Origin of the sequence: Chryseobacterium phocaeense, from assembly GCF_900169075.1 — a bacterium.
GTDB lineage: Bacteria > Bacteroidota > Bacteroidia > Flavobacteriales > Weeksellaceae > Chryseobacterium > Chryseobacterium phocaeense.
On the sequence record NZ_LT827014.1, the window covers coordinates 749728 to 865070 of the forward strand.

94 protein-coding genes (2 of these 94 only partly in view) are annotated in these 115343 nt (G+C 38.6%); 33 read left to right on the top strand and 61 right to left on the bottom strand.

Features of this window, described 5'->3' with window-relative positions:
* The 23 genes from B7E04_RS04930 to B7E04_RS05040 form a co-directional block, all read right to left on the bottom strand.
* A protein-coding gene (locus B7E04_RS04930) for a hypothetical protein (RefSeq protein WP_080777631.1) crosses the window boundary here: on the bottom strand, positions 1–313 show its 5' portion. It extends 119 nt beyond the left edge of the window; the window shows 313 of its 432 coding nt (coding positions 1–313); the start codon lies at positions 311–313; its stop codon lies off the left edge, out of view.
* A gap of 57 nt (positions 314–370) precedes the next feature.
* A complete protein-coding gene (locus B7E04_RS04935; RefSeq protein WP_080777632.1) occupies positions 371–1273 on the bottom strand; it encodes a lanthionine synthetase LanC family protein in 903 nt (300 codons plus the stop codon).
* On the bottom strand, positions 1263–2129 hold the full coding sequence (locus B7E04_RS04940; RefSeq protein ID WP_080777633.1) for a thiopeptide-type bacteriocin biosynthesis protein: 867 nt from the start codon (positions 2127–2129) through the stop codon (positions 1263–1265). The genes B7E04_RS04935 and B7E04_RS04940 overlap by 11 nt, the downstream gene beginning before the upstream one ends.
* Positions 2119–4374: a lantibiotic dehydratase family protein gene (locus B7E04_RS04945; RefSeq protein WP_080777634.1), complete on the bottom strand. Its 2256-nt coding sequence runs from the start codon at positions 4372–4374 to the stop codon at positions 2119–2121. Before B7E04_RS04945 ends, B7E04_RS04940 begins: the two co-directional genes overlap by 11 nt.
* A 12-nt stretch (positions 4375–4386) precedes the next feature.
* Positions 4387–5550, bottom strand: a complete 1164-nt coding sequence (locus tag B7E04_RS04950) for a lanthionine synthetase LanC family protein (protein WP_080777635.1) — start codon at positions 5548–5550, stop codon at positions 4387–4389.
* A 69-nt stretch (positions 5551–5619) separates the two neighbouring features.
* Positions 5620–5856, bottom strand: a complete 237-nt coding sequence (locus tag B7E04_RS04955) for a hypothetical protein (RefSeq protein WP_080777636.1) — start codon at positions 5854–5856, stop codon at positions 5620–5622.
* Positions 5857–5909: 53 nt separating this feature from the next.
* Complete coding sequence (locus B7E04_RS04960; protein WP_080777637.1) at positions 5910–6149, bottom strand: hypothetical protein; 240 nt, start codon at positions 6147–6149, stop codon at positions 5910–5912.
* Between the two features lie 42 nt (positions 6150–6191).
* Positions 6192–6944 carry a nucleotidyltransferase domain-containing protein gene (locus B7E04_RS04965; protein WP_080777638.1) on the bottom strand — a complete coding sequence of 251 codons (753 nt, stop codon included), beginning with the start codon at positions 6942–6944 and terminating at the stop codon, positions 6192–6194.
* Positions 6945–7021: 77 nt separating this feature from the next.
* Positions 7022–9700, bottom strand: a complete 2679-nt coding sequence (locus tag B7E04_RS04970) for a TonB-dependent receptor (protein WP_080777639.1) — start codon at positions 9698–9700, stop codon at positions 7022–7024.
* A 209-nt stretch (positions 9701–9909) separates the two neighbouring features.
* Positions 9910–10770 (bottom strand): carboxylating nicotinate-nucleotide diphosphorylase, encoded by an 861-nt coding sequence (gene nadC, locus B7E04_RS04975; RefSeq protein ID WP_080777640.1) that lies wholly within the window; start codon positions 10768–10770, stop codon positions 9910–9912.
* Between the two features lie 12 nt (positions 10771–10782).
* Entirely contained in the window at positions 10783–12354 is a 1572-nt protein-coding gene (nadB, locus tag B7E04_RS04980) for an L-aspartate oxidase (protein WP_080777641.1), read from the bottom strand.
* Between the two features lie 31 nt (positions 12355–12385).
* Positions 12386–13012, bottom strand: coding sequence for an NAD(P)H-dependent oxidoreductase (locus B7E04_RS04985; RefSeq protein ID WP_080777642.1), 627 nt, complete (start codon positions 13010–13012; stop codon positions 12386–12388).
* Between the two features lie 131 nt (positions 13013–13143).
* The gene (locus B7E04_RS04990; protein ID WP_080777643.1) at positions 13144–15405 is read right to left on the bottom strand and encodes a T9SS type B sorting domain-containing protein; all 2262 of its coding nucleotides are present in this window, start codon (positions 15403–15405) and stop codon (positions 13144–13146) included.
* Positions 15406–15643: 238 nt separating this feature from the next.
* The gene (locus B7E04_RS04995) at positions 15644–17896 is read right to left on the bottom strand and encodes a T9SS type B sorting domain-containing protein (RefSeq protein ID WP_080777644.1); all 2253 of its coding nucleotides are present in this window, start codon (positions 17894–17896) and stop codon (positions 15644–15646) included.
* Between the two features lie 159 nt (positions 17897–18055).
* Positions 18056–18532: a ribonuclease HI gene (rnhA, locus tag B7E04_RS05000; RefSeq protein ID WP_080777645.1), complete on the bottom strand. Its 477-nt coding sequence runs from the start codon at positions 18530–18532 to the stop codon at positions 18056–18058.
* Positions 18533–18615: 83 nt separating this feature from the next.
* Positions 18616–20208: a replicative DNA helicase gene (gene dnaB / locus B7E04_RS05005; RefSeq protein ID WP_080777646.1), complete on the bottom strand. Its 1593-nt coding sequence runs from the start codon at positions 20206–20208 to the stop codon at positions 18616–18618.
* A 225-nt stretch (positions 20209–20433) separates the two neighbouring features.
* Positions 20434–22551, bottom strand: coding sequence for a T9SS type B sorting domain-containing protein (locus tag B7E04_RS05010; RefSeq protein WP_080777647.1), 2118 nt, complete (start codon positions 22549–22551; stop codon positions 20434–20436).
* Positions 22552–22654: 103 nt separating this feature from the next.
* Positions 22655–24790, bottom strand: a complete 2136-nt coding sequence (locus B7E04_RS05015) for a T9SS type B sorting domain-containing protein (protein ID WP_080777648.1) — start codon at positions 24788–24790, stop codon at positions 22655–22657.
* A 91-nt stretch (positions 24791–24881) separates the two neighbouring features.
* Complete coding sequence (locus tag B7E04_RS05020; RefSeq protein WP_080777649.1) at positions 24882–26117, bottom strand: MFS transporter; 1236 nt, start codon at positions 26115–26117, stop codon at positions 24882–24884.
* A 93-nt stretch (positions 26118–26210) separates the two neighbouring features.
* Positions 26211–26573 (bottom strand): hypothetical protein, encoded by a 363-nt coding sequence (locus B7E04_RS05025; protein ID WP_080777650.1) that lies wholly within the window; start codon positions 26571–26573, stop codon positions 26211–26213.
* A gap of 69 nt (positions 26574–26642) precedes the next feature.
* Positions 26643–28142: a GH3 auxin-responsive promoter family protein gene (locus B7E04_RS05030; RefSeq protein ID WP_080777651.1), complete on the bottom strand. Its 1500-nt coding sequence runs from the start codon at positions 28140–28142 to the stop codon at positions 26643–26645.
* 128 nt (positions 28143–28270) lie between these two features.
* The gene (locus B7E04_RS05035) at positions 28271–28519 is read right to left on the bottom strand and encodes a hypothetical protein (RefSeq protein ID WP_080777652.1); all 249 of its coding nucleotides are present in this window, start codon (positions 28517–28519) and stop codon (positions 28271–28273) included.
* A 180-nt stretch (positions 28520–28699) separates the two neighbouring features.
* Positions 28700–29092 carry a hypothetical protein gene (locus B7E04_RS05040; RefSeq protein ID WP_080777653.1) on the bottom strand — a complete coding sequence of 131 codons (393 nt, stop codon included), beginning with the start codon at positions 29090–29092 and terminating at the stop codon, positions 28700–28702.
* A 256-nt stretch (positions 29093–29348) separates the two neighbouring features.
* Between B7E04_RS05040 and mfd the strand changes: the two genes are divergently transcribed.
* From mfd to pth, 7 genes are all read left to right on the top strand, one after another.
* Positions 29349–32717, top strand: a complete 3369-nt coding sequence (gene mfd / locus B7E04_RS05050; RefSeq protein WP_080777655.1) for a transcription-repair coupling factor — start codon at positions 29349–29351, stop codon at positions 32715–32717.
* 322 nt (positions 32718–33039) lie between these two features.
* On the top strand, positions 33040–33894 hold the full coding sequence (locus tag B7E04_RS05055) for a hypothetical protein (protein WP_228439822.1): 855 nt from the start codon (positions 33040–33042) through the stop codon (positions 33892–33894).
* Between the two features lie 3 nt (positions 33895–33897).
* Complete coding sequence (locus tag B7E04_RS05060; protein ID WP_080777656.1) at positions 33898–34713, top strand: hypothetical protein; 816 nt, start codon at positions 33898–33900, stop codon at positions 34711–34713.
* 7 nt (positions 34714–34720) lie between these two features.
* Complete coding sequence (locus B7E04_RS05065) at positions 34721–35464, top strand: hypothetical protein (protein ID WP_080777657.1); 744 nt, start codon at positions 34721–34723, stop codon at positions 35462–35464.
* A 152-nt stretch (positions 35465–35616) separates the two neighbouring features.
* A complete protein-coding gene (locus tag B7E04_RS05070; protein WP_080777658.1) occupies positions 35617–36489 on the top strand; it encodes a hypothetical protein in 873 nt (290 codons plus the stop codon).
* 99 nt (positions 36490–36588) lie between these two features.
* Complete coding sequence (locus B7E04_RS05075) at positions 36589–37533, top strand: hypothetical protein (RefSeq protein WP_080777659.1); 945 nt, start codon at positions 36589–36591, stop codon at positions 37531–37533.
* A gap of 84 nt (positions 37534–37617) precedes the next feature.
* Positions 37618–38181, top strand: coding sequence for an aminoacyl-tRNA hydrolase (gene pth, locus B7E04_RS05080; RefSeq protein WP_080777660.1), 564 nt, complete (start codon positions 37618–37620; stop codon positions 38179–38181).
* Between the two features lie 382 nt (positions 38182–38563).
* On the opposite strand, the gene B7E04_RS05085 is transcribed toward pth, so the two are convergent.
* The 4 genes from B7E04_RS05085 to B7E04_RS05100 form a co-directional block, all read right to left on the bottom strand.
* Positions 38564–39199 carry a carbonic anhydrase gene (locus B7E04_RS05085; RefSeq protein ID WP_080777661.1) on the bottom strand — a complete coding sequence of 212 codons (636 nt, stop codon included), beginning with the start codon at positions 39197–39199 and terminating at the stop codon, positions 38564–38566.
* 44 nt (positions 39200–39243) lie between these two features.
* Positions 39244–40836 (bottom strand): SulP family inorganic anion transporter, encoded by a 1593-nt coding sequence (locus B7E04_RS05090; RefSeq protein WP_080777662.1) that lies wholly within the window; start codon positions 40834–40836, stop codon positions 39244–39246.
* 142 nt (positions 40837–40978) lie between these two features.
* The gene (locus B7E04_RS05095; RefSeq protein ID WP_062651226.1) at positions 40979–41278 is read right to left on the bottom strand and encodes a hypothetical protein; all 300 of its coding nucleotides are present in this window, start codon (positions 41276–41278) and stop codon (positions 40979–40981) included.
* 21 nt (positions 41279–41299) lie between these two features.
* A complete protein-coding gene (locus B7E04_RS05100; RefSeq protein ID WP_080777663.1) occupies positions 41300–41968 on the bottom strand; it encodes a carbonic anhydrase in 669 nt (222 codons plus the stop codon).
* Positions 41969–42350: 382 nt separating this feature from the next.
* On the opposite strand from B7E04_RS05100, the gene B7E04_RS05105 reads away from it, so the two are divergent.
* On the top strand, positions 42351–43487 hold the full coding sequence (locus tag B7E04_RS05105) for a helix-turn-helix domain-containing protein (RefSeq protein ID WP_080777664.1): 1137 nt from the start codon (positions 42351–42353) through the stop codon (positions 43485–43487).
* Between the two features lie 108 nt (positions 43488–43595).
* Here B7E04_RS05105 and B7E04_RS05110 read toward each other — a convergent pair whose 3' ends face one another.
* The 4 genes from B7E04_RS05110 to B7E04_RS05125 form a co-directional block, all read right to left on the bottom strand.
* A complete protein-coding gene (locus tag B7E04_RS05110) occupies positions 43596–48533 on the bottom strand; it encodes a T9SS type A sorting domain-containing protein (RefSeq protein ID WP_080777665.1) in 4938 nt (1645 codons plus the stop codon).
* A gap of 427 nt (positions 48534–48960) precedes the next feature.
* On the bottom strand, positions 48961–49512 hold the full coding sequence (locus tag B7E04_RS05115) for a serine acetyltransferase (RefSeq protein ID WP_080777666.1): 552 nt from the start codon (positions 49510–49512) through the stop codon (positions 48961–48963).
* 13 nt (positions 49513–49525) lie between these two features.
* Positions 49526–50677 (bottom strand): glycosyltransferase, encoded by a 1152-nt coding sequence (locus B7E04_RS05120; protein ID WP_080777667.1) that lies wholly within the window; start codon positions 50675–50677, stop codon positions 49526–49528.
* Positions 50678–51241 (bottom strand): DapH/DapD/GlmU-related protein, encoded by a 564-nt coding sequence (locus B7E04_RS05125; protein WP_080777668.1) that lies wholly within the window; start codon positions 51239–51241, stop codon positions 50678–50680.
* 325 nt (positions 51242–51566) lie between these two features.
* On the opposite strand from B7E04_RS05125, the gene B7E04_RS05130 reads away from it, so the two are divergent.
* Positions 51567–51800, top strand: a complete 234-nt coding sequence (locus tag B7E04_RS05130; protein WP_080777669.1) for a hypothetical protein — start codon at positions 51567–51569, stop codon at positions 51798–51800.
* 90 nt (positions 51801–51890) lie between these two features.
* Here the strand turns inward: B7E04_RS05130 and B7E04_RS05135 are convergent, their stop codons facing one another.
* The 4 genes from B7E04_RS05135 to B7E04_RS05150 form a co-directional block, all read right to left on the bottom strand.
* A complete protein-coding gene (locus B7E04_RS05135) occupies positions 51891–53057 on the bottom strand; it encodes a glycosyltransferase (RefSeq protein ID WP_080777670.1) in 1167 nt (388 codons plus the stop codon).
* On the bottom strand, positions 53058–53495 hold the full coding sequence (locus tag B7E04_RS05140; protein ID WP_080777671.1) for a glycosyltransferase family 2 protein: 438 nt from the start codon (positions 53493–53495) through the stop codon (positions 53058–53060). It abuts the gene before it with no gap.
* Positions 53496–53500: 5 nt separating this feature from the next.
* A complete protein-coding gene (locus B7E04_RS05145; protein WP_080777672.1) occupies positions 53501–54043 on the bottom strand; it encodes an acyltransferase in 543 nt (180 codons plus the stop codon).
* A gap of 139 nt (positions 54044–54182) precedes the next feature.
* Positions 54183–54989, bottom strand: a complete 807-nt coding sequence (locus B7E04_RS05150; RefSeq protein ID WP_080777673.1) for a glycosyltransferase family 2 protein — start codon at positions 54987–54989, stop codon at positions 54183–54185.
* Between the two features lie 277 nt (positions 54990–55266).
* Here B7E04_RS05150 and B7E04_RS05155 point away from each other — a divergent pair, with 277 nt between their 5' ends.
* The 8 genes from B7E04_RS05155 to B7E04_RS05190 all read left to right on the top strand — a co-directional run bounded on the left by B7E04_RS05155 (position 55267) and on the right by B7E04_RS05190 (position 62813).
* On the top strand, positions 55267–56037 hold the full coding sequence (locus B7E04_RS05155) for a class I SAM-dependent methyltransferase (RefSeq protein WP_080777674.1): 771 nt from the start codon (positions 55267–55269) through the stop codon (positions 56035–56037).
* Between the two features lie 137 nt (positions 56038–56174).
* Complete coding sequence (locus B7E04_RS05160; RefSeq protein WP_080777675.1) at positions 56175–57203, top strand: acyltransferase family protein; 1029 nt, start codon at positions 56175–56177, stop codon at positions 57201–57203.
* Positions 57204–57368: 165 nt separating this feature from the next.
* Positions 57369–59093: an HAD-IIIC family phosphatase gene (locus B7E04_RS05165; protein WP_080777676.1), complete on the top strand. Its 1725-nt coding sequence runs from the start codon at positions 57369–57371 to the stop codon at positions 59091–59093.
* Positions 59094–59110: 17 nt separating this feature from the next.
* A complete protein-coding gene (locus B7E04_RS05170; RefSeq protein ID WP_062651185.1) occupies positions 59111–59347 on the top strand; it encodes an acyl carrier protein in 237 nt (78 codons plus the stop codon).
* Positions 59347–59742 carry a MaoC/PaaZ C-terminal domain-containing protein gene (locus B7E04_RS05175; protein ID WP_080777677.1) on the top strand — a complete coding sequence of 132 codons (396 nt, stop codon included), beginning with the start codon at positions 59347–59349 and terminating at the stop codon, positions 59740–59742. Before B7E04_RS05170 ends, B7E04_RS05175 begins: the two co-directional genes overlap by 1 nt.
* A complete protein-coding gene (locus B7E04_RS05180; protein ID WP_080777678.1) occupies positions 59742–60455 on the top strand; it encodes an SDR family oxidoreductase in 714 nt (237 codons plus the stop codon). Before B7E04_RS05175 ends, B7E04_RS05180 begins: the two co-directional genes overlap by 1 nt.
* 16 nt (positions 60456–60471) lie before the next feature.
* On the top strand, positions 60472–61887 hold the full coding sequence (locus tag B7E04_RS05185; protein WP_080777679.1) for an MBOAT family O-acyltransferase: 1416 nt from the start codon (positions 60472–60474) through the stop codon (positions 61885–61887).
* 2 nt (positions 61888–61889) lie between these two features.
* Complete coding sequence (locus B7E04_RS05190) at positions 61890–62813, top strand: hypothetical protein (RefSeq protein WP_080777680.1); 924 nt, start codon at positions 61890–61892, stop codon at positions 62811–62813.
* Positions 62814–62934: 121 nt separating this feature from the next.
* Here the strand turns inward: B7E04_RS05190 and B7E04_RS05195 are convergent, their stop codons facing one another.
* From B7E04_RS05195 to B7E04_RS05320, 26 genes are all read right to left on the bottom strand, one after another.
* Positions 62935–63876 (bottom strand): glycosyltransferase family 2 protein, encoded by a 942-nt coding sequence (locus B7E04_RS05195; protein WP_080777681.1) that lies wholly within the window; start codon positions 63874–63876, stop codon positions 62935–62937.
* Between the two features lie 53 nt (positions 63877–63929).
* Positions 63930–64871, bottom strand: a complete 942-nt coding sequence (locus tag B7E04_RS05200) for a glycosyltransferase family 2 protein (protein WP_080777682.1) — start codon at positions 64869–64871, stop codon at positions 63930–63932.
* On the bottom strand, positions 64871–66667 hold the full coding sequence (gene asnB, locus B7E04_RS05205; protein WP_080777683.1) for an asparagine synthase (glutamine-hydrolyzing): 1797 nt from the start codon (positions 66665–66667) through the stop codon (positions 64871–64873). Before asnB ends, B7E04_RS05200 begins: the two co-directional genes overlap by 1 nt.
* A 3-nt stretch (positions 66668–66670) precedes the next feature.
* Positions 66671–68242 carry a hypothetical protein gene (locus B7E04_RS05210; RefSeq protein ID WP_080777684.1) on the bottom strand — a complete coding sequence of 524 codons (1572 nt, stop codon included), beginning with the start codon at positions 68240–68242 and terminating at the stop codon, positions 66671–66673.
* A 1-nt stretch (position 68243) separates the two neighbouring features.
* On the bottom strand, positions 68244–69029 hold the full coding sequence (locus B7E04_RS05215; RefSeq protein WP_080777685.1) for a class I SAM-dependent methyltransferase: 786 nt from the start codon (positions 69027–69029) through the stop codon (positions 68244–68246).
* 107 nt (positions 69030–69136) lie between these two features.
* Positions 69137–70060, bottom strand: a complete 924-nt coding sequence (locus tag B7E04_RS05220; protein WP_080777686.1) for a glycosyltransferase family 2 protein — start codon at positions 70058–70060, stop codon at positions 69137–69139.
* A gap of 69 nt (positions 70061–70129) precedes the next feature.
* Positions 70130–70798 carry an NAD-dependent epimerase/dehydratase family protein gene (locus B7E04_RS05225; RefSeq protein ID WP_080777687.1) on the bottom strand — a complete coding sequence of 223 codons (669 nt, stop codon included), beginning with the start codon at positions 70796–70798 and terminating at the stop codon, positions 70130–70132.
* 72 nt (positions 70799–70870) lie between these two features.
* A complete protein-coding gene (locus tag B7E04_RS05230; protein ID WP_080777688.1) occupies positions 70871–71812 on the bottom strand; it encodes a glycosyltransferase family 2 protein in 942 nt (313 codons plus the stop codon).
* Positions 71813–71824: 12 nt separating this feature from the next.
* Entirely contained in the window at positions 71825–72910 is a 1086-nt protein-coding gene (locus B7E04_RS05235) for a glycosyltransferase WbsX family protein (RefSeq protein ID WP_080777689.1), read from the bottom strand.
* 66 nt (positions 72911–72976) lie between these two features.
* Entirely contained in the window at positions 72977–74314 is a 1338-nt protein-coding gene (locus B7E04_RS05240; protein ID WP_080777690.1) for a GNAT family N-acetyltransferase, read from the bottom strand.
* A complete protein-coding gene (locus B7E04_RS05245) occupies positions 74307–75260 on the bottom strand; it encodes a hypothetical protein (RefSeq protein WP_080777691.1) in 954 nt (317 codons plus the stop codon). The genes B7E04_RS05240 and B7E04_RS05245 overlap by 8 nt, the downstream gene beginning before the upstream one ends.
* Positions 75260–75961, bottom strand: coding sequence for a WbqC family protein (locus B7E04_RS05250; protein ID WP_080777692.1), 702 nt, complete (start codon positions 75959–75961; stop codon positions 75260–75262). Before B7E04_RS05250 ends, B7E04_RS05245 begins: the two co-directional genes overlap by 1 nt.
* A 1-nt stretch (position 75962) precedes the next feature.
* Positions 75963–77048, bottom strand: a complete 1086-nt coding sequence (locus tag B7E04_RS05255; RefSeq protein WP_080777693.1) for a DegT/DnrJ/EryC1/StrS family aminotransferase — start codon at positions 77046–77048, stop codon at positions 75963–75965.
* Between the two features lie 2 nt (positions 77049–77050).
* On the bottom strand, positions 77051–77818 hold the full coding sequence (locus B7E04_RS05260) for an FkbM family methyltransferase (protein WP_080777694.1): 768 nt from the start codon (positions 77816–77818) through the stop codon (positions 77051–77053).
* 21 nt (positions 77819–77839) lie between these two features.
* Complete coding sequence (locus B7E04_RS05265; RefSeq protein WP_080777695.1) at positions 77840–79093, bottom strand: ABC transporter ATP-binding protein; 1254 nt, start codon at positions 79091–79093, stop codon at positions 77840–77842.
* Between the two features lie 48 nt (positions 79094–79141).
* Entirely contained in the window at positions 79142–79990 is an 849-nt protein-coding gene (locus B7E04_RS05270) for an ABC transporter permease (RefSeq protein ID WP_080777696.1), read from the bottom strand.
* 213 nt (positions 79991–80203) lie between these two features.
* The gene (gene rffA / locus B7E04_RS05275; protein WP_080777697.1) at positions 80204–81361 is read right to left on the bottom strand and encodes a dTDP-4-amino-4,6-dideoxygalactose transaminase; all 1158 of its coding nucleotides are present in this window, start codon (positions 81359–81361) and stop codon (positions 80204–80206) included.
* A 61-nt stretch (positions 81362–81422) separates the two neighbouring features.
* On the bottom strand, positions 81423–82055 hold the full coding sequence (locus B7E04_RS05280; RefSeq protein ID WP_080777698.1) for an acetyltransferase: 633 nt from the start codon (positions 82053–82055) through the stop codon (positions 81423–81425).
* Positions 82056–82125: 70 nt separating this feature from the next.
* Complete coding sequence (locus tag B7E04_RS05285) at positions 82126–83250, bottom strand: ATP-grasp domain-containing protein (protein WP_080777699.1); 1125 nt, start codon at positions 83248–83250, stop codon at positions 82126–82128.
* A gap of 160 nt (positions 83251–83410) precedes the next feature.
* A complete protein-coding gene (locus B7E04_RS05290; RefSeq protein ID WP_080777700.1) occupies positions 83411–84511 on the bottom strand; it encodes a DegT/DnrJ/EryC1/StrS family aminotransferase in 1101 nt (366 codons plus the stop codon).
* Between the two features lie 24 nt (positions 84512–84535).
* Complete coding sequence (locus tag B7E04_RS05295) at positions 84536–85504, bottom strand: ketoacyl-ACP synthase III (RefSeq protein ID WP_080777701.1); 969 nt, start codon at positions 85502–85504, stop codon at positions 84536–84538.
* Between the two features lie 23 nt (positions 85505–85527).
* Positions 85528–85896, bottom strand: a complete 369-nt coding sequence (locus B7E04_RS05300; protein ID WP_080777702.1) for a hypothetical protein — start codon at positions 85894–85896, stop codon at positions 85528–85530.
* Positions 85897–85936: 40 nt separating this feature from the next.
* On the bottom strand, positions 85937–86350 hold the full coding sequence (locus B7E04_RS05305) for a sugar 3,4-ketoisomerase (protein WP_080777703.1): 414 nt from the start codon (positions 86348–86350) through the stop codon (positions 85937–85939).
* 200 nt (positions 86351–86550) lie between these two features.
* Positions 86551–87414, bottom strand: a complete 864-nt coding sequence (gene rfbA, locus B7E04_RS05310; RefSeq protein ID WP_080777704.1) for a glucose-1-phosphate thymidylyltransferase RfbA — start codon at positions 87412–87414, stop codon at positions 86551–86553.
* A 77-nt stretch (positions 87415–87491) separates the two neighbouring features.
* Positions 87492–88571, bottom strand: coding sequence for a dTDP-glucose 4,6-dehydratase (gene rfbB / locus B7E04_RS05315; RefSeq protein WP_080777705.1), 1080 nt, complete (start codon positions 88569–88571; stop codon positions 87492–87494).
* 3 nt (positions 88572–88574) lie between these two features.
* Positions 88575–89888: a UDP-glucose dehydrogenase family protein gene (locus B7E04_RS05320; RefSeq protein ID WP_080777706.1), complete on the bottom strand. Its 1314-nt coding sequence runs from the start codon at positions 89886–89888 to the stop codon at positions 88575–88577.
* Between the two features lie 69 nt (positions 89889–89957).
* On the opposite strand from B7E04_RS05320, the gene B7E04_RS22085 reads away from it, so the two are divergent.
* The 16 genes from B7E04_RS22085 to pckA all read left to right on the top strand — a co-directional run.
* A complete protein-coding gene (locus tag B7E04_RS22085; RefSeq protein ID WP_165439410.1) occupies positions 89958–90104 on the top strand; it encodes a hypothetical protein in 147 nt (48 codons plus the stop codon).
* A 3-nt stretch (positions 90105–90107) separates the two neighbouring features.
* Entirely contained in the window at positions 90108–90575 is a 468-nt protein-coding gene (gene rimP, locus B7E04_RS05325) for a ribosome assembly cofactor RimP (RefSeq protein WP_080777707.1), read from the top strand.
* 16 nt (positions 90576–90591) lie between these two features.
* Positions 90592–91827 (top strand): transcription termination factor NusA, encoded by a 1236-nt coding sequence (gene nusA / locus B7E04_RS05330; protein WP_080777708.1) that lies wholly within the window; start codon positions 90592–90594, stop codon positions 91825–91827.
* 77 nt (positions 91828–91904) lie between these two features.
* A complete protein-coding gene (infB, locus tag B7E04_RS05335; protein WP_080777709.1) occupies positions 91905–94889 on the top strand; it encodes a translation initiation factor IF-2 in 2985 nt (994 codons plus the stop codon).
* Between the two features lie 600 nt (positions 94890–95489).
* The gene (locus B7E04_RS05340; protein ID WP_080777710.1) at positions 95490–98378 is read left to right on the top strand and encodes a SusC/RagA family TonB-linked outer membrane protein; all 2889 of its coding nucleotides are present in this window, start codon (positions 95490–95492) and stop codon (positions 98376–98378) included.
* Between the two features lie 21 nt (positions 98379–98399).
* A complete protein-coding gene (locus tag B7E04_RS05345; RefSeq protein ID WP_080777974.1) occupies positions 98400–99983 on the top strand; it encodes a RagB/SusD family nutrient uptake outer membrane protein in 1584 nt (527 codons plus the stop codon).
* Between the two features lie 19 nt (positions 99984–100002).
* Positions 100003–100782: a DUF4984 domain-containing protein gene (locus tag B7E04_RS05350; RefSeq protein ID WP_080777711.1), complete on the top strand. Its 780-nt coding sequence runs from the start codon at positions 100003–100005 to the stop codon at positions 100780–100782.
* 130 nt (positions 100783–100912) lie between these two features.
* The gene (locus B7E04_RS05355; protein ID WP_080777712.1) at positions 100913–101467 is read left to right on the top strand and encodes a hypothetical protein; all 555 of its coding nucleotides are present in this window, start codon (positions 100913–100915) and stop codon (positions 101465–101467) included.
* A gap of 364 nt (positions 101468–101831) precedes the next feature.
* Positions 101832–104843, top strand: a complete 3012-nt coding sequence (locus tag B7E04_RS05360) for a SusC/RagA family TonB-linked outer membrane protein (protein WP_080777713.1) — start codon at positions 101832–101834, stop codon at positions 104841–104843.
* Between the two features lie 6 nt (positions 104844–104849).
* Complete coding sequence (locus B7E04_RS05365; RefSeq protein WP_080777714.1) at positions 104850–106295, top strand: RagB/SusD family nutrient uptake outer membrane protein; 1446 nt, start codon at positions 104850–104852, stop codon at positions 106293–106295.
* A gap of 222 nt (positions 106296–106517) precedes the next feature.
* A complete protein-coding gene (locus tag B7E04_RS05370) occupies positions 106518–108455 on the top strand; it encodes a putative porin (protein WP_080777715.1) in 1938 nt (645 codons plus the stop codon).
* Positions 108456–108468: 13 nt separating this feature from the next.
* Positions 108469–110055: a bacillithiol biosynthesis cysteine-adding enzyme BshC gene (bshC, locus tag B7E04_RS05375; protein ID WP_080777716.1), complete on the top strand. Its 1587-nt coding sequence runs from the start codon at positions 108469–108471 to the stop codon at positions 110053–110055.
* A gap of 38 nt (positions 110056–110093) precedes the next feature.
* The gene (locus tag B7E04_RS05380) at positions 110094–112028 is read left to right on the top strand and encodes a LysM peptidoglycan-binding domain-containing protein (RefSeq protein ID WP_080777717.1); all 1935 of its coding nucleotides are present in this window, start codon (positions 110094–110096) and stop codon (positions 112026–112028) included.
* Between the two features lie 70 nt (positions 112029–112098).
* Positions 112099–112974 carry an ACP S-malonyltransferase gene (fabD, locus tag B7E04_RS05385; RefSeq protein ID WP_080777718.1) on the top strand — a complete coding sequence of 292 codons (876 nt, stop codon included), beginning with the start codon at positions 112099–112101 and terminating at the stop codon, positions 112972–112974.
* A gap of 11 nt (positions 112975–112985) precedes the next feature.
* On the top strand, positions 112986–113891 hold the full coding sequence (locus B7E04_RS05390; protein WP_080777719.1) for a GYDIA family GHMP kinase: 906 nt from the start codon (positions 112986–112988) through the stop codon (positions 113889–113891).
* A 127-nt stretch (positions 113892–114018) separates the two neighbouring features.
* On the top strand, positions 114019–115343 hold the 5' portion of the coding sequence (gene pckA, locus B7E04_RS05395) for a phosphoenolpyruvate carboxykinase (ATP) (protein ID WP_080777720.1). 292 nt of this gene lie beyond the right edge of the window; only the first 1325 of its 1617 coding nucleotides appear in the window; it begins with the start codon at positions 114019–114021; the stop codon falls past the right edge of the window.

Below are 115343 nucleotides of genomic sequence, written 5' to 3' on the forward strand. Positions count from 1 at the left end.
TCGTCATTAATACGGCTGCGATCAACATAGAAAACGGGTGTTCCACATACTGGAATCTCAAGTCGGCATTTTTCATTACGGATCCCATATCAAGACCCTTTGTGAAATTAATCACCAACATAATAATTCCTATTAAAAACTGAACATGGAAGAAAATCATCGTAAAGAGGGTAATCTTCTTTAAAAATTTGTTCACTTTACCACTGAAGCCGAACATTGTCGCCAAAAGTGCAATAATAAATAATGAGGCCAAAAGAAGTTCGAGATATGCGAATCCTCTGTGTGCACTAAGCAAAATTTTGTAAAAATCCATATTCAATTTTTTTCTATTTTTCTAGACACAAAGATAACAAAAATCCCGGCTGGAATATCAGGAATTATACTGGTATTCTAATATATACTCTAATCCCAGGTCTTTTTCCGGGTTTAATGCAATCATATTTTGAATAAGATTATGGGTGATGCTGGTATTCCATATTCCTGTAATGTGTTGCTCTGTTTCGGCATTGTTTTCAGGAATTTTAGATTTTATAGTGTAATTTCCTGCAGTATGTTTTGAAGAAGAAGCATATTTTGTTGCTTTTTTTAAAATATACTGTTCGAAAACGGTTTGTTTTTTCTGAGTTTTCAGGTCTTTGAGCCATGATAAGGCTTTTCGCAGCAGAACAGGGACCAGCGCAGATTTGAAGCCGATTTCATAAGCATATACGCAAGCTCTTACCACAGGAAATATATTTTCAAAAGACAGATGTTGTAAAGAATGGTATTTTTCTATCTGCAGAAATTGATTGTGAAGGATAATAAAGTTCTGATTGAGGATGTTGGAATACTTTTTCTTTTGAAGCTTTCTTCGGGTAAACGAAAATCTGGTGGCAAAATAAAATAGAAGATCGCTGAGATACTCAAGCTGTATGGGATGTGTGAAGTTGATCTGGGAATCGCGGAATTTTTCCAGGTGTTTTTCTATATATTGGGGAAGGTAGGTATCTGCATCAAGGTCAATCATATTTTCTTTGGACAGGTACTGCACGGCCCAGCCTATACCGCACAGTCCATCATACAGCGATATATTGGTGATCAGGTCTATTTCATTTAATTCTGCTTCCAGCAGCTCGATTCCGTAATTATAGGCTTCCGTGTCTGAAGAGATCCTGTAATACTCAAACATAAAAATGACGATGGCGCATCTGCCGTTTAAACCTGTACCGGGAAAAGCATGCCCATTTTTCCGGAGATGATTTTTTAAAGTATGATAATATTCTTCAGCTTTCATGATGGGCAGGGGTTGTATTGAAATAATGCTGCGTTTTATAATATCTCCATATGAAATCATAGGAAACCAGCTCATGCATCCTGTTGTCTCCTATAAAAAGCCTGTTAAGGGACATATGGATAAAACTTGACATTAAATTGTGGAAATCTATAGTAAGAAGTTTTTTTTCTTTGAGGCGAAGGATTTCTGAAGCGCTTGCTGCCATGAGCGTTTTGCTGATTCTGTTTGTTTTTTTATTTAAAAATGCATCAATTACCTGCTTGTTTTCAGTATAGAGCTTATCAAATTGTTTCTTGGTGTTTTTATCAATCCTGAACTCGCCGTAAAAATAATTTCTTAGTTTCTCCGTAAATGCTAATTTTTCTGCGAGTGAAAATTTAAAAACAGATAAATAAAAATCAATCAGCTTTAGTGCCCACAAGCTGCGGATGTTTTCCTGATCTTCATTAAGGGAAGAGAGGATGTTTATGATATTCCTGCTGTCATAAAAGAAGATTTTTTCTGCCGTTTCCATACTGGAGGTGCCATATCTTTCAATCTCTCTTGTGTAAGTGTCAATCTGTAATTTCCAGATGTACTCGTCCGAAACCAGGTTCTTCAGCAATCCGTTCAGGGTGTTTATGATTAAGCCTACATGGTTCTGGTCTTTTAGCCTTACCCTGTACCTGATATGATAGGAAGGGTCATTATACCGTATAAAAAACCACTGATCGATCAGGCCTTCAGACAGCAATGATTCGCTTAAAGAACTGAGATGGTCAGTTAAAATGGAATCGGCAGCATGATATCCGCAGAATATATTATAATAAAGCCATTGGTCACCTGGGGAAAAAATCCGCTGAATATTATTTTGCATTTTTGATGGCAGAAAGTTTTTGGTTATTATAAAAGGTAAAGACAAACTGGTTGGTAAAGCTGTTTCCGTTTCTTTTCACCAGCTGTTCTTCATCCGTATACAGAAATTCTTTGAGTGTGAAGCTTTCCCGGTTTCCAATGGTGTCTGCCAGCATTTTTATACTGCTGATATTGTCAAGGTTGATGAGTAGATCATTGTCATGTTCTGCAAATACAATATATTGGGGGAGATTCCATTCCTTGCGTGTTTCCTGCATCAGATCAAAAAGCTCTTCATCCGAAGCATATTTTTTGGTGAAAATGGAAAGATCTTCTTTGCTGAGATTCCAGGTGGCAGCTTTCAGGATGCATTGTTTGTATTCTATCCGGGGAATGTATTTGTATTTTTTTTCCATTTGGCCCAGGTTCAGGCCAAGCCCGTACCGGCTTCCCTGACTCTGCAGTTCGCATAGAAAATGGTAGACCGGCAGTGAATTGCTGCTGAAATTATGAGCAGTAGTAAGCCGTGGAATGATATATTTGTTCAATTTTTTTGATCGTAATACTACTTTATTATTTCGTACGGAAACCATCAGATCAGCAGGGCTTATCTGAAATTTAGCCTCTTTTTCAGATCTTGACAGGTAGGGGATCTCATAATCTGCAAAGCTGGGACGGCAGATGACGTTTCCTATCCTTGATTCGGGGATATGGGATATTTCCGCAATAACAGAGTTCTTTCTTATTTCCTTTTCGATATCAATAATATGTTGGGTATGTTCTTTCAATGAAGAATCTGACGAACAGAACCGGCCAAATAAATTAGCCCCGCTTGCCCCGCTGAATCCATGGAAAAAGATTTTCTGCTGCTGATCAGTATGTACAATTTCTACCATCAGAGAAAACGTATCGTGAATATCGTTCCACATTTCATCCGTATTTTCCGCAATATCGGCAGAGTTGAGGGTAATTACTTTTAAATTCTTTCTGAGGGCTTCAGTGATCTTATTGTGAAGAAGTGTACTGGCCGCATTCCATTTTATTTCCTCTTTTCTTTTCCTTTGTAGTGGTAAGTGAAGGTTTTCCAGGAAATGGTTTCCGGGAATAATTTGGTTGTGTATTCCGAAGCCGATTCCCATTTCGTTATCCAATGCAATAGGCAAGGGTATTTCCCGGTCTTCATATCTTTTTTTGAATTTTGTAATAAAGTTTTCCAGCAAAGGACTGTCCTTCTTTTCCGAAATGTACGATAGCTTATTGAGCATGTCCAGTCCGTCCTGGAGATCTTTTATAATTCTTTTATCCAGCATGTTTTTTTGTGCAGTGACGGACAGATCTGTCTGGAAAAGGTATTTACGGTCCGTTTTTACGCCCAACTCATCAATCTTATCTTTTAGTGTATAATATGAGCTGATGGGGTTTGGAATTTTTGTATCCAGCTGAGAAAGCCCTTTGCTTATTTCCGTAAAGTTTTCACTGTAACTATTTTGCGCGGAAGAAAGTACACGGGTGATAGACGTGAAATAATCCTCTCCTACAGATGAACCGCTGATGTTACTGATGAGCAGTTGATTATCTATGAGCTCCGTAATGAATCTCCGGGCTTCTTTAGGGTTGATCTCTGGGTCGTACTGCACAAGTTCATCGGCTAATGCTTTGATTGTTGTTCCACCGGAGGCTTTACTGAAAATATGCTCTAAATAAGGACTGCTATCAACGGCTTCAATATGATGAACCCTCTGCAGCCCGCCGGGATAGGTGTATTCTATATATCTGTATTGATTTCCTGTTTTATAAATGCTGGTGTTGAGGTGATAGCTGAAATGATTCCGCAGCTTTTTATCGGTGGATATGTACTGGGAAAAGGTGAGGAGGTACTGCATATCCAGTCTTGTATACCTTAGATATTGATGCTCTTCATTTATTTCTATTTCGTGATGATCTTCCAGCTGTCCCAATGAATAACCGGCAAATAAGCCGAACGGAGTGCAGCGTGAAGACATCCTGCTGATGTATTTAAGCAAAGATATTTTTAATTTTTCTTCTTTGTCTTTATTTAAATTTCCTTCGAGCCATTTTAAAAGGGTGTCATACAGTAATGGTGATGCCAGGAATAAGGCTTCCTGAAAAAAAGGATCACCTGCTACATCCTTTAACTGCTTTTCGGAAATATCTTTATCCTGAAAAAGGGTTGTCAATATATTAAGAGGTTTCGAAGGAGTCCTTAAAACATATTGATCTAAAACCTTATAAGGAAACTTACTCATTAGAATTTTTATTTATGAAATTAATAGGCATTCATCCCAGCTGCCAAATTTATTTTGTTGGAAATCCAGCATTACAAGCCCGGCTCCTGCCAATCCGTTAAGAATACTCAGTGGGGATTCGTCTGTTATGGTCAGTGCATCCATACCTTTTTTGAGCCAATAATGAGAGGCTTCTTTAAGTTCCCATGATGGGTTTGCTGCGTTTGCTCTTGAAAAAATCCTTGAAGCACCGAAGTAGCCATGACATATTCCGTAGCCTTTGATCATCGATTGTTCTATTTCTCTTCTCCCGGATGCTTTTTTCAAAATAGCGACTGACTGATCCTTCCATGTTGAATGTCCCGTTATATCTGAGGCGTTGAGCAGGGCTGCTCCTATCCCCGTATCTCCTGAACACCAGCTCAGGCTGCTGAATGCTTTTTCTTTAGTTTCCAGATCGGTCCACATGGGAAATTGAGAGACGGAATCTGGTGGCATTTCGGATTCCAAAAGGAACCGGACAAAAGTATTGACCCATTCCAGGGATTGTTCCCGGAAATACCCTTTGTCGTAAGTCAGGCTGAGTATGGCAGTAAGGCCTGCAATCCCGTGAGCCGGGCCCAGATGAAGCATTTTTTTCAGCTTTCCCCCTACGGTTTCTGAAACGGCAAATTTGCAAAGATCGTAATCACTGATTGTGGTATACAGATCAGGAAGTTTTGAAAATAGTAAAGAAATTGAATTCTCATAGTCTCTGTTGCTTCCGGATCTTTTTAGAAGGTAGAAGACCGCTCCCAGGGCGCCATGAAAAAAGTCGTAATTACCATTCAGTATACATTGCTGCAGGTGATTTTCGATATGGGTGTCTGTCACTGATAATATTGAGGAAAATTCATCCTTGTCTGCAAAACCGTTCTCCTCCAGATGATTCAGAAGCCAGGCAAAGCCGGCCAGGCCGTTACAGTAGGAAGCGGAAAACTGTCCATTGTTTATTTTTTCGATGCAGAAATTGATAGTATTAATACCATTATCGGAAGACAAGCCCAGACTTTCTTCGCAGTAAAACTGGAAAAGAGCAATTCCGGCCAGTCCATTGAGTGCTCCTATCCTGTTATATTGTGTATAATGATTTCCCAGATGGATGTAAATATCGTGTAATTTTTGATCAAGGTCTTTTATGAGTTGAGCTGAAAGCATGAAAGTCTGTTGAATAAAAAGCCATAGTAAAATTCACTTTACTATGGCTGTAATTTTTAAAGATAAGGCCTAAGATACACACACATAGTAGCATTCCTCACTATGGATAGCATTACCTTGCGTATCATAGCTTGCATGCTGCCAATATCCCTGGCCGGAAGCATTTTCAGTTCCTATTACAGGGGTTGGGTGTGTATTCGGCTGAACTACGTCACCACCTTTAATATTTTCCTTCAGACTTCTGCTTAACGGGGTAAAATTAAGTTTCGAGATCTTTGTTTTTTTTAGTGTTAATTTCTTTTTCATAGTAATTTATAAGGTTATGGTTTGATAAGTATTTAGACGGTTAAATAAGACCGTTATGATCCACAGTCGTAGTAGCATGTTGGTCCATGAATAGCGTTGGTCTGGGCATCGTATCCTTCGTGGTACCAGGCGCCATGAGCAGAGCCGCCGTCACCTCCCACTACTGGTGTAGGATGCGTATTAGGCTGCAGAACGTCTCCGCCTTTGATGTTTACTTTTTGATTTCTGTCTAGGATGTTGGTGTTGAGTTTAGAGATTTTTGTTTTTTTTAAAATTAATTTCTTTTTGTTCATGGGTTAAAATTTTAAATTTATTTGTCTCTAAAGTAGTAAAAATTAAGACTCCAACCAGTGTGTTTTAAAATTTTCTTCATTGATTTTTTCTATTTTGCTCTCTATGTGGTGATAAATTGTTTTTGCTGTGTTTTTGCTGATTTTTTTAGGATCAATGCCTGAAATCCACAATTTTACAAAATCTTTATCCGGAAAATCTTCCCAGTGATAGGCAGCCCTGTAGCCTGGGTCGCATAGAACTTTTTCTGTTTTTGTGTCTAAAAATGATTCATATCCCAGATAGGAAGAATAATAGAAAAGCACTTTTTTTAGAAATACATAATAATGGTAATGAAAAAACGGTGATTCTTCGTCAATGGAGATCAAATGATTTTTATGGTTATACAACCCGTACAGTCCGGCCTTCACTTCACTTTTTATATTTAATTTTTTAAAAAAGGGAGTGGCAACATAGGTTGCCGCAAGGTCTTGCAGTTCTGTAATGGTACTCTTAGGATCATATAGAATTTTACCAATGTTGAAAATATAAGCTTCAAATTTCTGCCTGCTGATAAATTCACTGTTGAATTTTCTTTTAACAGAATCTGAGCTTCTTCCGAGATAAGAAAATGTATAACCATTGATAGTGGTGAGGCCTTTTAAGGTTTTTGTTTGGGTTTGATTAAATATAATCCGGATATCAATATCCGAATTTTTATTCTGTAATCCTACTGCATAGCTTCCGGTAAGCAGAATGCCAATGACAGACTTTTTACTTTTCCAGTGGTTTAAAAAGACTTCGAGTGCTTCTTCCATGAATTGTTTTTATAAAAATAAAAAATCCCGGCGAAAAGCCGGGATAGATATTTATAAAATCTGTTCTTGTGATCTTATTAGAATCTGTAAGAAAGTGAAGCAGACCAAGTTCTTCCGAATCCGAAATAAACGTTGTTGCTAACATCCAAACCTTTGTAGAAGTTGCTAGGGTTTGCATTATAGGCGTCTAGTTGCTGTTGAGCAGTCTGTCCACCTGGAACATCTTTGTAATCAGAAATCGTTTTCTTGTTTGAAGATCTTAAATCTGAAATGTACGTAGCATCAAATAAGTTATAAACATTGGCTGTCAGGATCAATTTCTGTCCGTTTCTCATATTAAATGTATAAGATGCTCCCACATCAGTCAGGTTATAAGAAGGTGCTTTTAGAGAACCTTTCTCAGCTCTTGCTGCAGGAATCTGTCCATTTTCTCCAATGATGAAACCACTGTTGATACTGAATGTTCCGTATAGGTTGTCATAATATCTCCATGTTCCGTAAATGTCAAGATTTTTAACTGGTTTTACAGTAGCTCCAATAGCAGCTGTTGTTTGTGCTGCATCAGATACTTTAAGACCATCCAGAGCTAATGTAACTTCGTTTCTTCCGTTTGATCCGGCAATAGGAGCTCCGTTTTCATCAACTAAAAGACCTGTGGGGTTGTTTTTGTATTTCCAGTTACCTATAGATAGCATTCCGTTGAATTCTAGGAAATCAAGAGGTTTGTAGAACATTTCCAGTTCCGCTCCCATATGCACCTGCTTTACTCCGTTTAAGCTAACAGTTGCTCTTTCCAGACCGTAAATAGTAAGGTTGGTAAGACGAACGAATCTATCATCCCATGAAGTATAGTAAAGGTTAAGGTTTGCTCGTAGTTTAGAAGATCTGAAACCGTAACCGAATTCTGCAGAAGCAATTTTTTCATTCTGAAGATCCTTGTTGATCACCTGTTGGTTACCTGTCTGTCTACCGTCTGAAACTGAATAAGGGAAAACTGCAAAGAAGTTAGGCTGCTTAGAATAGTATCCGGCGTTCACAAATACATTGTGATTGTCATTGATATTATAGTTAACACCAGCTTTTGCGTTATACCCGAACAGATACTTCATTTTGGTTTTTGTGTTAACCTTTTCTCCTAACTGCTCAGTCACACCATCAATAATCCAGTTGTCAATTCTTGAAAACCCTTGCTCAGAAGCAGACCCCTGAATAAATGCAGAAAGGTTATCCTTAGAATACTCTAATTGTCCGAAAACACCACCCCAAAGAACTTCTCCGTTGTAGTTTCTGTATACAAGCTGGTCTTTATCTTTTATTGCTTTTACGAATGGATTTGCAGAAGGCACCGGATCATAAACAAGATTTACATCCATATTTGGATTGTTCTTGTTGTCTTTTTCAATGAATTTGCTATTCCCCCAAAGATCTGTTAAAACTCCCGGGTGGTATCCGTAGTAGTATCTTCCGTCAAAACCGGCAGAGAAATTCCAGTTATCATTGATTTTATGTTGGAAATTGGAAAGTATTCCATACCAGTCATGAGAGTTTACAGAAGCTCTTCTCACCAAACCGTTAGTTCTTTGTGCAACACCAGGTGTAGCATTTACCTTGTTGATAGGTGCAGCAGGATTAGAAGGGTTCCATTGTACCGCTTGTCCCTGGTTCCAGGCAACAATGTCATCGAAACGGATTAAACCATCCTGAGTTTTTGGAAGACTGTTGATGCTTGTTCCGTTAATAGATCCGATAACTCCGGTCCCACCTCCACGTCCCCATGAAGCATAAACAACAGTTGATAATTTAGACTTCTCACTCATAGTCCAGTCCCAGTTAATGGATGCAACCGGCTTACTGTAGTAGTTTACAGATTGAGAATATTGTCTTCCGTTCATATATCCCCAGTTGGAATTGTATTTTCTGTTTGGTTCGTCACCGAAAACTTTATCCAGTTTACCATCACCCATATCTAAATACGTAGCAATAGTTCCGTTAAAGTTTTGGTTGTGCCATTGAGGAGCACCTGTAAATGTGAACTGGAAATCGTGTTTTTTATTTGGCTGATAACCTAAAGCAAAATAGTAGTTATATGCTTCAAAATCAGAACCGTCAATATAAGTTGCTCCGGCAGTTCTTGCCATTAAGAATGAAGTAGACCATCCTTTTGCTGATTTCCCTGTGTTATATGAGAATAAAGTTTTAAGATATCCATCATTACCAAGACCTAAAGTTACATTTCCTTCTTTCTTTTTATCAGCAGCTCTTGTGATAACGTTAATGGTTCCTCCAATAGATGCAATTGCTAATTTAGAAGATCCTAAACCTCTCTGAACCTGCATTGCAGAAGTAACATCGGATAAACCAAGCCAGTTTGACCAGTAAACTGTACCCCCTTCCATATCGTTTACGGGAACACCGTTGATCATTACTGCTGTGTTGTTTGTATCAAAACCACGAATATTGACACGCCCGTCCCCAAAACCACCACCACCTTTTGTGGCATAGATGGAAGGAGTAGAGTTTAAGATCTCAGGAAATTCCTGGTTTCCTAATCGTTGTACGATTTGTGCTTCCTTAATGGTTGAAACTGCTACCGGTGTTTTTCTATCTTTAGCAATATCAGCAACACCAGTGATTACAACTTGTTCAATGTCATTGGATTTAGCTTTCACTGTATCCTGAACTTCTTGAGCATAATAAACACTAGCTGTAGATAAAGTAATCACTGCAGATAGCATCGATTTGTTGATTAATTTCATAATCGTGAGTAATAGTTAGATTTAATTTTCTGCAAAATTCGCGAAATAAAATTTAACTAATATTAACTCAATGTTAATTTTTATTCAATCTTAATAAGATTTAACTTACTGATTTTCAGTTATGTGAATAAAAAACGAATTTTCATATGAAGAAAATCATATTATTGAGTTTTTAACAAAAAGGGGTTGTTTTTATTAAAAATACAACGCTATTTCACGGCTTTGAGACTCAAATCGATATTTTCGGCGGAGTGGGTAAGGGCTCCTGCAGAGATGTAGGTGACGCCCGTAGAGGCTATTTCTTTTAACATATCACGGGTAATTCCTCCTGATGCTTCAGACTCACAAGCACCATTAATGAGTTCAACTGCCTGTTTCATCATACCAACATTCATATTATCAAGCATGATTCTGTCTGCTTTTGCTTTAAGGGCTTCTTTAACTTCTTCAAGATTTCTGGTCTCTACCTCAATCTTCAGTTTTTTCTTATTCTTTTTAACGTAGTCTTTGGCCATTTTTACGGCATTTGTAATACTTCCGTTATAATCAATGTGATTATCTTTAAGCATGATCATGTCATACAGACCGTATCTGTGGTTGGTTCCGCCGCCTATAGCAACAGCCCATTTTTCGCATACCCTGAAGTTAGGAGTGGTTTTTCTGGTGTCCAGAAGTTTTGTTTTGCTTCCCACCAGGCGGGAGTCCCAGTCGTGGGTGAGGGTAGCAATACCGCTCATCCTCTGCATACAGTTCAGGATAAGTCTTTCTGTTGAAAGAATAGATCTTGCGCTTCCGGTAACAATTAAAGCTATATCTCCAACTTTCGCGGCAGATCCGTCTTTGATAAAAACTTCAACTTTCAGATCTTTATCAAAAGTTTTAAAAATGATTTCCGCGAGTTCAACACCGGCTAAAATGCAGTCCTGCTTTACGAGAAGTTTAGCACTCTGCTTCAGATCAGCCGGAATGGTGGAAAGGGTAGATTGATCACCATCCTGAATGTCTTCTTCCAGGGCGTTTTTGATGAATGTTTTTAATACTTTATCGGTAACGTAGCTTGGTCTTTTCATGAGTAAGTGCTTTTAGACTAGATCTTTATTATAAAATGCTCCTTTATTTTCCGTCATTTCCATAGACTGGGTAATGATAAGGTGGGCAACGGTTGTTAAATTTCTCAGTTCAGACAGCTGAGGTGACAGAATGGAATAGTGATAAATTTCGTCCACTGCCGCTGCAATTTCCTGATGCTTCTGAAGAGCCATATTCAGACGTCTGTTGCTCCTCACGATACCTACCAGATCACTCATCATCTCCTGAAGCTGTTTTCTGAGGTAACTCACGATCACCATTTCATCCATGATCTTCATGCCTTCTTCATTCCATTCCGGAACGGCTTTCAGGTCATCGAAATTAAAATTATTTTCATTGAGAAGAGCGACGGTTTTTATAGCTGCATTATGTCCGAAAACCAGGCCTTCCAGCAGAGAGTTGGAAGCAAGCCTGTTGGCTCCGTGTAATCCTGAATTGGTGCATTCTCCCACGGCAAAAAGATTGCGTATGGAAGACTGGCCGTCCCGGTCTACTTCTATGCCGCCCATCAGGTAATGGCAGGCCGGTACTATTGGAATCAGCTGGGTGAAAGGATCAATTCCTTCCTCTTTACATTTCTTATAGATATTGGGAAAGTGTTCAAGAAATTTTTCCTGGTTCATATCGCGGCAGTCGAGACCGGCATATTCGTCACCGGAAATTTTCATTTCGTTATCAATGGCGCGTGCGACAATATCCCTTGACGCTAATTCTTCGCGCTCATCATATTTATGCATGAACTTTTCACCTTTCTTTGTCCTTAATTTCGCGCCATCACCCCGTACAGCCTCAGATATAAGGAAAAGCATTCCGTTGATCTTGCTGTACAGCGCCGTAGGGTGAAACTGGTAGTACTGCATATTGGATACTTTGCCTTTTGCCCGTGCTACAAAAGCAATTCCGTCTCCGGTAGCAATGGTAGGATTCGTTGTGTTTTTGTAAACATGTCCCGCACCACCAGTGGCTGCCAAAGTTATTTTGGAAGTGATTTTTTTTATGGTCTTTGATTTTTCATCCAGAATGTAAGCGCCGTAGCAGTTGATATCGCCTTCGCTTACTTCTTTTCCCGGAACATGATGCTGGGTGATGATGTCAATGACGTAATGATGATCAAGGATCTCAATGTTGGGGCTGTTATTGGCGGTTTCCAGAAGCGCTCTCTCAATCTCGAAACCTGTAATATCTTTGTGATGTACAATTCTGTTTTCAGTGTGTCCGCCTTCTCTTCCCAGGGCAAATTCACCGTTTTTCATATCGAAGTTGGCTCCCCATTCCACAATTTCATTAAATCTCGTCGGGGCTTCCCTTACCACCATTTCTACTACGTCACGTTTGTTTTCTCCGTCTCCGGCACGCATGGTGTCTTCTATATGCTTTTCGAAATTATCGTTTTTAAAATCGGTAACCACGGCCAGTCCGCCCTGTGCGTATTTGGTGTTGCTTTCGTCTTCGTCAGATTTTGTTACAATGATGATCCTGGCATCAGGAAGCTGTTCAGAAACTTTAATGGCATAGGAGAGTCCCGAAATGCCGGAACCAATTACTAATACATCCGCTTTTATCATAGGCTTGGTTTAGGTACGACCGTTTAAATAATTAAATAAATTTAAACAATTTTTCGTTTGGTTTTCTTACTTTTTTCATGTGTTGAAAAGCATCTTCTTCGGAACGGTAGCCCAAAGCCAGTGTTACCGTTACTTTTTCCGTATCAGGATTGATGCCGAGGATTTCTTCGATGAGGTCCTGCCGGAAGCCTTCCATAGGGCATGAATCTATATTTTCAATAGCTGCAGCGTACATCAGGTTGGCAAGGACGATGTAGGATTGTTTTTCTGCCCAGTTGAAAATTTCCTCCTGTGTTTTTTGGGTGATATGCTGATTAATGCTTTTTCTGAAAAGTTCCAGGTTTTCAATGGGTGTTTTCCTTACCTCGGAAATGTGATTAAAATAGCCGTGAATATAATTTTCCTCGATCGATTTCTTTGAAATAATCACAATAAGATGTGAACAGGTGGAAATCTGGGACGGATTATAGAAAGCCGGAATTAACTTCTGCTTCATTGCCTCACTTTCCACCACAAGAATTTTGTACGGTTGCAGCCCAAGCGAACTGGCAGCCAGCTTTCCCGACTCAAGGATGTTGTGCAGGATGTCCTGAGGAATAATCCCGTGATTAAATTTTTTCACAGAATATCTTCTGCTTAAAGCTTCCAAATAATTCATAACACAAATTTAAGAATTGAATGCGAATAAAGTGCCTTATTGATAAAATATATCCTTTAAGGTAAAAAACAAAAAAGGATCACTCCAGATATGGAGTGATCCCGGTATTAAAAAAAATAATCAGTTTAAATTTATTCCCTGTTCTTTACCATGATCCAGCCTGAGAATTTAATAGGGGTATTCTTGCTGTTGTTCTCATTCCATGTGATAGAGTACCAGTAGTTTCCGGTAGGAACTTTCTTGCTTCCGTTGGTCGTACCGTCCCAGACATATCTGTTGGATTTGTCCGCCTGGAAAAGTTTGTATCCATACCGGTCGAAGATTCCGATTTCCAGATTCTTTTTATTGGAAAGTGCAGAATAATCAATCGCATCATTTACGCCGTCCCCGTTCGGAGTGATCACGTTGATCAGATTAGGAACCGTGATGCTGATCTCGATAGGTTCACAATCATAGCTGTCTTTTACATAAATTTTAGTTTCACCTCTGGCTACACCGGTAAATATGTTGGAATCCTGCCATTGTATATTATCCATTGAATACTGGTAAGGTGGAGTTCCTCCGTTTACAAAAACGCTTACCGTACTTCCTGAAATGTCAATGCTGGTCACCACCGGCTGCTCTGAAGCATATACTTTTACATGCTGAGTGGCGATACAGTCTCCGGTTTTCAGTTTTACCCAATATGTTCCTACGCCAACATTATTGATAGCCTGTGTAGTTGCTCCCGTGCTCCATTCATAGCCATTGAAACCAGGTCCGGCATCGAGGGTGGTTTTGTCTTCAATACAGATGATTTTGTCCTGTAATACGCTGGATAATACAGGTGCCATTACAGTAAGGGTTACTTTTGCAATTGAGTAACATCCCTGTGCATTGAACACTTTAACATATACTACACCGGTCGGAGCATCATAGGTTAAGAAATTGGTAATTTCATTGGTAGCGTTTACAGCATCTGCCAGAGATTTGTAATATTTTTTAGTAGCTCCCAGTACGGTGGTTACAGCTGCATTGCTCAGGTTAAATGTTCCTAGTGAAGGATTGTCCTCATGGAAACAGGATCTTAAAGAAGCATCAGTGACAACCACAACCGGATGGATATTCAGGGTAACTTTGGCTACGCTTACACATCCCTGAGGCGTGATTACTTCTGCAAATAATACAGCTGCTCCGGAAGCATAGGCTGTAGGATTCATAATCTGGTTTACTCCGGCAGTAAGATCCGCCATTGTATTGAAGAACTTATAGGTACAACCCGCCACTGTTGTTAATGCTGCGGTGGTAAGATCAAATGTTGCCGTGCCGGCATTATTGTTATTACATCCGGTAAGTGTAGCGTCCGTTGCTGCGAATGGTGTAGGGTTCAGCTGTATGACCCCGTCTCCGTTGTCACAGAGCGTAGAGCTTGGGTCTTTGATCACCACCTTAATGGTTGTAGCGCCGGTATATACAAAGCTCGAAGGATTTGCAATAGGAGTTGAGCTTCCCAGTACATAATAGGTGAATAAATAGTTGGCAGGTGTATTAACAAACTGGTTGTTGAAAGACGTCAGATCCACAGTTCCATTTCCAGTTGCAGGATTGGTACAAACAAATGGAGTAACGGTAGCATTCAGGATAGGAACCTTATCCACAAAAACTTTCACATTCTTGATGGAGTGTCTTGCACTGGCGCCTCCTGTTGCTGCTGAGAAACCAAAATATCCCTGAGACATTCCGGCAGCTGCCCCTGATGGAGCAAACGACTGGTCTGCAATCAGAACTCCGTCTATTTTTATTTTGATGATCCAGTTGGTTGGGTTCGTAAGATCAGTTTCCCCGTTTACTTCCACGTGTCTGAAATTAGGCCCTACGAAAGGCTGTGTAGGGTTGAGGTCAGGTGAGTGGAATGTGCTTCCGGGCGTGTTATTGTATTCAATATTGTTTCCGGCCGTGTCATTGGTTCCGTACAGTACATGTACTTTACTCATCTGGCCTTCAGTGGTATTGTTGAAAATGTCGAATCCTACCATCAATCCTGAAGCGTTTCCGGGAATTCCAAGGCCGCCTCCGGAAACAAATCCTGTAGGAGGGTTGGCCAGATACCAGAATGTAAAACCATCTCCTCTTCCGAATTGTGTGGTTCCGTTGCCGTCTATTCTAAAATCAAATTCTACTTTCCATTTGTCGCAATAGCTTAGTGTAATGGGTGTAGCCAGCTTTATCGCTCCGTACAAACTGGTATTGTCTGTGGTAAGACGAATGAAGTCATTGTCTACGGCAGCGTTGGAAACAAGATCCCAACCGGCGGTGTTAACAGGATTTCCCGTGAGCTGATAGGTCTGGGAAAACAGCTGTCCTGAAAAGCCAAATAAAAGAATTAAATAATAAATGAGTAGTTTTTTTTTCATGAATGAATGGGTTTGAGGTTATTGATATAAATTTATTTATTTTGCGTCAGGGGATATAATGAATAATTGTCAATTGTTTGGTTTAAATTGTCAATTTGTAGTTTATTTTTAATGATTGCTGCTGATTGTTGAAATGTGACTGGTTTTTTCTTACGTAGAATAAAAAAATAAACCATTTTTATTTTTTAAATTGATATTATTAAAAAACACTCCGCTTTTGGAGTGTTTTTTAATGAGATTATTCTCTGTTTTTGACCAATACCCATCCGGAGTATTTTGTAAAGGTGTTATTTTTATCGTTTTCATTCCATGAGATGGAATACCAGTAAGTTCCTGTCAGAATCTTTTTACCGGATGCAGTTCCGTCCCATGTGAAATTTCGCATTTTGTTTGCTTCATACAGCTTATTACCGTATCTGTCGTATACTATAAACACCAGGTTTTTCTTATAAGCCAGTGCGGAATAGTCGATGACGTCATTCACGTTGTCTCCGTTAGGGGTAATTGCATTGATCAGATTCGGAACAGTAATTTGTACTTCTACAGGTTCGCAGTTATAAAAATCTTTAACATATATTTTGGCTTCGCCTCTGTGAAGTCCCGTAAATGTATTGGAGTCCTGCCAGTCGATCCCGTTCAGTGAATATTTGTACGGTGGAGTGCCACCGGAAACATTAACAGCTACCGTTGTATTATTAATATCAATGCTGGTAATCACTGGATTGGCAGATGCAATAACTTTGACAGGGTGTAACGTAATACAGTTTCCTGTTTTTAATTGTACCCAGTACAGACCTACGCCAACATTCTGGATAGAGGAAGTGGTAGCTCCTGTGCTCCATTCATAGCCGTCAAAGCCAGGTCCTGCATCAAGATCTGTTGTTCCGTCAATACAAACGATTTTATCTTTTAAAACTGAAGAATAAACAGGAGGCAGTACAATAAGGTTCACTTTAGCGATATTAAAACATCCGTTGGAATCAGTTACTTTTATATAGATAGAAGTGCTTACCGACATATAATTGGATGGATTTACAATTTCATTTGTTCCGCTTAAAGCATCAGCAGTGGTTAAATAATATTTTTTTGTAAACCCGCTCGTAAGTGTGGTTACATTAGCCGTAGTAAGATCAAATAGGGCATTTGTAACATTATTCTGTATAAAGCATGACCGCAGGGTGTCATCCTTCACAGGAGTTTCAGCGTAGAAGGTAAGGGTGATTTTTGCTGTTCCCGTACATCCCTGTGGAGTGGTAACCTTTACGTATACTATTCCGGGTGCAGAGGTATAGGCTGCAGGATTAGAAATTTCATTAGTACCTGCATTCAGGTCATCCAGCGTTTTATAATATTTTTTTGTGGCGCCTACCACATCGGTAACAGCTGCGGAATTAAGATTGAATACGCCTTTCCCTTGTTTGTTGTTATTACATGTTATTAAAGTCTTATCCAGAAGGGTAAGCGGAGCGAGTACAAGTTGTATTTTTCCGTCCGGATTGTCACATAATATTCCGGCGTTATCCTTTACAATAACCGTGATGGTTGTATTGGCATTGAACTGGAAATTCGTAGGGTTTGTAATGGGTGTTCCTCCCTGAAGATAGGTAAATGTATAATTGGAAGGAGTCGCTACAAACTGGGAGTTGAACGTTGTTAAATTCACTGTGGCGAATCCCGAACTTGGGTTCGGACAAAAGGACTGAGTGGCCGTAGCCTGTAAAATAGGGACCTTATCCGTATAAATTTTCACATTTTTGATGGAGTGTCTTGATCTTGCTCCTCCCGTAGAAGCCGAGAATCCAAAATAGCCTACAGTCATTGCAGCCGATGTGCCGGACGGAGCAAAAGACTGATCACAAATTACGGTACCGTCCAGGGTGATTTTTACAATCCAGTTAGCAGGAGCAGCAGGATCTACCTGAGCTGTAACTTCCACGTGTTTGTAGGTAGCTCCCTGGAAAGGCTGGGTGGTATTCAGGTCCGGAGAGTGGAAAGAAGATCCGGCAACATTAAAGAATTCTACGTTATTACTGTCGGTGGTATTGGCAACCTGGCCGTAAGCAACATGTATCTTGCTCATTGTAGCGGTCGTTGTATTGTTATAAGTATCGAAGCCTACAATAAATCCAACGGCATTTTGAGAAACCCCAAGACCGGAACCCAGGACACTGGCAACCGGGGGGTTGGCCAGATACCAGAAAGCAATTCCGTCACCATTGGAAGTTTGGTTGGAGTCCATTCTGAAATCAAATTCTACCCTCCACTTATCACAGTATTTTAAGTTGATGGGATCATTCAGCCTGATAGATCCGGACTGGTTATTGGTGTCCGGCGTAAGCTGGACAAAATCGCCGTTTACCTGTGCAGGGTTTACCATGGTCCATCCTGTTGTGTTAACAGGATTTCCGGTAAGCTGATAAGTCTGGGAAAACATTCCTCCTGACAGAAAAAGCAGAAAGAAGGAAATATAAGACAGTAAAAGTTTATTCATCGAATTGGGATTACTTTTTATTAGATGCTGTAAATATATTAAATCCCAATTAATTAATATGTATTTTATGTTAATTTTACCGAAAATGATATTAATATTTCAATAAATGATAGCATAAATCAGAAAGTATTGTATATAATACGTATCAATTTAGATTGATTAAAAAAGAGAATGGTCATCTATACCTTCAAAATAAGTGTCAATTTCCAGGTCCGAAGCAGCAGCAGCAGCTACTGCAAGCTTGTCGCAGAGTTCATTTTCAAAGTGCCCCGCATGGCCTTTTATCCAATGCATTTTAGGCTTGTGTTTGTTGTACATTTCGATAAATCTTTTCCAGAGATCGGGATTTTTTACGTTTTTCCAGCCTCTTTTGATCCATCCTGAAATCCAGTTCTGGTTCACGGCATCTGCCACATATTTGCTGTCTGTGTAGATATGAATATCGTTCTCCGAAGATTTTAGTTTTTCCATGGCCGTAATTACGGCAAGGAGCTCCATTCTGTTGTTGGTGGTTTTCCTGAAACCTTTGGAGAAAGTCTTCTGGTAATTCTTTTCGGGAACGCGCATGAGAATTCCATATCCTCCTTTTCCGGGATTTCCGCTGCAAGCTCCGTCGGTATATATTTCTATTCTCAAATTCAGATATAATCAGTTAATATTCCACTAAAGATAAGTGGAATGGTATTATTTAATATTGATGTATTAAAATTTCTGCAAATTTAGAACGGGAAGTCATCATCATCATCAAAATCATTCATGGAAGATCCTGAAAGCTTTGAACTGTCCGGCAGATCAAATGCAGCGCCCGGCTGGATGGTTGTTTTAATTTTATCAAATCCGCTTGGCTCATTAGATCCGAAATTGGAAGGATAGCCGCCACCCATTCCGCCATTCAATGCCGCTTCAATATCCCCGAATTTTGCAAAATGTTTCAGGAATGATAATCTCACATCGGCTGTGGCACCGTTTCTGTGTTTCGCGATAATCAGCTCGGCCTGGTTTTCGGTTGAGGTTTCCTGACCTTCTTCGTCGTTATCCCAAACCGCAATTTTATAATATTCCGGTCTGAAAATAAAGGATACGATATCCGCATCCTGCTCAATAGCTCCGGATTCCCTCAGGTCAGAAAGCTGAGGTCTTTTTCCGGGACGGGCTTCCACACTTCTCGATAGCTGGGACAGGGCAATAACAGGGACGTTAAGTTCTTTGGCGATGGCCTTTAGTGAACGGGAGATCATGGAAATTTCCTGCTCCCGGTTTCCAACTCCTTTTCCGCCGCCGCCGGCAGTCATCAGCTGAAGATAATCCACCATGATCAGTTTTACGCCATGCTGCATCACCAGTCTACGGCATTTTGCACGGAAATCGAATATGGAAAGTGAAGGGGTTTCATCTATAAACAACGGGGCGTTCTCAAGCTCGGATACGTTGGAGAAAAGTCTCTGCCATTCTTCATCGTCCAGGGTTCCTTTTCTCAGCTTTTCGGAAGAAATTTTCGTTTCGGAAGCAATCATCCTGGTGATGAGCTGTACAGATGCCATCTCCAGAGAGAAAAGTACCATGGGGATTTTGTGTCCTACAGCAATATTTCTTGCCATAGATAATAGGAATGCGGTTTTCCCCATTGCGGGACGGGCCGCTATAATGATAAGATCGGAATTCTGCCAACCTCCGGTCTCTTTGTCAATATCCCGGAATCCTGAAGGAACTCCTGAAAGCCCTTCTTTATCTTTTAAAGATTTAATAGTATCTATCGCCTGTTTTACCAAAGAATTAGCCGTGTCAAATCCTTTTTTAATCGTTCCGTTGGTAATTTCAAAGAATGACTGTTCAGCCTTATCCAGCAGTTCAAAAACATCGGTGGATTCTTTATAGGAAGAATCAATTACATTGGCGGAAACATTGATAAGGCTTCTTAAAATATATTTTTCAAGAATCACACGTACGTGGTATTCAATATGGGCAGATGAGCTTACCCCCATGGTAAGGTCAATGATATAATGATCACCACCGGCCAGGTTGAGTTTGTCTTCTTTTTTTAATTCCTGGATAATCGTCATCAGATCCACAGGATGGTTCCCTTCATATAATTTTAAGATGGTACCGAAAATAACCTGATGTCTCGGGTCGTAAAATACTTCCGGAGTAAGAAGGTCAATAGAGTGGTCAAGCCCTTTTTTATCAATCAAAAAAGTTCCTATAACCAGCCTTTCAAAATCTACAGCATTGGGAGGCATTTTTCCATCCGCAATAGACAGTTCTCTTGCAAAGTTTCCGTGTGTAAGGGATGATAATGTTTCTTTCTGCGCCATGATGCAAAGATAGTTTATTTACAAAAAATAATTAAAAAATAGTAACTAACAAGTTATCACCAAACTCCTGTAAGACACAATGGACAGAAAGCAAAGGAATGTTAGTAAAAAATTGGGGATCAAAAATAAAAAAATTCAATAAGTAATACTCTATGTAATTAAAATAATGCACAAAAAAAAGACTGCCGGCTAGAGCAGTCTTTTTTTATGATATATGAATGAAAATTATTCTTTATTCTTTAACAGGATCCATCCTGAATATTTCGTTTCAGTACTGTTCTTGTCATTTTCATTCCATGAGATCGTATACCAGTACGTTCCGGTAGGGAGTTTTTTGCCGGAAGCGGTTCCGTCCCATTTATAATCTCTTATTTTATTGGCTTCGTAAAGCTTATTTCCATACCTGTCATATACAATGAATACAAGATTATTCTTATAAGACAGAGCAGAATAATCGATATCATCATTTACCTTATCCCCGTTCGGAGTAATCGCATTGATCAGGTTCGGTACTGTAATGGTGATCTGGGTAGGGTTACAGTTGTAGGAATCCTTCACGAATATTTTGTTGTCTCCTCTTGGAAGTCCGCTGAAGGTATTAGATGCCTGCCAGTTAACACCGTCTATTGAATACATGTATGGAGGAGTTCCACCTGTAGCATTCACTGTAATCGTATTGTTGCTGATGTCTACACTTGAAATAACCGGCTGCTTGGAAGCGAAAACCGTTACATTCTGTAGCGTATAACATTCTCCGGTTTTCAGTTTTACCCAATATGCGCCTATTCCAACGTTGGTGATCGCCTGTGTAGTTTCCCCGGTGCTCCATTCATATCCGTCAAATCCCGGTCCTGCATCCAGTGTGGTTTTAGCTTCAGCACAGATGGTTTTATCTTTAAGAACTGCAGATTTTACCGGAGGCATTACCACTAATGTGATCTTGGCAATGTCGTAACACTGGTTAGCATTGGTTACTCTTACAAAAACTTCTGAGTTCGTAGAAAGGTAAGTGGAAGGATTGGTAATAGGGTTGGTTTCTGCCTTGGCATCAACCAAAGTTTTATAGAATTTCTTTGTTTGTCCTGCTACTGCTCCAACTTCAACCTGGGTAAGGTCAAATACGGCACGGGTGATATCGTTTTCAATATAACATCTTTCAAACGTTGCATCTCTTAAAGTGATTACCGGATGGAATGTAAGGGTAATATTGGCTATCGCAGTACATCCAAAGTCAGAGATCACCTTAGCATACACTATTTTTTGAGCTGAAATATAAGCGGTAGGATTTGTAATCTCATTGGTGTCGGCAGTAAGATCTGCAAGCGTAGGATAGTATTTTTTTGTACCACCTGCAAATACATTGGCGGTAGTAAGGTCAAACTTCCCGGTTCCTTCACTGTCATTATTACATGCGAAAATAGTTGCATTTGTTGCGGTTATACTTGCATTCACAAATTTAAACTTCCCGCTTATGAAGCATTTGTTGATCACGTTGTCCGGGTTATCAGGATCCAGATACCGGATTCTGTAGTAATAGGTTGTTGCCGCATTTACTGTTGCAATGTTAAGCGGGTCATCTCCTGTCACTACATCATTTACATTATCATGGTAAGTAACTTTGAAGTTAGGGCTGTTCCCATTAATGATCCCTGTGGTAAGCGTATTGAAATTAAATTGTGATGGAAGTCCGCATACCATAACCGTCGTTGGATCTGTTGGTGCAGCTCCCGGAATTCCTGGCGGAATAAAAGGATTAGGAGCAAGAACGGGATCGTTGAACGCAGAACTTAAGGTAGCAGTCCCTCCCCAGATCATCTTAAATCCATCCGGAGAACTTCTGAAGTTGTCAATAACCAGATAATAGGTTTCTCCGGCCAGTACTTCCATATATGGGCTCCATTCGTCATCGTTTCCTGCATTTCCGTTGGTGTTAGGCGGTGGCGGTGGCGGAAGGGTTAATGTCAATCCGGTATTACCGGTTGGAATACTTCCATAATAATTACATCTTACCGGCTTTACAAAAACATTGTTTGTATTTAAAGAAGTACATCCGTTTGTGGTAGGACCGTAAACTGCAAAATCGTAGTCATCGCTATTTACATTAGGATCTATCGTGAAAGTAAGTGTTCCGGAAGTTGCTATCGTGAAAGTATACCAAACTGAAAAGTTTTCATTATCATCCAGACATCCGTTAGTAGCCGTGTTTTCTAGAACAGAACCCGGTCCTGATGGAGTGTATGAAAGCTCAGAGTTTCCACAAATCGGAATGGCCGAAACACAATCGGACTGTGCATAAAACACCTGCGCGATAAATAAAATTAAAAGAAGTAATGTTTTTTTCATGTTTAAAATGATTTTTGTGAAACAAGATTTGAATAAAACAAAAGTTATCAGCATTTATGTTAAAAAAACCGCCCCGGAGAGCGGTTTTTAAGACTTTAAGGAATTATTCTCTATTTTTTACGACTAGCCATCCCGAAAACTTGAATGGCGTATTCTTTTTATCATTTTCATTCCACGTTACAGAATACCAGTAGGTTCCTGTTGGAATCTTTTTACCGGCTACTGTTCCGTCCCACTTATATCCGTTGGATTTGTCAGCCTGATGGATTTTGGTTCCGTATCTGTCAAACACACTGAATATTAGACCATTTTTCCCGGAAAGTGCCGAGTAATCAATTACGTCATTTACACCGTCACCATTTGGCGTGATTACGTTAATAAGGTTAGGTACCACTACTGTGATCACAATCGGTTCGCAGTCATAAGCATCTTTTACATAAATCTGATGATCTCCTCTCGCAAGATTGGTGAATACATTAGAGTCCTGCCAGTTGATATTATCCATTGAGTATTTGTATTCCGGAGCTCCTCCGATTACATTTACCGTGATGGTATTATTTGAGATATCAATATTTGAAACCACAGGCTGCTCGGAAGCGTATACTTTTACATGCTGTATAGCAATACAATCACCTGTTTTCAGTTTAACCCAATAAGTTCCTACGGCTACATTATTGATAGATTGCGTAGTGGCACCGGTGCTCCATTCATATCCGTTGAATCCAGGACCTGCATCCAGTGTTGTTTTATCTTCAACACATATAATTTTATCCTGAAGAACGCTTGAATAAACAGGAGCAAGCACCGTCAGCGTTACTTTTGCAATAGAATAACATCCCTGGGCATTGAATACTTTTACGTAAACTACACCTGTAGGAGCATCATAGGCTAAGAAATTGGTAATTTCACTGGTCCCGTTTTCCGCATCGGCTAAAGACCTGTAATATTTTTTGGTAGCTCCCACCAGGGTTGTTACCGTTGCATTGCTCAGATTAAATGTTCCTATGGAAGGGTTGCCTTCATGGAAACACGCTCTTAGAGAAGCTTCGGTTACCGTCACCAGAGGATGGAATTTAAGCGTAATTTCCGCTGTTGCCGTACATCCGAATTCATTTGTTGCCTTCACAAATATTTTTCCTTCTGCTGATACAAACTGATAGATAGCCGGACTTGTAATTTCGTTGGTCCCTGCATTCAGGTCGAACATCGTAGGATAATATTTTAAAACATGTGTAGGCTGGGCTCCTATAGCAGCAGTGGTAAGATCAAATACAGATGTACCTGAATAATTATTGCTGCAATTGGTCAGCGTGGCATTATTTAAAGTAAAGCTTGCATTTTTAAATTTGAACTTTCCTGTAATGAAACAGCCGTTCATAGGATTGTTTGGGTGTGCAGGATCCTGATAAACAATTCTGTAATAATAGGTTGTTGCAGGATTTGTGATCTCTGCAGTAATAGGGTTTCCGCCCGTAATTGCATCGTTGGTATTCTTGTGATACGTTACACGGAAGTTAGTACTGTTACCATTGATAATTCCTGCGCTCAGCGTGGTAAAGTCAAATGCTGTAGTGTTAGAACACTCCATTACTTCATTCGGGTCTGTAGGGTTAGCAGCAGGAAGTCCCGGAGTTACAAATGGGAACGGTGCCAGTGTAGGATCGTTGAATGCAGAACTTAAGCTTGCAGTTCCTGTCCAGGTTAATGAGAACCCATCCGGAGAACTTCTGAAGTTGTCTACTACCAGATAATACGTTTCACCTGCGTTCACTACCATATGCGGACTCCATTCGCTTTGGTTTCCTCCCATACCATTGGTGTTTGGAGGTGGCGGCGGTGGAATTGTTAATGACAATCCTGTATTCCCTGTGGTAGTACCACCCCAGTAGTTACATCTGAGAGGGGTTACAAAAATATTGTTATTATTCAGAGAAGTACAGCCGTTAGTTGTAGGGCCGTATACTGCAAAGTCATAATCATCACCATTCACATTAGGGTCAATAGTAAATGCCAGTGTTCCGGATGTAGCTGCAGTAAATGAGTACCATACGGAAAAGTGTTCATTGTCGGTATCACTCAGACAAGAGTTCGCACCAATGCCCTCCAGAACATTTCCCGGTCCGGAAGGGGTATAGGAAATATCTGAATTTCCGCAGATAGATATTGCACTAATACAGTCTGATTGGGCATATAAGATGCGCGAGCAGATGATTAGAAAAACGAGTAATGCTTTTTTCATAAAGGGGGATTTAAAAAAAACAAATATAAAAAATTATTAAAGTTAAATTAAAGTTTTTGTGATATATTTAATGAAATCAACATATTTTTGTCTAATAGTTCATTTTCCTCAACTTGGGATTGGTGCTTGCCACAAGAAGAGCTACCAGCACGGTCATGCTTCCTCCAAAGACTACAGACCGTACCACGCCTAGTAATTTTGCCATAAGCCCGCTTTCAAACTGTCCCATTTCATTGCTGGACATGATGAAGATGGAGTTCACACTCAGGACACGTCCTCTGATATGATCCGGGGTTTTCAGCTGTACGATGGTTCCGCGGATCACCACGGAAATCCCGTCCAGCATTCCACTCATTACCAGGAATATAAAAGAGAGCCAATAAAACTTTGAAAGCCCGAAACCAATGATGCAGAGCCCAAAACCGGCCACCACGGCCAGAAGGATCTTCCCCTGGTTCTTTCTTAACGGAACTATCGCCAAAAGCGTAATAATACACATGGAACCTATGTCGGAAGCAGCATTCAGAAGCCCGAAACCTTCAGCACCGACATCCAGAATATCAGTAGCAAATACAGGAATCATGGCTACAGCACCCCCGAATAAAACTGCAAACATATCAAGGCATAAAGCCCCGAGAATTTCTTTGGTCTTAAAAATGTAGGAAATTCCCTCACGCATGCTTTCCACCACTTTTACACTTTCTTTTTTATATTCGGAATGCTGCTGGTTCAGCTGCCAGAAGAATAGTGAGGCTATAAATATTAATGAAATAATGACTACCAATGTCCATTTTACCCCGAAATATCCAATCAGCAGACCACCCGCAGCATGCCCGCACACAGAGGAGATAAGGAACGTAGCCTGATTCAGCGTGATAGCATTCGGAAGATTTTCCTTTTTGACTATTTTTGGAATCATTGAAGGAACAATAGGTCCGATAAATGCCCGGGCAATCCCGGTGAAAAATATAACTCCATAGATAAAATAAGTGATTTCATGTCCGTTAAAATGCATTTCCACATTAAAGAAAGCCGGGATCAGCAGGAGGCCGATCAGAAAAATGTAAGCATAGTTACAGATCAGAAGGAGCTTCTTTTTTTCATTCATATCAATCACGTGACCGGCATACAGGGCACAGCTTACCGCAGGAATTACCTCTGAAAGTCCGATAAGGCCAATGGAAAAAGGATCTTTTGTTAACTGATATACCCACCATCCCAATAAAGTAGCAAGCATTCTGAAGGCTAAGACAATAAAAAATCTTCCCGTAAGAAGATTCCTGAATTCAACATTTTGCAATGTTTTTAACGGCGTAAAAGAAATCATGCACAAAAATAGCCCTAAAAATTCATTTAGGGCCGTTTGTATACTTTTTTTTTAAATGATAAATCAAATAGGGTCTGAAAGATAATATCTATTTTAGTCAGCTCTCAGGGAACCGATCACAATAGCTGCCACCCCAGCCGCTCCAATCACGGTAGCACCGGCAGTTACTCTGGCTTTGGATCTGTCTTTTACCGCTGCCACATTAGCTTTTGGAATGATTACCTCTGTACTGTCCTTCTTTCCTGCAGTCCCGATAAGGTTTTCCCCATCTGTATTTCGGAACAACATTTTCTGTTTTGGAGAACCATCTTTCATGGTAACAACATATATTTTCCCAGCTTGAAGATTAGAATAATTGTTTTTGGAGATATCCTCGCTGTACTTTGTGGTAGCGCAGGATGAAATCACAAATAAAGAGGTGAGTAAAGATGATTTTAAAAGTACAGATGCTCTCATTATTATTTTTTATTTTTCCAAATTTATAATTTTTTTCGAATATATGTTTTTTGAATTGAAAAAATATCTTTAAAGTTTATAAATTTCTAATAGATCTGCAATTTTTCTGTCATTCGCAAGTCTTGGCGTTTTATTCTGTCCGCCCAGTTTGCCCTGAGATTTGGCATATTCATGAAAGGCATTTTTTTTCAGTCTGCTGATATGCAGCTGCTGAAGAATATTTCCCGTAATCAGGTCATCATAGTATGTATTCCTCTCCCGGAGCTGATGATCCAGTTCATTTCTGAATACCTCAAGATCTTCCGGCTCCTTTTCAAATTCTATCAGCCACTCATGATAAGGAAGTCCTTCCGTAGGATTCACCTGCGGGGCAAGATGAAATTCCGTAACCTGCGCCGGGTGCTTTTCCAGTGCAGCCTTCATGGCTTCTTCCACTTCAAATCCAATCACGTGTTCCCCAAATGCTGAGGTGAAATGCTTCGTCCTTCCGCTCACCAGAATCCTGTAAGGGTCTTTGTTGATGAACCTTACCACATCGCCTATGGAATAGGCCCATAAACCGGAGTTTGTGGTAAGAATCAGTGCATAGTCTTTATGAAGTTCCACGTCTTTTAGAGTTAATCTTCGAGCTCCGGGCTTTCCATATTCTTCCAATGGGATAAATTCATAGAAAATTCCATGGTTGGTTAAAAGAAGAAGTCCTTCCTTCGTATAATCATCCTGAAAAGCAAAGAATCCCTCAGATGCCGGAAAGGTCTGGATGATATCCACTTTTCCGCCAAGCAGGTCTTCCATTTTATCACGATAAGGTTCATAGTTAACCCCACCGGTAACAAGCAGCTGAAGATTGGGGAAAAGCTGTTTGATCTTTTTACCATGCTTTTCAGTAAGTTTTTCAAAGTACATCACCAGCCATGGCGGAATTCCCGAAATCAGTGTCATGTTTTCATGTTCCGTTTCCTCAATGATTTTATCTACTTTGGCTTCCCAGTCTTCCATAATATTGGTGTTCCAGCTTGGCAGACGGTTTTTCTGAAGATAAGACGGGATGTGATGGGCTACAATTCCGGAAAGGCGCCCCGTTTTAATCCCGAAAACTTCTTCCATTTCGGGGCTTCCCTGGAGAAAGATCATTTTCCCGTTCACAAAATCAGCATTGTTCTTCTGCGCAATATAATGGAACAGGGCGCTCTGCGCACCCGCAATCTGAAACGGCATTCCCTCTTTGGAAATGGGAATATATTTTGATCCTGAAGTAGTGCCTGAGGTTTTTGCAAAATACTCCGGGGTTTCTGTCCATAGAATATTGGCTTGCCCTTTTTTTACCCTTTCTATATAAGGTTTAAGATCTTCATAATCGGCTACAGGAATTTTTTCCTGAAATTCCTTCACAGACCGGATGCTTTCAAAATCATGTTCCCTTCCGAAAAGGGTTTTCTGAGCCGTTTTTACCAAAGACAGTAAAAGGGCTTCCTGATTTTTTTCTGAATTTTTTTTGAATTCCCCGGTTTTCTGCACATGCTTTTTTGCCCAGACCAACGCCGCATTTTTCTTGAAGAAATTTAACATGCCTCAAATTTATAAATAAGTAGAGAATATAAAATCATTTTGAAAGGATATGATATTAAAAAAACCAGTGAATAGTTTCACCGGTTCTTCGAAATTTGATTATGAAAATAACAACTATATGTTAAAGTTTACTTGTTTTCCTTGTACCTCTTGTCTGGAGTGCCGTCTTTTTTCAGTTTTTTGTTTTCTTTATATCTTTTATCAGGCGTTCCGTCTTTCTTCATTTTGGCTGCGGGTTTGGCTGTTTTGACTTCAGGAGCTTTTACAGCTGTTTTCGTAGTTTGATGAGGGGCTGCAGCAGTTGCCGGAGCAGTCTGCTGGGCGGTGGCAAATCCTAGTCCTAGTGCCAGGGACATTGCTGTTAATAATTTTTTCATGAGGTGTACTGTTTGTTTTTGTTATGTAAAGGTATACAAAAAACGGGCTGAAAATCTTCTGTTAACAACCTTAACTAAAGTTTATTACTGCTTAAAAAAAACTTAAAGCTACAGACCAGGAAATAAAAAACCCACACTCATTAAGAGGGCGGGCTTGAAATATAGGTAAGAATAATTGATTTAACGTGTACAGTTGGCGGTCCAGGTTTTACCGTCTTTATTGTAAAGGATTTTCAGTTCATTGTTGTCAATTCTGATATAAGAAGTGGCTGTACCTCCTACCATCACAAGAACATTGTCTCCCTGTTGCTGGAATTCTACCCCGTTAAGATCCGGAATACCGTTGGAGAAGGCAAAGTTGTATTTCGTACCGCTGGCGATTTTGGTTACAAAAACACTTCCGTTATCTGTACTGTTATTGGTAGATCCGTCATTGTAAGAAACACTTCCTTTATACGTTCCTGCGAAGAAATCATTGTTTACAGGATCGTCATCCTTGCTGCACGAAGCAAATGATAATGCGGTGACAAATACCAGCATTAAAACTCCTAAAATTCTGATTGCTTTTTTCATAATATTATTTCTTTAAAAAGTTTGATAAGATGGAATTGCCAAACACTATGCCACCTGGCGGAATTGTGATTTATTTTAACTTTTAATTAGAAAAATTGGTAAAAAATTAAGATTTGGGTAGGTATTGGGTAGTTTATTTATGTTTTTGATAATTTCAGAATTCTGTACAAAGAAAAATATATCCGTATCTTTGCTATAGACAAACGGTTTCGGAATATTCCCGAAATCGCTTTTGTCGTTTAGACCCTTATTATTTATGCAGCTAAAACCCATTCACGAAAAATTTCTTCCCGATCTGCTACAGAAAGAATTTGGTAAAGAGATTTTCACTCAGTTAGAAAACCATCAGCATATCTCTGTAAAAGGAAGCGCAGGTTCATCGGTTTCTATTTTTGTTGCCGAGCTTTTTCTGACCCAAAAGAAAACCGTTCTATATCTTGTAGATGATAAAGAAGATGCCCTGTATGCCAATACGGAAATGGAAGATCTGCTGGGAAAAGATAAGGTGCTGTATTTCCCGGCCACTCATCTTGATCCTTATCAGGTCGAGAAAACCCAAAATGCCAATCTCGTGCTCCGTACTGAGGTTTTAAATAAAATCAATTCTGAAAAGTCACCTAAGGTTATCGTAGCCTACGCCGGGGCTTTATCAGAAAAGGTATTAAAAAAAGAAGATTTTAAGGCCATTTCGCATCATATAAAAGTTGGAGACCAGCTGGATTTTGATTTTGTAGATGAGTTACTGAACCATTATAACTTTCAGCAGACGGATTTCGTCTCTGAACCCGGGGAATTTTCGGTTCGGGGAGGAATTGTTGACGTATTTTCGTATTCTTACGAAAAACCATACCGGCTTACCTTTTTTGGAAATGAGGTAGAGGGGATCAAAACTTTTGATATCGAAACACAGCTGTCCCTGGATAAAGTGAAAGATTTTCAGTTGGTTTCCAATATGAATTTTTCAGTTACCGGAAGCAGGGTTTCCCTGTTGCAGCTCTTGCCGGAGCAGAGCTTTGTGGTTTCAAGGAACGGAGCTGTCGGAATGCAGAAAATGAATAGTTTCTATGAACGGGCACTCGTGAAATATGAGACTTTAAGTAAGGATATTGCCCACAGGACTCCTCAGGAGCTCTTTATTTCAGACCAGGACTTTTTATTTGATTTTAAAAAATTCCGGACTATAGATTTTGCAGGAATCTCTATGGAAGGGCTTAAAGGGATGAAAGAAGTAAAAGTGGAGCAGCTTCCGCAGCCATCTTTCCATAAAAATTTTGAGCTCCTGATAGAAGATCTTGAAGAAAAGCAGAATAACGGTTTTGATACCTGGATCTCATTTTCTACGGAAAAACAGAAAGAAAGGCTGGAATCTATTTTTGAAGAGCTTGAACATCAGCTTCCATTTAAAAGTTTTAAATCTGAACTGCATGAAGGATTTGTAGATAATGGGCACAAGCTTCTGGTGTACACGGATCATCAGATTTTTGACCGGTATCAGAGATATAAAGCTAAAAATACCTTTGCAAAATCCGAACAGCTTACCCTGAAAGATCTCATGTCCCTGAAAATAGGGGATTATATTGCCCATATTGATCATGGAATCGGGAAGTTCATGGGACTTGTAAAAGTGAATAATGACGGAAAGGTCCAGGAATGTTTTAAACTGACTTATAAAAACGGAGATTTATTATATGTAAGCATCCACTCACTTCATAAAATTTCAAAATATAACGGTCCGGACGGAAAAGAGGTCGTATTAAGCAAGTTGGGCTCGCCGGCGTGGAAATCATTAAAGCAGAAAACCAAAGCCAAAGTAAAACAGATTGCTTTCGATCTGATAAGGCTGTATGCGGAAAGAAAAACGGCAAAAGGCTTTTCCTACACTCCGGATTCCTATCTGCAGAATGAGCTGGAAGCCAGTTTTATTTATGAAGATACACCGGATCAGGAAAAGGCAACCATTGATGTAAAAAGGGATATGGAAGCAGATACGGTAATGGACAGACTGGTGTGCGGAGACGTAGGATTCGGGAAAACCGAAGTCGCGATACGGGCTGCATTCAAAGCGGCAACTGATGGAAAACAGGTTGCAGTATTGGTTCCTACCACTATTCTGGCGTTCCAGCATTACAGGAGTTTCAAAGAAAGACTCAAAGATTTTCCGGTCAATGTTTCTTATGTGAACAGGTTCAGGACAGCCAAACAGAAAGCAGAGGCTCTGGACGGATTGAAAAACGGGAAAGTAGATATTATCATAGGCACCCATCAGCTGGTTAGCAGCTCCGTGAAATTCAAAGATCTGGGACTGCTGATTATAGATGAAGAACATAAATTCGGGGTTTCCGTAAAAGATAAACTGAAAACCCTTAAGAATAATGTGGATACGCTCACTCTGACAGCTACGCCAATTCCGAGGACGCTTCAGTTCTCCCTGATGGCTGCAAGGAATCTTTCTGTGATCAAGACACCACCGCCAAACAGGCAGCCTGTGGATACGCAGCTGATCGGTTTTAATGAAGAGGTGCTCAGGGATGCGGTTTCCTATGAGCTTCAAAGGGATGGACAGGTTTATTTCATCAATAACAGAATTGAAAACCTTAAAGATATTGCAGGACTGATCCAGAGGCTGGTTCCTGATGCAAGAGTGATCACGGGCCACGGGCAGATGGAAGGTAAGCAGCTGGAAAAAAATGTCCTTGATTTTATGGAGGGAAAATATGACGTTCTTGTTTCTACAACCATTGTTGAAAGTGGAGTGGATGTGCCTAATGCCAACACCATATTTATCAATGATGCACAGAGATTCGGGATGGCGGACCTTCACCAGATGAGAGGAAGGGTAGGGCGAAGTAACCGGAAGGCATTCTGTTACCTGATCACGCCTCCTTACGATATGATCACTTCCGATGCCAGGAAACGTTTGGAAGCCATAGAGCAGTTCTCTGATCTTGGAAGCGGTTTCCAGATTGCGATGAAAGATCTCGAAATCCGGGGTGCGGGGGATCTTCTGGGTGCAGAGCAAAGCGGTTTCATCAACGAGATGGGCTTTGAAACGTATCAGAAACTGATGCAGGAAGCACTGGAGGAATTGAAAGATGACGCAGATTTCGAAAACTTATTTGATAATGAGGAAGACAGACAGAAGCTTTTCAAATCTGTGAAGGATGTGAATATTGATACGGATCTTGAACTCATGCTTCCGGATTTCTATATATCAAATACAGAGGAAAGACTTCTTTTATATCAGAAGATCGCAGAAATCGATAATGAAAAAGATCTCCATAAGTTTGAACTTGAACTGATCGACCGTTTTGGCGCATTGCCGAAAGAAGCTGTGAATTTATTAAAAAGTGTTGCCCTGAAATGGTTGGCTGCGGATATTGGATTCGAAAAGATTGTGATGAAAAACGGAATCTTCCTAGGCTACTTTCCGGCGAATCCTCAGGATAAATTCTATCAGACAGACCGCTTCAGGCATATCATCAGTTATTTAACCCAAAACCCGGCAGAGGCCCAGCTTAAAGAAAAGATTGGAAAGGAGGGAAATCTGCTCATGATGAGGAAAGAAAAAGTTAAAAATGTAGATGAGGTGAATGTGCTTTTGAAAACCATTATCGGACATCAATAAACATAATTAAATTACCTTTTCTGAATTGACAGTCATAAAAAAGACCTGGAATTTAATTTTCAGGTCTTTTTTTGTGCGAAAATAAGTGGACTTAAAATGAAGAAGATAAGTTTGGAAGCGGGTTTAATATATTTCGAAGTCACAGTTTAATGATAAAAAATTTTGCGGTATCGGCGGCTGTTACTAAGGTGGAATGAAGTCCGCCTTTAAAAATATGAAAAACCCGACTGACTTGTAGTAATAATTCTACTTTTTCGTACAATTAATTCTATAACGTAATTGCTTTATTTTTACCTGTTTATGGGGTTATAAATGGTTTTTTATGTTTTTAATTCATATCTTTGCAGCCCTTATTATGAAAAGAATTATCTATTGCAGCGCGGCCGGACTCTTATCGTTCAGTATTAACGCGCAGGTGGGAATTGGGACTACTTCTCCCAAGTCTACTCTCGATATAAACGGGAAGACCACCTTAAGAAAAGAACTTAGAGTAGGCGGTACCTCTGACCAGGCTGGAAATGCAGGGTTGAACGGCCAGGTTTTGGTTTCACAGGGAGAGGGTTTGCCCCCGGTCTGGAAATCATTGAACGTTTCCTTTATGGAAGAAGGCCAGTACAAACTGATCAATTCATACCTGTCATCAGACCAGACAGGCATTACGAACCTTTCAGGCGGTATTGCTGCTGATAATGTGTATATAAACAACGTGGGAGATCTTCTTACAGATACTTCGAAAGGGGTGTGGTCTAAGATCGGAGGGCTGGAGAACAATTTTATCATCAAAAACGGAAAGAACAGGCTTACCTATCAGTTTCAGACGGGTATTGAAATGAAGGCTCCCGCTGCGGGCACTTCACAGTCGGTCACTTTTACCTGCGGTGTTTTCAGAAACGGAAGGCTGGTGGCGGTACGTCCGGATAAAGTGGTATCTAACAATAACACAGAGAAGGCCGGGATCCAGGATTACATCTTTACCCTGAACTATACAGAACAGAATGTTCCGGTGGGTAACCAGAGACTTGAGGTAGCATGCAGGAAGATCAATACCTCTCATTTAAACTCACAGTTTACAATAGGAAGGAATGTTTCCGATACCAATACGGTTTCCAATGCATTTACACTAGAATCTGTGATGAAGATAGATGTTATTGAGTACGTAACTTATAAAAGCAATTAATTGATGAAAAATAAATTATCAATCCTGTTTCTGATCGCAGGATTATCTCTTTCTGCTCAGGTGGGAATAAACACTGCTACGCCAAAGGCTAATCTCGATGTCAACGGTGATGTCAATTTCAGAAATAAAATCGTGGTTCTGAATGTAGCAGACAACACCCTTTTCCAGGGGAATAATGACCAGATCCTTGTTTCGCAGGGAGAAGGCTATCCACCGATATGGAAGTCACTGCGTATCCCTGAGTATGAGCCGAATAAGTTTTATCTGATCTTCAACAACTCTTTTTCAGACAGAACGGGAGTGAAGTTTACCAACAGCGAACACTCTACCATTACTGCTAAAAATACAGCTTTTACAAGGGGAGCTGATATTTCCACTCTTCCGGGATTCAAAAAAATTGCAGGTCTTTCACAGCCTATCAGCGTATTCAGTGACAACAGTAAAACCTATTTTCAGTTTGAAACTGTAGTGCAGGCTAATCTTCCTTCAAATGGAACAACAGATATTTCTATTGACTATGCCTGCGGTATTTTTGTAGATAACAAGCTGGTTAATCTAAGACAGAGAAATTTAAAGGCAAGTAGTGCATCAAGTACATTTATTACTCATAACCAGATCGGGGTGGTTTCCAATCTTTCCAAAGGTCAGCATAATGTGAGTGTTGCCTGCTCAAGACTGGCCTCATACAGAACAGAAAGTAATGTTGTGCTGGCTATCGGAATCAATGCCGATACGAACATTAACAGTTTTATTTCCCAATCTTCCCTTAAGGTTGATGTGTACGAAATTCCACAGGTATTTAATCCTATCACCAATTAATCCGGACATGAAAAAAATTATTATTATAAAATCTTTGTTACTGACAGTGCTGGCTAATGCACAGGTGGGTATCAACACACCTAATCCCGTTAATATGCTTGATGTGAATGGGGACGTGAACGTAAGAAAAGAAATCAGAACCGGAGGAACCAATCTTCTTAAGGGATCTGCGGGAGCTGCAGGAACCATGTTGCATAACAATTCTGAATTGAATGTGAATGACTGGAAGAGTGTGAGAATTGCAGACGGCCAGGGAAGTATGTCTGTATTCTCCCTGAATACCGTATCCGACCAAACGGGAGCCGTTTTTAATACTCCCAACGGACTCACGGATCCTTACACGGAAGGGACAACCATAAGCAATGCGTGGACCGTTCTGCCGGGAACCAATGATACATTTTCCATCACGAATGGAGTGAATAAGGTAGTTTTTACTTTTCAGACAACTGCACAGAAAACCGGAAACGGTAATTCCTCTTCGGGTTTTGCGTGCGGTATTTTTGTAGATAATACGCTAAGGGCGGTAAGAACAGATGTTTTAATAGGTTCGGAAGGAAGTTATAAAATTTTTAACCTTAATGCCACACTGGTAAATCTAAACCCCAAGAATAATTATACGGTAAAGGTAGCCTGCACCAAAAGAAACCTGAATTCAGGGAAACTGGGAATAGGGACTGCTGTCAATGCAACTTATCTGAACAGTGAAATGTCCCAGTCTGTTTTAACCACGTCTGTCCTTCAGCCATATTGATTTTGAAACAAAAAGATGTTCACAGACCTAAAAGCTTGCTGTTTTTAGGTTTTTTTTGTAAAAAGAAACAGATTATTGTTGATTTGTTGGATAAATGAATGTTTTCATCGAAAAAATGAATTATATTTGTAAACTCACTAAAATATTTTTTCATGGGAAAAAACTATCTTTTTAAAATCGTGGCCGGAGTATTTTTCGGACTTATGGTTTCATGTGACAATTCTTCTTCAGACCAATTTGAACCCAGCGCCAATGATGGCGGTAATGGTACTACAACACCCCCACCTGCGAGAGTTCTTGAAAAAATTACCCTGAATGGTACAGTTCAGGAAGAATATACCATGGATGGCAAAGTGTTTCAGAAAGGGATGCTGAGGGATGCAGGAACTGCTAATTATTACACAGGTACGGTAACCTACATCAATGAAAAAATAGCCAAAATAAAATTTATAGGAAGCATTACAGGCAGTATCGCTTATGATTTCAGCGTAAGTGAGGACAGCAAAGGTAATGTATACAGTGCCACCTGTACAGCAACGGCAACAGATCCCCTGAATTCCTTCATCAGTGATTATACATTCACCTATGATGCAACGGGAAAAAAACTGGTGAAAATTTTAGAAAAAAGAAAAGTAGCAGGAAATACGGCCTACAGCCAGTTTACTGAAAGTACTTTTACCTATAACGGAAATAATATTTTTAAGGCAGACTGCGCCAGAGGAACACTTACAGGAACAGGAGCCCCAAATATGGCAACGGCCAAGCTGACGACGTACAGCTACCAGAACTATGATTCTAAAATAAGTCCGTTCTCTACACTTCCAAAAACGTTTTTCACCGCATGGAGCTTATTGCGTCCTGAGAATTTCTACAGAATTTCTCCCAATAATCCTACATCGGTATATGTAATGCCTCCTGCACCGGCTGCCGGAGTAAATACGCCGATGACCTATCTATATGATGCGTTCAACTATCCGGTTTCGGATAAGGATCAGGCGCTTAAATATGTGTACAGAAATCTATAAACCGTATTTTGATTAACGGTTTTACCGGAATAAAAATAAAAATATAGCTTTTATTCAGAAAAAAGTTATATTTGTCAAAAAATAAACAATTACCTGGAAATGAAACGACTTTTCTACTTTATTTTATTAATAGCAGGGCTTTCTTCAATACATTCGTGTAAGGATATGTTGGATGATGACGGAGATCCACTATTGGATCTTAATGAAACAGAGGGTTTAATAGGCCCGAGAGCATTGTACAGAGAAATTACAGATAAAGATACATTAGCAGAATATCATTACAGCGGGCTTTTGGTAACAAAAGTACTGACTCCTAAAGGATCCGTGACTGATATCTCCTATAGTGGTAATACAGTAAGTGAAGTTAATTTTAAAGGATTCCTTGACTTAGACGGGGACGGAACAATAGACGAAGACAGCGTTACCTATACACAACTGTTTACATACGGTCCAAACGGGAGACTGGATAAAGTTTCTGAAAACCGTTCAATCTTCAGAAGAACTCCACCGGTACCTCCGGCTACTACGCCTGGTCCTTTTGCTCTGCTTAGAAAAGCAAAATCATTGTATGAATTAACATATGACGCTTCTACTGCAAAAATGAGTTCCGTTATTATGCGAAACGGGCCTGATGTTTCAGGGACCCCGTTTGCCTTTACGGATTATTCCAAGTCACAATATACTTACTTAGGCGATAATGTTTCTAAAGTAATAAGAGAATACGGAACCGTAACAGGACCTGTAAACGCCCCTGTATATGGAAGACCTACCACAAGGCTGGCATACGATTTCTATGAATATGATACTTCGATCAGTCCGTTTACACTGCTTCCGTCGGCATATAAGATCTCAAGACTTTTCTCTACTGAATCCAATGACAGAGAGAGCCATATCTTATCTCCGAACAATCCTAAGAAAGCATCCGTAACGGATCTTGTACCTCCCATTCCGGTTCCGGTGATCAGAATAACGAATTATAACTATGATCCGCAAACGTATATGAGAAAAGGTTTTGGTATCAACTACATTTATAAGCCATTCTAAAAAGAATTTTTAAAATATACGGCCCGATCTCACAAGATTGGGCTTTTTTATTTTTTATCCCTTAATTTTGCAAAAAATTTCCCGATGAAATATCTGATAGTTGGTCTTGGAAACAAAGGTCCGGAATACGAAAACACCCGTCACAATATAGGATTTAAAGTAGCAGAGAAAATAGCAGAAACGCTTGAAGCTCCATTTAACAGTACCAATTTTGGCTGGATGGCAGAAGGAAAGCATAAAGGAAGAAAGGTCTTTATCCTTAAACCGGATACCTACATGAACCTGTCCGGAAATGCTGTAAGATTCTGGATGCAGAAAGAGAATATTCCCCTGGAAAATGTACTGATCATTACTGATGATCTGGCTCTTCCGTTCGGAACACTGAGAATGAAAATGAAAGGCTCAGATGCAGGACACAACGGGCTTAAAAGCATTAATGAGATGCTGCAGACTCAAAACTATGCGAGGCTTCGTTTCGGAATCTCGGCAGACTTTTCAGAAGGTCGCCAGGTAGATTATGTATTGGGAACATGGAATGAAAAAGAGTCTGCAAAGCTTGGAGAAAGGATTGAAAAATTCTCGAAAGCCAGTCTTTCCTTTGTGTTTGCGGGGATCGGTAATACCATGTCTGTCTTCAATGGAAAATAAAATAAGAGCCTGTTTAAATTTTTTAACAGACATTCTTTAACATTAAGAAGTTAAGATTTTAAGGGGCTTTTACTTAAAAACCTTAATAAAAATCAATTCATTGATTTCTTAATTATTTATATCACAAATTTTCTTAAATCCTTAATGTTGAAAATAAGAATAAACTTCGTTTATTTAGATTAAGAAAATTAAGGATACAAAATTTAAACAGGCTCTAAAAGTGTACCTAAAATCAATGGTTAATTATCCTGATCGTTTATAAAACAAAATAAAGACCACCGGATTTTCCGGTGGTCTTGTTGTATACTTTAAAAATCAATTTCCAATCTAACTATAATATGATTTTTAGGTATGTGTAATAAAAATGTACTGATTCTAACGCTTACAACCAGGTTACCATTCCGGTTTCAACATCGTAGTTGGCCCCGACTATCTTGATTTTTCCTTCATCTTCAAGATTTTTAAGCGTTGAGCTTTGAAGACGGATATCTTCGATGGCACTTTTTACGTTTTGCTGATTTAATCTTTCCAGAAGCGCTCCGTTTTTTGATGAACGCTCTTCACCTTCTTCAATGATTTCATTGATGATTGGATCAAAATGATTGATCAGGTGGTTCAGGTTATCCATCCCCATTCCCTGGATCTGTGCTGCATCCAGGCCTCCTTTTAAGGCTCCGCATTTAGTATGTCCTAATACTACAACAAGCTTGGAACCGGCCACATTACAGCCAAATTCCATAGATCCTAAAATATCCTGATTGATAAAGTTACCGGCAATTCTGATACTGAAAATATCTCCTAAACCCTGGTCAAAGATCAGTTCTGCAGAAGTACGGCTGTCTATACAGCTTAACACCACTGCAAAAGGCCATTGACCTTCACGTGTGGCATTAACCTGCTCCAAAAGATCCCTGTTGGCCTTTAGATTATTGACAAATCTCTGGTTTCCGTCTTTTAAAAAATCCAATGCTTTTTCAGGCGTAATGGTAGATTGAGTTTCGTGTGTATGTGCTTTCATATGATTGTTTATTCTTTTCTTAAATTTAAAAATTATTAATGAGCTTACATCGCTCTTCTGTGTGTAATCAGAATGTGGGAATCTTCATCGGTTTCATAATCTTTGTATGAAGTTTTAAAGCCCAACAGTTCCACATTAATGTCTTCTTCTTTTGCCCTGATGTTGGCGAAATCCTGGATCATCTCCAGAACGTCCGTCGCAATATACGACGTTCCCCTTGCATCAATGGTCACGGTAGAATTGGACTTGATGTTTTTTAATGTCTTTTTAATGGCTGCCTTATTCAGGAAAGAAACTTCCTCGGCAAGCTTGATATTGATTCCGTCTGCATCATCCAGCTTTTCCCTGCTCAGATAATAGGCACGTTTCATATTTCCCTGAAGGATATAGAATACGGAAATAGCCAGACCAATACCTACTCCTTTTAGAAGGTCAGTCGCTACTACTGCCGCTACCGTTGCTACAAACGGGATGAACTGGAATTTACCCAAATGCCAGAAATGTTTGAACGTAGCAGGTTTTGCCAGTTTGTATCCTACCAGGATCAGCACAGCTGCAAGGGTGGCAAGCGGAATTAAATTAAGGATCACCGGAATACTCAGTACACATACCAGAAGCAGCACACCGTGAATCATGGCAGACAGTTTTGAAGTTGCTCCTGCGTTAGCATTGGCAGAACTTCTTACCACTACAGAGGTCATTGGTAGTCCTCCGATAAATGAACTGATGAGGTTCCCGATTCCCTGTGCCTTAAGCTCAAGATTGGTATCTGTAATTCTTCGCTGGCTGTCTAGTCTGTCCGAAGCTTCAATACAAAGAAGCGTTTCAATAGAGGCTACAATAGCAATAGTAGCTCCCACGATCCATACCTTAGGATTGGTAAATCCTGTAAAATCAGGCATGGTAATCAGGTTTTTGAAATCGCTCAGAGACTGAGGAACCGGTAGTGAAACCAAATGTTGGGTACCGATAGCCAAAGTGCTTCCGGACGCTTTAAATAATTCATTTAAAAGAATTCCTGCCACTACAGCTACCAATGCTCCGGGAAGCATCTTCATCCTTTTTAAAGCCGGAATTTTATCCCAGGCGATAAGAATACCTACCGAAACCAGTGTTACGACAATAGCTCCGGGATGTATGGCCCCGAATAATTCTGAAAAGTAGCCGAAATTTAGGCCATTGTCAAAGATAGATTCATGCCCTTCGTAATCCTTATCGAATCCCATGGCATGAGGGATCTGTTTTAAAATAATTATGATACCGATCGCGGCAAGCATTCCCTCAATAACGTTATTAGGAAAGTAATTTGAAATACTTCCGGCTCTGACAAATCCTAAAATTAACTGGATTAAACCTGCGATGATCCCTGCGCAAAGGAAAAGCTCAAAAGCTTTCAGATCTGTGATCGCCGTTAATACAATAGCAGTAAGACCTGCAGCGGGACCGGATACCGATATATTTGAATTACTGATAGATCCTACCACCAATCCCCCTACGATTCCGGCAATAACACCGGACAAAGGCGGTGCTCCTGATGCTAACGCGATTCCAAGACATAACGGAAGCGCTACTAAGAATACAACGAGTCCTGAAGGGAAATTCTCCTTGATTCCTCCTATAAATGATGTTTTTTTCATGATGTTTTTGAAAAATACTATAACTGACTGATCTATTCTTAGATAATCAATTATAAAAGATTGGAAATTTAATTTTAAAGCACGCGTATCCTATATCAGTTTTGATATGAATACTATTAAAAAATCTAACTATACTTAAAAATTAAGCTTCCGGAGGCGGAGAAAATATGGTGAGTAGAGGCGACAGATGAAAGGAATCATCTATTAATTCAAAGGTCACACCCTTAAGATCCGGTTCGGAAAACTTTACGTAATCGAATACATCCAGGGTTTTCGGAATGGTTTTTTCGTAAACAATAAAAGAGGAAGGGTGAGAATGTGGTTCTTCTTCATTGATTATTACATTGGTCCTTGCAATATCCCAGCCGGCAACCGCAGCAATGCCCGGCAGTGCTGTGAAGTTCAGGAAAAAGGTCAATACAATAATACTCCAGAATTTCATTCTCTATTTATTTTAGAAAAACTAATTTGTTTTTCTGCTCATTACCCAGTCGGAACCTGTAAGGTTGTAGATTTTCTGGATATCTTTCAGGATTTTCTCGAAATCGATTTCCAGATCAATGATCTTACCTGTTCTAAGGTCAAATACCCAACCATGTACAATAGGATATTCTTCAACAATATACCTTTCCTGTACACAGGCCATTTTGATCACGTTGATGCACTGCTCCTGAACATTCAGTTCCACAAGCCTATCATAACGTCTGCTTTCATCTTGAATGGCGTCCAGTTCAGCCTGGTGCAATCTGTAAACGTCACGGATGTTTCTCAGCCATGGATTTAATAATCCGAGATCCTGAGGAGTCATCGCCGCTTTTACGCCACCGCAGTTGTAGTGCCCGCATACGATAATGTGCTTTACTTTAAGATGTTCTACGGCATATTGAATAACAGCTGTGGAACTCATGTCTAAAGTATTGACAACATTTGCAATATTTCTGTGGACAAAAACTTCTCCGGGTTTTGCACCCATAAGCTCTTCCGCGGTAGCCCTGCTGTCTGAACACCCGATGTATAAATAATCAGGATTCTGGGTTTTCGCAAGCTCATGGAAGAATTCAGGATTGTCTGAAACTTTGGATTCTACCCATTTTCTGTTGTTTTCGAAAATAACCTCGTACGATTGTGACATAATTCTAAAAATAAAAAGTTTCTAATTATTCATTTCGTTTAAATTATTTTCAAATTCAATAGATCAAATCAATAATCATACAAAAATATAATTTTTGCCGGTAAGCCAGACACTTTTAACAAAGTTTAATATTAAAATATGCTTAAAATCATGTTTAAAAGGCCTGAAATATCCTGTTTCTGTACGAATTTGTCTGAAAAAAATGATAATTCAAACTCAAAATGGCATTATAAAATTACAAACTATAAATCATAATTAAAGATTGTGAATTAAAATATTCTTCATTTTTTATAGACCAGATGGCCGGATTAGTTGAAAATCTGTCACTTTATATCCGAAAAAATGAATAAATTAAAACCTTGATTTAAAGCCCATAGCTTATATGCATGATTCTGATTTTCAGACGTTATCTCCTTTATTTTATCTGGCAGGAATTTTTATTGCCTGCTTCTCTTCATTTCTGATCATTGGAAAACGTAAAAAGATAATGGCGGATTACCTGTTGGCAGTCTGGTTCCTCATTATAGGAATACATCTTATTTTTTTTGTATTATTTTTTTCAGGGAGGTATGTAAAGTTTCCTTATTTTCTGGGATATGAAGTTTTCCTTCCCTTCATTCATGGTCCGATGTTGTATTTATATGTACTCAGTGTAACGGGAAGAAAACTCGGCACAAAGACCTGGATCCTGCATTCGGTACCGGTGTTTATAGTTTTCCTGATCATGTCTGAACTTTTGATGAAGTCTCCCTGGGATAGGTTAATCATTTATCAGAATGGAGGTAACGAGTATAAATTACTGAGTACTATTCTCAAATATCTGATGATTTTCTCCGGAGCTCTCTACGTGGGATTAAGTCTTTTTGCGATGAGGAAATACAGGAAAGAACTTTCCGACCAATACTCGAATACTGAGAAAATGAACATGAATTGGTTATATTATCTTATCATCGGGATGGCATTGATATGGGTTGCTGTTATGATAAGAAATGATATTTTAATTTTTTCTATAGTCGTTCTTTTTATTCTGGTGGCTGCTTATTTTGGAATCAGCCGTGTTGGAATTTTAAATCTGGCTGCTGAGTCTGAAGATATTGAGGAAAAAGAGGTAATTGATAATCCTTCTGAAATTATAAAGTATCAGAAAACATCCCCCGGTGATGATGCCATACAGGAAATTTATGAAAAGCTGATGAATAAAATGGAGCAGGAAAAGCTGTACAAAGACCCGGAGTTGAGCCTGAATCATGTTGCCCAACTATTGAATGTTCATTCCAATTTACTATCCCAAACCATTAATACAGTTGAACAAAAAAACTTTTATGATTATATCAACCGGCAGAGGATTGAAGAATTCAAAAGGATAGCATGCCTCCCGGAAAATCAGAAATTCACGATCCTTTCTCTGGCTTTTGAAAGCGGGTTCAATTCTAAAACTTCGTTTAACCGGAACTTCAAAAAATATATGAATTGCTCTCCCCGGGAATTTTTACGAAGCCAGAGTATTGACCTGGAATAGACTGCTATGGGTATTCATTTAAAGCGACTTGAGCAGTTTGTAATTTTCATTTTTGCATAAAAAAAGCGGCCCCGATCGGGGCCGCCTTCATTCAATAGTAAGAGATTGTTATTCTTTAATAATCTTCACCAATGTTTCAGAATTATTGATTCTTACCAGATACATACCGGAGATTAAAGAAGAAAGATCAGTGCGGTCATTTTCAAACTTCCCTGATTTGATCATCTGCCCGGATAGGTTATAGATCTGATAATAGTAATCTTTGGATGGGTCATTTCCTTTGATATATAGCACATTTTTAACAGGATTCGGGAAGAATTCCAGTTTATTCTGAGCTACTTTTTCCTCGATCACTGTTTTAGCAAGAACAGTTTTAGCTTTGGCTAATGCGTTTGGTGGTACAGGAATCGCAAACGGCTCATATCTTCCGATTTCATTTCCGTTGGCATCATACTTAATTTCCGCACAACGGCATGACATTGCTGCCTGTGGACGGAATCCGAATGTTGGCGTTAAATAATACAGCTTGTCATTGGTACCAACCGTCTGAGTGATTACTGCATTAAACAGCATTCCCAGTGAAGAACCGCCACCGCCTTGGTTGGCAGCAGTCCAGATTCCGGATTTCATAAACGTATCCGGATTTCCTCCCAGCTTGGAAGCGTCTAAAGTGTTTCCACCGTTGAATCCTCTGATCCCATTGTTAGGGAACGTTCCGATGTTGTATTCAGGCTTGGTGAGAACAAATCCATATCGGAATGAACCGATACCTGATGCATTTCCGTACACAAAGCTTCCTACATAGTTCATTTTGTTAATGTCGTAGGCTTCATTGTTGACAAAAGTATTGTCCTTTCCGGGATCGATTCCATAAGAGGTATTGAATTTTTTATTGTAGAACCAAGGCGTATTTCCTTTTGAGATCAGGTTACCCAGAATCACTCCTGTAGAGACGCTTTCAAGGTCTACAATTCTCCAGCCTGCAGGACATGGATCGTACGCGGATTTTTCAGTAGCATGTCCCCATCTTTCCGGCATATTGCCGTTTTCATCAGAAACCCAGTCCAGCTTTGCCGCATCAGACTGATACAGATAGCTTAATGGATTGCTCACAGAATATTTCACCACTTTCTTTAGCTTATCCGCCTTTGAATCAGAAGCTGAAACATTCGCTGCTGCAGAATAGGTAGAATAAGGTTGGGTGTAATTATTCAGATAGTCCTGCTCAGGCATATTCGCTGCGTATGGGATAACGCCCGTCGTAGGATTTGCAGGATTGTTCTGTCTGTACACAAAATAATCATTGAATGGCCTTTTACCGCTCACCACATGATTGTAGAACATTCCCGGATTGTAAAATACAGGCAGCGGGTCTTTTCTTCCCCACTGGAAGTGAAGGCCACCACTGTCGTGCATCTGATCCAATCTGGCTACCGCAGCCGGGTTATTGTTATTATAAGAACCTAAAGGTCCGGTATAAGCAGCCGTATTGTATGCATAAATATGTTCATTGATAAACGGTAGCTTTGCTCCAAGATCCCGGTCCATAAATGTGGTTTTCATAGGAACCCCTGCACTGGTCATGGGATCTACAAACTGATCATTGGCAGGAATGACTCCTCCGTTACCGGCATTTTCCGGATCGTACGTATAAGTTTCGATAACAGATTTCGGTGCCCAGATGTGCCAACTCCAAACCACCGGATCATTATGCTTATTGGCTGTCCACGTACCGCTTCCTACATGCAATGCTACTACTGCATTTCCGGTTATGTTAGGGTTTAAAGTAACTTTTAAAACCGCAGTGTCTATAGAACCGTCTACAATTTCCATTTTTTGGATCAGGTTCGTATTATTGGTCCATACTACTGACGAAGATTTAGTACTTTCGGCAGGGAAAGAAAAGTCTGTACTTAAATGAAGCTTGTGCATTGCATACGCCTTTCTCAAAGGGATTTCAATGATCCGGTCATTATCTTTGTTGGGATCAATAGTGTTTCCGTTCGGATTAGGAGTTACCAGTGTCGCATTGGTATATTCTACGTAGCTGTTGGGTAATTTAGTCCATGATTTTAAAGTTTCGGTAGAATAAGCTTCAGCAGTAGAAGCCACAAACTCAGTTTCAAATGCCTGAGGCATAGAAGCTGCGTTTGGATCGTAGATACAACGTACACCACCGCTGCCTGTATAGGCGCTGCTTGAGAACCTGTGCCATCCCGGTCTTGGTTTTGAACCGCTTAACGGATCTGAAATTAAAGCCAGACCTGCTGCTCCAAAAGAAGGATAACGTACCTGGTTGATCATTTCAGAAGCGGTCATGAATGTAGAAGTCATTAATCCGCCATCTGCACTCTGGTCCTGGAAATTCATCACCGGAACGACCCAGCCGGCTCCGTATTTTAGCGGACCTGTTGCATTGGGATACCCTTCATAATTACCGTTGATAGGAAATTTACCTAAATTCATTCCGGAAACTCCCGAGAAATCAAATCCGAACTGAGGATATACTTTTATACCCGGATAGTCAGGATTTAATGTAGTAGCGTTAAATTCCGGATCAACTGTATTTCCGGTATGTTTTCCCCATGGGCTGTATCTGTTTTCATCCGGCATTGGTGTGCTGGAATTTCTTCCTCCTGAAAAATAGTTGGAAGGAACTCTCCAGTTACATGGACAAGGGTCATAAGGAGATTTCAGGGCATATCTTGTACTTGCTTCACCCACTACAGGATCATCTATGTCAGAATAATTTCCCTGACGCGTGTCTCCCCAAAGGTCCCAGGCGATGATGTTTTCGCGGTAAGGGGGAACAAACTTTTTGTACTTTTCCTTTGAAAACCATGTGGTGATTCCCACCTGCGTCCACGTATCATTGCTGTTTTGTCTTAAGAAATCTTCACCGTCATTAAGCAATGCATCTCCTTTTTTAGCCACATAAATAGGAGTTGCAATAAAACTGATCGGATTCTGGATAGAATATCTGATATTACCGTTAGGCGTATCCGTTCCGGTATTGATCTGGGCAGAATATTTATTTCCTCTGACCTTTACAAATTTAGACTGGAAAGCCGGATCTGTGTAATTCAGGTTAATTTCCCCGTTAATAGGATAAAGGCTTAAGTCTTTCAGACCAAATGCAGGGAATGGATCTTTTCTTCCCCACTGGTACTGAAGTCCGGCAGATTTATGCCATTCATTTCCGACAAAATTGGCGCTGGTGGCTCCCAGGTTTCTGTCCATCCATTTCCAGTTGGTTACGGTATTTCCGTCTTTATCTTTTTCAAAACCATGATGATAGGTGCTTCCGTTGGTTCCCGGATCATCGGTTGCCCACACATGCCACGTCCAGTAGATTTTGTCGTCTACTTTATATGAAATAACAGCATTACCTTCTTTTACTTTATTGATCATTACTTTGATCTTGGCCTCTTCTCCTGTACCTTCCAATGTAACGGATTTTATAAGGCCTGGTTCGTCTTCCCAATACAATCCTGCTTTGGCAAGACCCTGTTGAGAGATAGGTGTATAATTACCATTGTCGTCCTTCATAAATTCGCCCCCGTTGGCCCACATCTGGTAAGCTTTTTTTACAGGGATATAAAGACCGTCTACACTGGCATTATTTTTCGGATTCTTACCGGTGAAGATATAACTGTTCGGAGCTTTGGTCCAGTCTGCAAAATCTGATTCAGCTCCTGAGTTGATGGCAAAGCAGGTAACCGGACAGTCTTCTGTAGTTGGATTTCCGAAAATACCCACGTATTTTATGAATTTATTGATTTCGCTTTCAATATCCATTAAAGGTCTTGACGGGCCGTTCCATCCGGTAATTACTTTCATGTTTCTGATAGCCCCGACACCATATAACGAAGCCTGTGAAGTACTGCTTAATGAAAAGTTTTCAGAACCGGGTCCTCTCTGTTTGTTATTAAGCGGAGGGTAACCGAAATCATCGGTCGTATTATAGTTGCTTATTGCTGAAAGAGAAATATATTGTCCGTTGGCTTTATAAACCCTTAATCCTGTAACTTTACTGATGACAATAACGACCGGCTGTTGATTCGTAAAAATATCTCCCAGCTTCTCATTAATATAGTTGTAAAGATTATAATACCTGTTAAGAAGGGAATTAGGGTTAGTGAAATCCAGATATCCCCTTCCAAACGGCTCTCCACCTTCTTCAGGAGGTAAAAACCAGTTGCTGAAGTTGATGAAAAAGCTCTCATTTGAAAATTTTCCCGCAAACATATACACCGGATCATGATAAGAGAACTCAAAAGGACTGGTGTCACTATTCTGGTAAATAAATTTCTGGGAGCTTGCAATGGTTGCAAGATTGTTAGGATTTGTAATGTTCACTACCGGGGCACCGGCATTGGAATTGTCTAATGCAGCATTTCCCTGGAAAGATAATACAATGTTATCCAGTTTTCTTGCCAGATGCTGGGAAGTTACCCGGTCTTTAACCCCGGAAACCGTTCCATTTGAGTTGTATACCACTGTTCCGTCTTTTTTAGGCGTAAACAGGATGGTGTATTGGTTCTCATCCAGGTCACAGTTGGCATAAGTATAATTTGATTGTTTGTAATGACTGACGGTTTTGTTCCATACAACAGAATTCCAGTTGGTAACGCTGGCATCTGAACTTAATTCGATCTTGACCGAATGTGTGTTCAGAGCTGATTGCGGCAATTCGAAATTAGCGGTAAGATCTTCATTGTAATCATAGTTTCCGGCAAAAGTTTTACACCACAGAGAAACCCAGTTATTTTGGGCATCTTTGTACTTGATGGTAACTTTTACATCTCCTGCGGTAGTTGGTTTCTGAAAGTTTCCTTTGATCACCACCAATCCCTTTTCATTCACATTTTGCGGAATGACAATAAGAGGATCGAGATCATGGATACTCGGTGGGAGAGGTGCCACATGTTTAAATCCGATACCGGTCTCATGGTGCCAGGGGACAGGTGCTGCCCCTGAATAAGCATGAGATGATGCAATACACAGTACTGCAGCAAAAATCCTGAATGTCGATTTTTTTTTCATACGTATAAAAATTAAAAGTGTTTTTTTAGAAAAAGCCGGATAGCCGTCATAAGATCCGGTAAACAGGTATGATCAGACTTAAAAAGTAGAATTCCCAATCTGGGAGTTTAAACTGAAGTTTTACCCTGATACCATATTTACGGTTTCTTACGGCTATGCCAAGACTTAAAAGATGTCTGGTTCAGTGTAAATAAAGAATGAAGCAGTATGGAACACTGCATCATGCGTGAAAAGTGAATTTTTTTTCATGTCGTGTGGTTTCAAGATTATTGTGTTGTTTTTTTATAATGATTAAAAATTTTAATTAAAAAATTGATTTTTAAAAATTATATAACAAAATTCAACAAAAAAACTTTTTCCCACAATAGAGAAATCCAATTTTTAATGAAATACAAGGGAATATCGATATAAATCTATGTCGGAAATTTCAGACTTTGTTATTGATGTAAGCTTCTGTAGCTCTTTCCGTAGAGTGGATCGTAGCCGGATTTCCCATGACCACAGAGTGGGCAGGAACATCAAAATTTACGTAGGCATTGGGTGCGATCAAAACATTGTTTCCGATAGTGATTCCGCCTACAATCACTGCATTGGCCCCGATCCATACTTCATCACCGATGGTAGGAAAGCCCTGAAGTTTTCCTCGGTTTTGCTGGCCAATGGTTACGCCCTGTGCCATATTGCAGTTTTTTCCGATTCTGGCTTTGGGGTTGATCACGAGGCTTCCCCAATGTCCCAGATAAAAACCTTCCCCGATTTCGGTCTCCGGATAAATCTGGTAGCCATATTTTATCTGGTAATGTCTAAGAACTAATTTCCAGAATATACCCAGTAAAGGCTTTCTATAATGCTTTTGTGTCTTCCTTAAAACATAAATAAAATGAAGATTGGGATTAATGCATTTTTTCCAGATCTCAAATGAGGAGAGCCATTTTCCACTTTCCCGGTAAAAATCTTTTTGTATAACCGAATAACCCATTTAAAAAAATTATTTATAGTTCATCAATGATTTCCTGAAGATGTGCTACGGATTTCTGCAGGACAAAGGGAAGATCTTTTGCTGCAATTTCGCTTTCGTAACGTGCTGTGAGCTCTCTGTCTGTGAGGAATTTTTTCATTCCCTCGTAGATCCCTTCCTCTGAGTTTGGAGTGATCAATCCTAATTTTCCATCCTGAAGAAGATCTTTTATTCCGGAAACATCCGTAGAAACTACGGGTTTGTTAAGGATCAGTGCTTCGGCAATAATGGTAGGAAAACCTTCGTGTCTGGAAGACATCACGTAGAAATCTGCCTTTTTTAAATAAGGATAGGGATTGCTTCTGAATCCAAGCATTTTCACCGTTTCCTGAAGTCCCAGTTCATTGAGCTGTGTCCGGGTTTTTTCAAAATCAAAACCATCGCCGATGATGATAATCTGGTGTTTCAGCCCTTCATTTATCAGCCTTTTATGGACGTCCAGAAGTCTGTCATATCCTTTCTGCGGATAAACAGTCCCGATACTTATGAAAGTGGGAATATCATTGGCAAAAGGATAATCATCAATGGCTGTATTCGCTTTTTTTAAGGTATCATCCTTGTCAATAGGATTAAAAATTTTAATAACAGCCTGTTTCTGCCCGTCATTTTTAGCAGCCTTCTGCATTTCCTCTTTCAGTTTGTTGGAAATCACCAGTATTCTGTCAAATTTGAACAGCTGGCTGATGACGTCTGAAGTATATTCTTTCAGGTTAAAAATGTCATTCTGGATCCAGATAATTTTTTTTGAATCTTTCTGAGGACTGGAAAGCAGTTCCCGGTACATACCATGAATGGCTGCTATTTCTACATCGTATTTTTTATTTTTTAGAATAAACTGATAGAGAAGAGCCGGAAACCACAAAAACATTTTCTGGTAAAGCACCCTGAAAGCTTTCACGGGAATTTCGTGTGGCTTGTTAGTCGTGATCATTTCTCCTTTCAGCAAATAATGGAGTTTGACCCATGACGGAACTTCTTTGATGTACATTCCGGTATAGAGATTGATCAGCAGATCGACTTCATATTTGTCTTCCGGAAGGTTTTTAAGGAAATTCACAAGAACTTTTTCTGCGCCTCCATGTCGGAGCGAGCCGATGCGGATCAGGATTTTCTTTTTTGCAGACATTTATTTTTTTACAGGTTTATAGATATGAGGAAGATTTTGGATGAGGTACTCTTCAAGTTTTCTACGGTCTGCCTCAAGCTCTAGCGGGTATACTGTGCTGTTTTCTAATAGTTTTTCTCCATACTGATCTATTGTACAGATAAATTTAGCAGGTGCGCCTGCGTAAACGCTGTTGTCTGGGACAGAGCTGCTTACAACACTTAGCGAACCAACAATACAATTGCTTCCGATGGAAACTCCCGGGAGTAAAACAGCTCCTTTTCCAATAAAAGTATTACTGCCTATTTTTATCCGGCCAAATGTTCTTCCGTTCTTATATTTTTCAATTCTTTTTGTTACACGTCCGTCTCCACCATGGTTGATAAAGGATACAGCTTCTGCAATGGTAACATTATCTCCCATTTCAATAAGAAAAGGCTCGGAGCCAAAATTGGGAATACCTTGTACATAGAGGTTATTACCAACTTTTAATCCCTTGTTGATGGCAACTTTAATGGTAACATATTTGATCATATCCTCATACAGGGAACGTACTTTTAATATGATTCTGTACAATAACATCATTGTAGTGTATTTTTTCTTTGCTTTTACAAAGAAAAAGAATTTCTATGATAAAAGTTTCCAAAATAAAATATTATTTGTCCCCAAAGGATTCTGAGGAATCCTGATCCTGAAAAAGAGTTTCCGGTATGAAACTATGATAGAATTATGAAAAGTTCATCATAAAAAAGACATTTGTGGACTGTTACATTTTGTGTATGGACTGGCTTTTGCTAGGGATTAATAACCGGTAGTGCAGTGAAGGCCTGATTTTGAAAGGCTTTGGAGCAGAACAGGGAAGCAGAGTGCCGGATTTAAGAAAAAATGTACAAGCCAAAAATAAATTTATATGAAGACATCCTTTTTTTTAAAGAAATTACAGGAAGAACTGGAAGAAAAAGAAGAACTAACCATCGAAACCAATCTGAATGAACTTGAAAGTTATGATTCAATCAGTTTGCTCTCTGTGATTGCATTTGTTGATGATAATTTCGATAATAAAATTGATACAGATCTTTTTAGGGATATAGAAACTGTTTCTGATCTTATGGATATTATTGGGAGAGAAAACTTTGAAGATTAACCCAATGTATATTTAAAAGAGTAAAAGCCGCTTTTCAAAATTGAAGAGCGGCTTTTTATAGTAGTACGGAAACCGAGTTTGTATCTGTTGTTATTTTTTGTGGTAAAGGTCTTCCAGAATTCCTTCTACAGCATCAAAAATTTTCTGATTATCAAACTGGTCTTCTATGGTTTCCAGGTTCTTTCTGATTCTGGCGATAAGTTCAGGGTCCGTTAAAAAAGTTTTCATAGCAGCGTACATCTCATTTGTGTCGTAATTGATGAGGTAGCCTGTTTCCCTGTCTTTGATCATAATGCCTACGTCACCCGTATCTGTAGCAATGATAGGCTTCTGAAGGATCAGTGCTTCCGCAATCACCAGCGGCCATGCTTCAGATTCGGAAGAAAGAATAAAATAATCCGCGTTTTTAATATATGGATAAGGATTCATCCTGTTACCTGCTAAAATAAAGGTGTCCTGAACATTGTTGGCACTGATCTGAGCCGTAAGGTTTTGCATCTCTTCACCGCTTCCCACAATAATGACGCTATGGTGAAAGCCTTCGTCAATAAGCTTTTTATGAGCATCAATAAGTTTGTGGTATCCCTTCCTGTCGTGAAGACGGCCCACAGAAACAAAAACAGGTCCTTCCGGAAGAGGTTCAATTTTTTCTTCCGCCTTTCGTTTGATTTCTTCAATAGGAATGGCATTGATTACCACACTTTCCCTCGGGTATTGCAGGTCAGGGTAATAGTGATGCATCATATCCTTGATTTTCTGGGAGCAGTAGATCATATGATCAAACTGTGGAAAGCTTTTAAGGATATCAGGAACCAGAGGCTGCATTTTAGGGACATTGATTTCTGAGTGAAACCAGCCTAATTTCCGGGAAGCGGCATTGCTTGAATTAATCACTGAGGAAAATGTTGAATAGCTGGGAGCAACCTCAATATCAAATTTTATATTTCCTAAAACACGATCGTATATTTTAGGGTTTTTCTCAATACGGGACAGCTTGATCTTTCTCCTGAGCAGCTGTAGCTTATGGATCAGCGGGTTCTTGGAAAAATCTTCCCTGCCATCTGTTAGATAGAGTTTTTTAACATGTTTTGGAAATTCATCTCTCAGTTCGCCCTGATTCAGATTCAGGCAGACTGTGATATCAAATTTTTCAGGATTTAGATGAGTGATAATACTGAGAATCACTTTTTCTACACCGCCCATTTCCATAAAACGGTGCCTGAAGAGAACTTTTATTTTCTGATTTTCTGCTGACATTTACCTGAAAAGTTTTTGTAAAGTAATGAAGATTTTTCTTTTTATCCTATATGGAATTGAATTCTGATAGAGCAGAAGATTAAAAATTTCCTGCCGGCCCGGATAAGCTGCGGGAATTTTCATACCGTGTACTGCCTTTTCAATGGCAGAGGGACGAATGGCATCGTCCGGGTCTACAAAACAGCAGATGTCTCCTGAAGCCAGCTCAACAAGCTTACTTTTGGTAATACCTACACCGGAGTTTTTTTCATTTTCGAAGAACTTAAATCTTTTGGCTCCTGAAATGAGCGTCTGTGCCTGGGATTTTTCCTGATAAGATAATGCATCATCCCGGATGATAGCTTCCCAGTCTTTGTAGCTCTGGGACAACAGGGATTCATAGCAGTTCCTGAAGAAGGCCGCATTATTATAATGGGCAATACGTACCGAGAATTTCATCCTGATTAAAGAGATCTGAATGTTAAGTCTTGTCTATTAATCACCTGCGTATTGGCGGGGATATCTTTATAGATGGTACAGCCGGCACCAATAATGCAGTTATCACCGATGGTTACTCCTTTCAGAACGGTTACATTGCTGCCCAGCCAGCAGTTACTGCCTATTTTAATGGGAGCTTTTGTAAATTGGGACGAATAAAGTTTAAATTCAGGAGACGTTTCATACGCATGGTTATGATCGTATAGCTTGACATTCTCGCCAAACAAAGTATTTTCTCCTATGGAAATATGTTCAAGACAGTTGATGGAACAAAAGTTGTTCATGAAAAACCGGTCTCCGATTTCTAAAGTAGCCCCTTTCGTCACAAGGATACAACTGTAGTTTCTGAATTCTGCAGATTTTCCGATGCTTACCTTTTTTAAGTCTTTATCAAGGACAAAACGGCCCCCCGCACCGAGTCTGAGGTTTTCAAAAAAAACATTGGGATGCTTTTTCAAAAGGGCAAGCTGCTGCCTTCTGTAGATTTTTTCGAAAAAATTATAGAACATAACACATTAATTTTTATTTCACATTTGTTCGGACAAATATAAATGCTTATTGTGTAATTGTAAAAAAATATTTTTTTTGTCTTAGTATTTATGCATTTTTGGTTTATTGTTGAAAATACGCACGTTTTTTTATTGCCCTTTATGTTATTTTTCTTATTATCCTTTTAATGAGCGTATTTTGTTTTTCAAAAATAAAATTAGGAAGGCTTTCAATATCCTGAACGGCTTTCTTGTAAAGCACCCTGATCTGTCTCCTTTCAAGAGTATCCAATAAAACCTGATGCCAGTTTTTATATAATTTTTCTTTCTTCTTCTGATCCTGAGAGATTCCTTTCTGATGTATTCTATAAAGATAGAATGGTTTTTTTATGAAAAAGAAATTTCCTTTCTCATAAAGTTTTAAATATAAATCCTGATCTACAGATGAACTGATATTTTCGTTTATTTTTTCAGTAGCATCGTAAATTTCTTTCTTAAAGGTGAAAAAATGGGCAATGTCAAAATAAATATTAAAAAAATAAGGATCCCCGTTTTTTATTTCCCTGGAGTATGGAAAAAGCTTCTCAATATTGAGATTCCCGTCGCACACATAAAATTGAGAGTAGGTGGCCACGATATTTTTATCGGCATATATTTTTATGGATTCTTCCAGAGCATCAGAAGTAAGAGCATCATCGGGGTCCAAAAAGCCACAGATATCCCCTGTTGCCATTTCTGCACATCTTTTTTTGGTATATCCTGTTCCTTTGTTGATTTCGTTTTCATACAGGAAAAAGCGGCTGTCGCCGGCAATGAGTTCTTTGAGTACCTTTTTTTCAGATTCAGCAGAACAGTCATCTACAATAATTACTTCCCAGTTTTTATAAGTTTGTTGTAAAATGCTGTCAAAGCACTGCTTTAGAAATACTGCATTATTGTAATGGGCAATCAATATTGAAAATTTCATTCTCCTTATTTAAAAATTTGAACTTCTACAGTACTCAGAAGCTATGCAAAATCATATGTATTACAAAAAAATAAAACCGTCAAAAAAGATGCCGAAACGGATTTTTTTCATTTGTTTTATGCGAATATACTTCTTTATTGTCTTTTAAGAAAATCAACTATGTTTTATAGATAGTTGATAAATTTATGGTGATGGACATACGCTAAAATAAATATTATTAATCATTTTTAATAGACTAATAAAAAAATATTAATTTTGCTCATTGAAAAATGTACAAATGAGTGAAGTAACAAGAGTTCTCAAAACATTGATTGGGTATCTGAAAAGGCCTGATCTCTATCCGGAGCTAGGCCGGAAAATCATTAAAAACACGGTAAACAGAGGAAATGCTTTCAAGGGCAAGGAAAAAACAAATTCCTGGGCTGCAGGAAAAGCTGTTTCTCAAAACACAGCCATTAGTGCACTGTTTGGGTTTGGTTCTGATTCATTCCGTGCCGATTATGCTGATGTTCTGAAAACAGCAACACAAAAGGAAAAGGCCTGTCCTGTAAAAATGGGAGGCGCAGGAGCCCTGGAATTGCTGTATTATGCCTGTGAATTTACCAATGCTAAAAATGTAGTGGAAACAGGTGTAGCTTATGGATGGTCTTCGCTGGCATCGCTTCTGTCTCTCACAAAAAGAGAAGGAATGCTTTACAGTTCGGATATGCCATACCTGACACAGGATGGTGATCAGTACGTAGGATATGTGGTTCCGGAACATCTTAGAAGCAACTGGAAATTATTCAGATTTGCGGATAAGGAATCGTTACCGAAGATTTTTGCTGAAAATTCTGTTTTTGATGTTCTTCATTATGACTCGGATAAGAGCTATAACGGAAGAATGTGGGCGTATGAGGAACTGTATAAACACTTGAAAAAAGGCGGTGTCTTTATCAGTGATGATATAGGTGATAATTCTGCTTATCAGGATTTCTGCGAAAAACACGGTATAGAAACAACGGTGGTGGCATATGAAGGAAAATATATCGGCGTTTTCATCAAATAATTTTAAGACAGATTCAACACTATAAATAGATCATAATAAACAGTACTTTTAAGTGCTGTTTGTTTTTTTGATGATTTTTTCCTAAATCTGCATTTTTTTATCAAACAATTATTAAGCCTGTTAAACAGTTCTACTGAATGAAGATAAGCCAGATTACCTTTACACGATTTGTTGCCGCTCTGGCCATTGTCATCTCTCATTTTAATAAAGATATGTTTCTCTATAAGACTGAATATATTGCAGAGCTGTTTTTAAAGGCCAATGTAGGAGTCAGCTACTTTTTTATTCTTTCCGGTTTTATCATGATTATAGCCTATCATAAAAAAGAGAAGATCAGCTATTTAGAGTATTATAAAAACAGACTGGCGCGGATCTACCCGCTGTATGTATTCGGATTACTGCTTTATCTTATAACAAAATATGCCAATTTCAGTATCCCTTCAACAATTGTGTATTTACTTGGCCTACAGAGCTGGATTCCGGGTAAGGTGATGATCCTGAATTTTCCGGGATGGTCTATTTCCGTTGAGTTTTTGTTTTATATTATTTTTCCGCTGCTGTATAATTATTTTTACTCCAGAAATAATAAAAGTATCTGGGTGGTTGCTATACTCTTGTGGATTATAACACAGGCATTTTCCCATCTTTATGAGGCTTCGTCGTATTATAAAGGACTTCATACCAAAAGTCAGCAGTTTCTGTACTATTTCCCGCTGATGCATGTAAGTGAATTTCTGGTTGGGAATCTGGCCGGGATATTTTGTGTTCGTTATTTTAAACAGAAGAATTATGACATCCCTGTGATACTGATTTTTTCAGCAATTATGCTGGCATTGATTTTTGTTCCGCTTTTTTATCACAATGGGCTTATGGCTGTGCTTTTTATTCCTTTGATTATTTTGATATCCTGGAATAATGGGTGGGTAACGAAATTATTTTCATTAAAACCATTGGAATATCTGGGCGAGGCGAGCTATGCCGTTTATATTACCCATATCCCTGTTTTGTATATTTTAAGAGAGATTATAAAATGGAAATGGAAGACGCTTGATGTTAACAGTAAATTCTGGATTTATCTGGCCGTACTCATTCCGGTCTCCATGCTTTTCTATCAGTTTATTGAAAAACCGCTCCGAGATTATATAAAAAAAATAAATATCAGATAAAATCTTTATTTTTGTACCAAAGCAACACAATGAAAAAAAATATAACTGTTCCTGATACATACGGTTTTACTCACAGAGTAGTGCACCATGGCTCCAGAAAAAATAAAAACGAGCAGGTAAAATCGGGAACCGGTACATTAGGATTTTAATAAAATAAAAGAATTTATGTACAAAACGTTTTCCGAACTGAAAAAAGAACTCCGCAGGGATACTACTCAGCTCAAGAAGATCAAAGTTGCATTATTGGGGGACACCGCAACCCAGTTTCTTAATATTGCATTAAGAGGAACCGCCATAGATGAAGGTTTTGATCTGCAGATTTTTGAAGCTGATTTCGGACAGATTTCCCGGCAAATCCTTGATCCTACATCTGAATACTATGAGTTTAATGCGGACTATACTATTATCTTTGAATCTTCCCATAAACTGCTCAGCCAGTATTATAAATCCTATGATACACAGGCTGGGTTTGCGGAAAATAAAATTTCCGGCATTCAGGAGCTGTACAGCTCCATCCAGAGCAGAACCAAAAGCAGGGTGATCTACTGTAATTTTCCGGGGATCAACAATCAGGTTTTTGGGAATTTTTCCAATAAAGTGGAGTCTTCTTTTGTTTTCCAGCTCAATAAGCTTAATTATCTGCTGGCTGCTCAGATTGCAATAGAAAATGATAACTTTTTTATTGCAGATCTTCATTCTATTCAGAATAAATGGGGACGTGACTTTATGTTCTCACCGAGCATTTACGTAAATACAGAAATGGTTTTATCACTGGATGCATTACCTATTGTGGCCCGGCATATCACAGGAATTATTTCATCCCTGGAAGGGAAATTTAAGAAATGTCTGATCCTTGATCTGGACAATACGACCTGGGGTGGAATCATTGGAGACGATGGCCTGGAAAAAATCCAGATCGGAAGCCTGGGAATAGGAAAAGCATTTACAGAATTCCAGTATTGGGTAAAGGCCCTGCAGAAAAGGGGAGTGATCCTGGCCGTTTGCAGTAAAAATGATGAAGATAAAGCCAGAGAGCCTTTTGAAAAACATCCGGATATGGTCCTTAAGATGGAAGATATTGCCGTTTTTGTGGCGAACTGGGATAATAAGGCAGATAATATCAGAAAGATCCAAAGCATCCTGAATATAGGGTTTGATTCTATGGTTTTTCTTGATGACAATCCGTTTGAACGGAATATTGTACGCGAAAATCTCCCTGAGGTCTGTGTTCCTGAACTGCCGGAAGATCCTGCAGAATACCTGGAATATCTGTACAGTCTGAATCTTTTCGAAACAGCCAGTTTCTCGGAAAATGATGCAGAACGTACCAAACAGTACCAGGTGGAAGCCCAAAGAGCTGTTGACCTCGATAGCTTTACCAATGTGGAAGATTTCCTGAAAAGTATGGCAATGACTTCTGATGTAAAGTCTTTCGACAGTTTTTCAAAGCCACGGGTTTCCCAGCTGACACAACGCTCCAACCAGTTTAACCTGAGAACCATAAGATATTCTGAACAGGATGTAGACAACCTGATCAAATCCGATGATCATTATACACTTTCTTTCACGCTGGAAGATAAATACGGAGACAACGGACTGATCTGCGTGATAGTCCTGGAGAAAAAAGCCCCGGAAACACTTTTTATTGATACATGGCTTATGAGCTGCCGGGTCCTTAAAAGAGGAATGGAAGATTTTACCCTGAATACCATCATAGATACAGCGAAAAAGAACGGCTATAAATATGTGGTGGGAGAATATCTTCCGACTGCCAAAAACCAGATGGTAAAAGACCATTATGAAAGGCTGGGATTCTCAGAACAGGATCAGAAGTGGGTGCTGGATGTAGATACCTATCAGCATAAACAAGTATATATTAACATTAAATAATTATTTCCCATAACATTATGAACAAAGATGAAATTTTAGCTAAGCTTACCGGTATTTTCCACGACGAACTGGATAATGATGCCATTGTATTAAGTTTTGAAACCACCGCAGAAGATATTGAAGAATGGGATTCTCTTTCCCATATCCAGCTGATTGTAGCAGTGGAAAAGGCTTTCGGGGTACGATTTACTTCTTCAGAGATCCAAAGCTGGAATAATGTAGGAGAAATGATAGACTGTATACTCGCTAAATAATGATACTCCGGGAAAATCAGGAATTCAGGCATCAGTTTAAAGTGGATGACCGTATTTACAACGGTTTTATCTCTGTATTTGAGGACCGGAATGCACTTCATACGGATGAGGAATTTGCAAAAGATAAAGGATTTCCGTCCAAAGTAATGCACGGAAACATCCTGAACGGTTTTTTGTCTTACTTTATCGGGGAACTCCTGCCTACAGAAGATGTGATGATCCTTTCGCAGACCATCAATTTTAAAAATCCGGTATATCTGAATGATGTGTTGAATTTCGAAGCAGTCCTTACAGATCAGTCGGAAGCGGTCCGGGTAAATACCTTTGCATTTAAATTTATCAATGAAAACCTAAAGACCGTAGCATCAGGTAAAATTCAAATCAAAGAATTCTAATGAAAAAAGTGGTATTGACCGGAGGCTCGTCCGGTATTGGTAAAGAAATTAATCTTTTTCTTCTGGAAAAGGGATATGAAGTACTGTTTACATATTGCCATTCCGAAGCACCTGCAAAAGAAATAGAACATCAATTTTCCAAGGCAAAAGCTTTCCGGATTGATTTCACTTCGGGAGAGCAGATGAATGCTTTTCAGACTGAAATAGAAACCTTTGATCCGGATATTCTCATCAATAATTATTACAGCGGCAGTTTTATCGATACCTATTTTCATAAAACAGAAGCCGAGAAAATTCTTGAAGATTTTAAAAATAATGTGATGCCGGCCATTCAGGTAACCCAGAAATGCATCAATATCTTCCGGAAGAAAAAGCTGGGAAGAATTATCAATATCCTTTCCTCTTCAATGGTTTCGCCTGCGATAGGAACTTCCGTGTATAACTCCAACAAAGCCTATCTTCTTCAGATGAGTAAAAGCTGGGCTGTAGAGAATGTAAAATTCGGGATTACGTGCAATTCGGTTTCCCCGTCTTTTATTCCAACCGGTTTTCACAAAGATATGGATGAAAGAATGAAGGAAGTGATTGTTTCCGGATATCCGTTAAAAGACAAATTGGAAGGTGGTGATGTGGCCAATATTATTGAACTCTGCATCAATGGCGGGAAGCATTTTAACGGAAATCATCTTTTTGTGGATGCCTCCCATTATTAGACCTAAATAAAAATCAATGCAGTTTACATCTATTGCCTTTTTTCTTTTTTTTACCCTGGTTTTCAGTCTATACTGGCTGGCTGGAAGGAAAAATCTTAAACTTCAGAATATATTGCTGCTGGTTTCAAGTTATGTTTTTTATGGCTTTTGGGACTGGAGATTTCTGGCACTTCTGGCCGGAAGTTCTGCTGTAGCGTATTATTTAGGGCAGAAAATTGGGGCAAGCCAGGGAAGAGCAAAGAAAATATACCTCAATTCAGGACTGATCCTGGCGATAGGAACCTTATTTTATTTTAAATATTTCGGATTTTTTATCGACTCTTTTGCGGATTTGTTCGGCATTAAAAATAAACTTACCATTTCCATTATTTTACCATTGGGAATCAGCTTTTATACCTTCAGGATCGTCAGCTATTTTCTGGATATCAAAAATAATAAGCTGAAACCGGAAACGGATGCTCTGGCCTTTTTTAATTATGTAGCATTCTTTCCGAGCATGACCTCAGGGCCTATTGACAAGGGCGGATTACTGCTTCCCCAAATAAAAAAAGAAAGGATTTTCACTGAAGAGACAGGGGCTGATGCGGTAAGGCAGATCCTTTACGGGGCCTTTAAAAAATTGGTGGTAGCCAACAGTATTACCCCCATCACACAGTCCATTTTTCAAAATTATGATACACTTTCCGGTAGTACAGTAGCATTCGGGGCCGTACTTTTCCTGTTTGAGCTCTATGCAGATTTTTCAGGATACTCCGATATGGCGGTGGGATTTGCCCGACTTTTAGGGTTTAAGATCACCAAAAACTTTGCGTTTCCCCTTTTTGCGCAGAATATTGCCGAGTATTGGAGAAAATGGCATATATCACTTACTTCATGGCTCACGGAATATGTTTTTACCCCTTTGGTGATCCAGTTCCGCGATTACGGAAAAAGAGGGCTCATTGCAGCTATTATCCTGAATTTTATTCTGATCGGGGCGTGGCACGGGCCAAGGCTAACCTTTGTCTTATTCGGATTACTGCACGGGCTGTATTATATTCCGCTGATTGTAAAGGATAAGCTTAATAAAAAGAAAAAGTTTTCCGGGAATTTCCCTACCATCAAAGAACTTGGAAATATACTTTTAACCTTATTGATGGTATGTTTTGCACTCGTACTTTTTGCAGCACCGGATCTGGAAGCTGCTTTGGGCATGTATGGAAGAATTTTCAGCCTTTCCCTGTTTTCCGTTCCGCAGTTTATCAAAATTAAAGTGTTGGGGTTAATCGGGATTCTGATTATCATTGACTGGTTTAATAAGGACCAGGAACACGGACTGGAGATCAAAAGATTCAATCCACTCATCAGAAGGGCTTTCTACGTTTTCCTGATCTTTATGATTATGTATTACGGCGTATTTGCTAATGGAAACTACATCTATGAACAGTTTTAATTATGAGAAAGTTTTTATTTAAAATATCATTGTACATTCTTGGGGTTGCCGGCGTACTGCTGTTTCTGGGTTCTTATGCCGATGGGAATACGGATGACAACTACATGCATTTTGCGGTAGAAAAGCCTCATAATATTATTCTGGGAGATTCCAGAAGCGTGCAGGGAATAGTGCCGGAAATCCTGAAAACCAGGCTTTCAGTTCCTTTTGATAACTTTTCACTGAATATTGTAGAGTCACCATATGGTCCGGTGTATCTGAAAGCTTTAAAAAGAAAGCTGGATCCTGCTACCAACAACGGAATTTTTATTCTTACCGTAAGTCCGTGGAATCTTGCATTAAATGGCAGTGTAAACAAAATAGAAGACTTTCCTGAAGAGCATTCTCCACTGAATAATATGTATTTCTACGATAAATCGCCCAACTATGAATACCTGATCCGGAACTACAGTAAAAGCTGGTTCAGGATTTATTTGGACAGGGAAGAGATCGTGAGGTCTAATACTTTCCTCCATAAAGACGGCTGGATGGAAGTGAATGTAGACATGAACAAAGATTCCGTAGCAGCCAGAGCCGCTGTAAAAATTAAAGAATACAGGGCTGTATTGCATACTTACAGGTTATCTGAAGAGCGATTGCAAGCCATTAACGAAATCATAGACTATTTACAGCCTAAAGGAACAGTTTATCTGGTGAGAATTCCTACTTCCAAAAATATGATGGCTCTTGAAAATGAAAGATTTCCGGAATTCAATGCTTTGATGAAAGATCTTTCAAAGAGGCAACGGGTTAAGTTTTATGATTTTTCCGGACGTAGCGATGATTTCGTTTACACAGACGGAAACCATATGTACAGCAAATCTGCAAAGATTCTTACTGCTCAGATTGCAGATTCCATTGAGGCAGAAAAGAACAGTTTAAAATAATCAAGGCCCGGGATAAAACATTTTAATGATGATGGAAGTCTGATAGTGGATTATGGAAGTTAATGACTGAAATAACTTCCAGCCTCCCTCTTCCATCTTCCAGCATTGTATTAACCCAAACTCAGCTAAATAAATACTTTCTGAAATTAATATTGTAAAGTCCCGAACGGATACTTTTATGATCGGTCAGTCCGTATTTCAGGATCATTCCCCATTTTTGTAGTACAGGAGCATTGGCGATCTTAAAACTTCTGTGCATCCTGTTGATATGAAGTTTTACGTTATCAGGCATGTTCTCAGCGGAGGCCCATTTGTTAAGTTCTCCCCATAAAAGGACCCGGGTACTCGCCGGCTTTATTTTCTTTGAATCTACCTTTGTAATTCTGTTATTTTCATGTACACCGCGCATTCCGACAGCCTGGTCTAAAATACCCGGATAAAGATCCAGATAAAAAGAAAGTCTGATCAGGAACTCACTGTCCTGATGAAGCCTCAGATTTGTTCTAAAGCGGGGGTTCATTTTTCTCATTAAAGGCTCTCTGCGCACGGTAAGTGCATCAATACTGAAAAGTCCAAAGCTGCCCAGCATGTAGATCTGGCCCGGGAAAACATCTTTCGGACCGTGTTTTTTATGAACAGTAGTCAGTCTGTCTCCAAAGATCGGGTAATACTGTTCTTTTGCTTTTTCAGAATAATAATGAACTCCAAGTGCTCCGTACACACCTTCTACTTCAGGATTTTTAAAAAGTTCCCTTTCCGCGTCAAATCTGTTGGGAAGATAATAATCATCCGCATCAAGAAATGCGATGAAGTCTCCGGTAGATTTTTCTATTCCAAGGTTTCTGCTTGGACCTGCTCCGTGATTGCCTTTGTCAGGATGCTGGAAAAGCTTTACCCTGCTGTGTTTTTCAACAAGCTGCTGACATACCTCTAAGGCGTTATCCGGAGATTTATCCTCTACAAGGATCACTTCGTAGACTTCTTCAAACTGAAGCGCTGATTCTACTGCCTGCGTAACATATTTTTCAGCATTGTAAACGGGAATAACTACGGATATCTTCATGGGAGCAATTTAATATTCTTGTGTTTATACTCTATTGTATTGTAATTGTTGTCTCAGGCTTTATGGGTATAGGTAAACCGGTATTTTGTCTTCAGGATTTTCGGGTCTTTACAAATAGCAGCCAATAAAGCAGCTGTTTTTGACCATCCTTTTTTGGTAGAAAGTTCAAAAGCTTTTTTCTGTAGATAAATATGCTGTGCCGCATCCCGGTACGGTTTATTTTTCCCGGACCACTTATACAGGGAGTTCCATAAGAGAAATTGCCGCTCATTATATTGTGGGGAATAACGGACGATCTTGGTAATTCTATTATCGTCATGAATACCTCTTACCGCAATGGGCTGGTCTATAATTCCCGATTTTAAATAACAGTGGAATGCCAGTTTAATGATAAAATCCGAGTCCTGGTGAACCCGGAGAATTTCATTAAACTTTAGTTTGTTTTTCTGTAAAGTTGATTTTCTTATCGTCAAGGTATTCAAATGGAAAAATGTACCGAAAGTTTTAGTTGTTAAGCCTAAAAGCCCTCTGAACACTTCTTTCCCTTCAGCAGGATAGTTGACCGTCGTAAGGGTGACATTGGTAAATTTAGATTGAAATTCCTGTTTCCCTTTCTCTGTTAGGTATTCTACACTTATGGCGCCGAAAACACCATCAATCTTAGGATCATTAAATATTTCCTTTTCTACATCAAATCTGTTCGGAAGGTAATAATCATCAGCATCAAGGAAAGCGATAAAACTGCAGGATGACATTTCTATCCCCAGATTTCTGGTGGCAGCAGCGCCATGGTTTCCTTTGTCCGCATGCTGAAACAGTTTTATTTTAGGATATTGGCTGGCCAGTTTCATACAGATCTCCAGCGAGTTATCTGTAGAGCAGTCTTCAATCAGTAATATTTCTTTTACTTCTTCAAATGGCAGCGCAGATGCTACAGATTTTTCTAAAAATTCCGAAGCATTATAAACCGGTATGATGACAGAAATATCAGGCATTAGAGTACGGATTGATTGTTATGGGCCCATAGAGCCAGTTGCAGAAGGTTCCAGTGCTTGTTGTCGTGAGCCAGAAATTTCTGGGCAGCATTAAAATCAATATAATTAAAGATTTTCTGATCCTTGTTTTTCAGAAGATCGTCGGAAAGTTTCATGATATTTTCTTCCGCAAACCAGCTTTTAACGCTCATTCCGAATCCCTGTTTATGGCGTTTTCTGATGGTTTCCGTCCAGTAAGGGCCCATCGCTTCACGAAGGATGATCTTATCATTGTCGTCCGTCAGTTTCAGCTGTTCGGGAAGCTGGATGCAGAACTCGGCAAAATCCAGATCCAGGAAAGGGGTTCTTACTTCAAGTGAATTGGCCATGGCCATCCGGTCGGACTTGACCATCATATTACCGGGAACATAGTGTTCCAGGTCTACTCTCATAATATCATTCAGGGAATCCGGGTCGGGAGTAAAGCTGTAGTCCTGTTTGTAATCAGACATCAGCCCGAGCCTGTTTCTTTCTTCTTTATTGAAATCATTTCTTACAAAATTCAGATGGAAATCCAGAATGGACGCAAACTTTAAGTTCTGTTGGGTCACAAAGGAAGTCTGTCTGGCCTTCTGATAGAGTTTTAAGCCAAACCGGGCAATGATATTTTTATAGCTGAAATGATTTTTTAATTTATTTTCGACGGTATAAAAATGATATCCTCCGAAAAGTTCATCACCCACATCTCCGGAAAGCGCCACGGTAAGGCTTTTCCTGGCATTTTTACAGATCTCATAATGTGGAAGGTAAGAAGTGTCGGCAAAAGGTTCATCCAAATACGGTGATATTTTCAGCAGGGATTCTGCAAGGTCACCTTTCTGCTCATGCACCTCACGGTGGTTGGTCTTGTATTTATCAGCAATTTCTTTGGCAAATTTAAGCTCGCTGTCTTTATGGTCATAACCGAAGCTGATAGTGGTCTGATGAGGAAGAAATTCATCTACCAAAGCTACGATGGAGGAAGAATCCAGGCCTCCGCTCAGGAAACTTCCGACTTCTACATCAGCAATAAGTTGCTTTTTGACCGCATTTTTCAGCAGGTACATAAACTCTTCTTTAGCGTCGGACAAGCTGAGTACCCTGTCTTTTGCCGGAAGGCTGTAATATCTGGAAACGGTAACTTTCCCCTCTTTCCAGATCAGCTGGTGGGCCGGCGGAAGGGTGAAAATATTACTGTATATACTTTGATAGGAACTTACATATCCATACTGAAGATAATGGGAAAGCGCATCTGTATTTACCCTGGGAGCAATGAGCCCGGAAGCCAGAATTGCTTTGATCTCTGAAGCGAAAATAAATTCATTATTGTTTCCAATGGCATAATAAAACGGTTTTTCTCCAAAACGGTCTCTGGCACAGAAAAGTTCCTGCTTTTCATCATTCCAGAGGGCGAACGCAAACATGCCGGGAAGATCATGGATGAGGTTTTCCTGTTTTCTCTGGTACATGGCCAGGATCACTTCGGTATCTGAACCTCCATGATAAGGATATTCGGCATAATTCTTTTTAATATCCTGGTATCCGTAGATCTCACCGTTAAGGACAATGCATTCTTTTTTTGTATAGGAGAACATAGGCTGTTTTCCATTGTCGGAGAGGTCTATAATAGAGAGTCTCCGGTGGCCTAAGGCAGCATTTTCATAAAATTCATAATGTGAAGAATCCGGTCCACGGTGCATCATGGAATCCGTCATTTTCCGGATTTCTTCCTGGTAGTTTCTGGCATTATTAGCGATGATTCCGGCTATTCCACACATAATTTATTTTTTTTGATAATTGGATGGAAGGTATAGCGTAAACCGTCCTGTTTTTACTATTTTATATTTTTCCGGATGATCCACGAATTTCAAAGGTACAATTTCTCGTTCGAGGAAAGGGTAATCGTTACTTTCTATGTAGATGAAATCGTCCGGAGTTTTGCCCACTTTTTTAATGATGAATCTTACATAATCCTTGAGTGCAAAATAATAGTAAATGGGCGGTCTTGCATCCAGAAAATACAGGTATCCCGTAAGGTGGTTACTGGAATAGATCACATTGGGCTGATTCTGCAGGTACGGACGAAGGTCATCCAGATCTTTTTTTCTTTCTTTATCTACATAAAAATCATGACCGTTCAGTTGTATTTTTGAAGTCTGTTCTACATACACAAAATCTTTCCAGCCTTTATCATACAGGAAAAGAGGATAGATTACTACAGAATAGAAGAAAAAGGACAGGTATACGAGATATGCCCTGAAATTGTACATACAGATAACCGCAATATTAATAGCCAGTAAATAATAAATCTGGTACATTCCTCCTCTGATGTAAAAATAAAATCCGGAGCCGAACGCCAGACCAAATGGCAAGAGCGTCAGTAAAATACACAGTGTTTTTTTCTCCAGAGAAATATGTTCGTTCATATAAAAACGATACATAAGCAATCCTGTGTATACATAGAGAATATAAAGATTGAAATAGAAAACGGATAGTAGAACTATCGCAATACCTGAATAAAGAAGCAGCTTATCTACACTTTCTTTCTGTACTTTCTTCCTGATCAGGAAAAACAGCAACAGGGCAACAGGGATGAGGACAAAACCTATGATCTGTGCTACCCAGATGATATAAAACCGTTTAGGGTGCTGCTTGGTGTGAAACTCTTTGTAGATTTTGATGTATTCCAGCTGTTTTATAAAGACAGACAGGTCTTCAATAAAAGTAAAATAAAAAAATATCGCTGCTATGATCCCGGTAAAGAATAAGAAAATGACTGTTTTATCTTTTTTCCAGAAATTAATCAGCAGGAATAAAATGATAGGAATCACGGTAATAGAATGCGGAATCCCGTTAAAAAGTAATATTCCCATAAAAAAGCCTGAAAAAACGAGCAGCCATTTTTTGTGGGATATCAGAAAGAAAACCAGCATGGATAATGCAAGGTTGGTGAGAATCGTATTACCATGATACTGGTTCAGAATAACTATCGTTCCATGCCAGGTTAAAAAATTAATGCTCGTTCCCAGAAAACCAAATAGAAGGGGAGAGATTTTAAGTTTATAATACTTTGAAATACTATAGAACAGTAAAAAAGAAGAAGCATTTAAAAGCAAAAAAGTAATAATCCGGAAATGGTAGACATTATCGGTATAAAATATTTTAAAAATCCTGAAATAATTCGTAGAATCTACAGTAAGGACATTCTTTGCATCCTTGAAGTGGAACAAATAAAAAGCTTCGTCGTTCATCACGAGACCTTTATTGAAATTGGAATACACCAGATATCCCATTACCAAAGAGGAAATAATAAACAGAATCCCTGCGAGGTTCCAGTATTTGATTTTTTCCATACTATTTTTTTTGTGCATGAATACTAAATCCGGAAGCTACATTCTTGCTCATCGGATAATACTGGAAAATAACATCCAAAAATTTTATAGGGAAAGTAAGAACCATAAAGATAAGATACAGAAAAGTATGAAGAGGCTTTATTCCAAATGAGAAAACAAGCGCAAACCATTCCTGTACTACCCAAAGCATTCCCGAGGTAGGACCAATTGGTTTCAGATTTAAGATTTCAAATTCTTTAAACTGATGTTTCATCCCTTCATAAGTAAACCGTTGAAAATCATATGGTGAGGCATGGAAAGGCTGCATAAACGGAATAAAACAGTAAATTTTTCCTCCAGGCTTTAGAATTCTGTGGATTTCAGCAATTACTTTTTGAGGATTCGGGACATGCTCCAATACAGCAATATTGATGATATAATCAACAGAATTGTCCTTAAAAGGAATATTTTCAATATCGCAGATGATATCTACATGTTCATAAGGAAGTAAATCTACGTTCAGGAATTCTTCTCCAAGATCGGAGCTACCACTTCCTAAATTCAGGGCAACAAGATTTTTTTCTTTGATCTCATTTCTGATGATTCTTCTGATATCAAAAAGTGGCTGAGGATAAACAGGGCTTATAAACTCTATGAGTAGATTATAGAATTTTCCGAATTTTTTTAATTTATATTTTATTTTATCAAGAAAGTCTGTGACAACTTCTTCCTGAACGGGAACAAAAATATATTTTCCGTTCTTTTCCTGAAACTCAGTTTTAAATAATTCTGTATCAATTTTTTTCATCTTTAAAAGATCTAAGTAGTGCTTACTATTTTTGTTAGGGATTTTTCAAAATCTTATGAATGTGTAATTTATCAGCTAAAAGATTATTGTCTTTAGCTTTTTATTCATCATTCCTTTTTTATTATTTCTTCATCAATGATATAAACGGGTCTGTTTTTGACTTCATCAAAAGTTTTCCCCACATACAATCCTACAATACCGATGCAGAAGATAATGGCACCGGATAGAAACCATATTGATAAAATAAGTGAACTGTATCCTGGTTCGGTTATTTTACCACGAAGTGTCTGGATTAAAAAAAAGATAGCTACAAATACGGACAGTAAAGATATGGAGCCACCAAACCCTACACATACTTTAAGGGGTTTATTGGAAAAGGAAACAATAATATTGAATGCTAAAGAAAAAAGTTTAGTGAAACTGTAGTTGCTTTTGCCTTCCATTCTTTCATTGTGCTCCACACTTATTTCACAACGATTGTATCCTACCCAGTTTACAAAAAGAGAAAATGCTTTGATGTAATCATTGATATTGAGTATACTGTTGATTACTTTTCTGTGGTAAATTCCAAAGTTGGCTACCTCTTTATTGACCTTCATATCCGTTAAGTAATTGAAGGTACGGATAAAGTATTGGGAAGTTAATCTTTTGATAGCATTGTCCTTTCTTTCCTCCCTTTTCGCTTGTACCATATCATAGCCTTCCAGGGCCTTATGGTAAAGCTTTTCAATTTCTTTGGGCTGATCCTGAAGGTCACAGTCCATTACTACCACCCATTCACCTGTCGTCTTGCTTAAGCCGGCCATAATGGCTGGATGTTGTCCAAAATTCCGGCTTAGCCGGTATATTTTTATATTGGGATTGTTCCCGGCAAGATTTTTCATAACTTCCCAGGAATTGTCCGGGCTTCTGTCGTCTACAAGAATAATTTCATATTTTTCTCCTATCCTGGACATTACGGCATCAATTTCTGATACCAGGAGAGGGAGTGTATTTTCTGCGCGGTAAACGGGACTTACAATGCTGATCATTTGTGGATAAATTTCGTCAAATATACTAATATTTAGAACTCTGGATGAGTACTTACTATTAACATGGAATTATAAATAGGAGGTATATAGTTTTTTAATGTATTCTTCCGGAGAAATATAATCAAAAAATGCTTTGGTACTTTCTTCGAAAATGATGTCGTAATAAGCTCCCTCGTCAGTTATTTCATACAATGCTTTCCTGTTGAGATGCTTTTCCAGAGGAATAATTACTTCTTCCAGGGAAAACTGATGGGGATAAACAAGATTAAAAATAGTATTGTTTATGGAATCTATATGTCGGCCGATAAACAGAGCAATATCATTCACTCCAATAAATACGCGCCTTGCGTTGCGGTGGACCTGAATTTTTTTGCCGGTTTCAATGGCATTTTTAAGGAAATTAATCAGTGTATTCATATTTCCGCCTTTTCCTACGGCATTTCCAACCCTGAAAATGGCATACTGGTTACATTGTTCACAGATTATTTTTTCCATATTCAGCTTATGAAGTACATACGGGCTTTTTGCTTTCGAGGAATCATAAATGCTGCATGTTGAAAAATAAATCAATTTTTTTTCAGGAAATTTTTCAATTGCAGAGTACAGGAGATTCATCTCTCTTTCAAATTCAGAGGTTCTGTTTTCTAAAGAATTAGAAACTCCTGATGCAAAAAAGATTAAATTTTCATGGTCAAAATCTCTTACAGCAGTTGCTAAAACACCATTTCCAATAATCATCTGTATATTTTTTTCAAAGTGTGTATTGTATCTTTTATGGGAACTTATAAAAGAGGTCCATAAAATAATTTTTTATAATTTATTTTTCAATGCAAAATACCTGTATCTGGTTTTCAAAAGCTTAGGGTTGGCCAGTGAATATAATGCATAGGATATATATTTGCTTGCTCCTGACTTTGAAGCCACTTTACCACAAAGGTACTTCAGCTTAAACATCTCCAGGGCTTCCTCTGGAATTCCTTTCTGTTTTTTGGCCCAGCTGAAAAGGGAGTAAAATAATCTTTCCTGATTTCTGTAATAGGCCTTCGACTTGTTCTGAACGGATGAAAATGTATTGTTTTCATGTCCTGTTCTCATCGCTACCGCCTGATCAATGAATCCCGATTTCAGATGGCAATGGTAAGAGAGTTTTACAATAAAATCCCTGTCTTCATGCATTCTCAGGGTTTCATTAAGCCTTAATCCAACATTATCAACAGCTGATTTCCGTAAGGTGGTGGCTATTAATGAAAAAAAAGTTCCGAAAGCCAGATTCATCTGGGACAGTCCATAAAAAACTTCCATTCCTTCCGCATGATGACGAACCGTTGTTAATCCGGTGTCATTAATGACGGAAAGGTATTTTTTCTTTCCGGCTTCAGTAACAAATTCTACACCTATGGCTCCAAAAACACCATCGATCTCCGGATTTTTCAGGTATTCTCTTTCCGCATCAAAACGGTTGGGGAGATAGTAGTCATCAGCGTCCAGAAATGCAATGAATTCCTGGGAAGCCAAATCCATACCGTAATTACGCGTTGCTGAAACTCCATGGTTTTTCTGGTCAGGATGTTGAACAAATTTTACCCGGTCATGCTGCTCTGAAATTTTTCTGGAGAGCTCTACAGAACCGTCTGTAGAACCATCGTCTATCAGTAAAATTTCTTTTACTTCAGGGAACTGCAGGACGGAGTTCACTGCTTTTTCTATAAAAGCGGCTGCGTTATATACGGGTATAATTACACTTATGGTCATTCAGGAAAAAAATTAATAGGTATTTTCGTCTTTAAAAACTTCCAGATACTGTCTTCCGTATCTTCTGTCCGGTTCCATATAATTTCCCTCTGCCCATTCATTCCAGGATTTGATGAATATTATTCTTTCTTCTTCAGGTTTATCTTTTACCATGTCCAGGGCATATTTTACATGTTCCCTGAAAAGTGCCGGATTGGAATCATGCAGGACCAGTGTTTTTCCTTTGCTTCTGGGGGAATGGTCCCAGTTCGGGAACAGGGTAGGCATTATATTTTCGTGTCTTGATTCCTCACCCAGCAAAACCTTGATAGCATCTTTATACTCATACCTTGGAATATCCGTTGCATACTTTTTAAGTTTGTATTCCAGTTTTTCTTTTAAGGTAAGGCTCGGTTTGGGAAGCTGTCTCTGTACTTCATTCATACGAACGACGTTCACAGCGTCCAGACCTAAATCTAACATTTCCTGATATCTTCTGAAATCAAAAAGATGTCCCACGAAATAAATACCTTCTAATCCATTGTCTTTAGCCAGTTGGGTCCACAGGTCTAAAAATGCCTTCACATCAGGAATGTCAAAGGCTTTATAAATCACAAACAGAGGCTTGTTGTTAACTCTTATATATCGACTGTCTTTAAAAGCAGGCAGGAGCTCGTAAAAATGAGCGGTGTAATCTTCCACCCCCGGATAAGTTTGTTCAGCTAATATTTGGTTATCAAGCCCATGCCATACCCCTTTCCAGGTCTCATTAGCCCATGCTACGCAGAATGGGAAATCCGGTTTTTTGCTTTCCACGACTTCTTTGAATACCTTTTCTAAAATCCTTTTACCATTTCCAAACCAATAATGCCAGTAGCAGAAGCCTTCTATTCCGTGGTCTTTTGCCAGCTTGGCCTGATCTTCACGAACTTCCGGAACACGCAGGTCATAAAAACCTAATTCACTGGGAAGGTTAGGCTGGTGATGGCCGGGGAATAATGGTTTTGCTTTCGTTACATTCGTCCATTCCGTAAAGCCTTTCTCCCACCATTCGTCATTTTCCGGAATGGGGTAGAATTGCGGCAGATAAAAAGCAATGGTTCTGGATTTCGTTTTCATTATTGGTTTTATACTTATTAAATGGGATTGATACAATAAATAATCTGATCTTTAGGGAATACTGTTCTATTTCTTCTTAATGAATTGATAAAGTTTTTCAAGCAGGATATGCCTTCTTGTCCCTAATACGCTTTCTTTTATTCTGAACTCATTTTCCACAATCTTCAGAGAATGCAGAAGGTTTTTATAAATAATTCCTTTTATTTCTGGGTCTTTTTCAAATGAATACAGGTTGGTAAATAATAAAACATCAGCCTGAAGTTTTTTAATTTTATTGAGTGGGCTGAATGTTCCCACACCATGCCTGTACACCGCCATACAATCTTTCAGGTATCCTATTTTTCCATATTTGGTAAGCTGCATATACAGAAAATAATCCCCTATAGGTGAGCGGTTAAACTCTTCTGAATCCAGCTCTTCCTGAGTGAGGACATTTCTGAAAAGTACAGTGGGGGTATGAATGTAGTTGTGTTTTTCTGCCAGTGTTTCACGAAGCTGGTAATTTTCTGGAACCCGGGTAATAAAGTCATCCACAATTTCACCGTCAGACTTAAGTATTTTTGCCGGGTGAAAACATAAGGCATAATCTTCATTTTTTTCCAGAAAATCTACCTGTTTCTGGAGTTTTAACGGGTCTGTCCAGTAATCATCTCCTTCACAGATGGCGATATAGCTACCAGTACAGTTTTTTAATATTTCGTGCTGGTTCTTATTGGCTCCAACGTTCTCCGGATATAATAAAAGCCTGAATTTCCCAGGATATAGTTTTTGATAATGAAGCAGGACGTCTCGGGAATTGTCTTTAGAGCAATCTTCACCCGCAACAATATCGAAATTAAAATTGGTCTTTTGTGATAATATCCCTTCGATGCATTCTTTCAGGTATTCACCATGATTATAAACCATTACAAATACACTGACAATCGGATCAGGAAGCTCGGAAAGCTGTAATGACATTCTTATCTGGTCATTATTTTGTTCTGTAATCCTGAAATTATTTTTCAGATAAGACTGTACGGCAGCCGTATTTTCAGGTTTCACGGATAAATACACTTCATTAAGTTTTAGTATTTCCCGGGCATAGTATAGTATCTGATAGGTTGCAGACTGGGAAATTCCTTTACCCCAGAATTCTTTTTTACCGATGAAAATGTGAAATTCGGCAACATCATTCTGTATGTTTGTAAGCTGGACATTTCCAATGTACTCTTCGTTGCATACAATGGCAAATCTTTTAGAGGATTGGTCTTTAAGAACTTTCTCAATCCAGTCGGATTCAATTTCAGGAGTGATCTCCATATCCGGTGCAGAACCTGTAAATTTCCAGATTTCATGATCATTTCGCCACTGATATGAAGTGTAGGCGTCTTCCTTTATAAGAGGTCTGATTAAAACACTATACATACGCTGCAATTTTTTTCATGTCATTCACGGAATATCTCTGATCTATCGGTAGTGCTATGATTTCTTTCGCCAACCAATAGGAATTTTTGTCCTCGTTGCACCATTCCAAAACATTCGGCCAATAGGAAGCACAGTAAATCCTTTTACTGATCAATTTCTGCTTAAGACCGGTATCATGGGTTCTGAAAGGATATACCATTGGCACGGAGTCCTGTGATTCTTCAATCTGAAGAAGGTTTTTCTCTTTCAAATGCTGATGGAGAAATGCGAAATTTTCTCTTCTCTGTTTTTTTACAGCCTCATAATCAATTCCTGACAATATTTTCTTTGTAAGGTTTGACATGGTTTTAATAGGCTGGTTTTCCAGTGATTTATCATTTTCACTGAAATCTGAATAGCCTTCTTCTGCAGATAGATCTATTCTTTTTAAAAGATGGCTCATTCGCTGATAACTTTCATCCTTTTCAAAATCCCCTTTAATTTTTTTATCGGTGTACAGATAGCCGCCATCTGCAACGCCTACAAATTTCCGTGGCGAGTAAAATGAATCAACATTTTGTGCAGGAGGTGAAAAAAGGGACTGCGCATGATCAATAATGATGTTTTGGGGAATCACCTGTACCAAATGGCCAATAAATTTATCTTTAATTCCAAAATAATTCGTGTATAAAAATACCTCTGTATGCTTGATTGATGAATAATCAAATAATGGTTCCAGATTTGAATCCACATCATAAAATTCATGCAAAATATTCAGTTTTCTGATGGGCTCCAGAAGAACATCACAGGTATAATATGGGATGTAGATTTTGGTGTATTTTTTAGCGGTAAGAATATATTCCAGGCAATTTCTTGCTGAATTTAATTCAACAAAAGAAGCACTTCCAATATGGTTATGACCGGAAAGCTCAAGTTCAAAATATCCTCCTATAGCTTTATTTTCCATTACATTAATTCAAATTGATCCAGCATATTATTTATTTCCTCAGGCGAGTTAAACATCAAAATATCAATAATTGACAGCCAGGGAACAAATTCTTCATCAAACTGTTTATAAATCAATTTATTAGATTGAAGAAAAAGCAAATTGATATTATAACGATTAAAATATTCTTTAGTATACAGGCTCTGTCCTCCGGAAAGATTAATGTATGTATCTGCCTTTTCTTTTTTACAGATATCAATAAGCCTTTCTTCTTTTGGAAGTTCAGAATTCCCGTAGATTACGGAAGATCTTTCAATGTATGTATTCATTTTGAGATAGCTGCATACCTCCTTCAAGCTCATATATAGGGTGTCCGTCAGTTTGGAAGGATGGTCCAGCAGCTTTTCCAGCATTGCAGCAATTGTATTATAAAACGGAGCCTTTTTATAGGAGAGCTCCAGTGTTTTGAAAAACTTAATTTTCCATTTTGGAAAAAGGTTTTGATCAATCTCTATTTCATGAATTTTTTTAAAAGAACTTGCGTCTTTTAACGGAATAGAAAACAGATGATTTTTACCGCCAACCAATATATTATTTCTATTAATCCAACCTTGTTTTATATAATTGACATCATCATAAATAATAAACTTATCTACGGAATGAATCAATTGGAAATACCCTATATAAGGCATAAAATAAGGCTGCATGATAGCGATTTTCATATTAATCGTTATTTTGGATTCTCAACATTAACCGGGCAATAAACTCCACTTCCTCAAAAGTAAGATCATAATAAAGGGGCAGGCACAGGGACCGCTTCGCTATATCTTCAGTAATCGGCAGCTTTAGCTCAGGAAGGTAAGGTAATGCCGATGCCAGACTTGGATAGAAATATCTTCGGGTGAAGATTTCCTGTTTATCCATTTCCGTTTTCAGCTTTAAAAGAAGTTCTTCGCTTTCCAGAACGATAGGATAATAAGGATAATTTTCCGTGGCTTTAGCATGCCACAGAGGTTTTACCGCTTTTAAATTTTTGAGCTTTTTATCATAAAGGGCGGCAAGTGCTTTTCTTTTTTCATGGATCTGGCCAATGTATTTTAGGTTGGCTAATCCCATTGCCGCGTGAAATTCAGAATTTTTTCCGTTAAGTCCCAATTCAGAAAAAGTATCGAACCCGGAGATCCCGAAATTCCTTATAAATGCAAGCTTCTTGAGCAGGCTGGGGTCTTTGGTTACGAGTAAACCTCCTTCTACCGAATGATATAGCTTGGTAGCATGAAGAGAACAGGTGGAAATGTCACCATATTCGAAAACAGATCTTCCGTTTACTTCCACACCGAAAGCATGTGCCGCATCATAGATTACTTTTAAGTTATGTTTTTTAGCAATAATATCAATGGCTTCCACATCGCAAGGATTTCCATAAACATGGGTCGCAAGGATTGCTGTCGTTTTTTCAGTAATGGCTTCTTCAATTTTTTTGGGGTCTATACAAAGACTTTCCGGATCTATATCTACAAATACGGGCGTACATCCTTCCCAGACGATAGTACTGGTGGTAGCAATAAAAGAAAAAGGGGTGGTAATAATCTCTCCTGTAATTTCAAGAGCTTTAATAGCCATTTGTATGGCAACGGTACCATTGGTTACAAAAAGAAGGTGCTGTAGCTTTAAGTGGTCTTTAAGCTCCATTTCAAGCTGGCTGGCTAACGGGCCCATATTCGTGAGCCAGTTTCTTTTCCAGATGCCATCAAGGTATTTATCGTATTCTTCTTTAGGAGGAAGAAAAGGTTGTGTTACGGGAATCATAGCTATATTTTTTCGGACAGTTGGGTCAGTATGCCGCCTTTTTTAACAAAAGCAGCTTCTACAAGCCATAAAACAGGCAGGTTAAAAGGTCTGTTGAGATCTGTGATGTCATAGAGTTCATAGCCCGCTGCATCCATTGTGTTTATTAATCTGATTAATGAATTTTTATATACTTTATTTTGGATCGCGGCCTCTACTAAGAAAACTTCAGTTTTTCCAAAAAGTTCAGAGGCACCTTCCAATACTTCCAAATCCAATCCTTCAGCATCAATTTTTACAATATCCGGATGAGGAAACTGATGTTCTGCAATAATTGAATTTAGTGTTTTTATCTGTACCTCAATTTGTTCATAACCCATTGTAGCCGCTTCTTCTTCAGAATAAATAAAAGAGCAACTGTCATCCCGGTCATGAATAGTAAATTTTAAAATATCATTTTTATTACCAACACCTACTGGCAGGTATTTTATCTTTTCATTTTGTAATAAATCTTTAAAGTTTTCAGAAAGTCTCTCCTGTGGCTCAATAAGAAGATAGGAAGCATCCGGGAATTCCCGCAGTGCTTCTCTTGTCCATGTTCCGGTATTAGCGCCAATGTCAACAATAAAGCTGGGCTGGAAATCTAATTTTTTTAGAGTACCATAGAACTTGCTTAACAGATTGTTTTTATGATTGGTAATGGAAGGAGCTCCTGATGTTGTATTATGAGTGGTGTTCTTCATAATTTTGTATCCGAAACTGTTGGCTACTTTCTGCAAAACTTTTTTCATACTATAAGGTGTATTGGTTTGTTACTCTAAAGTCCAGTCGAAAAAAGGACGTATAAATCCAGGTTCACGGCCCATATATACTCCAATCTCTCTATTACCGTCAACAACAGAAAATGAAACAATATCATTTTCAATAATTATGGCCTGCTTTTTATCTTCTATCAGGAAGAAACTTAAATAATAATTTCCGGACTGCAAAAACCTTTTAGGGAAAGTGCAGGTTAAACTACGCTTACCGTTTTCAAGCTGAAGCTCATGGGCAGAGAATGAAAACAGAGCTTCACCATAATCATTCTTCAGATGATAAGTAATATGGTAACGTTCCGGCTGATCGGTATCTAAGACAAAATTTGTAATCAGCTCTATTTCTTCATTTTCATCCAAAGGTTCATCCATGGTCTTTGATGAGTTCTTAAGAATAATTTCCTGCAGGGCAAAAAACGTATTCCTTATATTTTCATAAATAAAATGGTTCGTATTCGAAGTATTATTGTTTCCTAAATATCGTAAAACCGTTTCATCTATATTACCCTGAAAAGCAACCTTTCCGGTATCCAGTAATATGCCTTTGGTGCAGAGTGTTTTAATAGCTGCCATATTGTGACTCACAAACAGAATAGTTCTTCCTTCCCCTTGAGTAACATCATTCATCTTGCCGAGACATTTCTTTTGAAAGTCTGCATCTCCTACCGCAAGCACTTCATCTACAATCAGAACTTCAGATTCAAGATGAGCCGCAACGGCAAAAGCCAAACGGACATACATCCCGGATGAATATCTTTTTACAGGAGTATCTATATATCTTTCTACACCCGAGAAATCTACAATTTCATCAAACTTTCTTGTAATTTCTTTTCTGGTCATTCCCAAAATAGCCCCGTTAAGATAAACATTTTCGCGCCCTGTCATTTCAGGATGAAAACCTGTCCCTACTTCTAATAACGAAGCAATTCGCCCGTTGGTATAAATTTTTCCGGTAGTAGGTTTGGTGACCTTGCTTAAAAGCTTTAAAAGAGTGGATTTACCGGCTCCGTTTCTGCCAATTATTCCCACAGCATCCCCTTGTTCTATCTCAAAATTAATATTCTGAAGGGACCAGACATATTCAGAAGACCCTTTAGTGGTTCTATCATTGGCTTCCCCGATTTTTAAATAAGGATCTTCCTTGCCTCTTACTTTGTGCCAGAACCTGTTCAGGTCATGAGAAAGGGTGCCCGTTCCGACTTGTCCTAGGCGATATTGTTTTGATATGTTTTCTGCTTTTAAAGCGAGCATATTGGTGTGATTTTTAAATTGAAATAAATAAAAACTAACAGTCAGTTATTATACAGTATCCATAAAGGTTTTTTCAACTTTATTGAAAACCACGATACCTATCATAAGGAGAATAAGAATAATTCCTGTACTGATTCCCAGCATTAATGGCGAGAAATCACCTACACCTAGCCAGGCATATTTAAAGCATTCGAAAATTCCTGTTAAAGGATTGTAATAGGCCAGTTTTTTAAAAATTCCCATCAGAGAAGATGCCGGATAGATGACAGGAGTAGCATACATATACAAACTGATTCCGAAACCTAACAGCATATTAAGGTCTTTATACTTTGTAGTGAGTGAAGAAAAAATCATTCCCACTCCGAGAGCGAATAACGCCATTAAAAGAATCAGGAAAGGAGTTGCCAGAATCCACAGATTAGGCTGTATCTCCCCCTTACTGTAGTAATACGCCCATGCAGCAACGAATAACAGAAACTGTACTGAAAAACGCATCAGGTTTGATATCACAATGGAAATTGGGCTTACCAGTCTCGGGAAATATACTTTCCCAAAAATAGCTGAATTTCCTAAGAATGTACTTGAAGTAGCCAGCAGCGATGATGAAAAATAATTCCATAAAGTAACACCGGCAAGATAGAATAAAAGAGGCGGGGCGCCATCGGTGGGAAGCTTGGCTATCCTTCCAAAAACAACCAAATATACTATGGTTGTAAAAATAGGATTAACAAAAAACCATATGGGTCCCAGAATGGTCTGTTTGAAACTTGAGACAAAATCTCTTTTTACAAACATGTAGATAAGATCTTTATATTTCCAGACCTCAGTCAGGTTGAGGTCAAATAAAGAATGATTATCTTCAATCGTTTCCGTCCACTTTTGTTGTGGGTCATTCATTTGTGTGAGTTTTTGCAAATTTAAAATATTTTATTATTATCCAACTTTTTCAATTAGTGAATAATTATTCACATAAAACCGAAAACAACAACTAATATATTAATATTTGTTATTATGGGCAAAAAACTACCAGCTATAAAGCCAATAGTTTTTAAAATTTATATTAGGTTTTATTATTTATTAACAAATCATTTAGAACATGGGGCCATCCGCTTATACCTGATTTTCCACTGATGAATAATACTCATGAATCAGGCTGTTGATACTTTCCTGTTCCGATTCTTTAAGTTCATAAAAGAAAGGAAGTCTTAGCAGGCAATCCGTAAAATGATCTGAGTTAGGAATATCAATAGGTGAGTTGTCTTTTAAAAAGAATTCACTTTTGTTCAGGCTTAAATAGTGAAATACGGGATGGATATCTTTTGCCTTTAAGAATTGAATCAGGGAAGATCTTTCCTGGTAGCTTCTGCAGGTCATATAAAACATATGGGCATTGTTGGTCGCAAAATCCGGAATTTCTGGAAGTTTTACAAATCCTTTTTCCTGCAGTGGCAATAGATTCCTGTAGTATTCTTTCCAGATTCTTATTCTTTTTTCCTGTATGGTCTCCAGATTTTCAAGCTGGGCATACAAGAAAGCAGAAAGTATTTCGGAGGGAAGAAATGATGATCCCAGATCTACCCAGCCATATTTATTGACTTCACCTCTGAAAAAGGCACTTCTGTTTGTTCCTTTTTCTCGAATGATCTCTGCACGGGTATTGTATTCGGGATTATTGATCACCAGCATACCTCCTTCTCCGGCAATGATATTTTTAGTTTCATGGAACGAAAAGGCAGCAAAATCTCCAATGGACCCTAATGCTTTTTTTGTGCCATCAGAAAATGTATAATAACTGTCGATGGCCTGAGCAGCATCTTCCACTACAAAAAGATGATGTTTCTTAGCCAGATTCATAATTTTTTCCATATCACAGGCTACACCTGCATAGTGCACGGGAACAATTACTTTTGTTTTCTCGTTAATGTGTTTTTCTATTTCTGCAGGGTCTATATTAGGATTATCGGGATAGGAATCCACAAAAACTATTTTAGCTCCCCGCAGCACAAAAGCATTGGCAGATGAAACAAATGTATAACTGGGAACAATTACTTCATCTCCCGGCTGAATATTACACAGAATAGCAGACATTTCCAAAGCATCAGTACACGATGTGGTAAGCAGTACCTTTTGAAAACCAAATTTTTCTTCAAAGAAAGTGTTACATTTTCTGGTGAAAATTCCATCTCCGGAGATCTTACCGCTTTTTACAGCTTCTTCAATATATTTAAGTTCGTTTCCTACTATAAATGGTTTATTAAATGGGATCATAGTGTTTTAAATTTAGGGTGTTTAATTTATCAGTTTTAATATTTTAGGGTGATTTATATTCCTACCGTACAAATCTTACAGGGTTTCCTACATAGAGTCCTGCTGTATCAATATCCCTGATCACAACGGCACCACCTCCAATCTGTGTTTGAGCAGCTACTGTAATATTATCTATGATCGTTGAATTAATACCGATAATACATTGTTCGTGAATAGTGACAAAGCCCGCAACGGCAACAGATGGAGATAGAAAAGAATGGCTTCCGATAACGGAATCATGGGATATAGTACATGAAAGATTGATCAGTATATTGTCTTCAATTCTAACATTTTGATCAATGGTGCAGCCCGGATATATAACAGACCCCTGTCCAATGACTGCTGATGGATCCCGGTGACAGGATGAATGAACAAATGTGTGAAACGGAACTTTACCATCAAGCTTCTGAAACAATTCTTTTTTAGCATGAAGATGTTTGTAGCCAATTGCTATAAGAAGGGCATCAAATTTACCTTCCTTATATTGGGAAATCACATCATTATTCCCTCCAATAACAGGAATTTCGTTAATAACAGTATTCAGAGGCTGAAACTCGTCAAAGAATGCCACCACCTTGTCATTGGAATCCTGATGAATGTGATAAGAAATCTGCTGTCCCAAATGACCTGATCCTATAATAGCAATTCGTTTCATCGTTTTATAAATTTATATTATTTAGCTTTTAATTAATGCAGGATGAATGTTATAATTTATATAGATTTTTTCATTCTAAAACTATTTTATGATCTGATTGGTAAATCAGATAACCGGATCTGTCGTTACTTGAATGAGCCGGTTTAAGACTGTCCGATAAAAGTTCTTTTTTTATGATGTAGTCTTCTTTTTTATTGTCGCTGATAATAGGATAAAGATACTCAGTTTCCCGGGATAGAAAGTAAACACCTGAATAGGCTGTAGATTCGAAATTTTCAGGAAGAATATACCGGTCTAAGGCTATGTCCAGAACAGCCTGAAGATAATCAAAACCTGTAGACAACTGAACAAGATCGGAACCAATAAAATCTCCTCCCATGCGGCTTCCTATTTCTATGGGGTAAATTTTCCCTTCTTCCGTAATCATAAGTTCTATATGAGAAGCTCCATTTTCCACCTTTGTTGCATTCAGGATATGGTAACTGATCTCGTGGATCTTATTTTTAATTTCTTCAGAAAATGCAGTGGGCTGGTGGTGCGCAAGTTCTACAAAATAAGGCTCTTCTGTTATTTCCTTATCAGTTATGGTGATAATGCGGTGTTCACCCTTATAGCTAACAGTTTCCACACTGACCTCCTTTCCTGTGATAAATTCTTCAGCTACACAGGTTTTGGAAAAAGAAACTTTTACCGCATTTTCTATTGCCATTTTACATTCCTCCGGCGAAGTCACTTTGATGACACCCAGGCTTCCGGACCGGTCGGATGGTTTTATGATTAAAGGATAGTTAAATGATTCGAAATCTTTCAGATTGAATTCTGAAACGGTAATAGATTGAGGAGAATCTATCCAGTTTTCCACGAAACATTTTCTCATCAGGGATTTATTGGTGGTCAGCAGTGAACATTCAATGCTGTTGCCTGACAATCCCATATTTGTGGCTACATACGCTATTGTGGGAATACAAATGTCGGTAGCTATTGTAAGGATACCATCGATCCCTATTTGTGTACATTCTTTCAGAATAATTTCTTTTTCTAAAACAGAAACATCATAGAAATGATCGGCAACGTCTTTACAAACTGCCTTGCCATCGTCCCACGCAAAGCAATGGACTTCCAATCCGCTTTCTTTTGCTTTCTGAACGAGTGGCAGCTGCAAATAGCTGGCTCCCAATATGGCAACTTTCTTCATTATTGAGTTTTTAAATTTTGTTATCTCAGGATATTGATACCATCAATATTCCTGAATACTTTTTATTATATGTGAATAAATCGTTTAAAAAATACACCAGAGCATCCGTTTTTATCTGAGGGAAGAAATCTACGGATGCTGAACGTAATATTTATTACTATTAAAATTCATTAACCGCTTTAATGATAGCCTGGATTTCCTCTTCCTCCAAAACAGAAGATATGGGAAGGCTCAGGACCTCCTCATGCATTTTTTCAGTAATCGGGAACGAAAGGTCTCCATATTCCTTATAGGCCTCCTGCTTGTGCGGCGGGATAGGATAGTGGATAATGGTATTAATCCCTTTTTCCGTTAAATAGGCCTGAAGTTCATCTCTTTTTTCCGTTCTGATCACAAAAACATGCCATACATGTTCATTTTCATCAGCCGGGTTTTCAGGAAGGATGATCTTTGGATTTGTGATTTCAGAGATAAATCTTTTGGCGATGGTTCTTCGGGTTCCGTTTTCATGGCCGATGTATTTAAGTTTTACATCCAGAACGGCAGCCTGAATTTCATCCAGCCTTGAATTTAAACCTTTGTAAATATTCACATACTTCTGGTTGGAACCGTAGTTAGCTATAGCACGAATAGCTTCAAACAGTTCTTTATCATTCGTGGTTACCGCTCCGGCATCGCCCAGCGCCCCAAGGTTTTTCCCGGGATAAAAACTGAAACCTGCAGCATCCCCCAGATTTCCGGATTTAATGCCCCTCCATTCTGCCCCGATAGCCTGTGCATTATCTTCTACAATCTTTAACTGATGCTTTTCCGCGATATTTTTAAGCTCTTCTGAAAAAACGATTCTTCCCTGAAGGTGAACAATCAGGATCGCTTTTGTTTTCGGCGTTATTTTTTCTTCAATTTTTGAAATGTCAATATTGTAAGTACTGGCATCCGGTTCCACGAATACAGGGATCAATCCATTGTCTGATAAAGCCAGAACAGACGCGATATAGGTATTGGCAGGTACAAGAACTTCATCTCCGGGCTTCATGAATCCCAATTCGATATAAGCGCGAAAGATAAGGCGAAGCGCATCCAATCCGTTGGCAACTCCCAGGGCATATTCTGAACCGATATAGGCTGCAAGATTGGTTTCAAAGTTTTTAAGCTCATTTCCCAACAGATACCATCCGCTTCGGAAAACACTTAAAAGCTTGTTTTCAATCTCTTCCTGATGCTGTAAATTGACCTTTTGAAGATCAAGGAATTTTATCATAATAGTCTATTTTTTACACTTAATTTATTTTTTTCTTAAACATACGGCCCCCCAAGAATAGCCTACTCCGAAACCTACCAGCATTATATTTGTGGAATCTCTGGTTGCGAATGAATTTTTAAAGGCAATAGGAATAGTGGAGGATACTGTGTTGCCGTAATCCAGCATGTCGATCACGAAATTTTCCTGTGGAATTTTTATTCTTTTTCTTAAGAAATCCAGCATTAAAGTATTAGCCTGGTGGAAGATGAATGTGTCGATGTCACCTTTTCTGAATCCATTGATTTTAAGATTCTCCTCTACAAGGCCGGGAATAGCTTTTAACGTAAAATCAAAAATTTTAGGTCCGTTCATGTGAAGATAATTGTCTTTGTCTTCTTTATCTGTGGTTTTTTTATTTCTGACGGCACCGTTTTTTACGATGAGGTTTTTTGCACCCTCTCCATCAGTTCCCACCGAAAACTTCAGGATTTCATAATCTCCATCCCCGGAGATCAGTGTTGCCGTAGCTGCATCGCCGAAAAGACTGATATTTCCCTTATCATCCTCATGGATATGCTTTGAATAGGTTTCAGCAGTAATCAATACCACATTCTTCATCATTTTAGCATCCACCAGGGCATTGGCCAGCGATAATCCATAAATATATCCCGAACACCCCTGATTGATATCGATCGCTCCGCAGCTGGTATTCAGGCCGGCCATGGATTGCACGATACAGGCTGTGGCGGGAAGAAAATAATCCGGGCTTTGCGTGCAGACGATCAGATAGTCTATAGCAGATTTGTCAATCTGATATTCTTCAGTGAGTCTGTTTAATGCTTTCACTGCAATATCTGAGGTGAACTCATCGTCGCCGGTAATATTCCTGTTTCTGATTCCTATTTTTTCAAGGATTTTATCACTGTTCCAATCCGGAAATTTTTTTGAGATCTCTTCATTGGAAATCACCTTTTCAGGAATGTAGGTTGAAATATGTTGTATAAAAGCCATGGTCTGTTAATTACTGTTCTTTCTCAACATACGCAGTATTCGTCTTCCATCATTACCTTGATCACCATTGCAGTAAGGGAATCCCGGTCGTTTTCCGGACTATATGCTGTCTCAGGCCCTATAACGATATCTGTATTTTCCATTTGTACATGGAAGTTTTTAATAAATTCGTTGATTGACATAGGATTATTTTTTTTAACTGCAACATCTACTTTTATTGAGTCTTTCACATATTCCGGTTTGGAAACCATGCTTCCGGTCTCAGGAAGTCCGGAACCTATTTTATACACCCCATATGTGGCAAAAATTTCATTGTTTCTGAAGGATACAACAAACTTTGCATCATTGGTTTCCACAAATCTGATTTGAATTCCTTTGTAATCAATTAGCATTTTCTGTTGTTTGTATTAAGGCCTTTGTAAAAAGTGAAATTTATTGTTCAAGCGTCGCTTCCTTAAAGCTAGCAAAATCCCTGAAATAATCTGCTTCGTCATAGATCTCGGAAGCAAGGCACAGCAGAACGGCATTATGGGAAAACTGGATATCCCTCCATACCAGCTTTGGAATATACAAGCCTTTCGTAGGATGATCCAGAGTAAAAGTTTCTTTATGACCATCTTTATCTTCAGTGTTGAATATGATGGTTCCGGATACGGCAAATATCATCTGCTGCAGCTTTTTATGGGCGTGACCACCTCTTGTTACATCATGAGGAGTGTAGTACGTCCAGTAAACACGCTGTATTTCAAAAGGAACATTCTTCTGTGTTTCAGCTATGGTAATATAGCCCAGCTCTGATGATCCTATTTTATCAAAGATGATGATTTGTGGTTTATTGTATTCCATTAATATATCTAAATAATTTCTTTAAAGTCCCCAAAGTTAACTATAAAATTACTATCGTGAAGAAGTCTGTTTATATTGTATATTATTGAAGAAAAATTCGGACCAAAAATCTACAGCAAAATCAGGAAATACCCTATGAATTACATTAAAAAACTATCAGCTGAGGCCAATAGTTTTAAGATATTACATAGTAATAAGCCTTACTTATTAACAAGCTTTTTCAGATACTCACCATAGCCGCTTTTGCCATATTTTCCGGCTGTCTCCAATAATTTTTCTTCATTGATGAATTTATTCCTGAAAGCAATTTCTTCAATACATCCAATCTTGAAGCCCTGTCTTTTTTCAATAACGCTCACAAATTCGGAAGCATCATTCAGGGAGTCAAAAGTTCCGGTGTCCAGCCACGCTGTACCTCTGTCCAGGACTCCTACTTCAAGTTTTCCTTTGCTTAAATAAACATTGTTGACATCTGTGATCTCCAGCTCACCTCTTGCGGAAGGCTGAATGTTCTTCGCGATTTCCACTACCTCATTATCATAAAAATAAAGGCCGGGAACCGCATAGTTTGATTTTGGTTTTAAAGGCTTTTCCTCAATGGAGATCGCTTTGAAATCGTCATCAAATTCTACCACACCATATCTTTCCGGATCGGAAACATGATACGCGAAAACAACACCGCCATCAGGATTGGTTTTGTTTTTTAATAAGGTTCCCATTTCGGAGCCATAAAAAATATTGTCGCCCAATACCAGTGCGGCAGGATCATTTCCGATAAAGGTTTCTCCTAAAATAAAGGCCTGCGCCAGTCCGTCCGGGCTGGGCTGTACCACATATTCTATATTGCATCCTATTTGGGACCCGTCACCGAGAAGTTTGATAAATCCGGGCTGGTCATGAGGGGTTGTAATGATCAGAATATCCTTGATTCCTGCCAAAAGCAAAGTGGAAAGAGGATAGTAGATCATCGGTTTGTCATAAACAGGCATCAGCTGCTTGCTTACGGCGATGGTGAGGGGGTAAAGTCTGGTTCCGGATCCTCCGGCTAATATGATTCCTTTCATTTTTGTTTGTTTATATTTTCTGTGATATGATTAATCTTATTCCTGAATAATCATGATACAGAGCAAAAGATTTGATCTTAATGGTACTGTTTTTCGTAGTACTTCTGATAGTCACCACTCGTTACATTTTCCAGCCACTCCTTGTTTTCAAGATACCAGTCGATAGTTTTTCCTAATCCTTCCTCGAAGGTTACCGATGGTTTCCAGCCTAAGTTCTTATTCAGTTTATCTGCATCGATAGCATAACGCTTGTCGTGACCGGGTCTGTCTTTAACGAACGTAATCAGCTTTTCGGAATACCCTTCTGGTTTCCCTAGCTTTTCGTCCATCTGCCTGATAAGCTCTTTCACAAGATCAATATTCTGCCACTCGTTAAAACCTCCGATATTGTAGGTTTCTCCTGTTTTTGCTTCATTGAAAATCTGGTGGATAGCTCTTGCATGGTCTATAACAAACAGCCAGTCACGGGTATATTTTCCGTCTCCGTAAATAGGCAGGGGCTTTTCATTGATGATATTCGAAATGCAAAGAGGAATCAGCTTTTCAGGAAAGTGATTCGGTCCATAATTATTGGAGCAGTTCGAAACAATGAAAGGCATTCCATAGGTGTTTCCGTAAGCTCTTACCAAATGGTCCGAAGCTGCTTTGGAAGCGGAATATGGAGATTGAGGATCGTAGGCGGTAGTTTCCAGAAAGAATCCTGTTTCGCCGAGACTTCCGTAAACTTCATCCGTTGAAACATGATAAAACAGGTTCGTTCTTTGTTCATCGGGGAATCTTCCGTGAGTGTGATCCGGATTTAAGGTCCAGAATTCCTTGCATAAATTAAGGAGATTGGCGGTTCCGTTCACATTTGTATTGATAAATGCCATCGGATCCGTGATGCTTCTGTCTACATGGCTTTCCGCTGCCAGATGCACAACTGCATCAGGATTGTATTTTTCAAAAACTTTTCTTAATTCTTCAGGTTTTGTAATGTCTGCTTTTTCGAAAACATAATTAGGCTCATTTTCAATGTCCTTAAGGTTTTCCAGATTTCCTGCATATGTAAGGGCATCAAGATTGATAATTGTAGCATCAGGATTGTTTTTTACAAACTCTCTCACCACATGAGAACCTATGAATCCGGCTCCTCCGGTAATAATGATATTTTTCATCTGTTAATTTTCTATGGTCTTTCTTCCTATACTTTTATAATGGAATCCGTTCTGTTCAGGAATTTCCAGCGGATACATATTTCTTCCATCGAAAATGACTTTATTCTTCATTTTTTTGGCCATCAGTTCAAAGTTCGGGTTTTTAAATTCCGGCCATTCCGTAGCAATAAATAGGGCGTCTGCATCTTCAAGGGCATCATACATTCCTTTTGCATATTGTATTTTATCCCCCAGAAGCTTCTGTACATTGCTTTCCGCCACGGCATCATAGGCAGCAATTTCTGCGCCTTTTTCCAATAGCAGGGCAATATTGTCAAGGGAAGAGGCTTCGCGGATGTCGTCGGTATTTGCTTTAAAAGCCAGTCCCCACATCGCAATTTTCTTTCCCTGGATACTTCCTCCGAAATACTTTTCAATCTCTGAAACCAGGATCACTTTCTGGGCTGTATTTACTTTTTCTGTAGCTTCGAGGATCTGGAAATTGAAATCTTCCTGTATCCCTGATTTAATAAGCGCTTTTACATCCTTAGGGAAACAGCTTCCGCCATATCCTATTCCCGGGAAGAGGAATCTGTGGCCGATCCGGTCATCACTACCCATTCCTAGTCTTACTTTATCTACATCGGCACCTACTTTTTCACAGTAATTGGCAATTTCATTCATAAAGGTGATCTTCACGGCCAGGAATGAATTCGCTGCATATTTTGTAAGTTCTGATGATTTTTCATCCATGAAGATGATGGGAATTCCCGTATTGGTAAATGGCTGGTAAATTTTAGCCATAATATTCTGGGCTTTTTCTGAGCTGGCTCCTACCACCACTCTGGAAGGGTTCATGGAATCTTCCACGGCAAAACCTTCTCTTAAGAATTCAGGATTGGAAACTACATCAAACGGGATATCTGTTTTAGAGGCAATAACCTCTCTTACTTTATCAGCAGTTCCTACGGGAACGGTACTTTTATTGACAATGACTTTGTATTCCGTCATCATTTCCCCAATGTTATTGGCAACCTGGATCACGTACGAAAGATCTGCCGAGCCGTCTTCTCCCGGAGGAGTAGGCAGGGCCAGATAAATTACTTCGCTTTTGTCCAGAGCTTCTTTAAGATTGGTGGTAAAAAATAATCTTTCAGATTGAATGTTTCTCAAAAACATTTCTTCAAGGTTCGGCTCATAGATGGGAACTACGCCGTTTTTCATACCTTCTACTTTTTTTTCATCAATGTCAACACAGTATACTGAATTGCCAAGTTCTGCCAGGGTAGTACCTGTAACCAGCCCTACATAACCTGTTCCTACAATTGTTATATTCAAAATGTCTGTTTTTAAATTCGTAGACAAAAATAATAAAAATACTTTCACCCGCTTCTTTAATTTACTGTAATGAAAAAAATCAGGTATTTACTTGATAACGAAGTAGATTTTGCTTTTTTAGAAAAAATGCGTATATTTGCAGTGGATTTACAGGAAAAAATGGGAAGGCTTCGGAAGAAAGCCTTTTTTCGTACTGGTAAATCAAGCATAATGTAATATATGGAGTTTAGAAAAAGAATTGAAGAATTATTAAACGAATTCCTGGTAACCAGGGAAGATTTATTTCTTGTGGATCTCAAAATTTCTGCAGGAGATGATATTACTGTAATTCTGGATGGTGATCAGGGTGTAACTCTTCAGGACTGTCTTGATGCAAGCCGTGCCATAGAATTCAATATGGATCGTGAGGAGCATGACTTTAGCCTTCAGGTGATGTCCGCGGGGTTAAGCGAGCCGCTTTCCGCTCCCAGACAGTTCAGAAAAAATATCGGAAGGGAGATTGAAGTGATGCTGAATGATGATACGAAGATTGAGGCAGAGCTGGCCAAAGTGGATGATGAGAAGATCACACTTATTTTACGTTACCGCAAACCGAAAGATATCGGGAAAGGTAAAGTAGATGTGGAGGAGGAAAAAGAAATTCCTTACTCTGAGATAAAAAAAGCGTTAGTAGTAATTAAATTTTAAAAAGAAAAAAGAATAAATGGATAATATAGCGTTGATTGAATCCTTTGGTGATTTTAAAGACGAAAAAGGGATCAGTAAGATTGATCTTATGGCAATTATTGAAGATTCACTGAAGACTCTTTTGAGAAAAAGATTTGATTCAGATGATCATTTTGATGTAATTGTGAACCCTGATAAAGGAGATTTTCAGATATTTTTAAATAAAACGATTGTTGAAGACGAAATGTCTGAAGATGATGATCTGGAAATTGAGCTTTCCGAAGCAAAGAAGATTGACCCTACTTTTGAAGTGGGTGAAGATTTTACGATGGAAATTCCGGTGGCTCAGTTAGGAAGAAGAAATATCCTTACTTTAAAGCAGATCCTGGCTACGAAACTTCAGGAGCATAACAATGCCATGCTTTATGAGCAGTTCAGAGATAAGATCGGGGAAATTGTTATCGGGGAAATCCACCACATCCGTCACAAACATGTAATTTTGCTGGATGATGAAGGGAACGAATTCATTTTGCCGAAAGAAAACCAGATCCCATCCGACTTCTTTAAAAAGGGCGAAAATATCAGAGCTATTGTTGAGACAGTAGATTTTAAAGGTTCGAAGCCGCAGATTATTATTTCCAGAACTGCACCTAAATTCCTTGAGAAATTATTAGAGCTGGAAATTCCTGAAATCCAGGACGGAACGATTATGCTTAAGAAAGTAGTGAGAATTCCTGGTGAGAAGGCGAAGATCGCAGTAGATGCTTATGATGACAGAATAGATCCTGTAGGAGCCTGTGTGGGGGTGAAGGGATCAAGAATTCACGGCGTTGTAAGAGAGTTGAGAAATGAAAACATCGATGTTATTCAATGGTCTAAAAATCCTGAAATCTTAGTAAAGAGAGCTTTAGGAAATGTAACGATCAATAAAATAGATATCAATGAGGATGCAAGCTATGCTTTAGTGTACACGCCTGTTGAAGAAATTTCCAAAGTAATCGGGAAACAAGGTCAGAATATCAGACTGGCTTCCTGGCTGACGGGGTATGAAATTGATGTATATAGAGAGTCCAGCGAGGATGATGATGTTGAATTGAGAGAATTTAATGATGATATCGAGCAGTGGATTTTGGATGAATTTAGAAAAGTAGGACTTACTACTGCAAAATCAGTATTGGATAAGGATACAGAAAGTCTTTTAAATATGGTGGATCTTGAAGAAGAAACTATTGAAGACGTGAAACGTATTCTAAGAGAAGAATTTGAAGATTAAAATTTTAAATAAATTTTAATAAAACAGTAAAAAGGAATACTTTAATTTTAAGAATTAAAAAACAGTAAATAATATAGATGCCAAAAATAAGATTAAATAAAGCGGTTAAGGAATTCAACATTTCGATGTCCAGATTAGTAGAGTTTTTACAGTCAAAGGATTTCGAGGTTGAAAACAATCCTAACGCTCAATTAGAAGAAGCGGCATATTCTGCATTGGAGGCTGAGTTTGCCAAAGACGGTGAACAGCGAAAAGCTTCCCATGAGGTGGTGATCACGAAAGTTCCGGAAGAAAAACTGGAAATTGAAGAAAAGAAAACCCCTGAAGTAATAAGAGCTAAAGCAAACAAACCAGAAACCAGGATTTTAGGTAAAATAGATCTTGAGCCTAAAACCCCTGAAGCGGAAGAGGTTCCTGTGGTAACAGAACCGAAACCAGCACCTGTAGCAGTACCGGTTGAAGAAAAGAAAGCGGATGAAAAGAAAGAAGAAGTTGTGGCAGAACCGGAGGTAAAGGCTGCTCCTGAAAAGCAGGAATTCAAAGTTCTGGATAAAATAGATCTGTCCCAGATAGAATCCAGAAATAGACCTGTTAAAAAAGATAAACCCAAAATGGAGGAGAAAAAAGAAGAGGAAAAACCGGCAGAACCTGTGAAAGAAACTCCAAAACAGCCAGAGCCTGTTGCTGAAAAAACAGCAGAGCCTCAAACATCAGCTGAGCCTGAATCTCAGGAACCTCAGAAAATAGAAACTGTTTATCAGAAACTGGACGGTCCAAAGATCGTAGGTGAAAAGATAGATTTAACACAGTTTGCCCCTAAACCTGGTGCCGGCGCTAAGAAAAAGAGAAAGAGGATTGAAAAACCGGGAGGTCCGGGTCAGCAAGGACAAGGGAATAACCAAAACTCAGGAAACAATAACAATAACCAGGGAGGTCAAAACCGTCCGCAGGGACAAGGTGGTCCTGGTGGAAACCGTCCTCAGGGTCAGGGAGGTCCTGGAGGAAACCGTCCGCAGGGACAAGGAAGCCAGGGTGGTAACCGTTTTGGAAACAACCAGGGAGGTCAAAACCGTCCGCAAGGTCAGGGTGGTGGATTCAAAAAAGGTCCAGGTGGTGGCAACAATAGACCGGGACAAAGAACCATGCCTGTAGAACTTACAGACGAACAGGTTAAAAACCAGATCAAGGAAACCCTTGAAAAACTGACTAATAAAGGAGGTAAATCTAAATCTGCAAAACACAGAAAAGATAAAAGAACTTACCGTAGAGAACAGGACGAGCGCCAGCAGGAAATTGATGCACAGGACAGAACATTAAAAGTAACCGAATTCATCACAGTAGGTGAATTGGCCAGCTTAATGAATGTTTCGCCTACAGAAGTAATCTCTGCATGTTTCTCTCTGGGAGTAATGGTAACCATGAACCAAAGACTTGAAGCAGATACCTTATTATTGGTAGCTGATGAATTTGGGTATAAAATTGAATTCTCCGATGCTGATCTTGAAGAAGCAGATCCTGAAGAAGAAGCAGACACTGAGGAGGATCTTGCTCCTAGAGCACCAATTGTAACCGTAATGGGGCACGTTGACCACGGTAAAACATCATTGCTTGACTACATCAGAAAAACAAACGTTATTGCCGGTGAGTCAGGAGGAATTACCCAGCACATTGGAGCATATAACGTAAAACTGGAAAACGGACAAAGAATTACATTCTTAGATACCCCGGGTCACGAAGCGTTTACCGCGATGAGAGCCAGAGGTGCCCAGATTACAGATATTGCCATTATTGTAATTGCAGCAGATGATGACGTAATGCCACAAACGAGAGAGGCTATTTCTCACGCGCAGGCGGCAGGAGTACCAATGATCATTGCATTGAACAAGGTGGACAGACCGAATGCTAACCCGGATAATATCCGTCAGCAGCTTTCCGGGATGAATATCTTGGTAGAAGAATGGGGAGGTAATGTTCAGTCACAGGAGATTTCTGCCAAATTTGGTAACAATATGGATGTCTTACTGGAAAAAGTATTGCTTCAGGCAGAAATGCTTGACCTTAAAGCCAATCCTGATAGAGCAGCACAAGGTGTTGTGATTGAAGCTTCCCTGGATAAAGGAAGAGGATATGTTGCTACCATGCTGGTTCAGACGGGAACATTAAGAGTAGGAGATTATGTAGTAGCCGGTAAGAACCATGGTAAAGTGAAGGCAATGCTTGATGAAAGAGGAAGAAACCTGAAAGAAGCCGGTCCGTCTATTCCTGTTACTATTTTAGGTCTTGACGGAGCGCCTACAGCAGGTGATAAGTTTAAAGTATATGCAGATGAGAGCGAAGCTAAAACAATCGCTAACAAGAGAGAGCAGTTACAAAGAGAACTTTCAATCAGAACCAAAAAGCATACTACACTTGAAGAACTTGGAAGAAGAATTGCTTTAGGAGAATTCAAGGAACTGAATATTATCCTTAAAGGTGACGTGGATGGTTCTGTTGAAGCATTATCTGACCAGTTGCAAAGATTATCTACTGCTGAAATCAATGTGAATATTCTTCACAAAGGTGTTGGGCAGATCACTGAATCCGATGTTAACTTAGCAACAGCTTCTGATGCAATTATCATTGGATTTAACGTAAGAGCAGGTGCTAATGCAAAAGATCTGGCAGAGAAGGAAGAGATCGAAATCAGAACATACTCTGTAATCTATGCCGCTATCGATGAGGTTAAAGAAGCGATGGAAGGAATGCTTTCCCCTGAAATAAAAGAACAGGTAGTAGGTAATGTGGAAATCAGAGAAGTCTTCAAAATCTCTAAAGTTGGAACTATTGCTGGATGTATGGTTCTTTCCGGAAAAGTAACAAGAAGTTCTAAAGTAAGAGTACTTAGAGACGGTATCGTTAAGTTTGACGGAGAACTGGAAAGTTTAAAGCGTTTCAAAGATGATGTAAGAGAAGTAACTAAAGGTTACGAATGTGGTCTGAATCTGAAAGGATATAACGATATTGAGATCGGCGATATTCTTGAGGTGTATGAAGAAGTAGCTGTAAAGAAAAAGCTTAAATAAAAAGTTTTTAATTATAACTCAAAACCCACTTTTTTAAGTGGGTTTTTTTGCGTTTGGACGTGGTGTTTTTTTACTCTGATTATTTAATATGTAAAGTTTTTTTGATTTTTAAGGTGTGAAATTGTTGAAAAGAAAGTAATAAATGAATATTATAAAATTCTGGGAATTAGAGAATCGTTTAAGCTTCCGATGCTAACGTAAATTCAAATTGAAAATGCTTGAGAATGCCTATGGAATCTATCGTTATTGTGAAATTGATATTTCACTTTTAGATGTTTTAATCACAAATAACACAAAATATGTTGTCTTAATTTGCTACAAATCAATTGGTTGGAAAATATTGGTTTTTTAACAGATTTCAAATTTAGAATAATTCTAAATTGCATTTTATATATTTTTTTTAAATTATTAATTATTTGTTAATTTATTATAATTAGTTAATTTAAAGTCATTTGTTTTGATTATTATTGAATAATAATTATTCACATATTAATGATGATTAGTATTTTGTTAAAAAATTAAACTGTTGTTTATTTAATTTATTTGTGTGTATTAGCATTTATTAACATATTTGCGAGATGAATATTAAAATGTGTTAATATGAATGATAAAATACGTGTGTTGAGTGTGGGTGTCCTGTTTTTTATAAATGGAATGTACAGTGCTCAGACAAAACCTGACGCAACTAACAGTGTCCAGAAAACAAAACGTGACACAGCTAAGACAAAAGATATCGAAGAAGTGGTGATTCTTGGCTACAACAGAACATTGACTAAACCTAAGGATGTCAGTGCTAATACCACTATCAATGCTGAAGTTATGGAGAACAGACCAAACGTGAGCTTTTTGAACTCCATCCAGGGGTCCGCTCCGGGGGTTACCATAGCCTCCAATTCCGGATCTCCGGGCTCCGCAAAGATCGATCTTGTGATCAGAGGGATTTCTTCCCTTTCAGCTGATACCGAACCATTGGTAATTATTGATGGGGTTCCTACGGGAGCAAACCAGTTCAGAAACTTAAACGCTGAAGATATAGAGTCTATCTCTATTCTTAGAGATGCGGCGGCAACTTCAATCTATGGAAACAGAGGAGCGAACGGGGTGTTGTTGATAAGAACTAAAGGTGGGAAGTATAACTCTAAGCTGAAATTAAGTTATTCTGCAATGACTGGGGTAAGTATCATGCCTAAAAATAAGTACAATATTGCGGATTCTCACCAATTGTTGAAAATTCAGAAAAATAATGGAGTACTATTAGGGAATACACTGAGTGACCAGCAGATTGCGGATTATGAAGTGAATACAGATTGGGAGAAAGTTTTCTTTAAGGCTGATGTTACCCAGCAGCATAATGTTTCTGCGACTTTTGGGGGTGAAAATACATCGGTTTATTCATCTCTTGGGTATTTAGAACAAGGAGGTCTTGTGCCTAATACAAAGTTCCAGAGATTTACCTTTAGAAATAACATTACCGGTAGAACTGAAGATAAAAGATTTAACTATACGGCCATTATTGGTTTGGGATATTCTAAAAGAAGCCAGTTGAATCAGGAAAACAACTCAGGGATTAACGGGAATGTTGTACAGAATCCATTGATTGGAGCATTTATGTCTTTGCCTTACTTGAGATCGGGTCAGTACGCAAATGGAAGAGAATTATTTAATGCCATTGGAAATGCTTCTTCAGCTAACGGAAACTTTGCCTATGTTCTGGAAGATGTACTGAAAGGAGATCAGTCTGTATTTGGAAAATTTAATGAAACCTCAATATTTACAAGTGCAACAACTTCCTATAAACTGACAGATGATTTCACTTTGAATAACAGAACCGGGGTTGATGTTAAAATGGGAAATTCTTTTTCCGGAAGACATCCTAACGGATACTTATCCATAGTGGTTGCGTCAAATGCAGGGATAGAATACGGAGGTAGTGAGACCATTAATAATTCCCGTGAATTAAACTTTACGACTGTTACAAGTGTTAATTATAATAAGGTATTCGGAGCACATACCATTGGTTTAGGTGCTTATATGGAATATAATAAAGTGCATTTTTATAGCAGTAGTCAGACACAAAACGGGCTGGATCCAAAAACATTTGTCATAGGGACGGGTGTAGGTTATATTCCTTTTGATCCTGATAAAGATATTTATCTACCTTCTGTAGCGGCCTTTAAGGTTACCGGAGGGGCATTGTCTTATTTTGCAACCGCGGATTATGACTATGCGGATAAATATGGTTTCAGTGGAACCATTAGAAGAGATGGAAATTACAGATTTGCTCCGGGAAATAAATGGGGGACTTTCTGGTCTGTAGGTGGACGTTGGAATATCGATAAAGAATCATTCATGGAAGGAGGGTTCTTTGATATGTTAAAACTGAGAGCTTCTTACGGAACACAAGGTAATGCCAATGTTATTGCTGCCGGAGATGACACAAACCCTCTGCTGCTGGCAACCGGTATCAGTAGAGAGATCAATGTGGTAGGAAATGGGTATGGGAATACACCAGGTTACTTTTTGAGTAATATTGCCAATGCGGCTGTACAATGGGAAGAAATTAAACAAGGAAATATCGGTCTTGATTTTAAATTCCTTAAAAATAAACTGGAAGGAAACGTAGATGTATATCAAAAAAATACAGATATGCTTTATTATAATATTCCTTCTTCCGCTATTCTAAGCCAATATACTTATAGAGGAAACTACGGTAGCCTTAAGAACGAAGGGGTTGAAGTTGTATTGAGATATAACGTGTTTAATAATCAAAACTACAGGCTGGCTCTTTTCGCCAATGCTTCATATAACGAGAATAAAATTACCAAGCTTTTAGTTCCTGTAACAACCGGTTCGTTGCTTTTACAGGAGGGAGGAACTATCAACGAATGGAACCTTGTGCCTTACCTTGGAGTGAATCCTAATAACGGAAACGAGCTTTATCTGGATGCAGATGGAAACGTTGCCGAACAGGCATTTGATAAAGATAGAAGGCAAACGGGTAAAAACTATTTTCCAAAATATACTGGAGGTTTTGGTATCAACAGTGAATATAAAGGCTTCTTCTTAGATGCATTATTTTCTTTTCAGGCTAAATTCTGGAGATCAGATAACCAATTGTCATGGGCTTTAAATCCGGCTTATATGCGTTCAGGAAATAACGTGTCTGCAGACTTGCTTAATGCCTGGACTCCGGATAACCGTGAAACAGATATTCCTGGATTGAATTCTCCTGTATCTGGTATTACCGACAGGCTGTTGTTTGATGCTTCCTATTTAAGATTGAAGAATATCACGTTAGGATATAATGTTCCTAAAAAGTTCTTTAATGAAAATTCTGTTATTAAGTCAGCCAAGATTTTTGTTCAGGGGGAAAATATTGTCACATGGACAAAATGGAGAGGGTATGACCCTGAAGGATTGGGAACATTCCCATTGAGTATTTATCCTAATCCAAGAACATTCTCACTTGGGGTAAACTTAGATTTTTAATATTATTTAATGAAGTTCAATATGAAAAATATATTTAAAATAGCAATTGTATCTGCATTTGTTTCCGTAAGCTTATCGTCATGTAATGATGCTTTGGATATTATTCAGGATGGGGAGCTGAATGCTGACAATACATTTCTCAATATGCAAGATATGGATAAGTATCTTAATGGGTCTGTGTATACCAGCTTGGATATAACCAATAACCTGTTTTTCTCTGCACAATTGACAGATGAATTAGGAATGGGACCACAAAACTCAGAACTGGCATTAAGTCCGCATCAGTTCTATGTGGATGTTTCCAATGGGGGCGCTGCCAACATTTGGTTAGGAAATTATACAACAATAAACCGTGTAAACAGACTGTTAGAGGGAGCTGCCAAAATAACACCACCAACTGCCCCAGCTGATCTGGCTAAGTTTAATAATATTTTAGCCCAGGCCAGAATAATAAGAGCGTTCTCGTATTTTACACTGTCTTCTTATTTTTCTACGGATATGAAAGATCCAAATGCTTTGGGAGTGATGTTGATCGATCATGTTCCTGCATTGGGAGAAACTGTGCCAAGAGTTAATAATTCTGCTATTTTCTCTTTTATAGATGCTGATATTGCATATGCTGAAGCTAATTTAGCCACCTCTAATGGTGACTTTTACAGAATTGGTAAAAACTTTTTAAATGCTTTTAAAGCGAGATATTATTTGTATAGAGGAATGTACCCTCAGGCAAAAGTTGCGGCTCAGGCTGCGATGGCTTCAGGAACGTTAACGGTTGCTTCACCTCCTAATCCAGGTGCTTTAGCTCAGAATAATGCAGCTCACCAGAGTTTAAACGGATATCTGACGGTAAACCCATATGTTAAAATGTGGAATGATACCAGTCAGGGAGAGGTGATATTCTCAATAAGCAGACCTTACGTTCAGGCATGGGGAAATATTGGATCTTTGTTTGCTTCCAATGCTTCTGCATCAAACGGTTCTATCCTGTACGATATGGGTAGGAAAACGTTTAATTTATTAGCAAGTGTAGGTGGAGATATCAGAAGATATGCATACATTGATCCTTCAGCTACAATAAACGCTAACTATGCGACCATTCCAAATTACCGTGCTTTAGATGTTTTGGTAATAGATAAATATCCTGGGAAACCTAAAATTGCTCCTGATGGATCTTTGGCAGGTAACCAGCCGTTAAGAAATGATCTTAAGGTATTCAGGATATCAGAAATGTATTTTATTCTGGCTGAATGTGCGGTAGAGGAAGGTGATTTCCTTACAGCGGCTACTTACATAAAAAATGTCAGAGATGCCAGAAACTATGCGACTCCTTCTCCGATTGTTCTTCCTGTTTACACAGGGAAACCACAGGCCTATACTGATATTTTGCTGGAAAGAAGAAAAGAGCTTTATCTTGAGGGACATAGATACTTAGATTTAAAGAGGCTTGGAGCTATTGCCGGAGTTGCTATTGACAGAGATCCGACAGATGATCTTAAAACAATTCCTGTAACGATTCCTATCAATGATTATCGTATGAGATCATTACCTATTCCGAGATCGGAAATTCAAGGTAATCCGACGATTCAGCAAAATCCTGGATATTAATTTTTTAAAATTTTGAAAAATGAAAACATTTAAATATTTATCTATAGTACTCTTCTCAGCAGCAGTGTTTTCCTGTACCAATGAAGAGATTTATTATGAAGGTGATCCCTATTTAAGCTTTATCAATACAAGCTCTCAGCAATTGGTTGATCAGGGAAGTGGCTCCAAGGTTGTAGAAGTGGATTATGGAACTATTGCCAAGGTTGAAAGTGCACAAGTAAGTCTTGTTGTTGATCCTACATCACAATTAAAAGAAGGAGTTGACTTTCAGTTTATGGGACCTAGTAATCCTTCAGGAAGTTTTGATGGGAAAATAGCTATTAAATTGTTGGAAACAGGCGCTAGTCCTGAAGGAAAAAATGCAGTATTCAGATTGAGTTCGCCAACTGTAAAGAATGGGACCTACAATCAAGTGCATACTATGACGGTGGCACTTAAATGTCCTCTTTCTTATTTCCTTGCAGCAAACTTTAAAGCCACAATGCCATTCTTTACAGGTTCGCCAACCGTAGACGTTGAAATCACAGAGGGACCTGAGCCGAATACTTTATTGCTGAAAGATTATTATGCAGATGGATATGATATTAAATTAAAGTATAATCCATCAACAGGGGTAATTACAATTGATAATCAGCAGACGGGTTATATGCATCCTACTTATGGGATGATTAGCATTCGTCAGGTTGCTACAACACCTTCCACTATTAACTTCTGTACAAGAAAAATGGTTCTGAGTTATCAGCCATTTGTATCAGCAGGTAGCTTTGCAGCTGTAGTTGATAATATAGTAGGAACTTAATCGATCAATAAATAGTATTAATTCTTTTAAAAGTAGTATGAAAAAAATAAGTTTTTTATTGCCATTTTTTGTTACAGGTTTTTATTTTTCCCAAAGTACAGTCTTGCATAATCTTAATCATAATAGATTAATGTCTCAGGCTGTAAGCAAAATTGGGGTGAATGAATTGGCTGATAATGAATATGAAGGTTCTCCATTCCTAGAAAAACAGTTTTTACCATCTACTATAAAAGGAGAAAAGGGGACTTATCTTTTAAGGTATAATATCTATAATGATGAGATTATTCTAAAACAGGAGGATCAATATTTTAAAATTCCTAAAGAAGGAATTGATTATTTAAATATTGATAACAGATATATAGTAAGGCTTATTAATGGGACTTATTATATTCAGTCCTCTTCGGAGAAGAATAATCTTGCCATAGTAAGAAAAGAGGAAGTGAAGTTCACTCAGGGTAAAGCTGCTGAAAATACCTATGATCAAAGCAGGGCTTCCCGGTTTTCGAGTGCAAAACCCGATTATTTTTTGTACAATTCAGAAAATAAAACACTTACTCCTTTAAAAGCGGAATCCATAAAAAAAATATTTCCCCAGAAGGAAGCTGATTTGGAAAGTTTTTTTAGGAAAAATAAACTTAAAAAAACTGAAGATTTCAATGCCTTGCTGGAAGTATTAACAAAATAAGTTAGTTGGCTAAGAAAACAAATGGTATTGTTCACATATTATTTGTTTTCTTAACAACTTTTACTTGATCCTTTGTAGCACGTATGCAGCGGTTTATATAGAATCGCTGAAACGAATTGTTGTAATTTATATTGATTCTAAATAATTTTTTTTTAACCTACAATAATCTGTTAAAAAAATAATCAAAACAAAAAAAAAAAAGTTTTAAACAAATAAAGCTGAATATTATTGTGTAATCTATACTTGACAATGGATAAATAAAAGTAATTTATAAAATAAAGTTCCTGTCTCCACTCCTATGATACTTGTGAGTGTTAATATTTATTAACATATTTGCGAATTAAATATATTAAAATTTGTTAATATGAATGTTAAACTACGTGTATTAAGTGCTGGAGTTTTGTTCTTTGTTGGAGCACAAACCTTATCTGCACAAAAAAAAGGTAACGACACAATTTCTGAAACAAAAGAAATTGATGAAGTAGTAGTGGTTGCTTTTGGATCACAAAAAAAGCAATCTATAGCTGGATCTGTTGGGAAAATTGACGCGAAAGAATTGGCAAACGCTCAATCAAGTAACGTTATGGGTTCGTTGTCAGGTAAAGTTGGAGGGGTTCAAATTACTACTAATTCTGGTCAGCCTGGAGATCCTCCTCAAGTTAGATTCAGAGGTTTAGGATCATTATCATCTTCTAACAATCCTCTATATGTTGTAGACGGAATGCCTTTCGGGGGGAATATTAACTCTCTGAACAATAACGATATTGAAAATATTACGTTTCTTAAAGATGCTTCTGCTAACGCATTGTACGGAAGTAGAGGGGCGAATGGTGTTGTTATCATCACCACCAAGAAAGGTACAAAAGGAAAAATGAATATTACCTTTGACACAAAGTTTGGTGTTAATACTAGAGCTGTAAAGGAATATGATATTATTAAAAATCCAGGAGAATATTATGAAGTTTATTTCGAAAGATTAAGACAAAGTAATATTTTTGCTGGACAGAATTATACAACTGCTACCAACAATGCAATTAGTGATTTAATTACAGGTGGTGATGGCCTTTCTTATAATGCCTATAATGTGCCTAATGCTAATCTGATTGATCCTTCAACAGGTAAGTTAAATCCAAATGCTAAACTTTTATATAGTGATGACTGGCAAAAAGAATTGTTTAAGCCAAGTGTTAGACAAGAGTATAATGTAGGTATTCAATCTGGTTCTGAGAAATTAAATACATACTTTTCATTAGGATATTTGAATGATGAAGGATATTTATTAAATTCTGGATTTAAAAGATTTTCTGGTCGTTCAAAAGTTGATTATCAGATAACAGATAAATTAAAGCTGAGTACGAGTTTAAATTACTCAAGAACAGATCAAGGTGCTCCAAACTCTTTATCAGGGAGTAATCAATATTCAAATTTAGTAGGCTGGTCAAGAAATATAGCTCCAATTTTTCCAATCTGGGCGAGAAATACAGACGGCAGCTTTAAATATACTTCTAATGGAGATAGAATGTTTGATTTTGGTAGTTTAACCAATCCAAATGGAATGGGTCTAGCTAGAAATTACGGAGGAGGATTAAATGCTTATGCTAAAGCTTTATTGGATCAGGTTCGAAATATAGAAGATAACATCAATGGTAGAGCTAGTCTATCATGGGATTTCTATGAGGGTTTTAATTTCACTTATAATTTTGGGGCTGACATCGTGAATGGAAACTATAATTTCTATGGAAATAATGTTGGAGGTGATTATCTTTCTCAAAACGGTACAGTAAGAACTGCAACATCAAATGAGCAAACATTTAATAACCAGCAATTATTATCTTGGAAAAAAGCATTTGGAAGTCATACTATCGATATAATGGTTGGACATGAGAGTAATGATTATACTGCTAAAATGCTTTCAGGAACCAGATCGAATCTAGTAATACCTGGATTGACTAACGTCAGTAATGGATCCAGATTTAGTGATTTGAATGGTTATAATGATAATTATAATGTAGAAGGTTTACTATCTAGATTAAACTATGGCTATGCAAATAAATATTTTGTTAATGCAAGCTTTAGAAGAGATGGATCTTCTGTTTTTAGTCCTGAAAATCGTTGGGGGAATTTCTTTGGTCTAGGTGCAGCCTGGATGGTTTCTAACGAAGATTTCTTAAAAGGAAACAAAATTGTTACAAGTTTAAAACTTAAAGGTAGCTACGGTGAACAAGGAAATGATGCTTTATTCTACCCAGGTACAACAAATATAAACCACAGAAGTTATTTTGGTTTCGGAAGAAATTTCAAAGCTTATGAATCTCAATATGAAAATATTCCTGATGCTTCTGGAAATGTATCTATTGTTCAGGTTTATGAAGGTAATAAAGACTTGAAGTGGGAAACTTCTAAAAACTTAAATACCGGTTTTGAATTAGAATTATTCAACAGAATAAATATTGATGCAGAATATTTCCAAAGAAAAGTAAGTGATTTATTATTCAACTTTCCTCTTCCTTCTTCTACTGGAACTTCATTTATCACAAGAAATATTGCTGACATGAAAAATGAAGGTTTTGAACTTAATATTTCTGCTGATGTATTAAAAGGAGAGGATTTCAATTGGACTGTTTATGGAAATACCACATATTATAAAAATACCGTAACATCTCTTCCAAATCCATTCACTTCTGGAACATTTAGATTTGAAGAAGGAATTTCGGCATACACATTCAACTTGAGAAAATTTGCCGGAGTAAACAGTACTAATGGAAATGCTGCATGGTATAAAGATGTGAAAGATGCTAACGGGAACGTGGTATCACAAACTACTACAGAAGTGTATGCAGATGCTACATTATATACACTTGACAAAAATGCAAACCCTAAATTTTATGGTGGTTTCGGAACCAAATTCGGATACAAAGGAATTAATGTTTCTGTGAATTTTGGATACCAGTTTGGTGGATATATGTATGATAATATCTATGCAGGATTAATGCAGTCTGGAACCGGAGATGTTAAAAATTATCATAGAGATATCTATAATACTTGGACTTCTAACAATACTTCAGCAGCTTTACCTGCAATTGACAGATCAAGAGATAACAACATGGCTGCTTCAGATCTATTCCTAATTAAATCAGACTACATAAGTCTTGAGGATGCGGCTATTACTTACGATCTGAAAAAAGATTGGTTGCCGGATGGCCTTTCAGGTGTAACTTTCGGTGTATTTGGAACTAACCTTGCTCTTTGGTCTAAAAGAAAAGGAATGGACCCTCGTCTGGTTACAGTAGGAGACGCGTTAGGTACAAATGGACAAACGCTAAACAGATATGGAGCTCAGAGAACAATCTCTTTTGGTTTAACAGTTAAATTTTAGAAAAAAATGAAAAAGATATTTGGTATATTATTATGTTCGACTTTAGTCCTTACAGGATGTGGTCAGGACTATTTAGATACAGATTTAGAGTCAACGATTAATAATGAACAGCTGGCAACTTCCCCTGCAGCTTTACAAGGTTTGGTTGACGGAATATATACAAGTCTTCATACTTATGGATTAGCTTCTCCGGGTAACCATGAAGATTTTGGACACAAAGGAATTCTTTCGGGAATGGATATGATGTCTAATGATATGGTACAAACAGCAAGTCATTATTTTGTTGCTTTTTATAGTTATACAGGAAGAGTACAGACATCTGCAAGATCTTTATTTGCATGGAAAGTGTATTATCAGCAAATTAAAGCTGCTAATAATGTAATTACTGCAATTGAAGAAAATGGAATTACTCCAGAAAATAAATCTATGTATGGACAGGCTTTAGCTATAAGAGGTTATGGTTATTTTATGCTAGCTAGAATCTTTGGACCTACTTATGTTGGAAATACTTCAGCAGCATGTGTTCCTCTTTATACAAAAGCCTCTCTTGAAGGAAAGCCACGTGCAACAGTTGGTGAAGTATACTCCCAAATTACTGCAGATTTATTAAAAGCTATTGATAACTTAGATGGTTTTTCAAGAATTAATAAAGAGAAAATTAATAAGAATGTTGCTCAAGCATTTTTAGCAGAGGTTTCTTTAGAAATGGGGAACTATGCTCAAGCTGCTTCAATGGCTAATCTTGCAAGACAGTCATTTACTCAGCCTACAGAAGCTCAATGGAAAGATGGATTTTATGATTTAGATTCAAATCCGGATATCATGTGGGGAGGGATAATAACATCCGAGACATCTTCTTTCGTTGCTAGTTTCTTTGCACACTTTGATAATACAGATCCATCTGGGTACGCTGGAGGATTAGGTATTTATAAGTCTATAGATAAAAGATTATATGATATTATTCCTGCTACAGATTATAGAAAATCTGTATATCAGGCATCCAATAATGCTGCACCTTATAATGTGCCAAAATATGCTAATCTTAAGTTTAGAGATCAGTCTGTTGGTAATGGCGGAGATTATGTTTATATGAGAGCTTCTGAAATGTATTATATTGAAGCTGAGGCATTGGCAAAATTAGGAAATGAGGCACAGGCGAAAACCTTATTAAGTCAAATTACTGTATTAAGAGATCCAAGTTATACGGTAACTGCTTCAGGAAGTGCTCTTATTAATGAAATTATTCTTCAAAAGAGAATTGAATTATGGGGTGAAGGTTGTGCTTGGTTTGATATGAAGAGATTAGGTGTTGCACTAACAAGAGACTACGCCGGAACGAATCATAATCTTTTAGTAGGTAAATTAAATATTCCTGCGGGAGATCCAAGATTTACTTTCCAGATTCCACAATCTGAAATACTAGCTAACCCGGATGTTACGCAAAATCCATAAGGATTGCTATAAAGCTATTCTTCTTGAAAAGATTGATTAGTTTATTAAAAATATATTTAAATCAGAGTAGGAGTTTTCTACTCTGATTTTGTTTTTTACACACCTTAATTTTGCATATTAATCTCCTGCGAAGGCAGGGTTTTTTATTTCCTTTTATTTCTTATTTTTGCTGTACAATATCAATACACAAACCATTCGGTTTTTGAACAATATAATCAACGCATGAAGTACATCCTTTTCATAATAATCTTCTTCGGTTTTGTCTCGAAGGCCCAGGTAGTCAATAAAACAGACAACAAAAGCCCGCAAAAAGAAGAAGACACCCTTGTCATAGACACAGGGAAAAAAGATTCCCTGAAAATCTTTAAACCTACCATTAACGATTATCAGTATCAGACCCAGTTTTCTGAGAAGAAAATTTTTGATACGGTGCTGACTTTCGACAAAACCCATATTTTTTCGCAGTATAACAATACAGATAACTTTGGGAGAGCCCAAGTAGCCAATATCGGGGCAGGATTCAACCCTTTGGTGTATGAAGTAAATCCGGAGCAGAACCTGTCTTTACTGCCTTCCAACAAGGCATATATGATCATTGGTGCTGATGATGTAAAGTATTATGATGTAAAGACACCTACCGCAACTTTCATTTATCATACAGCCATGAAGAACGGGGCAGCTTTGAATTCCACCTATACGCAGAATATCGGGAAAAGATTCAATTTTGCGATTAATTATATGGGGCTACGTTCACAGGGGTTTTATAGAAATTCCCTGGCATCCAACAACAATACGCTGTTTTCGGGACATTATGTTTCCAAAAGTGGAAATTATGAACTGTTTGCGCATTATCTTCACCAGAACGTCAACAATCAGGAAAGCGGAGGGATCACAGAAGATGAACTGTTTCAGAATGGTGACAGCAACTACAGAAATAGGCAGAATGCACAGGTGTATCTGGCTTCTTCAAGCTCCCAGTTTTCCTACAGAAGATACTATCTGAGTCATCAGTTTACCCCGTTCAATTCGGAAAAATTTCCTTTCAGCATAAGACATACCCTTTCTCATCAGGGGAATAAATATTTTTACAATCAGAGTGCACTGGAACCTTACTGGTTTGATAATGTTTCAGAGGTCAATTCAGGATTTCCATTGACTACAAAAAAATATTCAGACAACTTCAGCAACACAGTAAGTCTTGTTTTCAACAATGAAAGATTCAAGCTTGATGGAGGGGTGAGATACCAGATGCTGAAATTTGGAGTCAGAGATCTGGCTGTAGTGAACGGGACAGAATTGCCTGGTGAACTTAAAGAAAACAGAATTGGAGCTGTTGGAAACCTTCAGATTAAACTTTGGGATAAGTTCCAGCTTAAATCTTTTCTGGAATTTTCAAACGGAAGCCAGTTCGGAAGTTATCTGAGAACAGCCAACAATATTAAGTTTGAGCCCATAAAAGATTATTTTGTGAATGCAAAAGTAAACTTCCAGAGTGCTTATCCTTCCTTTAATTATCTTTTAAATACCTCTGTTTACCATAAATACAATTATCATCTGGAGGACGCCAAAAACCAGGCAGTCACTGAGATTGGAGGAAGTGTCAATCTGAAATGGTTTAAAACAGAAATTTTTGCCAATTACTTCAGAATAGATAACTATACGTACATCAACAGTGAAGGAGCACCGATACAGAGCAGCAGCTCACTGAACATTTCCCAGATTGGTGGTGATGCAACGTTCAGCTTTGGAAAGTTCCACCTGAATACAAGACTTCATTTCCAGAATGCCCTCACGAATAAAGAGCTTCTTCCTATGCCAGGCTTTATCGGAAGAGCCAATTTCTTCTTCCAGAGCAAAGCATTTAAAGATGCTGCAGAGTTACAGATGGGAGTGAAAGTGTACTATTTTTCAAAATTTGCTTCAAGAGAATATTTCCCGATCCTGAACGAGTATATCCTTCCAAGAGCAGATTCATTCTCCATAGGAGGGCAGCCTATCGCCGATCTTTATATTAATATGAAGGTGAAAAAAATGTTCTTCTACGTAGAAGGACAGCAGATAGGAACGGTAATCTCCAACAATAAAGCCTACGCATTTCCACATTATCCTGTTTATGATTTCAGGCTGAACATCGGAATTGTGTGGTATTTGTTCAACTAAAAGCTATACCAGGTTGAAAACAATAGACAAATTATCATTTAACGATATAGAAAGCATCCCTCAGTTGGTGAAAGATTTTTTGAACCATAAAATTGAGGGTTTTGAAAACAATACCTTTTCTTTAGATCACTTTAAAGATCAGATCCATCTTAAGCAGAATTCGTTTTCGGAAGAGCAGAGACAGACCTTGTCAGATGTCCTGGAACAGCAGCTTTCAGGGCTTAGCCTTTCCTCGAAACAGAAAGAAAATCTTGAGAATTTAAAACAGCAGAATACATTTACGATTACTACCGGACATCAGCTCAATCTGTTTTCCGGGCCTGTATTCTTTGTCTATAAAATTTTGCAGACCATTAAAACCTGTAGCTATCTGAAGGAAAATTTCCCGGATTTTAATTTTGTCCCGGTATACTGGATGGCTTCGGAAGATCATGATTTTGCAGAGATCAATCATTTTAAGACTGAAAATAATTATTATGAGATCAATGAAAAATCCGGTGGTCCGGTAGGAAGAATTACAGTCAGTGATACCTTTTTCATTTCAGAATTCGAGAAAGAGTTTAAAGATTCTGTCTTTGGAACAGAACTTATCCTGATGATGAAAGAAGCCTATAAAGTTGGAAATTCATTAACTGCGGCTATAAAAATTCTGGTCAACAGGCTTTTCTCAGATTTCGGATTACTGATTATAGACGGTGATGCGAAGGAATTAAAGAATCAGGTCAAAGAAATTTTCAGAGATGAATTGTTAAACTTCAGTCTGCAGAAAAATTCAAGGGAAAAAGTAGATTTTTTAACGAAAAAATACGGTAAAGTTCAGGTCAATCCACGTGAAATTAATCTTTTCTACCTTTCCGAAACCAGGGACCGGATTGATTTTGACGGTGAAAAATATATCGCGGTAGATACAGATAAAAAATTTAGCCGCGAAGAAATCTTAGGTGAGCTGGAAAATAATCCCGAAAAATTTAGTCCGAATGCCCTGATGCGTCCTGTTTTTCAGGAGAAAGTACTCCCAAATCTTTCTTATATCGGAGGAAATGCAGAGATTATGTACTGGCTGGAACTCAAAGACTATTTTAAATCACTTGATATTCCTTTTCCGATTTTGATTCCAAGGAACTCCATGCTTTTTATCAAAGAAAAAACAGTTGGTAAAATTGAAAAACTGGATCTGAACATTCAGGATTTCTTCGGAAACTTTACGGCAATCACCAATCAGAAGATTTTAAAAGACAGCAGCGTGTTATCCTTGCTTGATGATAAAGAAACTCTTCTGGAAAAAGGTTTTTCAGAACTGAAAGCCATCGCAGAAACCACAGAACGTTCATTCGGAAATATGGTAAAAGCGGAAGAAGTAAGACAGCTGAAATCATTTAAAAGAATGAAAAAACGTCTGCTGCATGCTGAGAAAATAAAACAGGGCGAGCTGCTTGAAAGGCTTGAGAAATTATTTTTAGATGTTCATCCTTCAAAAACCTGGCAGGAAAGAGTCTATAATTTTAGTGTATTCTTTTCGGATTACGGATATTCATGGCTTGAAAATTGTTGGGAGGAAATGGTGGTTCAAGAATCAAAATTAATAATTGTTGCCATTTAATTTTAAAGAAGTATTTTTGTAAATTATAATTATCGAGTATGATAAAGAGGTTTTTTATTCTATCCAGTTTATGTATGGTTTTGGGTGCATCTGCCCAGAGCTCGCACACCGTTGTAAAAGGAGATAATCCATATAATATTGCAAAAAAATACGGGATAACTGTAGATGAATTGTTAAAGCTGAACCCCAAATACAAAGACGGTAAGCTGGCTATAGGAGATGTGGTTACGGTGAAAGCTGAGAAACAAGCCGCAACTGTTTCCAAACCTGCTGTTGTTGAAAAAGCAAAACCCAATTATGGAGGTGTTCAGGTGGGAAAAATTATCCTGCAGCCTAAACAGACCATTTACGGAATTACAAAACAATATCGTATCTCTGAAACAGATCTCAGAAAACTGAATCCGGATTTGGATAACCATAGAAAAATTGGCGACGAAATCGTTCTGCCTCTGGAAAGCATCAAAAAATATGGCGACCAGCAGGCCGTACCTGTTGCAACCACTAAGCCGATGGAAACTCATGTAGAGACACCAGCAGTTGCTCAGGCAGATGGAGAAACCTATGTGATCCAGTCAAAAGATAATTATTACAGAATTACAAAACAGTTTGGAATCAGCCAGCAGGAACTTTACGCCTTAAATCCGGGATTGGAGGAAAAAGGACTGAAGCCCGGCGAAACCATCAAAGTAAAAAGAATAAAAACGGATACATCTGTTGAGGCAGTAAATCCGAAAACCAAAATAGATTCAGGGAACGAAAGATCTTCCAGCACACCGGCACCGGTTGCAGCATCGGATGATTACGTAACTTATACCGTTCAGCAGGGAGATACTGTATTCTCCATTGTGAATAAATTCGGAGTTTCCATTGATGAATTGATCGCACTGAACCCGGATCTTTCCAAAGGACTGAAAACCGGTATGGTTCTGAAGATCAGAAAGCAGGATCCTGTCTATGTGAAGAAAAGCGGTGATGCATTAAGCGTTGTGCTGATGCTTCCTTTCGGATACAGTACCAATGAAACCCAGTATAGAGCAATGGCGCTGGATTTCCTTACCGGAGCCAAACTGGCCATCGAAAGAAATGCAAGAGGAGGTCAAAAGCTGGATATTAAAATTGTGGATTCCGGAAACGAAGCTTCATTTAAAAACTCAATGTCGCAGATCAATCCTGAAAATACAGACCTGATCATTGGTCCATTCTTTAAATCAAACGTAATTGACGTTCTTGATTTCACAAAAAATCAGAAAATTCCTGTGGTGGCGCCGTTTGCCAACTCACCGGAACTCTATAATTACAGCAACCTGATCATCGTGGAAACCAATGACCAGACCTATGCGGATAAAATTGTAGATGAAGTAAAAGCTGTTTATTCCGATCAGAAAATCTATGTGGTAGCGGACAGCAAAAAGGAAATTGCAAGCTATATCAAAGGAGGTCTGGAAAAAGCGGTTAAAAATCCAAATATCATCATCGTGAATTCTCCGGCAGAAATTCAGCTGGATCAGAATATGATGACAGGACAGTCTGCTCCGGTTATTGCGATTCTGGCCAGCGACAACGATGCTGCAGGCGAAGCTTTTGCCAATAAAGTCATTGCGCTTTCCAAAGAAGTTCAGGGCGTAAAAGCATTCAGTATGTATTATTCTCCGACTTTTGAAAAGAAGGTGGATGATCTGAGCCAGGCAAGCCTTGTGTATCTGATGGATAGAAAAATCAATACAGACGGGAATTTTGAAAAAGAAATCCTGGCTGCGTATAAAAATAAATACTGTAAAACTCCTCCTAAATATGCCATTGTTGGTTTTGATGTCGTGAATGATATGCTGACCAGAGAAAACAGAAAAGGTGAGATCTTTAAGCAGATGAATAAAGTGCAGACCCAGCTTGCTACCAAGTTTGAGTTTGTAAAATCTAAAGCAAACGGAGCTTACGTAAATACCGGATACCGGGTGATCAGGTTAGTTCCTTAAATGATTTATGCCTTTTTAAAGGAATATTTTTAACATTATCTTTATATTTGCATAATATTTAATTCAATACATGAAAGCACTTGTATTTCCTGGGCAGGGTTCTCAGTTCGTAGGAATGGGAAAAGAATTGTACGATTCTAGAAAAGACATTAAGGACTTAATGGAATCTGCCAATGAAATTTTAGGTTTCGACATTCTTTCGTTGATGTTCAACGGAACGGATGCAGATCTTAAGAAAACAGAGGTTACCCAGCCTTCCATCTTTATACATTCAGTGGCTGCTTTAAAGGCAGTAAACGGTCTTGGAGCCGAAATGGTTGCAGGACATTCTTTAGGAGAATTTTCAGCATTGGTAGCCAATGGAGTTTTATCCTTTGATGACGGCCTGAAACTGGTATCCGAAAGAGCAAAAGCCATGCAGGAAGCTTGTGATGCCAATCCAAGTTCTATGGCTGCTATCTTAGGTCTTGAAGACGCCAAGGTAGAAGAGATCTGTGCACAGATCAGCGGTATTGTGGTACCGGCCAATTACAACTGTCCGGGACAGCTGGTTATTTCAGGAGAAACCCCTGCGGTAGAAGAAGCTTGCATAAAGCTTAAAGAAGCAGGTGCTAAAAGAGCATTATTGCTACCTGTAAACGGAGCTTTCCACTCTCCATTGATGCAGCCTGCACAGGAAAGACTGGCAGCCGCAATCGAGCAGACCAAATTCAGAAAAGCAACTATTCCGGTGTATCAGAATATCACTACGACGGCTGTAATCAATCCTGAAGAGATCAAGCAAAATCTGATCGCTCAGCTTACAGGTCCTGTAAAATGGACACAGTCTGTTCAGAATATGATCAAGGACGGTGCTTCTAATTTTGTAGAAGTAGGTCCTGGAAAAACCCTTCAGGGGCTTATCAAGAAAATTGATCCTTCTGTAGATGTTGCTTCAGCCATCTAATTAAGAAAAATATGAGCGGAATATTTTCACCGGGAAAGCTTATGCTTACTTCAGAATATTTCGCGATAGACGGAGCTCTTGTCCTGGCGGTACCTACCAAGCCTGGACAAGAGTTTTTTTTTGAAGAAACAGAAAATGAAAAATCATTGATTTTCTGGGAAGCCTCTCATCAGAATAAACTATGGCTCAAAGCGGTCATTGATTACAGAAACTGGGAAATTCTGGAGACCAATCTACTTCCAGGCGCTGAATTTATCCTCAAAACCTTAAAAAATGTTCAGCAGCTTTCTGAAATCAAATTCAAAAGCAATACCACCTACCATATAAGGACCAATCTTCAGTTTCCTGCCGATTACGGGCTTGGCAGCAGTTCCACCTTAATGAACAACCTTGCTGAGTGGGCAGACATCAATCCTTTTCATTTAAATTCAATCAGTCTGGGCGGAAGCGGCTATGATATTGCGGTGGCAAAAGAAAAATCGGCGGTACTTTTCCGGAGCAAGCCGGAAATTGCCTATGAAAGAGTAAATTTCGACCCGCCATTCAAAAATGAACTGATTTTTATTCATTTAAATCAGAAACAGGACAGCAGGGAAGGAATCAATTTTTACAAGTCAAAAGCAAAGTCTCAAACTTTGGTTGATGAATTTTCGGATATCACAAAAAAAGTTTTGTTATGCAGTGAATTGGAAAAATTTTCTGAGCTGATGATGATTCATGAACAAAAAATTGCAAAATTCCTTGAAATTCCTACAGTTAAAGAAAAATTTTTCGCAGACTGCCCTGTTTTCGTCAAAAGTTTGGGGGCATGGGGTGGAGATTTTGTGATGAGTGCTAAATTTGACGGCTATAAGGACTATTTTTGGGGAAAAGGTTTTAACGCCGTTTTTGAATGGTCTGATATAATTAATTTATAATCAATTATTTACAATCCTTTATTTTTATTTGTCATTCTGACTTATATCATTATATTTAAACCACCTTTAACAAATAATTAATATTAATTTTGTTGAACCCAATAAAGAAATAGAAAATATAAGTAAAATGAAACACGCTAAAATCATCCAGGATTTAGAAAAATTAGGGATTAAAGGAAATTACGAAGTGGTCTATAACCCTTCTTACGAGGAGTTATATCAGGCTGAAGTAGCTCCTGAAAATCAAGGCTTTGAGACAGCTGAGCTTACTGAATCTGGTGCGGTATCAGTAAAAACCGGAATTTTCACAGGTCGTTCACCTAAGGACAGATACATAGTTCAGGATGATGTTACAAGAGACACAATTTTCTGGGACGGGAAAGTAAACCTTCCTACAACAGCGGAAAATTTTGATTCGTGTAAAGCATTAGTGCTGAACCAGCTTTCTGAGGCTAAGAAAATTTATGTGGTTGATGCTTTTTGCGGTACCAACACAGACACAAGACTAAAAGTAAGGTTCATCGTTGAAGTGGCGTGGCAGGCGCATTTCGTTACTAATATGTTCATCCGTCCGTCTCATTATGAACTTGAGAATTTCGGAACTCCGGATTTCACAGTAATCAACGGTTCCAAAACTACTAACCCTAACTGGGAAGCTCAGGGATTAAACTCTGAGAACTTCATTATGTTCAATCTTACTGAAAAACTACAGATCATCGGAGGTACATGGTACGGCGGTGAAATGAAGAAAGGAATGTTTGCCATGATGAATTACTACCTTCCACTGAAAGGAATGGCTTCTATGCACTGTTCTGCCAACGTAGGCGAAGAAGGTGATGTAGCGCTTTTCTTTGGTCTTTCAGGAACAGGAAAAACCACTTTATCTGCGGATCCTAAGAGATTCCTGATCGGTGATGATGAGCACGGCTGGGATAACAACGGAGTATTCAACTATGAAGGTGGATGTTATGCCAAGGTAATTGACCTTTCCGAAGAAAAAGAACCGGATATCTTCAGAGCGATCAAAAGAGATGCACTTCTTGAAAACGTAGTGGTAAACAACGGAATTGCAGATTACAAAGACGGATCTATCACGGAAAATACAAGAGTATCTTACCCTATTTACCATATCAATAAAATTGTTCTTCCTTCCAAGGCAGGACACGCGAAGAAGATTGTTTATCTTTCTGCAGACGCATTCGGGGTATTGCCTCCGGTTTCAATTTTGGATGAGAACCAGGCGCAGTACCATTTCCTTTGTGGATATACCTCTAAATTAGCAGGTACAGAAAGAGGAATCACTGAACCTGAACCATCTTTCTCCCCTGCATTCGGAGAGGCGTTCCTTACCCTTCACCCAACAATGTACTCTAAGACACTGATCGGGAAAATGAAGGAACACGGAGCAAAAGCTTATCTGGTGAATACTGGGTGGAACGGAACAGGAAAAAG

Excerpts from the sequence above, each read along its gene's own strand:
- nusA (WP_080777708.1), top strand. The coding sequence starts at position 90,592 with ATGGATAATATAGCGTTGATTGAATCCTTTGGTGATTTTAAAGACGAA.
- B7E04_RS05390 (WP_080777719.1), top strand. The coding sequence starts at position 112,986 with ATGAGCGGAATATTTTCACCGGGAAAGCTTATGCTTACTTCAGAATAT.
- B7E04_RS05145 (WP_080777672.1), bottom strand. The coding sequence starts at position 54,043 with ATGTTCTATAATTTTTTCGAAAAAATCTACAGAAGGCAGCAGCTTGCC.
- B7E04_RS05010 (WP_080777647.1), bottom strand. The coding sequence starts at position 22,551 with ATGAAAAAAACATTACTTCTTTTAATTTTATTTATCGCGCAGGTGTTT.
- B7E04_RS05115 (WP_080777666.1), bottom strand. The coding sequence starts at position 49,512 with ATGGGTTATTCGGTTATACAAAAAGATTTTTACCGGGAAAGTGGAAAA.
- B7E04_RS05220 (WP_080777686.1), bottom strand. The coding sequence starts at position 70,060 with ATGATCAGCATTGTAAGTCCCGTTTACCGCGCAGAAAATACACTCCCT.
- B7E04_RS05200 (WP_080777682.1), bottom strand. The coding sequence starts at position 64,871 with ATGCCTGATATTTCTGTCATCATACCGGTTTATAATGCTTCGGAATTT.
- B7E04_RS05140 (WP_080777671.1), bottom strand. The coding sequence starts at position 53,495 with ATGAAATTCTCGGTACGTATTGCCCATTATAATAATGCGGCCTTCTTC.
- B7E04_RS05125 (WP_080777668.1), bottom strand. The coding sequence starts at position 51,241 with ATGATGTTATTGTACAGAATCATATTAAAAGTACGTTCCCTGTATGAG.
- B7E04_RS05290 (WP_080777700.1), bottom strand. The coding sequence starts at position 84,511 with ATGATAAAATTCCTTGATCTTCAAAAGGTCAATTTACAGCATCAGGAA.
- rfbB (WP_080777705.1), bottom strand. The coding sequence starts at position 88,571 with ATGAAAAATATCATTATTACCGGAGGAGCCGGATTCATAGGTTCTCAT.
- B7E04_RS05130 (WP_080777669.1), top strand. The coding sequence starts at position 51,567 with ATGAAGACATCCTTTTTTTTAAAGAAATTACAGGAAGAACTGGAAGAA.
- dnaB (WP_080777646.1), bottom strand. The coding sequence starts at position 20,208 with ATGGCGCAGAAAGAAACATTATCATCCCTTACACACGGAAACTTTGCA.
- B7E04_RS05195 (WP_080777681.1), bottom strand. The coding sequence starts at position 63,876 with ATGAAGATATCCGTAGTTATTCCCGTTTACAATGCTGAAAAATATGTT.
- B7E04_RS04965 (WP_080777638.1), bottom strand. The coding sequence starts at position 6,944 with ATGGAAGAAGCACTCGAAGTCTTTTTAAACCACTGGAAAAGTAAAAAG.
- B7E04_RS05265 (WP_080777695.1), bottom strand. The coding sequence starts at position 79,093 with ATGCTCGCTTTAAAAGCAGAAAACATATCAAAACAATATCGCCTAGGA.
- fabD (WP_080777718.1), top strand. The coding sequence starts at position 112,099 with ATGAAAGCACTTGTATTTCCTGGGCAGGGTTCTCAGTTCGTAGGAATG.
- B7E04_RS05280 (WP_080777698.1), bottom strand. The coding sequence starts at position 82,055 with ATGAAACGAATTGCTATTATAGGATCAGGTCATTTGGGACAGCAGATT.
- B7E04_RS05105 (WP_080777664.1), top strand. The coding sequence starts at position 42,351 with ATGCATGATTCTGATTTTCAGACGTTATCTCCTTTATTTTATCTGGCA.
- B7E04_RS05230 (WP_080777688.1), bottom strand. The coding sequence starts at position 71,812 with ATGACCATAAGTGTAATTATACCCGTATATAACGCAGCCGCTTTTATA.
- B7E04_RS05285 (WP_080777699.1), bottom strand. The coding sequence starts at position 83,250 with ATGAAGAAAGTTGCCATATTGGGAGCCAGCTATTTGCAGCTGCCACTC.
- B7E04_RS05370 (WP_080777715.1), top strand. The coding sequence starts at position 106,518 with ATGAAGTACATCCTTTTCATAATAATCTTCTTCGGTTTTGTCTCGAAG.
- B7E04_RS04990 (WP_080777643.1), bottom strand. The coding sequence starts at position 15,405 with ATGAAAAAAAAACTACTCATTTATTATTTAATTCTTTTATTTGGCTTT.
- B7E04_RS05025 (WP_080777650.1), bottom strand. The coding sequence starts at position 26,573 with ATGAGAGCATCTGTACTTTTAAAATCATCTTTACTCACCTCTTTATTT.
- B7E04_RS05095 (WP_062651226.1), bottom strand. The coding sequence starts at position 41,278 with ATGAAATTCTGGAGTATTATTGTATTGACCTTTTTCCTGAACTTCACA.
- B7E04_RS05185 (WP_080777679.1), top strand. The coding sequence starts at position 60,472 with ATGCAGTTTACATCTATTGCCTTTTTTCTTTTTTTTACCCTGGTTTTC.
- B7E04_RS05110 (WP_080777665.1), bottom strand. The coding sequence starts at position 48,533 with ATGAAAAAAAAATCGACATTCAGGATTTTTGCTGCAGTACTGTGTATT.
- B7E04_RS05030 (WP_080777651.1), bottom strand. The coding sequence starts at position 28,142 with ATGTTAAATTTCTTCAAGAAAAATGCGGCGTTGGTCTGGGCAAAAAAG.
- B7E04_RS05190 (WP_080777680.1), top strand. The coding sequence starts at position 61,890 with ATGAGAAAGTTTTTATTTAAAATATCATTGTACATTCTTGGGGTTGCC.
- B7E04_RS05245 (WP_080777691.1), bottom strand. The coding sequence starts at position 75,260 with ATGGAAAATAAAGCTATAGGAGGATATTTTGAACTTGAGCTTTCCGGT.
- B7E04_RS05165 (WP_080777676.1), top strand. The coding sequence starts at position 57,369 with ATGTACAAAACGTTTTCCGAACTGAAAAAAGAACTCCGCAGGGATACT.
- nadB (WP_080777641.1), bottom strand. The coding sequence starts at position 12,354 with ATGATAAAAGCGGATGTATTAGTAATTGGTTCCGGCATTTCGGGACTC.
- B7E04_RS05355 (WP_080777712.1), top strand. The coding sequence starts at position 100,913 with ATGTCTCAGGCTGTAAGCAAAATTGGGGTGAATGAATTGGCTGATAAT.
- B7E04_RS05040 (WP_080777653.1), bottom strand. The coding sequence starts at position 29,092 with ATGAAAAAAGCAATCAGAATTTTAGGAGTTTTAATGCTGGTATTTGTC.
- rffA (WP_080777697.1), bottom strand. The coding sequence starts at position 81,361 with ATGATCCCATTTAATAAACCATTTATAGTAGGAAACGAACTTAAATAT.
- B7E04_RS05250 (WP_080777692.1), bottom strand. The coding sequence starts at position 75,961 with ATGAAAATCGCTATCATGCAGCCTTATTTTATGCCTTATATAGGGTAT.
- B7E04_RS05075 (WP_080777659.1), top strand. The coding sequence starts at position 36,589 with ATGAAACGACTTTTCTACTTTATTTTATTAATAGCAGGGCTTTCTTCA.
- rfbA (WP_080777704.1), bottom strand. The coding sequence starts at position 87,414 with ATGAAAGGAATCATATTAGCCGGAGGATCCGGAACCAGACTTTACCCC.
- B7E04_RS05150 (WP_080777673.1), bottom strand. The coding sequence starts at position 54,989 with ATGAAATTTTCAATATTGATTGCCCATTACAATAATGCAGTATTTCTA.
- B7E04_RS05210 (WP_080777684.1), bottom strand. The coding sequence starts at position 68,242 with ATGGAAAAAATCAAATACTGGAACCTCGCAGGGATTCTGTTTATTATT.
- B7E04_RS04985 (WP_080777642.1), bottom strand. The coding sequence starts at position 13,012 with ATGAATTATTTGGAAGCTTTAAGCAGAAGATATTCTGTGAAAAAATTT.
- B7E04_RS05305 (WP_080777703.1), bottom strand. The coding sequence starts at position 86,350 with ATGGAATACAATAAACCACAAATCATCATCTTTGATAAAATAGGATCA.
- B7E04_RS05065 (WP_080777657.1), top strand. The coding sequence starts at position 34,721 with ATGAAAAAAATTATTATTATAAAATCTTTGTTACTGACAGTGCTGGCT.
- asnB (WP_080777683.1), bottom strand. The coding sequence starts at position 66,667 with ATGTGTGGAATAGCCGGAATCATCGCTAATAATGCCAGAAACTACCAG.
- B7E04_RS05215 (WP_080777685.1), bottom strand. The coding sequence starts at position 69,029 with ATGAAAAAAATTGATACAGAATTATTTAAAACTGAGTTTCAGGAAAAG.
- B7E04_RS05300 (WP_080777702.1), bottom strand. The coding sequence starts at position 85,896 with ATGCTAATTGATTACAAAGGAATTCAAATCAGATTTGTGGAAACCAAT.
- B7E04_RS04995 (WP_080777644.1), bottom strand. The coding sequence starts at position 17,896 with ATGAATAAACTTTTACTGTCTTATATTTCCTTCTTTCTGCTTTTTCTG.
- B7E04_RS05235 (WP_080777689.1), bottom strand. The coding sequence starts at position 72,910 with ATGAAAACGAAATCCAGAACCATTGCTTTTTATCTGCCGCAATTCTAC.
- B7E04_RS05015 (WP_080777648.1), bottom strand. The coding sequence starts at position 24,790 with ATGAAAAAAGCATTACTCGTTTTTCTAATCATCTGCTCGCGCATCTTA.
- B7E04_RS05380 (WP_080777717.1), top strand. The coding sequence starts at position 110,094 with ATGATAAAGAGGTTTTTTATTCTATCCAGTTTATGTATGGTTTTGGGT.
- B7E04_RS04945 (WP_080777634.1), bottom strand. The coding sequence starts at position 4,374 with ATGAGTAAGTTTCCTTATAAGGTTTTAGATCAATATGTTTTAAGGACT.
- B7E04_RS05160 (WP_080777675.1), top strand. The coding sequence starts at position 56,175 with ATGAAGATAAGCCAGATTACCTTTACACGATTTGTTGCCGCTCTGGCC.
- B7E04_RS05345 (WP_080777974.1), top strand. The coding sequence starts at position 98,400 with ATGAAAAATATATTTAAAATAGCAATTGTATCTGCATTTGTTTCCGTA.
- B7E04_RS04935 (WP_080777632.1), bottom strand. The coding sequence starts at position 1,273 with ATGAAAGCTGAAGAATATTATCATACTTTAAAAAATCATCTCCGGAAA.
- B7E04_RS05295 (WP_080777701.1), bottom strand. The coding sequence starts at position 85,504 with ATGGCTTTTATACAACATATTTCAACCTACATTCCTGAAAAGGTGATT.
- nadC (WP_080777640.1), bottom strand. The coding sequence starts at position 10,770 with ATGAAAAGACCAAGCTACGTTACCGATAAAGTATTAAAAACATTCATC.
- B7E04_RS05340 (WP_080777710.1), top strand. The coding sequence starts at position 95,490 with ATGAATGATAAAATACGTGTGTTGAGTGTGGGTGTCCTGTTTTTTATA.
- B7E04_RS04955 (WP_080777636.1), bottom strand. The coding sequence starts at position 5,856 with ATGAAAAAGAAATTAACACTAAAAAAAACAAAGATCTCGAAACTTAAT.
- B7E04_RS05270 (WP_080777696.1), bottom strand. The coding sequence starts at position 79,990 with ATGAATGACCCACAACAAAAGTGGACGGAAACGATTGAAGATAATCAT.
- B7E04_RS04940 (WP_080777633.1), bottom strand. The coding sequence starts at position 2,129 with ATGCAAAATAATATTCAGCGGATTTTTTCCCCAGGTGACCAATGGCTT.
- B7E04_RS04970 (WP_080777639.1), bottom strand. The coding sequence starts at position 9,700 with ATGAAATTAATCAACAAATCGATGCTATCTGCAGTGATTACTTTATCT.
- B7E04_RS05060 (WP_080777656.1), top strand. The coding sequence starts at position 33,898 with ATGAAAAATAAATTATCAATCCTGTTTCTGATCGCAGGATTATCTCTT.
- B7E04_RS05135 (WP_080777670.1), bottom strand. The coding sequence starts at position 53,057 with ATGTCAGCAGAAAATCAGAAAATAAAAGTTCTCTTCAGGCACCGTTTT.
- B7E04_RS05225 (WP_080777687.1), bottom strand. The coding sequence starts at position 70,798 with ATGATTATTGGAAATGGTGTTTTAGCAACTGCTGTAAGAGATTTTGAC.
- B7E04_RS05085 (WP_080777661.1), bottom strand. The coding sequence starts at position 39,199 with ATGAAAGCACATACACACGAAACTCAATCTACCATTACGCCTGAAAAA.
- B7E04_RS05365 (WP_080777714.1), top strand. The coding sequence starts at position 104,850 with ATGAAAAAGATATTTGGTATATTATTATGTTCGACTTTAGTCCTTACA.
- B7E04_RS05170 (WP_062651185.1), top strand. The coding sequence starts at position 59,111 with ATGAACAAAGATGAAATTTTAGCTAAGCTTACCGGTATTTTCCACGAC.
- B7E04_RS05360 (WP_080777713.1), top strand. The coding sequence starts at position 101,832 with ATGAATGTTAAACTACGTGTATTAAGTGCTGGAGTTTTGTTCTTTGTT.
- B7E04_RS04960 (WP_080777637.1), bottom strand. The coding sequence starts at position 6,149 with ATGAACAAAAAGAAATTAATTTTAAAAAAAACAAAAATCTCTAAACTC.
- B7E04_RS05350 (WP_080777711.1), top strand. The coding sequence starts at position 100,003 with ATGAAAACATTTAAATATTTATCTATAGTACTCTTCTCAGCAGCAGTG.
- pth (WP_080777660.1), top strand. The coding sequence starts at position 37,618 with ATGAAATATCTGATAGTTGGTCTTGGAAACAAAGGTCCGGAATACGAA.
- rimP (WP_080777707.1), top strand. The coding sequence starts at position 90,108 with ATGGAGTTTAGAAAAAGAATTGAAGAATTATTAAACGAATTCCTGGTA.
- B7E04_RS05055 (WP_228439822.1), top strand. The coding sequence starts at position 33,040 with ATGTTTTTAATTCATATCTTTGCAGCCCTTATTATGAAAAGAATTATC.
- B7E04_RS05070 (WP_080777658.1), top strand. The coding sequence starts at position 35,617 with ATGGGAAAAAACTATCTTTTTAAAATCGTGGCCGGAGTATTTTTCGGA.
- infB (WP_080777709.1), top strand. The coding sequence starts at position 91,905 with ATGCCAAAAATAAGATTAAATAAAGCGGTTAAGGAATTCAACATTTCG.
- mfd (WP_080777655.1), top strand. The coding sequence starts at position 29,349 with ATGCAGCTAAAACCCATTCACGAAAAATTTCTTCCCGATCTGCTACAG.
- B7E04_RS05260 (WP_080777694.1), bottom strand. The coding sequence starts at position 77,818 with ATGAAAAAAGTTTTGCAGAAAGTAGCCAACAGTTTCGGATACAAAATT.
- B7E04_RS05240 (WP_080777690.1), bottom strand. The coding sequence starts at position 74,314 with ATGTATAGTGTTTTAATCAGACCTCTTATAAAGGAAGACGCCTACACT.
- B7E04_RS05020 (WP_080777649.1), bottom strand. The coding sequence starts at position 26,117 with ATGATTTCTTTTACGCCGTTAAAAACATTGCAAAATGTTGAATTCAGG.
- B7E04_RS05035 (WP_080777652.1), bottom strand. The coding sequence starts at position 28,519 with ATGAAAAAATTATTAACAGCAATGTCCCTGGCACTAGGACTAGGATTT.
- B7E04_RS05175 (WP_080777677.1), top strand. The coding sequence starts at position 59,347 with ATGATACTCCGGGAAAATCAGGAATTCAGGCATCAGTTTAAAGTGGAT.
- B7E04_RS05120 (WP_080777667.1), bottom strand. The coding sequence starts at position 50,677 with ATGTCTGCAAAAAAGAAAATCCTGATCCGCATCGGCTCGCTCCGACAT.
- B7E04_RS05155 (WP_080777674.1), top strand. The coding sequence starts at position 55,267 with ATGAGTGAAGTAACAAGAGTTCTCAAAACATTGATTGGGTATCTGAAA.
- B7E04_RS05100 (WP_080777663.1), bottom strand. The coding sequence starts at position 41,968 with ATGTCACAATCGTACGAGGTTATTTTCGAAAACAACAGAAAATGGGTA.
- B7E04_RS05255 (WP_080777693.1), bottom strand. The coding sequence starts at position 77,048 with ATGATTCCCGTAACACAACCTTTTCTTCCTCCTAAAGAAGAATACGAT.
- B7E04_RS04950 (WP_080777635.1), bottom strand. The coding sequence starts at position 5,550 with ATGCTTTCAGCTCAACTCATAAAAGACCTTGATCAAAAATTACACGAT.
- B7E04_RS05090 (WP_080777662.1), bottom strand. The coding sequence starts at position 40,836 with ATGAAAAAAACATCATTTATAGGAGGAATCAAGGAGAATTTCCCTTCA.
- B7E04_RS22085 (WP_165439410.1), top strand. The coding sequence starts at position 89,958 with ATGAAAAAAATCAGGTATTTACTTGATAACGAAGTAGATTTTGCTTTT.
- B7E04_RS05180 (WP_080777678.1), top strand. The coding sequence starts at position 59,742 with ATGAAAAAAGTGGTATTGACCGGAGGCTCGTCCGGTATTGGTAAAGAA.